The sequence below is a fragment of the Chryseobacterium ureilyticum genome (assembly GCF_900156735.1).
GTDB classification, from domain to species: domain Bacteria; phylum Bacteroidota; class Bacteroidia; order Flavobacteriales; family Weeksellaceae; genus Chryseobacterium; species Chryseobacterium ureilyticum.
Window position 1 is genome coordinate 1,038,088 of sequence record NZ_FTOL01000001.1, and the last position, 115,343, is coordinate 1,153,430.

Genomic DNA, 115,343 nt, shown 5'->3' on the forward strand with positions numbered 1-115,343 from the left:
AAGGGTGGAGCAACGTATATGGCAACTCAGTCTTTGGGAATTAATTTAGGTATTTCTTATGATCAATTTTCACATAAAGACACTTTTATGGATCAAGATGTTAAGGCAACTTTTAAGACTTTCGGTGTGAATGTTGGTTTCTCTTATTTCATTACAGGAAAAGGGCAGAAATCTGATAAATAATCAAGTTATTTAAGGATAAAAAAACAAAAAATCCGACTCAATTTGAGTCGGATTTTATATTTTAAAGAATGTTTCTGAATTATTTCCCAAACATTCCACCCATTCCAGGCATATTTGGCATCTTGCTCATCATCTGCATCATTTGCTTTCCTTGAGGTCCCTGCATCATCTTCATCATTTTACCCATTTGATCGAATTGTTTCATCAATTGGTTTACATCTTCAATCTTTCTTCCTGCTCCTCTTGCAATTCTATTCTTTCTCTGAGTATTGATAATAGAAGGTTTTCTTCTTTCTTCAGGTGTCATAGAGTAGATGATAGCTTCAATATGTTTAAATGCATCGTCGCTGATCTCTACATCCTTGATGGCTTTCCCAACCCCAGGAATCATCCCCATCAAATCTTTCATATTACCCATCTTCTTGATCTGGTTGATCTGCTTTAAGAAATCGTCAAAACCAAACTCGTTTTTAGCGATTTTCTTGTGAAGTTTTTTAGCTTCTTCTTCATCAAACTGTTCCTGAGCTCTTTCTACTAAGGAAACAACGTCTCCCATTCCTAAGATTCTGTCTGCCATCCTTTCCGGGTAGAAAAGGTCTAAAGCTTCCATTTTCTCTCCTGTAGAGATAAATTTGATTGGCTTTTCAACAACAGAACGGATCGTTAATGCAGCACCCCCTCTTGTATCACCATCTAATTTGGTAAGAACAACCCCGTCAAAATTTAATGCATCGTTGAACGCTTTAGCAGTATTCACAGCATCCTGACCTGTCATAGAGTCTACCACGAAAAGAGTTTCCTGTGGCTTGATGAAGTAATGTACAGATTTAATCTCGTTCATCATCTGCTCATCAATCGCTAAACGACCTGCTGTATCCACGATTACTACATCGTGATTATTAGCCTTTGCAAAGTTGATTGCATTTTCAGCAATGGTAGAAGGGTTTGTAGATCCTTCCTCAGTATACACAGGAACATTAATCTGTCCTCCTAATACTTTCAACTGGTCAATTGCTGCCGGACGATAAACGTCACATGCTACCAATAAAGGCTTTTTATTTCTTTTTGTTTGTAAATAATTAGCAAGTTTTCCGGAGAAAGTAGTCTTACCAGAACCCTGAAGACCCGCAATAAGGATTACAGACGGTTTTCCTGAAAGATTAATTCCTTCCTGAGAACCTCCCATCAAATCCACAAGCTCGTCATGAACGATTTTCGTCATCAGCTGTCCCGGAGTAAGGGAAGTAAGAACGTTTTCGCCTAATGCTTTATCCTGAACTCTTTTAGTAAGATCTTTTGCAACTTTATAGTTAACGTCGGCATCTACCAACGCTCTACGGATTTCCTTTACGGTTTCCGCTACATTGATTTCGGTAATTTTTCCACGTCCGGAAATATTATGTAATGCCTTATCTAATTTATCCTGTAAACTATTAAACATATTTATTGTAAATTATAGGTTTGCAAAAATAAGGAATTTTTAAGAAACCTGAGTATGATATACTTAATATTATAAGGATTTGATTGAAGTAGGAAGCTGGAAGCGGGGAGAAGAGTATTTTTTGAGGTCGATAAAGGTAAATATGATTCTTGATAAGATGTTTTGTTAGGAAAATTAAGTATGATAGATTTAATATTATAAGGCTTTGATTGAAGATGGAAGCGGGAAGAGGGGAGTTTTTGAGACCGATTAAAGTAAAATAAGATTCTTTAATAATATATTAAAAAAAAGGAAGAGTTTTGGATTGTTTCTGATAAAACGGGTTGAATTGTTGCTTTATAGAATCATAACTTCCATCATCCCGCTTCCATCTTCCATCCTTATAATATAGAAGAATTCACAATTCTTTTGATTCAAAAATTATAATCCTATTTTTGCAGCATGAATTTTCTTGATAGTTTTATTATTGTATTATTAATAGCATTGCTTAATATAATAGTATATATAGTATTTAAAAAGTATTTGTACGGTAAACAGGATGCAGGAATGAAGTTTCTGGTCATTAATCTCTCTAAGGACCTGGTCTGGCTTATTGTTTCTTTAATAATAATAGAAAAGACACAGGCTAATTTTCTCTTTATAGTGATCTGTTTTCTTGTCGCATCATTCCTTATTTATTTACCTATAATAAAACTCATTAATAAGTCTTGATTTTTTTGATGATAAAAATCAATTTTTAGTATTGGTAAAGTTTAATAAAATCGATATATTTGCACACGATTAAAAAAGAGATATGAACAGAAAAATTTCTTCATTATTTTTCGCATTTTTATTTGTGTTTATAAGCAGTTTAGCTTCTGCTCAACATGAATCTGAAGGAGAGAAATCAGCGGAAAAAGTAGAGAACAAAGAAGCGAAAGACGGCTTCAATGCGACCACGATGATCATGGAGCACATTGGTGATTCTAATGAATGGCATTTATGGACTACAAAAGATGACAGTGGTGAAGAACATCACGTTTCTATCCCTTTGCCTGTTATCATCAAAGATAATGAAGGCTGGCATACTTTTCTTTCTAGTAGTATTGCTCACGGACACGAACATGATGGGTATACTTTAGAACACGGGCAGGTAGTTTCTACTAAAGGTGTTGAAAAAGCTACATTATTTTCAATCATCAGTGGAAAGCAAAAATCAAACGAAGTGTTTTTTGATCTTTCAGTAACAAAAAACGCAGCTTCAATGTTCTTGTCAGTACTTTTTATGGCGGTAGTGTTCATAGGAATGGCAAGAAACTATAAAAAATCACAACTTCCAAAAGGTATTGGGAGGTTTATGGAGCCAGTGATTGTGTTTATCAGAGATGAAGTGGCTATTCCAAACATCGGGTCTGTTAAATACAAAAGATATATGCCTTATTTACTAACTGCATTTTTCTTTATCTGGATTAACAACCTTTTTGGATTGATTCCTTTCTTCCCTTTTGGAGCTAACCTTACAGGTAACATTGCGATCACAGCAGTATTAGCAATTATTACATTATTAATTACATTATTCAGTGCGAATAAAGATTACTGGAAACACATCTTTATGCCGCCGGTTCCTATCTTATTGTACCCAATTATGGTTCCAATCGAGATTATCGGAATCTTCACAAAGCCTTTTGCTTTAATGATGCGACTTTTCGCTAACGTTACAGCAGGACACATTATGATCTTGGCGATCGTTTCATTGATCTTCATTTTCAAAACTCCATTATTAGGATTTGCATCTGTACCTTTAGCATTATTCGTTTCAGTATTGGAATTATTGGTAGCAGCATTGCAGGCATATATCTTCACTGTATTATCCGCACTATTTATCGGAATCGCAGTTGCAGAGCACGAACATGAGCACGGTCACGAAGAGCACGCTCACTAATTAAAAGAAAGAATTTAAAAATAATTTTTTAACTAATATAATTTATTTATTATGGATTTATCAACAGGAGCAGGATTAATTTACGTAGGTATCGGTTTAGCAGTACTAGGTGTAGGTCTAGGTATCGGTAAAATCGGTGGTCACGCAATGGACGCTATCGCTAGACAACCAGAACAAGCTGGTAAGATTCAAGGAGCAATGCTTATTGCTGCTGGTCTTATTGAAGGTGCTGGTCTTATCGCGATCATCTTTGGTGCTTTCATCAAGTAATCTATCCTCAAAAAACATTCTTAGCAGTAAAGCGGTTGGCTGCTGCTAAGAATTTTTAAAAAACAATCCATAAAATAACATTTAAAAAAAAAGAATTTACAGATATGGGAATTATTGAACCTGGAATTGGACTTTTGTTTTGGATGACCCTTACTTTTGTTATCCTATTATTTCTTCTAGCTAAATTCGCTTGGAAACCAATTGTAAATGCTGTTAATGAAAGAGAAACTTCTATCGTTGATGCATTAAACCAAGCTAAATTGGCTAAAAAAGAGATGGAAGATCTTAAAGCTGACAACGAAAGAATCATTCGTGAAGCTAAAATCGAAAGAGACGCTATCCTTAAAGAAGCTAGAGAAATTAAAGACAGAATCGTAGGTGAAGCTAAAGATGTTGCTAAAGCGGAAGGAGACAAACTTATCGAAGCTGCTAAGCAAACAATCAACGCTGAGAAAAATGCTGCAATGGCAGACATCAAAACTCAGATCGGTGCTTTATCTGTAAACATTGCAGAATCTATCTTGAAACAAAAGTTAGATAACACGGAAGCTCAAAACGAATTAGTTCAAAATTATATCAACAAATCTAACCTTAACTAAGAATGCTTACATCTAAAGTAGCGAAAAGATACGCACAGGGTTTACTTGATTTCACTAATGAATCAGGTCAGACAGCTGCCGTGTTTTCTGAAATGAAAGATGTAGTGAAGATCATGATTGAATCTCAGGATTTGAACAAATTCTTCCTTACACCTTACATTGATGCAAAAAAGAAAATAGAGGTAGCAAACGAAATTTTCAAAGGTTTATCAGCATCTTCCCAGAATTTGATCAAATTGGTTATTAAACACGGACGTGAGAACCAGTTAAAAAATATCGCTCAGGAATTCATCAACAAAGTTGAAGATATCAACGGAGTACAAAGAGTAACACTTACTACTGCTACTCAGCTTTCTAAAGAGAATATTGATCAAATCCTAAGATCTACCAACTTGGTAAATGCAAACTCAAACTTCGATTTGAAATTGATCATCAATCAAGATATTTTAGGTGGATACATCCTAAGAGTAGGAGACCAGCAGGTAGACGCGTCTGTGAAGACAAAATTGAACCAAGTTAAAAAAGATTTCCAATTAAATTAAGAAAAACAACCATACAATGGCAGAAATAAATCCGGCAGAAGTATCTGCGATCTTAAAACAGCAATTGGCCAACTTCGATACTCAATCAAACGTTGAGGAAGTAGGTACAGTTTTAACCATCGGTGATGGTATTGCTCGTGTATACGGGTTAGAAAACGTACAATACGGAGAGTTGGTGAAATTTTCTAGTGATGTAGAAGGTATTGTACTTAACCTTGAAGAAGACAACGTAGGTGTTGCTCTACTTGGTGAAAGTAAATTAGTAAAAGAAGGGGATACAGTAAGAAGAACAAACAGAATCTCTTCTATCAAAGTAGGAGAAGGTATGTTAGGAAGAGTAGTAGATACTCTTGGTAACCCTATCGATGGTAAAGGTCCTATCACAGGAGATTTATACGAAATGCCATTAGAAAGAAAAGCTCCTGGAGTTATCTTCAGACAACCGGTAACTGAGCCTTTACAGTCTGGTATCGTTGCAATTGATGCGATGATTCCTGTAGGAAGAGGTCAGAGAGAGCTTATCATTGGTGACAGACAAACAGGTAAAACTACTGTTGCGATCGATACGATCATCAACCAAAAAGAATTCTTTGATGCTGGTAAACCAGTATATTGTATATATGTTGCTATCGGTCAGAAAGCTTCTACTGTAGCACAAATCGTTAAAACACTTTCTGATAAAGGAGCTTTAGCTTATACGGTAATCGTTGCAGCTAACGCATCAGATCCAGTTCCAATGCAGGTATATTCTGCAATGGCAGGAGCTTCTATCGGTGAGTTCTTCAGAGACACTGGTAGACCAGCGCTTATCGTTTATGATGATTTATCTAAACAAGCTGTTGCTTACCGTGAGCTTTCTCTACTATTGAGAAGACCACCGGGTCGTGAAGCTTACCCTGGAGACGTTTTCTATCTTCACTCAAGACTATTGGAAAGAGCTGCAAAAGTAATTGCTGATGATAACATCGCTAAGCAAATGAACGATTTACCAGAATCTCTTAGACCAATCGTGAAAGGTGGTGGTTCATTAACTGCTCTTCCAATCATCGAAACTCAGGCTGGTGACGTTTCTGCATATATCCCTACAAACGTAATCTCTATTACAGACGGACAAATCTTCTTGGAGTCTGATCTATTCAACTCAGGGGTTCGTCCTGCGATCAACGTAGGTATCTCTGTATCGAGAGTAGGAGGTAACGCTCAGATCAAATCAATGAAAAAAGTTTCTGGTACTCTTAAATTAGACCAGGCTCAATATAAAGAACTTGAAGCGTTTGCTAAATTCGGTTCTGACCTTGATGCTTCTACTTTAGCAGTAATCTCTAAAGGAGAAAGAAACGTAGAGATCCTTAAGCAGCCGGTAAATGCACCACTTCCTGTAGACAGTCAGGTAGCGATCGTATATGCTGGAACAGAAAACTTAATGAGAAACGTTCCATTGAACAAGATTAAAGAATTCCAACACGAATATATCGAGTTCCTAAGATCTAAGCACCCTGATACAATGGCTGCTATTAAGTCTGGAAAAATCGATAACGATATTACAAGCGTTCTTAAGCAGGCAGCTAACGATTTAGCTTCTAAATACAACTAAAAAAGTCAATGTTTAAGGTTTAAAATTGAATGTTTTAAGCCTTAAACTTTAGACCTTAAACTTTGAACCCAAATTAATGGCAAACTTAAAAGAAATACGAGGCAGAATTACGTCAATTTCATCTACGATGCAGATTACACGTGCTATGAAGATGGTTTCCGCAGCGAAACTTAAAAAAGCACAGGACGCAATCGTAATGTTAAGACCTTATTCTGAAAAATTACAGGAGCTTATCCAGAATGTAAATTCTAGCTCTGATCCTGACCAGGTTTCTGTATATGCTCAGAAAAGAGAGGTTAAAAGAATACTTTTCATCGCTGTTACTTCAAACAGAGGTCTTGCGGGAGCTTTTAACTCTTCAATCGTAAAAGAGCTTAACCTTCAGTTCCAGAACAACTCTCAGTATGAGATTGAAGTTCTTCCTGTAGGTAAAAAAGTATATGATGCTGTAAGAAGAAATCGTTCAGTATATGCTAATGGAAGTTCTGTTTATGATAATCTGAACTTTGATGCAGTTGCTCATATCACTGAAGGAGTAATGACAAGCTTCAAAGAAGGAAAATTTGACGAAGTTTATGTTATCTATAACAAATTCGTTAATGCAGCTACTCAAGAGGTAACTACAGAACAACTTCTTCCAATCTCAATGCCTGAAACTACAGAACCACAGGTTGAAACAGATTATATCTTTGAACCAAACAGAGCTGAGATCTTGGATAACTTAATTCCAAAGTCTATCAAAACTCAGGTTTTCAAAGCAATCTTAGATTCAGTAGCATCTGAGCACGGAGCTAGAATGACTGCAATGCATAAAGCTACAGACAACGCAGAAGCTTTGAGAAATGATCTTAAGATTTTCTACAACAAAGCAAGACAGGCTGCAATTACCAACGAAATCTTGGAAATTGTTTCCGGAGCAGAAGCTTTAAAAAATTCGTAAAGAATTATTTTAACATACAATCAAAAGCATCGATATTATCGGTGCTTTTTTTGTTATTAAAGGGTTAAAATTGCAATTAAGCAGTCAAAAAGGCATCTTTTAAGGAAGAAATGAAAAGGATGTTCAATTATTTTTTTTATTAAAAAATAGATAGGTTTAAATCGGTCAAATTTCTCCTCAAAAATTCCTCTATTGAAATAATCTATCCGGGATTCAGGTTATTTATATTTTGCATATCTTTGTAGCTAATAAAATTTATACAACTTCTAAATGGACTCGGACATAGTCAGGCTTTTGCTGGCCTTATTTCTTGTTTTACTAAATGGCTTCTTCGTAGCCGCAGAATTTTCAATTGTTAAAGTTCGTTACTCTCAAATTCAATTAAAAGCCGCAGAAGGGGATTCTATGGCAAAGCAGGCAGAGCATATCATCAAACATTTGGATGAATATCTTTCTGCTACACAATTAGGAATTACATTGGCATCCCTTGCCCTTGGTTGGGTAGGAGAGAGCGCCCTGCATCATATTGTTGAAAACATATTTCACTCTTTAAATGTAGAATTAACCCAAACAACAATTACTACCATTTCAGTGGTGACTAGTTTTGTGTTGATTACCATTATGCATATTGTATTTGGTGAACTTATTCCAAAATCAATAGCCATCAGAAAATCTGAAGCAACAACAATGGCAACAGCAGTTCCATTGAGGGTTTTTTATACGATTTTTAAACCGTTTATCTGGTTGATGAACTCAATGTCTAACGGATTTTTAAGACTTGTAAAAATTCACCCGGCATCTGAACAGGAAATTCACTCTACAGAAGAACTTCAGCTTTTGGTAAAGCAAAGTGCAGATAGTGGTGAAATTGAAGAAGAGAACTATGAGATTATCAAAAATGCGTTTGATTTTACAGATCACTCTGCAAAACAGATCATGGTTCCAAGACAGAACATAACATCTATCGACTTTGAAGAAGATGTGAATGATATTATCAACAAGATCATGGATAGCGGATATTCCCGTATTCCTGTTTATCTTGATTCTATTGACAATGTAATAGGTATTTTCTATACAAAGGAAATTATCAGAGAATATGTGAAAAGAAAAGGAGCTTTAGATCATGAAGATCTTAAAGACCTTATGCGTGATGCCTTTTTCGTAGTAGAAAGCAAAAAAGTTTCAGACTTATTAAAGATTTTCCAACAGAAAAAACAACACCTTGCCATCGTTATTGATGAATTTGGTGGAACTGAAGGTATTATTACACTTGAAGATATTCTGGAAGAACTTGTAGGGGAAATTCAGGATGAAGAAGATGAAGAAGAAAAGATCGTTGATAAAATTGCTGACAACACCTATTGGGTACAGGCTACACAACCTTTGGATGAAATTAATGAATTTTTACCTAAAAAACTACCACTTTCTGAGGAAAGCGAGTACAATTCATTAGCAGGATTTATTCTTTATGAATTGGAAGATATTCCTGAAGAAAACCAGGAGTTTGATCTTGATCATTATCATTTCAAAATTCTGAAGATGAACAATAAAAGCGTTGAGCTTGTAGAATTGATTTATCAGGAACCTAATGCTATCGATAATCTAGCAGATAAAATTGGAGAAGTTTAAAAACAGCTAAGAATGAATTTTTATAATACTATAAAAGACTACGAAAATCCAAAACGTCAGTATGAAGAAGAAGTTCTTGTTTTGGACGATACGGATGATATCTATAAACTTGTGTTACATAATGATGATATTCATACATTCGATTATGTAATAGACAGTCTGATCGAAATTTGTAAGCATACATTAGAGCAGGCAGAACAATGTACAATTCTTGTCCATTATAAGGGCAAATGTACCGTAAAAACAGGCTCATTGGATACTTTGAAACCTATGCACGAAAAATTAATTTCACGAGAATTAACAAGTGAAATCTTATAAAATAAAAACCGACAATTTAATTTTAATTGTCGGTTTTTTTATTGAATATAGAGATGAAAATCTAGTAATAACAATACATCACAAAGAATGACTGCATTCCGGGAAGTTTTTTAATCTTTAAATGCTTTAATCTTTAAATTTCTCAATATTCTTGCATTGCCACATTTTATCTAAAATAGTATATTTGTACCAACTATAAAGAAACAAAAAAACAATGCTTGTAATAGGAATTGCTGGTGGGACAGGATCCGGCAAAACTACAGTTGTTGATAAGATACTTCAGCAGCTTGATATCGAAGGAATGAACATCCTTTCTCAGGATAATTATTATCACGACAACCAAGGTCTTACACTGACAGAAAGAGAGGCTTTAAATTATGACCATCCGAAGTCAATAGATTTTGAATTATTGATAAAACATGTGAAAGCTTTAAAAAATAATGAGCCTATTGAACAGCCTATTTATAGCTTTGTAACACATTCCAGAACGGGAGATCACGTTACTGTAGAGCCTAAAAATGTATTGGTAGTAGAAGGAATTTTGGTTCTTACTAATAAAGAATTATTAAAAGAATTTGATCTGAAAGTATTCGTTCATGCAGATTCTGATGAAAGATTAATCAGGAGGATCAGAAGAGATACCCAAGAAAGAGGAAGAGATCTGAGCGAGGTATTACATCGTTATCAGACTACTTTAAAGCCAATGCACCAGGAATTCATCGAACCATCTAAAAATGATGCCGATCTTATTATTCCAAATATGAAACAGAATTCCGTAGCCATTGATTTTTTAACTACTGTTATTAAAAACTCGTTGAAAAAACATTAAAAAAATGGAAGAAAATAACCTTATCAAAGACATTCAGCCGAAATCTGAAACATTCAAACTTATCCAAAAATATGTGTTGAATAAGTATACCATTACGATCTGTCTGTTTTTGGTATGGATGATTTTCTTCGACAAAACTTCATTTCTTGTAATTAACGAACTGAATGGTGAGATTCATAAATATGAAGATCAATTGGAGTATTATAAAAAAGAATACGAAAAGAACGATGCCTTCTATAAAAAATTGATGAACAACAAATCAGAAAAGGAAAAATACGCAAGAGAAAATTATTTTATGAAGAAACCTAATGAAGAAATCTTCATTCTGGTAGTAGACAGTACAAAAGTCGCTAAGAAATAAAAGAGTGGTAAAAAGCGTCAATAATGAATGGTAAATGAGGTATTTGATGGAAACTATTCACTTGCGAAGCAAATTCACCATTGACAATTCACAATTTAAACAAAACTAATGTCAAATACAGCTATACTTCCAAACTGGGAAAATTTAGTAAAAAAACAGCTTAAAACAGAAGATATTTATCCTATTCTGGAAAAGGAAAACCTTGAAAGAATAGAGGTGAAGCCTTTTTATACAGATGTTAAAAAACCTTTGGTAAATCTACCGAAAGTTGAAGAAAGTACCCATTTGGTCGCAACATACCACGAAAGTCTGGAAGAAGAAGTATTTGCATTTTTACTTGATCAGAATGTAGAAAATCTGGATGAGAAAACCATTTTCGTTAACAATAAAGATCTTGCAGGACATATCAGCCCACAGGAAGATGACCAGTATTTTTCTTTAATTGATGTATTTAATGAAAAAGAGGCAACGATTGATGATCAATTGGCAAAAGAATTATTGGCAAAAGAATTCAAAAGAAGCATTTGTGTTGATATTTCATTACATCAGAATGCCGGAGCAGCTATTTATCAACAACTTGGTATTGCCTTAGCAAAAACAAAGGAACTCGTAGAAGTATACGGACCGGAAATTCTTAATAAACTGATCTTTAAAATAGCTGTTGGCGGAAATTATTTCTTTGAAATGGCAAAATTAAGAGCTTTTAAAATAGTTTTTAACCAACTTTCCAAAGAATACGGATTGGATGAAGTTCCTTACATATTTGCAGAAACCTCTCTTAGAAATAAAGCTGTTTCTGATAATGAGAACAATTTGATTCGTTCTACACTGGAGCTGGCTTCAGCAATGATTGGAGGAGCAGATGCCGTTTTTACAAACAATTATCTTGTAAACAGAAGTACAGATAACTCTGAAGAAATTTCTTTCAAGCAACAGATCGTTCTGGCTTACGAAAGTATCATCAATGTATTTGAAGATGCAGCTAACGGAAGCTATTATGTAGAAGATGTCACTCAGCAGATTGCAGAAAAATCTTGGGCTTTATTTGTTGAAATAGAAGAAGAAGGAGGATATTTGGAGCTTTTAAAACAAGGAATCATTCAGAAAAAGATCTATGAGCAGGCTGTTGCTGAGCAACAATGGATTGAAGAAGGAAAAATAAAGCTGATTGGAGTTAATTTATACCCCAAATTAGAAGTTAAAAAGTCAATCGAAGAACTGTATAACGAAAACGAAATAAAAGCCGTTCGTTGGGCAGAAATGTTTGAATAGATCATCTTAAAATAAACTAAGATACTTCGACTCCGTTCAAGATAACAACCGTTAAAATTTAATACCTTAATTTTTTAAAACAGCAAATTAAGCAATTAATATTAGCGTTGTCATGCTGAACGGAGTCGAAGCATTTTAACCTAATGAATGTAAAATTTGTGAAATCTGTGGTTAAACTATTAAATAAAGAAGTTCAAGACTATATCAATGCAAATCTAAAGGCAGATCTGCACTCATTACTATTAAAAAAATCTCCGTTTCCTGAAGTTTCTATGCAGGAAATTGTACAACAAATCAAAGGAAAACAGGTCGCTGAAAAAAAGTTTCCCTTTTTATTAAAACATGGAATAATCTTTCCACCACAGCTCAATATGGAGCAATCATCATCCGAAAAGACTGCTCTTTATAAATCTCAAATTTTAAAAGGTAAAAAGTTTATTGATCTTACAAGTGGCTTCGGAATCGATGCTTATTACTTATCACAAAACTTTGAGGAAGTTACCTTAATAGAGCAAAACACAGAACTTTTAGAGATTGTAGAACATAATTGGACTGTTTTAGGAAGGAAAGCAAGGTTTATCAATCGTAAATTGGAAGATTTCTTGAATGAAAACCAAGAACATTTCGATACTGTTTACTTAGATCCAGCCCGAAGAGATCAGAATAAAAATAAAGTCTTTCTTTTAGAAGACCTTTCTCCGAATATTCTTGAAATTCATGATAATTTATTATCAATCTCAGATCAGGTGATCATTAAGTTATCTCCTTTGATTGATTTAAAATATCTTGTTTCCGTACTTCCGAATATTTTCAGAATTGATATTATTGCCCTTAAAAACGATGTGAAGGAAGTTGTAGTCTTTTTGTCCAAAGAAAATAAAAATGGGATTATTTGCAATTGTGTGAATCTTGAGAGCGAAGAATCTACCTTTAGCTTCACATTTGGAGAAGAAGAAAATGCCCAATCTGAGTATTCCGAACCTGAAAAATTCATATATATTCCTAATAATTCTATTTTAAAGGCAGGAATCTTTAATTTAATTTCAGAAAAATTTCAATTAAAAAAATTACATTCCAATACCCATCTTTATACATCCTCAGAAAAAGATGAAGACTTTCCTGGAAGAGTTTTTGAAATGGAAGTTATTGATTCTAAAAAGATTAAAAAGAAATACCAATTCAATATTATTTCAAAAAACTACCCTTTAAAACCCGAGGAAATCAAAAAGAAATATGGATTGAAAGATGGGGGAAATAACTACCTTATTTTTACACAGTCCAAAAAAGGGAAAATTATTTTAAAATCAGTATAAAAATGTTGCCAAAAGAAACAGGATTTCTTAATTTTGGGCAATCAAAAATTTGAGCATGAAATCGCTCGCTGTTTAGAGATCAGAATAGATTAGAATAGTGCGGTTCTATATGACATTTAAAAAATAAATTTTACATATGAAAAAATTAGTTATATGTTTAGCGATTGCAACGGTAGCTGTAAGCTGTAAAAAAGTACCGCAGGGAGGAAACAAAGGTACTTTGAAACTTGAAGAAGGAGCAGAAAGATATTCTGACGATGCTCAGGGTGGAGAAGCTCATGCTACACATGAAGCTACTGCTGAACACAAGGAAGATGCAGCAAAACCAGAAGCTGTAACTCCTAAAACAGATAGTACTGCTGCTGCAAAGCCTGCTGAAACAAAAGAAGAGGCTCCAAAAGCTGGACACTAATTAGTAGTATACAATATACAATTGCCCTGTACAAACAGGGCATTTTTTATTTAAAAAAATGACGGATTGATTAATTCAGGTGAAATAATATTATTCTTTAGAAAATCACTGTGTTTTTGCTTGGTCCAGCGGTGCATTTTTTTTAATTTTAACAAAATAAATTTTTACAATGCAAGAGACATTAAATTACATTAACGAAAACAAACAGCGTTTCGTGGATGAATTATTTGAGTTATTGAGAATTCCTTCTATTTCTGCAGATCCGGCATATAAAGATGACGTATTGAAATGTGCAGATGTAGTGGCAGCACACCTTAAAAATGCAGGAGCTGATAATGTTGAAGTTTGCCAGACAAAAGGGTATCCAATTGTTTTCGGAGAGAAAATTTTAGATAAAAGCTTACCTACGGTATTGGTGTATGGGCATTATGATGTTCAGCCAGCTGATCCATTAGAATTATGGACAAAACCCCCTTTCGAGCCATATATCGAAAAAACTGAACTTCACCCGGACGGAGCAATCTTTGCAAGAGGAGCGGCTGATGACAAAGGACAATTCTTTATGCATTTGAAAGCTTTCGAAGCGATGATGAAAACCAATGCTCTTCCTTGCAATGTTAAATTTATCCTAGAAGGTGAAGAAGAAGTAGGATCTGTAAGCTTAGGAGACTGGGTAAATGAAAATAAAGAGAAATTAGCGTGCGACTGTATTTTAATTTCAGATACTCATATTTATAGCAACGAGCAACCGACTGTTACAACAGGGTTAAGAGGATTAAGTTATGTAGAAGTAGAAGTGGAAGGTCCAAACAGAGACTTACACTCAGGTCTTTATGGTGGAGCTGTTCCAAACCCTATCCACGTTCTTTCAAGAATGATCGCTAATCTGATTGATGAAAACGGTCATATTACCATTGATGGGTTCTATGATAACGTAGAAACTGTTTCTGATGCTGAGAGAGCTGAAATGAACAAGTTAAAAGACAATCCTGAAGAATTCAAAAAATCAATTGGATTAAGCAATATTGAAGGGGAAAAAGGTTATACAACATTAGAGAGAACATCTATTCGTCCTACTTTAGACTGCAACGGAATTTGGGGTGGCTATACAGGTGAAGGTGCTAAAACTGTAATTCCTTCAAAGGCTTTTGCTAAAATTTCAATGCGTTTAGTTCCTTACCAGACTCCTCAGGAGATCACGGAAAAATTCACGAAATATTTTGAAAAGATTGCTCCAGATACAGTAAAAATAAAAGTAACACCTCACCACGGAGGTATGCCTTATGTTTTACCAACAGATACCAAAGAATTTGCTGCTGCTAAACAAGCAATGGAAACAGCTTTCGGGAAAGAAGTTCTTCCGTACAGAGGAGGAGGAAGTATTCCAATTACAGCTATGTTTGAACAGATTTTAGGAGCTAAATCTGTATTAATGGGCTTCGGATTAGATTCAGATGCAATTCATTCTCCAAATGAGCACTACGGATTATTTAATTTCTATAAGGGAATTGAAAGTATTCCAATGTTTTTTGAAAACTATTCAAAATAATAGTTAAATATTTATAAGATATTTTTACAAAACGAGGCGTTTCTTTATGAAATGCCTCGTTTTTTTTATAATAGATTGGGATTGATTAAAAATAACAATGTGAAAATTGATTTTTATTTGTTTTTGAGGTTAATTTAATTTTTTTAATCTTAAAAGTTTGTTTTTAATAAAGCAAAAAATAAATTTGGTAAAATTCAGTAATTCAAATCTTTAAGAATGATTTGCTGTGTGAATTTATTAATAACCTTTATTAAATATTTATGAAAAAACTATTATTCTCTATTGTAGTTGTATCGTCTTGTACAGCTTTATTTGTTAATGCACAAACTGTGATTTATGAAGAAACATTTGATTCAGTCATTCCACCTAGTTTGCCTGTAGGTGTAGAATTAGATGACATGGATAGTGATGGTGATAATTGGACGACAGATGATAGTGCTTCTTTGAGTGGAATGGGTGGAGTGTATAATTTTACAGGAAAATTAGCTGTCTCTGCTTCTTATTATGGCTTGGATCCTAATAATTTCCTGATAACCCCGGGGATTAGTGTGCCAGCAGGAGAGACTGTTACATTGAGTTTTTTAATAGCGGGATTGAAGTTTCCTGAGATTCCAGGTTTCCCAGTACAAAATAATGAGGAACACTATGCAGTGTATGTTATTTCTGCTAATGGTGTTTATGAAGGGATAGAAACTCCAATTCATGAAGAAACTATATCTCCAGGTATTACATTTGAAAGAAACTTGGATTTATCAGCTTTCGCTGGACAGACTGTTAAAATTTATTTTAGACATTTTAACAGTGCTAATCAAGCAGCTTTGATGTTGGATGATATAAAAGTTGTACAAGGAGGAAGTTTGGGAACTTCTGAAAATAATCTTATTTCTGAATTAAAAGTATTTCCCAATCCTTCTTCTGATTATGTTTATTTAAGCTCTAAATCAAAGATAAATCAAGTGCAAGTTTTCGATTCAACAGGAAGAAAAGTAGAAGTGAAATTAATTGATAATAAAGTAGATGTGAGGAATCTTCCAGTCGGAAATTATTGGTTTTCTATAACAACTGGAGGTAAAACCATTTCAAAAAAAATAATTAAAAAGTAAAGTCTAATTTATAAAATTATTTTATTTATTTTATATTGAATAAGATGATTGTTTATTAAATGTTTTGTTTTTGTTTGATTAATTAAAAATAATAACATGAAAACTGCTTTTTGTTTGTTTATTATGAATATTTTGATTTTTCGTCTCTGAAAGTTTGTTTTTAATAGAGCAAAAGATAAATTTGATAAAATTCAGTAATCCAAATATTTAAAAATATTTTATTGAGTCTAAATTTATTAATAACCTTTATTAAACATTTATGAAAAAATTATTATTCTCGATTGCAGCTGTATTATCCTGCTCAATTTTACATGTTAACGCACAAAATGTGATTTATGAAGAAACATTTGATTCGGTTAATCCGCCCGATTTACCTACAACTATTACCTTAAATGATATTGATCTAGATGGCTATAATTGGCTGACGGTGGATACTTCTTCATTGAATTCGTTTGATGGAACTTATAATTTTACTGGGAATGTAGCGGTTTCTCTTTCTTATGATTTATTTAATAATATGGATCCTGATAATTTACTGATAACACCCGAGATTGTTTTGCCGGTAGGAGAGGCTGCTGTATTAAGCTTTTTAACAGCAGGATTGAAGTTACCTTCTGATGTACCACGAAATAGTGATGAGCATTATGGGGTATATGTTATCCCGGTTGGTAATGGTTATCAAGGGGGAGAAATACCTGTTCATGAAGAAACACTTCCTCAGCCGGGAGCTACTTTTGAAAGAAGTATTGATTTATCTGCTTTTGCAGGGCAGACTGTCAAAATTTATTTTAGGCATTTTAATAGTGCTAATCAGCATGCTTTAATTTTGGATGATGTAAAAGTTATACAAGGAAATCTGGGAACTTCTGAAAATAATATCATTTCTGAACAAGTGAAAATATATCCAAATCCATCGTTTGACTACGTTTATTTAAACTCTAGATCTAAAATAAATCAAGTACAGGTTTTCGATTCAACAGGAAGAAAAGTAAATGTGAAATTAATTGATAATAAAGTAGATGTAAGAGGTCTCCCGACCGGAAATTATTGGTTTTCTATAACAACCGGAGGTAAAACCATTTCAAAAACAATAATTAAAAAGTAAAGTCCGATTTACAGACTGTTTTTTTTCTCTTTTTTATACCACGAGTATATGAGTTCTTGCTTTATATATTCGTGGTTAAAATGTAGATATGAGAGTGGCAATAATTAATATCTGATATTATAGCTTGGTTCAAGAGCTGAACATGGTTTAAAAATGACTCTTTTAAAATAAATTCATTAAGAATAAAGACTTTATTTTTTTATTTATGATAAATTATTTCACCATTTGTAGAAAGTTTATATTTTTAATACAAACTTAAAATTACCATGAAAAAATTCTACACAATCGCTTTTTCTGTGTTGGCAACATTGTTTTTTGCTCAACAAACCGCATCCTTTGAAGATAATGAAGGATTTATAGAGGGAAATATCCATGGACAAGGAGACTGGATTAGTACCCCTACCGGGGGAATTCCTGAAAATATAACCAATCAGATTATATGTGTTGATCATGCTTCGGATGGAGAACGTTCTCTGAAAATTGTAAAAGAGCCAGTTTTCGGTACACAAACTGAACCTATCATTGGGGCTTTTTATCTTCCTCCAACGCCCATTGCTTATAATAACTTTTCAGTTTCATTTGATATTAATATGTCACAACTTAATGGATCGGTCTTTGGTTTTCAAGGGGTAGATAGTATTGCTGAACAGTTTATTGTAAGGTTAGATTTTGATAAAACAGGAGCGATAAAGATATTGCGCTCTGTTTCCGGAGTGCCGCAACTTGTTTCTACAGGAGGAATATGGTTACCAAATACCTGGTATAAAGTAAAGTTGATAGGAACAGCAACAGAAATTAAATATTACCTGAATGATAATTTGATTTACACGAGTTCAGTAGTTAATTTATTAAATATGGATCAACTGCGTTTTGTACACGATAATACCTTAGGGGTGGCTTATATTGATAATGTTAAGATTAATAATGAAATAGTATTATCCGTTAAAGATTCAACGGTAAAAGATGATAAAATTACGTTGTATCCGAATCCTGTGGAGGATTATCTCTATATAAAGTCGGAATCCAGAGTTAATAATGTTGAAATTTTCAACCTTGATGGACAGAAAATCGATGTGATTTGTACAGATAATAAGGTAAATGTAAAAAAACTTCAACCAAATACATATTTTATGAAAGCTATAATTGATGGTAGAATTAATTATCAAAAATTTATTAAAAAATAATTATTATGTTATAATAGATAAAAAGAGGTGTTTTCAAGGAAAATGCCTCTGTTATTGTTGTTGATGATGTTTTTATTTATGATTATTGTGATATCTCTTTATTAATTATTTGTTTTTTATCTTTTATTGTTATTTTATTTCAAATGTTAATATTGTTTATTTTTTAATGATTAATATTAATTATGGTTAATTTTTTTAATCAAATTACTTTTTTATTTGTATTTAAATTGCTAGTTTTACATGAACTAAAAAAAATATCATGAAGAAAACTTTACTATTGGGTGCGTTTTTAGGATTATGCTCTTTAAATGCACAAACAACAATTTTTAATCAAACAGTTACAAGTGATAATGGAATCGTTGCCGATGCCTTAGCAAATGGAAACTTTGTTGCATCCGCAGATGATTTTAGATTTACAAATCAGAACAGAGTTACAAAAGTAAAAGTATTAGGTTTTCAAAATGCGGGAAACTTAGAGACTACTATTGCTACAGGAGCAATGCTTTATATTTATGCAGATGCTGCTGGATCCCCGGCGGGAATTCCTAATGGTGCAGGAACTCCAATTGCAGCAATAAATGTCGCTAAAGGAGCTCCTGGGTATTCTTTAGTGAAAACACTGACGGGATATACTTTTGAAATTGATGTAACAGCAGCGCTAAGCACCCCTGTTGTTTTATCCGCTAATACAAATTATTGGTTAGTGTTCGCAGCAAAAACAAATCAGACTAATTATGGAGCAAATAACGGTGATAATGGATTTAATTGGTTTTCAGGTACAATTAATGGCGCTCCTGCTAAACTTGTAGATCCTATGGATGCTTTTGGCGCTGGGGCTACAAATTGGAGTAAAATATCAGATCTTACAGCAGAACCAGCTTTTAATGGTCTTGCGTTTAGTATTGAAGGGCAAGATGCTACATTAGGAACTCATGAAATATTCAGTAATGTGAAACAAATGACAATATCTCCTAACCCAACTACTGATTATTTAAATATTAATTCTGCTGAAAAAATTAATTCTGTTGAAATTTTCGACATGAGTGGAAGAAAAGTAAGTACTAGCCTAGATGGAAACAAAATTAACGTGAGAAATCTGAATCCAGGAAGTTATATTATCAATATTGAAACTAAAGCAGGTAAAACAACTGAGAAGTTCATAAAAAAATAATAACTGATAAATCTTAGCATCAGTAAAGCGCTCCAATTGGAGCGTTTTTGTTATTTTAGAGAAATAAATTTTGAAGATTATGGTAAATAATAAAACAGCATATATAACAGGGGGAACGAAAGGAATAGGCTTTGGGATTGCTAAGATTTTGCTAGAAAACGGTATTTCAGTAGCATTTTCAGGGAGAAAAAGAGAAGATGTTATGAAGGCGGAGGAAGATCTTAAACAATATTCAGGAAATGTCCTAGGAATTGTATCAGATGTAAGAAGTTTGGAAAGTGAGCAGGAAGCTATAAAGTATGCAGTAGAAAAATTCGGAAGACTTGATTATGTAATTGCTAATGCCGGATTGGGAATATTTAAGCCTGTAGATGAACTTACGGCGGAAGAATGGAATGATATGATAGAAACTAACCTTACCGGCGCTTTTTACACATTAAAAGCTTCAGTAGAAGAATTAAAGAAAACGGAAGGCTATTATATTACCATTTCAAGTCTTGCAGGAGCGAACTTCTTTGAAAACGGAACAGGCTACAATGCATCAAAGTTCGGAGTGGTAGGTTTTACACAAGCTGCTATGATCGATTTAAGAAAATATAATATCAAATCTACAGTGATTATGCCGGGATCAGTTGCCACACATTTTAACGGAAATATTCCATCAGAAAAAGACAATTGGAAGATTCAGCCGGAAGATATGGGAAATCTGATATTGGATATTTTGAAGATGAATTCAAGGGTTCTGCCTAGTAAAATTGAGTTTAGAGCAACAAAACCAGCAAAGTAAATACTTCTAATGTATTGAATAATAATTTAGTAAGTATTATGCATGCATAATATATTTTTTATTTATATTAGCAAAAATTAATTCAAACAAAATCTCTGCATAAACTGTCATGATTTTATGCGTAAAAGAGAAAAAATAAAATAGTACACATGAAAATATTAGTTTGTATTAGTAGTGTTCCGGATACTACTTCCAAAATTAACTTTACAGCAGACAAATCTGCTTTCGACAAAAATGGAATTCAGTGGGTAATCAATCCTCTTGACGAATTTGCGTTAACAAAAGCGGTTAAACTTCAGGAATCTCAGGGAGCAACTGTAACAGTAATCAACGTAGGAGATGCTGCTACAGAACCTGTAATCAGAAAAGCTTTAGCGATCGGTGCTAACGATGCAGTAAGAGTAAACCTTGATCCAAAAGACAGTTATTCTACAGCAAAAGAAATTGCTGCAGTAGCTCAAAACGGAGGATATGATCTTATCCTTTGTGGAAAAGAATCAATCGATTATAACGGTGGTTCTGTACCAGGAATGGTAGCTCAGTTATTAAATCAACCTTTCGTAAACGCATCTGTAGGATTAGATGTAAACGGTAGCGAAGCAACTGCAGTAAGAGAAATCGAAGGAGGAAAAGAAACTATTTCTGTTAAATTACCTGCAATTATCGCAGGACAGAAAGGATTAGTAGATGAAAAAGACCTTATCATTCCAAACATGAGAGGAATTATGTCTGCAAGAACAAAACCTTTACAAGTAGTAGAGCCTACTTCTTCTGAAGTAAAAGTTCAGGGAGTATCTTATGACAGTGTTCCGCCAAGAGCAGCAGTGAAAATGGTTTCTCCGGATAATTTAGATGAATTGGTAAGATTACTTCACGAAGAAGCTAAAGTAATCTAATCTTTAAATTTTCAATCTTTTAATTTTTAAATTTAAAACAATGGCAGTATTCGTATACGCAGAAAATATAAACGGAGTTTACAAAAAAGCAGCTTTCGAAGCCGTTTCTTACGCAAAAGCTATTGCTGATAAAGCTGGAGAAACAGTTACAGCAATCTCTGTAAACCCTACTGATTCTTCAGATTTATTATACAAATATGGAGCATCAAACGTTATCAATATCAAGGACGAAGGTCTTAAAAACTTCTCAGCTAAAGCTTTTGCTCAGGCTGTAAATGAAGTGGTGGATGGAAATATCATCGTTTTCCCTCATACAACAGACGCTTCATCTATCGCTCCAATGCTTGCAGTAATGAAGAACTATTCTTTAATTACTAACGCTTTAGAGGCTCCAGAAAGTCTTTCTCCTTTCCAGGTAAAGAGAAGAGCATTCTCTGGAAAAGGATTCATGCACGCAAAAGCTGAAGGAAACGGAGTAATTGTTACTGTTTCTCAAAATGCTTTCGGTGTTAAAGAAAATACAGTATCAGGTTCAGAAGAAGTGAAAAACTTATCCGTAGCTAATGAAGATACTAAAGTGATTTCTCACGAACAAAGTTCAGGTAAATTAGACCTTAAAGAAGCGGAAGTTGTAGTTTCTGCAGGTAGAGGTATGAAAGGTCCTGAAAACTGGGGAATGATTGAAGAGCTTGCAAATGTTTTAGGAGCTGCTACAGCTTGTTCTAAGCCGGTTTCTGATATCGGATGGAGACCTCACACTGAGCACGTAGGACAAACAGGTAAGGCTATTGCACCAAATCTTTACATTGCTGTAGGGATCTCAGGAGCTATTCAGCACTTAGCTGGGGTAAACTCTTCAAAAACTATCGTAGTAATCAACAATGACGCTGAAGCACCATTCTTCAAGTCTGCAGATTACGGAGTAGTAGGAGATGCTTTCCAGATTATTCCTGCATTAACAGAGAAAATTAAAGCAATTAAAGGATAAAATTCAATGGAGTATAGTTAACTTTCTTTGCCTGTTGATTTTAATTATTCACTTGCAAAGTAAAATTAATGATTGGCCCATTGATAATCATAATAATACAATAAAAGCTCGGCTTTCCGGGCTTTTATTTTTGTGTAAAAAAGTGAAAACACAACAAAAAATTAATCTATATTTGTAGCTATGGATTATAAACAGCTAATTATTCGCGGAATATCGTACAGCCAGACTCAATCTGGGGCTTACGCATTGTTACTGGAGCATGAAGAAACACATATAAAATTACCTGTTGTTATAGGAAATTTCGAAGCTCAGTCGATCTCTCTTGGACTAGAAAAAGATATCCATCCACCGCGTCCTCTTACTCATGACCTCTTCACAAAATTTATAGTTTCTGCCAATTATGAACTGGTTTCTGTAATCATTTATCAGATTGTAGATGGCGTTTTCTTTTCAAATATCAACTTTAAAAATAAAGTTACCGAAGAAGAAATGATTCTTGATGCAAGAACTTCCGATGCCGTAGCTATGGCTGTGAGATTCGATGCACCTATTTTTACCACACAGCAGGTTCTGAATGAAGCTGGAATCTTATTAGAATTAGAAGATGTTTCGAAAGAAGAACAAACATTTTCAGAAACAGTACAAACAGAAGATAGCTTGAAATCTCTGTCTATGGATGAACTTCAGAAGCTATTGGATGATGCCGTTAAAGAAGAAGATTATGATACTGCCCTTGAGATTCAGGAAGAAATCAAGAGGAGGAAGAAGAAAATTGACTAAAGAGATACTTTTTATATAAACTATGAATTTAAAATTACGACTGACCATCCTCAGTTTTCTCCAATTTTTTGTTTGGGGAGCATGGCTGATTACGATGGCGAACTTTTGGTTTGGCACAAAACATTGGGACGGAACTCAGTTTGGAGCTGTTTTCGGAACAATGGGAATCGCTTCCATTTTCATGCCTACCATTACAGGGATTATTGCTGACCGTTGGATAAATGCTGAACGAATTTTCTCAGTATTACACATCCTGTATGGGGCTATGCTTTTCGTATTGCCGCATTCTGCAGATCCTAACTCATTTTTCACGGTAATGCTTGTCGCAATGTGTTTTTATATGCCGACTATTGCCCTTACCAATTCAATTTCCTATACCATTCTAAAAAATAACGGACTGGATGTAGTAAAAGACTTTCCACCAATCCGTGTATGGGGTACTATTGGGTTTATTGTGGCAATGTGGATCACAAACCTTAGTGGGAATAAAGCTACGGAAGGACAGTTTTACATTGGGGGAGCAGTAGCTATCTTTTTAGGAATTTACGCCCTTACATTACCGAAATGTCCACCACAAAAATTAATTGATAAAGACGCTCCTTTATCTGAACAGTTGGGATTAAATGCCTTTAAGCTTTTTGGAAACTATAAAATGGCGTTGTTTTTCCTTTTCTCAATGCTTTTAGGAGCAGCATTACAGTTGACAAACGCATATGGAGACGTATTTTTAAGTGAATTTGCTCACTTTCCAAAATATGCAGACTCATTTGTAGTACAGAGATCTACGATTATTATGTCAATATCTCAGGTATCAGAAACATTATTTATCTTGGCAATTCCTTTCTTCCTTAAGAAATTCGGGATTAAAAAAGTAATGTTGATGTCTATGTTGGCATGGGTGCTTAGATTTGGGTTCTTTGCTTATGGAGTTCCGGATGGATTTGGATTATCTCTCATCATTCTTTCATGTGTGGTGTATGGAATGGCTTTCGACTTCTTTAATATTTCAGGATCTCTTTTCGTAGAGACCACAACAGATAAAAAGATTCGCTCATCTGCGCAAGGTTTATTTATGATGATGACCAATGGTTTTGGAGCTGTTTTTGGTAGTTATATTGCAGGATGGGCTATTGATAAATTCTTTACACATAAATTTAATACAGTAACGGAATTATCAACCTATCTGGAAACAACACCAGAGAATCCTACTTTCTTAGAAATTTTAAAAAACAGTTTTAATGCAGTTATAAACTCAGACGGAACACTTTCTTCCGTTGTAATGGTTAAAGACTGGCACCAGATTTGGCTGTCATTTGCTATCTACTCGCTAGTTTTAGCAATATTCTTTGCCGTTTTGTTTAAGCACAAGCATAAACCTGAAGATGTTTCATCTGTGAAACATTAATTCAGTAAAATAAATAATATACAATTGCACTTTCGATAAGAAGGTGCAATTTTTTTGTTTTATACCAGTTCATAATTGAACATTAGCTGTTAATAAGCATAAAAAATGTTTTTAAATTATCTTAATGATTATTTTTAGAATTTAAAACTTGTTAATATATTATTAATATTATTGTTAAATATTTAATGCTTGTTGTGTTTTAATGTGGCTAATGATTGTTAGGGAAGTGAATTACATGTTTGAAAACAGATGATTTGAAAATGTGTTTTTTTTTGTATTTTGGCACTTTAGTAAATATGAAAAATATTCAGTTATTAGGATTGTTATTAGTGGTTGTAGGGAGCTTTCTGCCTTTGGTACATGTTCCTATTATTGGCAACTGGAATTATTGGAAGCTAGACCACTATTTGGCTATAGCATGCTGGATTCTTGCAGCGTGTGCAGTCTTTGGAATTGTAAATAACAGCACGAAAATTGTGAGATTTTTTGGAATTCTGCTTATTCTTCTATTCGCATTCACGCTGATTGCCGTTAAAATGCAGTCTTTAGAATACTTCAGCTTTCTACCTTTCAAATCCTGGAGAGAAACTTTTGCAGGAGTAGTTAAATTAAAATGGGGCTGGATTGTCGAGTTTTTAGGTGCTTTTATGATGGTTTTAACAAGGAATAATAAAAAAGTAAATCAACGTACACAAATTTAGATATGAAGCTTTTTAAAGTACTTTCAACAGGAATTTTACTATTGGCAGTTTCTCAGATTAAAGCTCAGGAATCTGCTCAGAAAAAACCAGATAACCCCGTTAAATGCTCAAATATAAAAGAAGGTAAATTTCTAAGAGCAAACTACCCGGAATCTATATGGTATATGACCATTAAAGATAATGTTCAGACAGAGTATCTCAATAATGGAAAAGATTATATAAAATCTACTTTGGTTTTTGTAGATGAATGCAGTTACAAATCAATCGTTATGGAAAAAACAGATAAAAATGAGCCTGCTCAGATTGGAGATGTTTTCAATAATAAAATCATAGCAACTCAGGATAATCTTTTGAAAATTAATATGAAAATTGATGATTCTCAGTTTGATGTGGTCTATATAAAAGTAAAATAAATTTAATTATAAAAATGAAGCTAAGGTTTCATTTAACAAAAAAATAAAAATTATATACATGAAAGAAGTATTCATTGTTTCCGCAGTAAGAACACCTATTGGGAGTTTTATGGGAAGTTTATCAACAGTTCCGGCTACTAAATTAGGAGCTACTGCTGTAAAAGGAGCATTAGATAAAATTGGCTTAGATCCTGCAAACGTTCAGGAAATTTATATGGGGAATGTGCTACAGGCAGGAGAAGGACAGGCGCCGGCTCGTCAGGTAGCTTTAGGTGCAGGTCTTTCTATCAACACCCCTTCAACTACAGTAAATAAAGTTTGTGCTTCAGGAATGAAGGCTGTTTCAATGGCTGCTCAGGCAATTAAAGCTGGTGATGCGGAAGTTATCGTTGCAGGAGGTATGGAGAATATGTCTTTAGTTCCTCATTATTACAATGCAAGAGTTGCAACAAAACTTGGTGACATCAAAATGCAGGATGGAATGTTGCTTGACGGACTTACTGACGTTTACAACAAAGTACACATGGGAGTATGTGCAGAAAAATGTGCAACTGATTATAATATTACAAGAGAAGATCAGGATAACTTTGCTATACAATCTTATGAAAGATCAGCAAAAGCTTGGAGCGAAGGAAAATTCAATGAAGAGATCGTTCCGGTTTCTATTCCTCAAAGAAAAGGTGACCCTGTTGTCTTTGCTGAAGATGAAGAGTACAAAGCGGTAAACTTTGACAGAATTAGAACACTTCCTACTGTTTTCAAAAAAGAAGAAGGAACAGTAACAGCTGCCAATGCATCTACACTGAATGATGGTGCATCTGCATTAATTCTTGTTTCCAAAGAGAAGATGGAAGAATTAGGATTAAAGCCATTAGCAAAAATAGTTTCTTACGCTGATGCAGCGCACGAACCTGAAAACTTTACAACAGCTCCGTCGAAAGCATTACCTATCGCACTTAAAAAAGCAGGGTTAGAAATTTCAGATATCGATTTCTTCGAATTTAATGAAGCTTTCTCAGTTGTAGGATTAGCTAACAATAAAATCTTAGGATTGGATGCTTCTAAAGTAAACGTAAACGGAGGAGCTGTAGCACTAGGACATCCACTGGGAAGTTCCGGTTCAAGAATCATCGTTACTTTGATCAACGTATTGAAGCAAAATAATGCAAAATACGGTGCCGCAGCTATCTGCAACGGTGGTGGTGGAGCTTCTGCAATCGTGATTGAAAATATCTAATATTCTGTTTCAGAATATATTACCATTAAGAAATGGATAATTTTTTTAAAAACTTATCCATTTCTTAATGGTTTTTCTATTTTTGTGCTACTAATATTTATTTGAAATGTCTGAAACTGAGAATCGACAACCCAACAACATAAAGAATAATCCAAAGATTATGAAAGCTTGGGCTGTATATGACTGGGCGAATTCCGTTTATTCCCTGGTTATTACTTCTACCATTTTCCCCATTTATTACTCTATCCTTACCACAGCGTATGAGAAAAAAGAATATGTGACGGAAACAAAAAAATGGATTGATGTCCCGGTAAGGCATGCGATCAAAATTTTCGGAAACGAATACCAACCGGATGCAGTATATGGATATTCATTAACCATATCATTCTTTATCGTAGTATTACTCTCACCATTTTTATCCTCTTTGGCGGATACAATCGGGAATAAAAAATCCTTTTTACAGTTTTTCTGTTATCTGGGAGCTACATCTTGTATGGGATTAGCAATGTTTACGGGAATGCATAATGTATTTCTCGGGCTTTTATTCAGTATTACGGCAAGTGTCGGATTCTGGGGAAGTTTAGTATTCTACAATTCGTTTCTGCCGGATATTGCAACACCGGATAGACAGGATGCCCTTTCTGCAAGAGGATATGTTTATGGATATCTGGGATCAGTAGTATTGGTCGTTATTTGTCTGATCCTTATCCAGGTTTTTGCAAAAGGAGCAGCGCAACAATTATTATTTACAAGAATCAGCTTCCTCTTAACAGGAGCATGGTGGTTCGGTTTTTCACAATATACTTTCAAACACCTTCCTCAGTTTGGAGATGTTAAAGATAAACTTCCTAAAGATCTGGTATTATTAAATTACAAGAACATCTTTAAAAAGCATGAAGAGCAGGGAGGTTTCTTTGAAGTGTTAAAAGACAATATGAGCTTTTACAAAGACATTGCTAAAGAAAGTTTTCATGAGCTTTTCAAAGTAGGAGGAGAGCTATTCAAAGATAGGAATCTGAAATTCTTCCTGTCGAGTTTCTTCTTTTACAGTGTGGGAATGCAGACGATCTTCCTTATGGCGACTTTATTTGGAAAAAGTGAGATTAATTTAGCTCAGGATAAACTGATCGGAACTCTTTTGGTAATCCAGATTGAAGCAATCATCGGAGCAGTAATCTTCTCGAGATTGTCAAAAAGAATCGGAAACAGAAATGTTATTTCAATAGCTATTTTCTTATGGATTGTGGCATGTATCTGGGCTTACTTCTTAAACAAAGAAAACCCTACAGTAGAATATCAGTTCTATGGAGTTGCGGCAGTGGTAGGATTGGTAATGGGAGGTCTTCAGGCAATGTCGAGATCTACTTACTCAAAATTACTTCCGGAAAACTCAATGGAAAACACCACTTATTTCAGCTTCTACGATGTATTAGAGAAAATTGCAATCATCATCGGTACATTTATCTTTGCAACATTGATTGAGCATTTTAATAATATGCGTATTGCGGCTTTGTCCATGACATTATTCTTTGGCGCAGGCTTGGTTTTAATCCGATTCCTGAATGTCAAAATGAGAAAAGACAGAGAAACATTATAAAGATTAAAAGACGTTATTTTTAACGTCTTTTTTTATTTTTTAACTTAATATTAATTTCTGCTCCAAAATAAAGCTAATGATAATTTAACATGGATTTTTTTTAATCCGGCATTTTTTTTTGTATTTTTATATAGTAATTGAGAGAAGTAAAACCAAAAAATTGATAATTCGGTCCAGGTTTTGCTTATATTGAACGGAATAATTTTTAACTTTGCAAAAAGATTTATTGTCAATATGACCAACCCTTTATTTTATGCAAAAATAATCCTGTTTGGAGAATATGGAATGATTGAAGATTCCCAGGGGCTTGTAGTACCTTACAGCTTCTATAAAGGAACTTTAAAGTTTTCAGATTTGAGTTCTGAATTTGAACTTAATTCCAACAGGCATCTGCAGAAATATTCAGACTTTCTTACAACGCTTGATCTTTCTGATGACTTTACATTAGATATTGAAAGCTTCAAGAATGATATTTCAAACGGACTTTTCTTCGATTCTAATATTCCTCAAGGATATGGAGTAGGAAGTTCAGGCGCTTTAGTAGCTGCTATTTTTGAAAAATATTCAATCAGTAAACTGAATCCTGAAAATATTTCCAAAGAAAATCTTAAAAAATTAAAGGCTGTTTTTGGTGAAATGGAAAGTTATTTCCATGGAAAAAGTTCCGGTATGGATCCATTGATCTGCTACATGAATCTTCCGATTCTTATCGAAAATAAAGAAAATCTTGACAGAGTTTCTATTCCTGACGGAGAAGAAGGAAAAGGAGCTATTTTCCTGATCGATTCCGGAATGACAGGCGAAACAGGTCCTATGATTCAGATCTTTTTTGAAAAAATGAAGACAGAAGGTTTCCGTAAAACTTTGAAAGAAGAATTTATTCGTTACAACAACGCATGTATAGAATCTTTCCTGAAAAAAGATATGAATCCTTTCTTCAGAAATCTTAAAAAACTTTCTCACTGGGCATACGAACATTTCCGTCCCATGATTCCTGAAAGTATTTTTAATATCTGGAAAAAAGGTTTGGATTCTAATGCATATTACCTGAAACTTTGCGGAAGCGGAGGCGGAGGTTATATTTTAGGCTTTACCCAAGACTACGAAAAAGCAGAAAAAATGCTTGATGGCTTCCAAAAAGAAGTGATTTACAGATTTTAAATAGATTGGAATGAATTCTGAAAAAGAAACTTTCCAATCTAAAAATTATATTTCAAAATCTTTACTTTACAGATTTTCTCAATTCGTGGGCTTTTTACTTGGAGCACGGTTTTTTGTTGCTGCTCTTTTAACATTTGCCCTTTACGTTTCTACTTTTTTTCTGTTTAATCAGGAAGAATCTTTTAGAAATTTCGTCTTTGATTTTAAAGTACACGGTATTATTTTCTGTACCGTTCTTACCATTTTAGCTGGTGGAATTATCAATCAGTTCTACGATCTCGAAAAAGATCATGTGGTAAAACCATTCAGAACCAGAATTCAAAGCTTCATTAAGCAGAAGTATTTTTTATATGCTTACCTTGGGCTGAGTGCTATTTCTTTGAGTGTCGCTTGGCTGATTTCTCACAATGTCTTTATTTTTTTTGTGGTATATCAGTTTTTTATGTGGTTGTACAGTCACAAATTAAGCAGGATATTAATATTGAATAATCTTACATTTGTAAGCCTTACCTTATATCCGTTTTTCGGGATGATGGTGTATTACGAAACCTTTTCCAAGAAGGTTTTTTTGATGGCTGTCTTTCTTTTTCTTATTCTTTTATGCATTGATATTGTAAAAGATATGCTTACAAGAAGTGTAGATAAAGCATTCGGCTATACTACCATTCCAAATTATTTTAAAAGTAGAAATACAAAAATCATTCTTATATCGTTGCTTTTGGTAACCATGGCAGTTTCTATGAAAATTATTACTAAAACAGGGGTTACAGGATTTATGGCTTATTATTTCGCGGGCGGTTTATTTATCATGATTCTTTGTATCTATCTTTTTTTAAATTCCAGCAGGCGAAGTAGCTTCCTCACATTGAACATATTACGTTTTTGGGTTTTCGTTGGAATAATAGCGATGCTTTTAAACGGAATTGAACATAAATTATAAAAAAAATCTTTAAATAAACTAAGGTTATTATTACCTTTGCGTAATTAAATTTAATAAATAGGAATGCCCATTTTTAATGATACTAAAGTTGCATTTGCAGATAAGTCTGATGCACAATTGAGAAAGGCTTACTGGATGTTTAAAATGATTGAACAACCTGCACTTACTAGCCTTGGAACATCCGTTCTTAATTTTACAGTACACAACAACTTTCCATTCGTAACCGGAATTGTAAAAAACACTTTGTTTGAACAGTTCTGCGGTGGTGAAACTCGTGAAGAAAGTATGAAGGTTGTAAAGCAGCTTTTCAAAAGAGGAGTTGGAAGTATTTTCGATTATTCTATTGAAGGAAAAGAAGACGAAGAAACTTTTGATGCAGTTTGTAAGGAAATTAAAGATATTGTAAGATTCTCAGTAGGAAATCCGGCAATTCCTTTTATTGTATTTAAGCCTACGGCATTCGGAAGAATTGATCTTTATGAAGCAGTTGGAAAAGGAGCAGAGCTTACTACAAGTCAGAAAGAAGAATGGGAGAGAGTGGTGAGAAGATTTGATGAGGTATGTGCTCTTTGTCATGAAAATGATAAAAAAGTGATGGTAGATGCTGAAGAGACTTGGATGCAGGATTCAGCAGATCAGCTTTGTGAAGAAATGATGGAAAAATATAACCAGGAAAAGCCGATTGTTTGGAATACAATCCAAATGTACAGAACCGGAAGGCTGGAATATATGGAAGCACATCTTCAAAGAGCAAGAGAGAAAAATTATTTTATCGGATATAAGATCGTACGTGGAGCTTATATGGAAAAAGAAAGAGCGAGAGCAGCAGAAAAAGGATATGCAGATCCGATTCAGCCAAATAAAGAAGCTTCAGATAAGAATTACAATGCAGGAATTGATTTTGTAATGAATCATCTGGATAAAGTATCAGCATTCTTTGGAACTCACAATGAAATCTCTTCCGAATTGATCATGGATAAAATGAAATCCAAATCATTGGAAAGCGGAAATCCTCACGTTTATTTTGGGCAGCTTTACGGGATGAGTGATAATATTACCTTCTATTTATCCAATAAAGGCTATAATGTGGCTAAATACCTTCCATATGGACCTGTTAAAGATGTTGTACCATATCTTACGAGAAGAGCCCAGGAAAATACCTCTGTAGCCGGACAGACGGGAAGAGAGCTAGGACTGATCAAAAAGGAACTTGAAAGAAGAAAAAGCAGCAGATAAGCTTTTAAACATATAAAAAAGACCCGCAAAATTTGCGGGTCTTTTTATTTAAGATAATTAAGTGATTTGGAGAATATTATTTTTTATTTAAATTCTTAATAATTAATGTATTTAACTTTAGTATTAATTATTTGTTAAAATAATTAAATATTTATTGTTGATTTTATTTAAATTTTTTATATTTGATATAACTATTAGAAATAACTACTGATCATATTTATATAAATTTTTCGGATACCATTATTAATGATCTTTAAGGAGGTTAAAATGTATCAACGAAATTCATATTTAAATTTAAAAAACAATAAAGCAAATAGCTTTAGTTTTCTTCTTCAAATATTTTTTAGCCTGACTATTTTCTTTAGTCAGGTTTTTTATGGCTCAAAACTTTCGAATTTTCCATTTTCATAGAACAATACAATACGTTTTATCTTATTAGTTTGATTTCCAATAGCTTGACTTATTATTTCTTCGGGAGAAATTTCTAATCGCTGAGAATCGGATATTTTTTCTGCAGCTTTATTGGAGGATGGTATAAAGGATTCTCCAGCACTTGTTTGGGGAAGCTCTATTTCCGTCTCAACAGCTCCAAATTCATCGTCATTGTTCATCATGGTGAAAAGATCGGGGAGAGGAGTTGTTCTTACCGTATCTCCTTCAGTTTGCTCTTCAGAAATTTCAGGAACAGGCAATTCAGATTTCAGCATTTCACCTTCTCCGGTAACCAACCAATCCCAAAGAAGATCCGGGAAACGTGATTTTATTTTTATGATAAATTCCAGAGATGGCTTATTTCTTCCGGACATAATATGTGAAATCGAAGAACGTTGTACATCGATCTCATCTGCAAACTCAGATGGAGTAAGATTGGAATACTCTATAACTTTTGAAATTCTTTCGTTTAAACTCATAAAAATAAGTCTTTAATTATGTTACAAATGTAAATGATATAATTTACAAAAGCAAATTACAGATGTAAATAAAATAAACTAATACAAATGTACAATTGTAAACTAATAATAATATACTATAATACAGTGGTTTATATAATATTTACATTTGTACTTTAATATTGTAATCTATAAATTTAAAAATAAAGCTCTGCCAAATTACTTTAATATTTGACCAATAAATGGAGTTTAATATCTAAATTTTGGATATATAATCACCGATTAAACATCATTCTTACCAGATAAACTCCTTTACAATATTAATCTAAAGATAACAGGAACCAAGAAGCCTAAAATTTATAAAAATTTTTGTTTATTTAAGGAAATCAATACTTTACATAGCAAAACAAATGTAAATTACTTATGTAAACAACCTGTTAAATCTCTTTTTTACAATTGTTCTAAGGTAAATTCATTTTTAATTAAATCTTTTTGTCTTCATAAATCCAAACTTGAAGTAAAAATAAACTTTGATATTAGTATTTTCAAGTATTTACATTTGTATAGTCACATTAATAAACTACTTTTACACATTTTATTTGTTTAAAATAATTATGCCTATTGGGCTTAAAACAGAGGATAATACACTTCAAGTATAGTTAGAAAAAGTATTTAGATGAATTTTATAACTAATTGAATTTGTGTTATTTAAATATTTGCAATTGAATTATTCGCAATCCACAATTTTATCAACAGACAAAGTGTCTGTATAGCTTGTTTAACAATGTTACATATGTTATAGTGTAATAGAATACTAAATCACCCGATAATAACTTTTGTAAATTACATTTATAAATCATCAAAAGCGCATAAAAATGAATTTTCACACTTGTTTACATATGTTAATTTAGTTTTTATGCCTTAAAATGGTTAATTTTGATTCTTGTAAACTATATTTCGAACAATGAACTTTGAACATATTTATTCTCCAAGCTCTGATTTCCCAAATCGCTATATTTCCCCTGAAAAATTATTTTCGTACCTACAGGCAAATCTCAGCGATTATATTCAGGTGATCGGAAAATCATTTTTAGATAAACCTATTTATCAGTTAAGCATCGGAACCGGAAATATTCAGGTACTGGCTTGGTCGCAAATGCATGGTAATGAATCCAACGCTACTCATGCTATGTTAGATCTTTTGACTAGTCTAGATAAAGCTCCTGAAATGAAAGAAGATTTATTCAGTAAGATCAGATTAGACTTTATCTTTATGCTAAATCCTGACGGTTCTGAAAGATGGACGAGACTGAATGCTGCAGATATTGATCTTAACCGTGATTTTCATAATGAGGCTAGTACAGAGATTAAATTTCTAAAAAAAGCAGCTGCTTCCAAGAAGTATGATTATGCATTAAACCTTCATGAGCAAAGAACTATTTTTACGACTGACGGTATTCACCCAGCAACTCTTTCTTTTCTGGCTCCTTCTGAAAATGTAGAACGTACAGTAACAGAGAACAGGAAAAAATGTATGGCAGTAATTGGTAGTGTTTATAGTCATTTAAAGGAAATGATTCCTAATCAGATTGGTAGATATTCTGATGAATTCTATCCAACTTCGACTGGAGATAACTTTATAAAAGCAGGAATGCCAACCATATTATTTGAAGGAGGTCATTTTGTAGATGACTATACAAGAAAAGGTACCCGAAAATATTATACTATTGCTTTATATTATGCATTAAAGGCAATCAGTGAACTTAATTCTGATACTACAGGTTGGGAAACTTATCTTGAAATTCCAGAAAATCTGGAAACACATTATGATATTATATATAGGAACGTGAGATTGAATACAGATCATGAGTGTATTTTAGACATTGCTGTTCAGTACAGAGAATTGAAAGAGGAAGGGCAGGATGATATTTCCTTTGTTCCTTTTGTAATGGAAGCCGGAGATGTGAAGAAGAGAAAAGGCTGGTTGGAAATAGATTGTACAGGAAAGAAATTTATTTCAACTAATAAATATCCAAAGCTGGATGCAGTAGTGGATTTTAAAATAGAAGATTAACAAGTTCGGCAATCCAAAGGATTGCCGAACTTGTTATTGGAATACATATATAATATGTAAAGAGACAATAGAAAATCTCACTATTCAGATTATTCAGAGTACATGTTTATTTTAAGATAAAGAATCTGCGTAATCTGTAAAATCCTCGACATTTACCTTTAATGAGAATAAGCTTTAGCTTGTTCGTTTCATTAAAATTTCATTCAATGACTTTAGCTAAAACCTATAAAAATAAACCTCTGGAAAAGCTCCGGAGGTTTTATGATAATAGTATGTTTAGATTCTTTCAGAATGACAAAATGTACATCTCTTTTTAGATAAAGAATCTACATAATTAGTAAAATCAACAAAAGATAAGTGTATGAAATTTTAGTTCACCACTTTAATTCCGCTTGCCAGGAATCTAATTTCTTCTTTAGGTTGTGTAATAGCATCAATTTCAGACTGAGGTTTCTTAGCATCTTCTGCATAATGTTTTTGCTCATCAACAGAAATTACTTTTCTTTCTGCATTTCCTTCCAGTACTACATTTTTACCTTTTAAAGCAGTTGGAACGAAGAAAGCATAATCCTTCATTTTTACGAAAAACTGCGAATTATCTTCAGTCTGGATGGTTAACCAGCAACCTTTTTTCTCACAAACATCAGTTACTTTCCCTTTGATTGCTACATTTTCCAGCTTTTTATTTTCTTTTTTAAGTTTTTTTCCTAATTTTTCTACAGAAATTGCTTTAGATTCAGTGTTGGAAGCAACTCCTGCTCCGTAAGCATCACCTACAAGAGCGCTTCCTGCTGGGGGACCAACTTTTTTTTGAGATGTTGCCTGTGCAAAAGCAAAAGTAGAAGCACTTACAGCCGCCGCAAATAATATCGCTTTGAATTTCATTGTTAATATTTTCCTCAAAAATACTAATTAAAATCGAATCATAAACTGATAAATATTGATAAAAAATAGGATGATCAGTAAAATTTTAATAAAATTCAAAATGAATGAGAGATTTGTTTATATTTGACGCCTATACTTGACTATGCAAAAAAAACTGAAACTATGGGATGCCATTATGCTTGTAATGGGGTCTATGATCGGAAGCGGAATCTTTATTGTAAGTGCCGACATGATGCGGAATATGGGCTCCGGATTCTGGATGATCGTTGTATGGATCATAACAGGTATAATGACGGTAGCTGCGGCAATAAGTTACGGTGAACTGTCTGCATTGTTTCCGAAAGCTGGTGGACAATATACTTATCTGAAAGAGATTTTTGGAAAAAGAATGGGATTTTTGTACGGTTGGGGCTTGTTTACAGTGATACAAACAGGAACAATTGCTGCTGTAGCAATGGCCTTTGGTAAATTTACGGCGTATCTTATTCCTTCTCTTAATGATGCTGCACCTATCTTTCAAAGCGGTGAGTTTAAAATTACATGGATACAAATTTTAGCAATTGCTGTAATACTTTTGCTTACCTATATCAATACACGAGGAGTACAAAGTGGTAAAATTCTTCAGAATATATTTACAGGATCAAAGATCATAGCATTAATAGGGCTTATTGCATTAGGTTTTATATTGGTTGATTTTTCTCATTTGGCTGAAAATTTCAGTTGGGGGACAGATGCTTTTAGCAATCTTAAAAAAGATATAAGTGGTAATTTCTTAAAAGAAGGTTGGGAGCCGATTGGTGGGATGACTTTATTGGGAGGTATTGCTGCTGCTATGGTTGGGTCTGTTTTCAGTTCTGTGGCATGGGAAAGTGTAACATTTGTATCGGGGGAAATAGAAAACCCTAAGAAAAATGTAGTAAAATCAATGATCTATGGTACTTCAGCTGTAATGATTCTTTATATCGCGGTAAATTTTGTCTACTTAAATGCATTGGACAGGGATTCGATTGCATTTGCAGCTAATGACAGAGTAGCAGTAGCAGCATCACAAAATATTTTTGGAAGTGCAGGAACTATTATTATTGCCTTGTTGGTTATGATTTCTACTTTTGGATGTGATAATGGATTGATCTTAGCCGGTGCCAGGGTTTTCCAGACTATGGCAAAAGATGGAATGTTCTTTCAGTCGGCGGTGAAGAATAACAAGAATGAAGTTCCAGAAAACGCATTATGGATGCAGGGTGTTTGGGCTTCTCTATTATGTTTGAGCGGGCAGTACGGAAACTTACTGGATATGATTTCCTTTGTGATCGTTCTGTTTTATATGATTACTGTTTTTGGGGTAATTTATTTGAGAATAAAGCAACCGGCATTGGAAAGACCTTATAAAACATGGTTATATCCGGTTACTCCAATCATTTATTTGGTGATAGGAACTTGTTTTTGTATTCTCCTTTTAATATATAAGCAACAATATACATGGCCAGGGTTTCTATTAGTTCTTCTTGGGCTTCCAGTGTATTATTTTATTAATAGGAAAAAGGCAAATAGCTAACTAAGTAAAAGAATGAATATAATATAGATAATAGATTAAGGGCTTTCAATTCAGTTTGAAGGTCCTTCTTTTTGAATAATATTTTAATTTATTATGGCAATTATTTAGTGAAAATGTGTATTTTGGTATTTCGTTTTTAAGGAAACGGAACCATGAAGTAAAAACAATAAGTTATGGATACACCAAATTACAGAATGCCCTTTGTACCGTCTACACTAATGACAGAAGGAGGCAGTATCGATACCTGCGATATGGGAGAAAGTATAGCCCATAATATTATGCTGCTGATCACCACCAAAAAAGGAGAAAACAGATACGATGAAAACTATGGAAATGATGTTTGGAACCTTGAATTTGATAATGGGGTGACAAGTGCCATTTGGGAAAGCGTTTTTATCAAAAGCCTTAGAAGGCAGATCCACGAGTATGAACCGAGGATTGTACAGCCGCAGATAGATGCCAATATACAATTTGTAGAACACAGCTACGATACTAAAGAACACACCGAAATCAAAAAGAAAGTAAGAATTGCCATCAATGCCAAGATGGATGAAACAGGAGAACGTTTCAGTTTTTCAACGGAACTGTTCCTAAGCCCGATGTCTATTGATTAATATTTCTAACAGCGAAAAAAAATTATGAATTTAGATCAGAATATTTATTCTAAAGAATCAGTAAAAGCAAGAATGCTTCAGAATGCAACTAAAGTTTGGGGACTGAAAAGCCCACAGTCTTTAGATCCGTTTGTAAAACTATTGATAGACGCATTCAGTACAGAAGTTTTCAAAGCAAATAACGAAATACAGACAGTCAACGCCCGAATTTTAGAAAAACTGGCAAAACTGTTAACCCCATCTATTTACACACATCCTATTCCGGCACACTCCGTTGCTTTTACACAACCTTATGAATCTTCTGAGGTCTTGTTGGAACATACAGAATTTTTCTTCCGTAAGCAGATGACTTCTACTATAAAATCGGAGTCTGATAAGCAATTGAATATCCCATTCACGCCTGTAGGAAATGTAAGAATCAATAAAGTACATACTTCTATTATGTTTGTAGGGAATACCTGTTACAGTATTGATGACCGTTTCAATAAAATTCCTATTGCAAGATTTCAGGGGAAACCCGAAGATTATAGAAAAATTACCGTAGGAGTTGATGTAAGCAAATATGTAAGCGAAAATTTCCCTAAATATTTAAGTATATTTTGCTCCAACCCAGCATTTGAGCATCTGGATTTTGTGTATAAGCTATTGCCTTATATTACAGTGTCAAGTAATGGGAATCCTTTATTTGTAAGAGAGGGATTAAGTTATCTTACAGAAAATCAAGTGGATGGATACGAACAAATGTTTAAAGAACAATCCATTCGAAATAAAGTAATTGAAGATATAAAGAGCATTTATCGTCATAAGTTCATTGAGATTACCGGAATTTCCAATAGCCTTTTCTCAGAGCCTGGACAGCTTCCGCAGAATCTTGAATTCCTTGCTTCAAAAGAAGAAGTAACAAAATATATTGATAATAAGCGTTATCTATGGCTTACTTTTGAATTCCCACCACAATTCTCTGCAGAAATTCTTGACAATTTCTCATTTGTATTGAATGCCTTCCCAATCTACAACAGAGGTTGGAAAAAAACAGAATACAGCCTTGATATAATGGGAAATAATATTCCTTTGGTAACAGATGAAGGAGAGCACTTCCTATATGTAGATGAGGTTCAGGATGGAGACGGAAGAAAATATACCGAGATCCCTTTTACTCCTGCTGATGATCTTAAAAAAGGATTATACACCGTAAGAAAAGGAGGAATGGAGCGCTTCACCAGCAGAAATGCCGTAGATATGATCGCAAACGTTCTCGAGCTTACCAGGGATGAAATTGCTGCATTTTCACTTCTGAACAGAGATAACGTGAAAGGCGTTCTGAGTGAAATGTCTGACAAGATGAAATCCATGGTGCAGAAAGTAAATAATGCCAAAAGAAATATCAGACAGGAACTGAACTATGTGATCATGGAACCTGTGGAAAAAACAGACCACACTTATGCTTCATTCTGGGTTACTCACTGTACTTTTGCCAACCATATGCGTCCGGGAACAGAGCTTTCCAATCAATTGAAATCTCAGACCGTAGTATTGCTTTCCGAAACATTGGGTGGTGCTGAAGAACAAAAAGGAACAGACAGCATTCAGGCTTATAAATATGCATTGACTACAAGAGATAAGATTATTTCCCTTGAAGACGTAAAAAACTATTGCCGAATGATTCTGAAAGATGAATTAAGGGAAGTAAGAGTAAGAAGAGGAACCATGATCAGCAACAAACCTAAAGAAGGTTTTGTAAGAACAGTTGAGGTAGAAATTGTTCCGCAGAATTATTCTTTCTATGGAAGAGCATATTGGGAAAATATGGCAAATATTCTTAGAAATCAGATTATTGCCAAAGCGATAGATGGAATAGAATACCTTGTGAAAGTAACTAACGAAGACGTTGAGTTTCAGGATATGTAAAAATTTAAATTATAATATTAAATGTCGTAGAAATACGACATTTTTTTTTCACAAATATCTTATGATTAATCTGTAAGTAATAATCATAATAAAATAATTCAACAGAAACGGTCTTCAGCCCGTTTTTTATAGGCACACATCCATAGGCTTTAGCCAAAACTTATTCCATCATTTCACAGTATAATCTTCTTAATCATCTTCCAAATCGAAAAGAAATATAAACGTATATAAAAGAATTTATAAACAAATTTATGCTCCAGATAATAAAAAAAATTCCATAAAATTCCGTAATTTTGCACGTTGTGATTTTCAGGCAAAGTCACTCCAAATTATGAGCAAATCAACAGAATATATAGAAGTTTACGGAGCACGTGAACACAACCTGAAGAATATTAATGTTAAAATTCCACGCAATGAGCTGGTAGTAATTACCGGGCTTTCAGGAAGCGGAAAATCGTCACTTGCCTTTGATACAATTTTTGCGGAAGGTCAGCGTCGTTATATAGAAACATTCTCTGCTTATGCACGTCAGTTTTTGGGCGGGCTGGAGCGTCCTGATGTAGATAAAATTGAAGGACTTTCACCAGTTATTGCCATTGAGCAGAAAACAACCAATAAAAACCCTCGTTCCACAGTAGGAACTGTTACAGAACTCTATGATTTTTTACGTCTTCTGTATGCAAGAGTTTCAGATGCTTACTCTTTGTCTACAGGGCAGAAGTTGGTAAGTTATACAGAAGATCAGATTCTGGATGCCATTAAAGAAAACTACAAAGGAGAGAAGATCATGTTATTGGCTCCTGTTGTACGTTCCAGAAAAGGACATTACCACGAGCTTTTCGTACAGATGGCGAAAAAAGGGTATGGACAGGCAAGAATTGATGGTGAATTGCAGGATATTGAATATGATTTAAAGCTTGACCGTTATAAAACCCATGATATTGACATCGTAATAGACCGTTGGATCATCGGAGAAAGCGCTTCAGAAGGCAGAATGGAAAAATCTCTACGTACAGCGATGGACATGGGAGAAGGGATTATCGGAATCCAGAAGCTGGGAAGTACAGATATTGAATATTTCTCCAAAAACCTAATGGATGCCGAAACAGGACATTCATTGGCATTACCGGAACCAAATACATTTTCATTCAACTCTCCAAAAGGAAGCTGTCCGGACTGTAAAGGTTTGGGAACGATTAAAAAGATCAATACAGATTATTTTGTAGATAACCCTAAGCTATCAATCAATCAGGGCGGATTGTTACCGCTGGAAGACATTAAGTCTAATAAATGGATTCTTGCACAGATCAAAAACATCCTTGAAATCTTCGGATTGGGAATGACAACTCCGTTACAGGATATTCCTGAAGAGGCTTTGGACTATATTTACAACGGATGTCATAAAGAGTTTAATAAAGATCTGAAATATGCAGGAATTACCAAGAAGATAAAGATCAGTTTCGATGGTTTAATTGCGTTCATGGAAGAAATGATTGATGAAAAAGAATCCTATGAAGCCGTTTTACTGGAAAGACACTTTACAACTGAAGAAACCTGTCCGGAATGTCATGGAACACGTCTTCAGCCCTCAAGCTTAAGCTTTAAAATTGATGGTAAAAATATTGCTGAGGTGAATGGTTTAAGTTTATCAGACTTAAAAGAATGGTTAGCTGACGTTAAAGATAAATTTTCTGAAAAAAATAAAATAATTGCTCACGAGATTTTAAAGGAAATCGAAACAAGACTTCAGTTCTTACTGGATGTAGGTTTAGATTATTTAAGCTTGAGCAGAAGTTCGAAAACCCTTTCAGGAGGAGAATCTCAAAGAATTCGTCTTGCCACACAGATCGGGTCTCAGCTTGTGAATGTATTGTACATCTTGGATGAGCCAAGTATCGGACTTCACCAAAGAGATAATGAAAGACTGATCCATTCTCTGAAAAACCTTAGAGATATTGGTAACTCTGTTTTGGTGGTAGAGCATGATAAAGATATGATTCTGGAAGCCGATGAGGTTCTGGATATTGGTCCAAGAGCAGGAAAATTCGGTGGAGAAATTCTTTGGCAGGGAAAACCAAAAGATCTTTTAAAAGCAGATACCATTACCGCACAATATATCAACGGGAAAAGAAAAATTGAAGTTCCGGCAGAAAGAAGAACAGGAAGCGGTAAAAATATTCTGTTAAAGGGAGCTACAGGAAATAACCTTAAAAACGTAACGCTTGATGTTCCATTAGGAAAACTGGTTGTGGTAACCGGAATTTCAGGAAGTGGAAAATCTTCACTGATTAACGGAACACTATATCCAATTCTTAATAAGCATTTTTACAGAGCGGTTCAGGAGCCTTTACCATATAAAAAGATTGAAGGACTTGATAATATTGATAAAATTGTAGACGTGGACCAGACGCCGATCGGAAGAACACCGCGTTCAAATCCTGCAACATATACCGGAATGTTTACAGATATCAGAAACCTTTTTGCCGAATTACCAGAAAGTAAAATCCGAGGTTACAAACCAGGAAGATTCTCTTTCAATGTAAAAGGCGGAAGATGTGAAACCTGTCAGGGTGGAGGATTGAAAGTTATTGAAATGAATTTCCTTCCAGATGTATACGTTCATTGCGAAACATGTAACGGAAAACGTTTCAACAGAGAAACACTCGAGGTTCGCTACAAAGGAAAATCTATCTCCGATGTATTGGATATGACCATTGATGAAGCAGTAGAGTTTTTCCAGCCGATTCCTAAGATTTTTGCAAAAGTAAAAACATTACAGGACGTAGGGTTGGGATATATTACACTGGGGCAACAGTCAACTACTCTTTCAGGAGGTGAAGCACAACGTATCAAACTGGCAACAGAACTGGCAAAAAGACAAACCGGGAATACCTTATATATTCTGGATGAGCCTACCACCGGATTACATTTTGAAGATGTTAAAATTCTGATGGATGCAATTAATAAATTAGTAGAGCTTGGAAATTCATTCATTATTATTGAACATAATATGGATGTAATTAAACTTGCAGACCACATCATAGACGTAGGACCGGAAGGAGGAAAACATGGTGGACAGATTGTAGCTCAGGGAACCCCCGAAGAAATTGTGAAATCTAAAAAGAGTTTGACAGGAAAATTCCTGAAGAGAGAATTAGAATAAAATAGATCAATCTAAATATACAAAAGAATTTGCGAAAGCAGATTCTTTTTTTATTTTTACCACTACCAAATCCAAATGTTAATCATGAGAAAATATACAATTCTGGCGTTGTTTCCGCTTCTTTTATCATGTAAAAAAGAAAAACCAGCATCTACAACATCTGTTGAAGCAAAAACTCAGAAAACAGATAGTATTAAAGTTAATGAAATAGAATATCAATTAGATAAAAATACAGTATTTGGAGTGTATCAATTGACGGATAAAGATATTGCTATCTGTATGCCGGTTCAGTTTGGATATGATGATCTGCCGTTATCCAAAAAATATGAAAACTTCCTTGCCAAAGACTCTCTTCCGTGGATATATGGTAAAGATATGAAGGATTATAAATACTATGATACTTTGTCTGTAGATCGATTAATTTATAATAAAAGGTTTGAGGATATCTTTAAAAAAGAAATGAAGGACAGCTATTTTGTTTATGGAACTCAATCCTTCCAAGAATGTAAAATCAAAAGAGTGGTGTTTCAATCTACAGAATGTGGAAACGATTATATAGCCTATATTCTCAATGTTGATAAAAGCCAAATCGGGCATCCGCTAATTGCTTCAGAAAAAGAAATTCCCTTGAAATATGAGAATGATTATAAAGAAATCAATAAAACTATAAAAAAATCTGCTGCTAAAGAAAGTACAGAAAACAATTATGGATTCGGAAACTACAATCCCTTGGTTTACGGAAACTATAAAAATCTTTACTTCACCTATTACGATGATTTTAAATGGTATAATAAAAAATCAGGATCCAATTGCCAATTTCCTGAAAGAGCAATCTTTGAATTAGATTCCAAAGGAAAAGCAAAGATGCTGTGGAGCTCTGAAATGGACCTTCTTGGGTTACCTTGTCTTTAATCTGTAAAACCTTTGATGATGAGGTTTTCGGACAAAATAATAATCAAGAAATGTTATGAATAACTTATCTTGCTTTAACTGTTTAAGTTATGTATTTTAAATGTGTTTTTATTTTGTATTATAAATTAAAATTCTATAAAAAATATAGGTAAAACTGTAATAATTTAATAAAATAATCATATTAGTTTTGTCAAACCATAAAATTAAAACTATATGAAAAATTTAAAGAAACTGACTAAAGTAGATTTGAAGTCAGTGTACGGAGGGCAGCCAAAACAGTATTGTACGTATTGCGAATGGGCGGATAAAGTATTTTGCAGCGAAATTCCAATCGTTCAATGTCCATAAAAAAATTAAGACCGCTTTTATAAGCGGTCTTTCTATTGATGGGTATTCTGTATAAAACCTTTCATTTCAGTTTTAAGATCTCTGGAACTTTTGATAGAATCAAAAACGATATTGTCAACTTTCCATTTTTTATCCATATTAATCAGTTCTATTTTATCCTTCCATATTATCTTTGGACTTGCCATATCATATTCAAATTGAACAAGAGCCTCTGCAGTCTTTCCTTTGACAGTAATAGCCTCGATTTTATAATCGGTATATCCTTCATATAAGCTTGAGAAAATAGCGCCTTCAAATATCAAAGGCTTTTCATCAGGATGATCACTATTCTTTACTTTTTCAATATCCGTTTTTGAGGCATTTATTGCATCTTCTAAAATACTTTTTAAGTCCTTAGAGAATAAATTATTAGAAATAGGCTCGTTATAGATGGCTTCATTAGACTTACCATACTTTTTATAAAGTTCATCTACCTGCATTCCGATGGCTGTATTATCGGAGGTAGCTGATGGGGTAGTATTTTTTTTGCATGAAATAAAAATGATTAGAATGCTTATGTATAGAAATAATTGCTTCTTCATGAAAAATATTTTAGGAAAATGTTCAAATCCTATACCAACAAAACATGAGGTTGTTGAAAATGGAGAATTTATTGAAGATTAAAAGATATAAGCTGAAGCAATCATAAAAATCAATACATTTGATTAGATAAAAAAATGATGGATCCTATACTTAACGTTGTTTTTCGTTCCCTTTGCGTTTATCTTTTTATGGTAATTGCGATTCGTTTGTTTGGTAAAAATCAACTTTCCCAACTGAATGCCGGAGACGTGGTTTTACTGTTATTAATTTCCAATGCAGTTCAGAATGCTATGGTAGGCTCCAATACTTCACTTGAAGGAGGTATTGTTGCGGCATTAGTTTTGTTTGTTGCTAATTTTATTCTTAAAAGATTCATGTTTTCCAGTCGTTCTTTTGAAACATTGATGGAAGATGACCCTGTAGTTCTGATCAAAGACGGTATTGCAGATCAGGCAGCACTTAATAGAGTGAAGATTACACAGGGCGAATTGGAAGAAGAGATAAGAGAGCATGGGATAGAGAATATTAAAAATGTTAAGCTATCTGTTCTGGAAGTTGATGGAAATATCAGCGTAGTTTCAGAAGATGAAAAAAGCAAGCAAACCCACTATTCAAGAATTAAAAGAAAGTATAAAAGAAAATATCACTAATCATAATGAATTACGAATTAAGAGAAATGCTTCCCAATGACGAAGCAAGAGTCTTGGAAATCTTTAAGCAGGGAGTAGATGGCGGAATCGCTACTTTAGAAACAGAAGTACCAACCGTTGAAGCCTGGAATATGCAGTATTTCAACGATTGTCGTTGGGTATTGGAAAACGAAAATAACGAAGTGGTGGGATGGTGTGCTTTAAAACCTGTAAGCAAAAGAGAATGCTTTAAGGGAGTTGCAGAAGTAAGCATTTATTTTGATAATGAATATCAAGGTAAGGGTTTGGGTTCTGTATTGCTTAAAAAGCTGATTTTGGATAGTGAAGATCACGGATTCTGGACATTACAGACCAATATCTTCTCCGAAAATGAAATGGCAATAAAATCTCATCAGAAAAACGGCTTTAGAGTGGTAGGTGTTCGTAAGAAAATAGGGAAACTCAACGGAGCATGGAAAGATCTGGTCATGATGGAAAAAAGAAGCGAAATAATCTAATAAGAAAAAATCATTGCAATAAATTATTAACTCTTAAGTTGATGGTTAAATCTTGAATTCTACCATTGGCACCAACCTTGTATATTCATGATTAACTTTGAAAAGTGAAATAATGAAAAATATGTTTAAAATTACAGGTGCTCTTATAGTAGGATTAATGCTAACATCCTGTGTTGTTCATGACAATGGCAATAGGGTGAAAAAAGTACCGCCGGGACAGGCTAAAAAAATATATGGCGGAAGCGCAAAAGATTATGCCCCGGGACAGGTGAAGAAAAGAAACGGGTATTAAAAAAATATAAAAAACAGAAATTCAATAGTTAATTTTTTCATTGAAGCTATTTTGGTATTAACCTTGATATATTTCGCTTCTAAGTTTGAAAAAGTGAAAATAATGAAAAGTATGTTTAAGATTATGGGAGCAGGTGCGGTAGTGTTCATGCTAGCATCATGTGTAGTACATGAGCCTCATGGAAGAAGAATGCCTCCCGGTCATGAGAAAAGAGTTTATGGTGGTAGTGCTAGATATTATGCGCCTGGTCATACCAAGACGGTTTATATTTACGAAGATCGTGGTCATCACCACAAAGGCAAAGGACGTGGTCATAGACACCACAGATAATAAAAAAAGCACTGAAGAAATTTCAGTGCTTTTCTTTTTGGTATTATAACCTTGATTTTTTCGGATTTAATAGGGTATCAAAGATTAATACCTCCTGTCCGAATTTATTTTCAATATGCTCAGCAATATTTTTCAGCTCACTTTCAAGGAAGTCATTTCTTAAATCATCATTATCAAAGATTAACAGAAGGTTGTAATTCTTTCCTTCATCAATATAATCACTGTGAACTTCCGAAAGAATATACTGATTCACATCCATCAGATTTTCGGTCATTAAAACCAATGTTTCGTCAATATAATTTTCCCATTCTTCCAGATTATTTTTTGTACAATGGAAAGTTATACTTAATACGCTCATATTTTAAGAATTTTTAAGATTTTGTGGATAAATTCTAGGGCAAAAATCGGCATTTTTTTCGTAAATTAGCCCGTTAATAAAAATTCAAAATAAATAATTTTCAGACTTCCAGCTAAGGGTCTGACTATCATTATAATAAAATTTGTTTATGCAAAAAGAAGGAGAAAGACTGATTCCTATCAACATTGTTGATGAAATGAAGTCGTCTTATATCGATTATTCGATGTCGGTTATCGTTTCAAGAGCGCTACCAGACGTAAGAGACGGCTTGAAACCCGTTCATAGAAGAGTACTTTACGGTATGTATGGACTAGGGGTTTTTTCGAATAGAAAATATTTAAAATCTGCGAGAATTGTTGGGGACGTTTTGGGTAAATATCACCCGCACGGAGACTCTTCTGTATACGATGCGATGGTGAGAATGGCTCAGGACTGGAGCTTACGTTACCCTCAGGTAGACGGACAGGGTAACTTCGGTTCTATGGATGGTGACCCGCCTGCAGCAATGCGTTATACTGAAGCAAGACTGAAAAAGATCTCTGATGAGGTTCTTTCTGACCTTGACAAAGAAACGGTTGACTTCCAGAATAACTTCGACGACAGTTTGCAGGAGCCAACAGTAATGCCTACGAAAATCCCTAACCTTTTGGTAAACGGTGCTTCAGGTATTGCGGTAGGTATGGCAACGAATATGGCGCCACATAACCTATCAGAATCAGTAGATGCAATTTGTGCTTATATTGATAATAAAGATGTTACCATCGACGAATTAATGCAGCATATCATTGCTCCGGATTTCCCTACAGGAGGTATTATCTACGGATATGACGGAGTGAGAGACGCTTTCCATACGGGAAGAGGAAGAGTTGTATTGAGAGCAAAAGTTAACTTCGAAGAAATCGGAAACAGAAATGCAATTATTGTAACAGAAGTTCCTTATCAGGTTAACAAAGCTGAAATGATTGCCAGAACAGCAGAACTTGTTAAAGACGAGAAAATTCCTGGTATCCACGAGATCAGAGATGAATCAGACAGAAAAGGACTTCGTGTTGTTTACGAATTGAAAAACGATGCTATTCCAAATGTTGTACTGAACCTTTTATATAAATATACCGCACTTCAGACTTCTTTCAGCGTTAATAATATTGCGTTGGTACACGGAAGACCTGAACAACTGAATTTAAAAGATATCATTCATCACTTTGTAGAGCACAGACATGAGGTAATCGTAAGAAGAACTCAGTTTGAGCTTAAAAAAGCAAAAGAAAGAGCGCACATCCTTGAAGGTTTCATGAAAGTAATCGGAAGCCAGGATTCATTAGATAAAGCTATTTCAATTATCCGTCACAGTGCGAATCCTCAGGCAGCGAAAGAAGGCTTGATCGAAGCATTCGAACTTTCTGAAATTCAGGCTCAGGCGATTCTAGATCTTAGATTAGCTCGTTTGACAGGAATGGAGCTTGATAAGATCCGTGATGAGTACGATACAATCATGAAAGAAATTGCTAATTTGGAAGATATTCTTGCGAACGAGCCAAGAAGATTCCAGATCATCAAAGACGAATTGATCGAAGTCAAAGAAAAATATGGTGACGAAAGAAGAACTGAAATTGATTACTCAGGAGGAGAAATGTCTATTGAAGATATTATTCCAAATGAATCTGTAGTTCTTACAATCTCTCACGCAGGATATGTTAAGAGAACTTCACTTTCAGAATACAAAATTCAAAGCAGAGGTGGTGTAGGTAATAAAGCTGCAACTACAAGAGATTCAGACTTCCTTGAATATATTGTATCAGCAACAAACCACCAATATATGTTGTTCTTTACAGAAAAAGGAAGATGTTACTGGCTAAGAGTATTTGAAATTCCTGAAGGTTCAAAAACTGCAAAAGGAAGAGCAGTACAAAACCTTATCAACATTGAACCGGACGATAAGATCAAAGCATATATCAGAACGAACAACCTTAAGGATTCTGAGTACGTAAACCAAATGAGCGTAGTGATGGTAACCAAAAACGGAACTATCAAGAAAACATCATTGGAAGCATATTCAAGACCAAGAGTAAATGGGGTAAATGCTATTGAGATTAGAGATAATGACCAGTTATTGGGTGCTTACCTTACTAATGGTACTTCTCAGATCATGATCGCTACTAAAAATGGTAAATGTATCCGTTTCCCTGAAGAAAAAGTAAGAGAAGTAGGTAGAGGCTCTATCGGAGTACGTGGTATTGCGATGGAAGACAATGATGAGGCTATTGGTATGATTGTTGTGAATGATGTAGAGAACGAAACAGTACTTGTAGTATCTGAAAAAGGATACGGTAAGAGAACTGCAGTAGAAGACTACAGAATTACGAACAGAGGAGGAAAAGGAGTTATCACCCTAAACATTACCGAAAAAACAGGAAATCTGATTGCCATTCAAAACGTAACAGACGAAGATGGATTGATGATTATCAATAAATCTGGTGTTGCCATCAGAATGGGAATGGATGAAATGAGAGTAATGGGAAGAAATACTCAAGGGGTGAAGCTTATCAATCTTAAGAAAAATGACGAAATTGCAGCCATTGCAAAAGTAGAAATGGATAAAGATGTGGAAGAAGATTCTGAAGAAATGGAGGGAGAAATTGAAGAAGGAACTCAGGAAGGAGTAGGATCACTGTTTGATAACCTTGAAGACGATAATACAGCATCACAGGCTGAAAATGAGAATTCTGATTCTGAAGAATAAATTGTACAATTAATATAAAATAGTTATTATGAAGAAACTAATTTTAGGTATAGCTATCGTAGCATCTGCTTTTGTTTTTGGACAGAAAGATGCAAATGCTTTGAATGCTCAACTTCAAGCTGCTAACAAAGCTGCTATGGATGCATATAATGCAAAAAATTATGCCGTTGCAGCTCCTAAGTTTGTAGAAGTTTATGACTTATTGAAAACTGCTGGACAGGACAATAAAATATACATGTATTATGCAGGATTGAGCCACGCGTTAGCTAATAACAGTGATGAATCTATTAAAATATATACAGACCTTGTTAATTCAGGATTCACAGGAGTAGAAACTACCTATACTGCAAAAGAGAAAAAAAGCGGACAGGTTGTGAATTTAGATAAAGCTACTTGGGAATTAATGAAGAAAAACCCTGATTATTCAGACTTCAAAACTGAGCAGACTAAAAGTGTAGAACCGGATTTATATGAAACATTAACATCATTACTTCTTAACGCGAAAAAAGGAAATGAAGCTCTTGTAATCATTGAAAAAGGATTAGCTAAATTCCCGAACAATGCTAAGCTTAAAGAAGCTCAGACAAATGCTTTCCTTCAATCAGGAAACACAGATAAATTTATTAATGGTTTAAAAGAGCAGTTAGCAAAAAATCCTAACGATGCTACAAACTGGTACAACCTTGGGGTAATGCAGTCTAAAACTCCTGCTACTGTTGCAGATGCTTTAGAATCGTTCAAGAAAGCAGTAGAACTTAAGCCTGATTTTGCAGATGCTTATCAGAACTTAGTGTATACAACTATCGGTGACGATGCTAAAATCGTATCAGAAATCAACGCTTTGAGAAAAGATAAGCCGGATGACGCTTCTAAACTAATTGATGCAAGAAGAGAAAGATTCAACAAAGCTTTACCATTTGCAGAAAGTTGGTATAAAGTGGCACCGAAGAATATCGATGCAGTTACTACATTAAAGGAAATTTATGTTGTAACTAAAAACATGGATAAAGTTAAAGAAATGAAAGCTAAAGAAGCTGAGTTAAGCGCAGCAGCACCAGCAAAATAATCATTTGATAACTCAATATAGAAGCCGGAACAGCAATGTTTCGGCTTTTGTGTTTTTAATAAAAAAATATTATTCTTCACAACATATTCTTAAAGATCTCCTTTCAAAACTCATCATGAAAAATATCTCTTATTTATAGAAATGATCCCTAAATTTCACCCTTAGAAATTCTCTGTAATTCCGTATCTTTGAGAAAAATTTTAACAAAATGATTGAGTGGAAAACCGCCAAGGAATACGAAGATATTACCTATAAAAAATGTAATGGTGTAGCAAGAATCGCTTTCAACAGACCGGAAGTACGTAATGCTTTCAGACCTAAAACAACTTCAGAATTATACGATGCTTTCTATGACGCTTCCGAAGACCCTTCAATAGGTGTTGTTTTACTTTCAGGAGAAGGGCCAAGTCCTAAAGATGGAGGTTGGGCTTTCTGTAGTGGAGGAGATCAAAAAGCAAGAGGTCACCAAGGGTATGTAGGAGAAGATGGAAGACACCGTTTAAACATTCTGGAAGTACAACGTTTAATTCGTTTTATGCCAAAAGTGGTAATCGCGGTAGTTCCTGGATGGGCTGTAGGAGGCGGACACTCTCTTCATGTAGTATGTGACCTTACTTTAGCAAGTGAAGAGCATGCAATTTTCAAGCAGACAGATGCTGATGTTACCAGCTTTGATGGTGGTTATGGATCTGCTTACCTGGCTAAAATGGTTGGGCAGAAAAAAGCACGTGAAATATTCTTTTTAGGAAGAAACTATTCCGCTCAAGAAGCTTTCGAAATGGGAATGGTAAATAAAGTAGTTCCTCATGCAGAATTAGAAGATACTGCGTATGAGTGGGCACAGGAAATCCTAGGAAAATCTCCAATGTCTATCAGAATGTTGAAATTTGCGATGAACCTTACAGACGATGGAATGGTTGGTCAGCAGGTATTTGCAGGAGAAGCAACGCGTCTTGCTTATATGACAGAAGAAGCTCAGGAAGGAAGAAATGCATTCCTGGAAAAGAGAAAACCAAACTTCGGAGACGATAAATGGATATCATAACATTTGCGATGAGTAATAAATAATGAGAAATCTTTTTCATTACTTATTACCCATTGCTCATTACTTATAAATTTATGACAGATTGGATAAAAGCCGCGAGGCTCAGAACTTTACCGCTTTCTTTAAGTGGGATTATTATGGGAGCTTTCATTGCAAAATGGAGACTTTACAGAGAAGGAGGAATCTGGGATTGGAAAATTTTTGCTCTTGCACTTTTGGTAACGCTTTTATATCAGATTTTATCAAATTATGCCAACGATTATGGAGATGGAGTAAAAGGAACTGATGCAAAGAGAATCAATGAAGCTGAAGCAAGAGCGGTAGCATCAGGTAAAATTACAGCAAAACAAATGAAAAATGCTGTGATCCTGTTTTCGGCATTATCTTTTATTGCTACCATTGCATTATTGTATGTGGCTTTCATTCCTGAATATATGAATGAGTTTTATATTTTCATTGGACTGGGATTAGCAAGTATTTTAGCAGCAATCGGATATACAGTAGGGAAGAAGCCTTACGGATATATGGGATTGGGAGATATTTTTGTCTTTATTTTCTTCGGACTGGTTTCTGTATGCGGAAGTTATTTCCTGTTTACAAAAACATTCAGCTGGGATATGCTGTTGCCAGGAACTGCAGTAGGGATGATGAGTATGGCAGTTTTGAACCTGAACAATATGAGAGATATTGAAAGTGATAAACTATCAGGAAAAAACAGTTTTGCATTGAGAATCGGATTCAAAAATGCAATGATTTATGAAATGATCCTGTTAAATCTTCCATTGATATTGATCTTGGCTTTCCTGGGGATTAATGGATTCTTTGAGCAACAAAACTATTATGCTTTTATTGTGATGATCTTAATGTTTCCTTTGACAAAACTGAGAAGAAGTATCATGTCGGTAAAAGAGCCGAAAGAATTAGATCAGTATCTAAAGCAGGTAGGAATTATGACATTTATAATGGCAATTCTTACAGCAGCTGGACTTAATTTATTTAACTAAATCTAAAATAGTATATCATGAGTTCCAATGTCTATGTTGAAGCGCAAATGCTTATCAGAAAACCGATTGAAGTTGTTTTTGAAGCATTCATCAATCCTGAAGTAACCACTAATTTCTGGTTTACAAAATCTACCGGAAAATTAGAAGAAGGGAAAACAGTAACCTGGGAATGGGAAATGTACGGCGTGAAAAACGTGGTAAATGTTCATCAGATTATTCCGAACCAGCTGATTAAAACAGTATGGGGAGAGCCTTCAGTAAACGTAGACTATGAGTTTAAAACCATGGAAAAAGGAACTCTCGTTGTCATTAAGAGTTATGGCTTCACTCAAACAGGTGAAGAGATGCTAAGACAGGTTAATGACAATACAGGTGGTTTTACGACAGTTTTAGACGGTTGTAAAGCTTATCTGGAACATGGGATCAATCTGAGACTCATTGAAGATAAATTCCCGTCGAAATAGTAAAGTAAATAAACAACGCTTTGCGTTTTAAAAAAACACAGATGGCACAAATAATTTCATGATATCACCTCATTGTGTTATTTGTGAAATTATTTGAGTCATTTGTGTTTAATAATAATTGAAATTAAATTTACAATGAAAATACAATTTTTAGGGCAAAATTGTTTTCTGTTCACGTACAAGGACAAAACAATTTTAAGTGACCCTTTCTACAACTACAAAAAAGCGGAATCAGGCTTTGATATTGCCGCTCAGAAAATCGATTACATCCTGTTGACTCACGCACACGGAGATCATATTGCTGATGTAGCGGAAGTATTACAACATTATCCGGAAGCTACAGTAATCGGAGTGCCTGAAGTGTGCGGGTACTTTAAGCAGGCAAAAAATACAGACGATGTGAACTTAGGAGGATCGGCAAAAATCGATGATCTTAAAATTTCCATGGTTCCGGCTCACCATACAAGTTCTTTCCCGGATGGAAGTTACGGAGGTGTTCCTGTAGGGTATATTTTCAGACTTCCTGAAGGTAAAAACGTGTATTTAGCTGGAGATACAGGAGTAATGGCGGATATGGAGCTATTCCCAAGGTTATATGGGAATATTGACCTTTCTATCCTTCCAATCGGAAGCCACTACACAATGTGCCCAAGAAAAGCATCTTTCGCAGCAGCAGAATTATTAAAAACACCAAAAGTAATCGGATGTCACTTTGATACTTTCCCTGCCATTGAAATCAATCATGAAAGTGCGTTAAAGCATTTCGCAGATAAAAATGTAGAACTTGTTTTACCAAAATTGGGAGAGACGTTCGAATTTTAATCAATAATAAGAAAGAGGGAAACTGAAAATTAGAAAAATGAAAATGATGCGTAAGGTATTAAAAACAAAAAAAGATAATTATCAAATTACCTCTCTTCTCACTTTAAACCAAAAAAAAATGGCAAGCTACCTAAATCACACCGCTACGACCAATTACCTTTGCTGCGTTCCCACCCTGGAGGATTCTCAGGAGCTGGTTGTTTAGGACTTGCCGTTGCAAAGGTAGGAAATATTTGTAAACTTCAAAACTTTATTAAAGAAAATTTGTCGAAAAAATGCAGTCGTAGAGCTAAACAGCTGACATTTAGGGGAATAATTTTTCAACTTTTTTCTAAAAAATTTAACATGACGAAAAGTCCATCAACACTAGGAATTATACTTTTTATCGCTACAATGATCGTTTTCTTTGTAGTGTACACTTTTTTTTCAGGAATCAATTATTTTGATATATCACTGAAAGCCAATGCTTTTGTGCTTCCGATTTTATATGCGGGTGCCGCGTTTTGGTCTGTAAAAACTTATTGGAACAACCATAGAGTGGTAACTTTTAAAGAAGCATTCAAAAGAGCATTCGTTCCGATGTTCATCGGAGGAATTCTTTCGATCTTCAGTATTTATGCATTTTTAAACTTTGTAGATACAGATGCCAAAAAGCTTTTGAACTATCAATATGTTCAGAGACAGAAGTCGGAATTGGATACAGAATATACTTCGGCAAGAAAAATTTTAAAGCATCAAAAAGATATTGATGAGCTTGATCAGAAGTATAATGAAAGGGTACAAAGCTTTAGCCCAGAGGCTGTAAAAGGAAAAGATATGCTTACCGCAAGTTATTTTTCAGGATATTTTGCAGCAATTCTTATATTTTACGTAGTTTTGTCGGTGTTTTTCGGAGCGTTCTTCAGAACAAGAAGTATCTATCAGCCCGAAGAAACAAACGAAGCCTAATTTTTATTAAAATTAAATGAATTTATCTATAGTTATTCCGTTACTGAATGAAGAAGACTCTCTGGAAGAGCTTTTTTCAAGAATTGATAAAGTCTGTAAAACCAGTAATTTATCTTATGAAATCTGGTTTGTAGATGATGGAAGTACGGATTTGTCGTGGAGTATTATTGAGAACTTAAAAGTACAGTATCCTCAGATCCACGCTATTAAATTTTCCCGAAATTATGGGAAATCTCAGGCACTTCACGCTGCTTTTGCAAGAACAAACGGAGATGTTGTTATCACCATGGATGCCGACTTGCAGGATTTTCCGGAAGAAATTCCAGAACTGTACAATATGGTAATTCATGACAATTATGATATCGTTTCCGGATGGAAAAAGAAGCGTTTTGATAATGTAATGACGAAAAATATTCCGTCAAAACTATTCAATGCAGCAGCAAGAAAAGTTTCAGGGGTTTATCTTCACGATTTCAATTGTGGTCTCAAAGCATACAAAAAGCAGGTAGTAAAATCTGTAGATGTATATGGAGACATGCACAGATATATTCCGGTATTGGCTGCCAATGCAGGGTTCAGAAGAATTACCGAGAAAGAAGTACAGCATCAGGCAAGACCTTACGGTACGTCAAAATTCGGAACAGAAAGATTTGTAAGAGGATTTCTGGATTTGGTAACACTTTGGTTTGTAAGTCGTTTTGGAGGAAGACCTATGCATTTCTTCGGAGCGGTAGGGACATTAATGTTTATCTTCGGTTTCCTTTCAGCGCTTTGGCTGGGAATATCAAAACTGATTGATGTAGCTAGAGGAATCTATGGTCATCTGATCACTAATAATCCTTGGTTTTATATTGCTTTAACGATGATGATCATGGGAACATTATTATTTGTAGCAGGATTCCTGGGAGAAATGATTATCAGAACAAACCGTGAGCATAAGAATTATAATATTGATGAAGTGATATAAATAGAAAAGTATATTTTATCAGTTTAAAATCAAAAATAGAATCCCTTGGAAAGTAACGGCTTTTCGAGGGATTTTTTTGTTGATAAAATTTGGTAAAAAAAGATAAAAATGAAAAACAAGGTATTATCCACCAAGCAAAAAATTGAAAATTATCAGGTATTTTATTGCCAAAAGACAAAGATTTTTAGAAATTTTAATCCTATTTTTGTTAAAAGATATTATTGAAAGCCCTGAAAACTTTCAGTAGTAAGGATCATAATGATCGTCAATAGAATATTTGAAATTAAATATGAAAAAAGTACTATACACATTAATGTTGGTTGCAGTAGTTTCCTGTGGAAAAGTTTCTCCAAAAGGAAATATTGAAAAGAAAGATGTGGATGTTTCAGAATTTGTAAATCTGGATCTGAACGGTAAATTCCGTGTATTTTATGCCAGAGGACCAAAGAATTTTGTGGAAATAGAAACATACCCAAACGTAGCCAATAACCTTGATGTAGATGTAAAAGATAAAACACTTTCCATCAAAGAGAAAAGAGGTACAAAAGGGGTAGACTTCTATAATGTAACGATTTATTCAAAATATAATCTGGAAAAAGTGGTGGTTTCAGATTCCGTGGAAGTCAATATTTCAAGTGAAATCAAAACTGATAACTTCAGATTGAGTATGAAAAATAATGCAAGTTTCATGGGATCTGTCAATACAAGAAGGGCAGAAGTGGAAATGCATAACAGAAGCCGTGCTAACTTTTTAGGATTAACGAAAGATGCAGTGATCAAAATTTCAGATACAGCAAGTTTAATTGCTCCATACTGGAAAATTACCAATCTGAATATAGATTCCAAAAACGGAAATTATGCAGAAGTAAATGTGAAAGACTCTTTAAAAGGAAATATTCAGAACACTGCAAAATTCATCTATTATAATGATCCAATCAGAGCCTTTAAAGTAGAGAAGACTACGAAGGTGGAAAACAAAAAACTGGATTAGAAACAGTATCATTTAGAACTAGGAACTTTACAAACTATAAAAAAGAACAACATACAAATATGAATACATTAGAAAAAGCGAAACTTTGGTTAAGTGATACATTCGATGCAGAAACGAGAAATGCTGTACAGGCGTTAATCGACAGTAATTCTCCTGATTTAGAGGATTCTTTCTACAGAGAACTGGAATTCGGAACAGGAGGAATGCGTGGGATTATGGGAGTAGGAACGAACCGCTTAAATAAATATACTTTAGGACAGGCGACTCAGGGATTGGCTAATTATATGCTGGAGCAGTTCAAAGGAGAGGAGATCAAAGTAGCAATTGCTTATGATGTTCGTCACAACTCTAAAGAATTTGGAAAACTCGTAGCAGATGTTTTAACAGCAAACGGAATCAAAGTATTGCTTTTCAAAGATCACAGACCAACACCTGAACTTTCTTTCACAGTTCGTGATAAAAAATGTAACGGAGGAATCGTATTAACAGCTTCTCACAACCCACCGGAATACAATGGTTACAAAGTGTATTGGAATGACGGAGCACAAATTGTACCTCCAAATGATGAAGCAATCATCAAAGAAGTATATTCTGTAAAATTTGACGAAATTAAATTCAACGGAAATGATGATCTGATTGAATGGATCGGAGAAGAGCAAGATGATGTGTATATCGATGCTTGTATTGAAAACTCTACGTATCAGAACGTTGGAAAGGAAAACTTAAATATTGTTTTCACATCTATTCACGGAACTACATATACTACTATTCCAAAAGCTTTAGCAAAAGCAGGATTTAAAAAAGTAGACCTTGTAAAAGAACAAATGATCCCTAGCGGAAACTTCCCTACAGTAGAATCTCCAAATCCGGAAGAGCCTGCTGCACTGGAAATGGCAATGGATCTTGCGAAAATTACCAATGCAGACATCGTTATCGGGACAGACCCGGATGGTGACAGATTAGGAATTGCCGTAAGAAATCTTGAAGGTGAAATTCAATTATTAAACGGAAACCAAACCAATACAATCCTTACTTATTACATTCTGAATGAGTGGAGAAAACAAGGAAGAATTACAGGAAAAGAATTCATTGGTTCTACGATTGTTACTTCTGATATTTTCTATGACATTGCACAGAAATTCGGTGTAGAATGCAAAGTAGGTCTTACAGGATTCAAATGGATCGGAAAAATGATCCGTGAAGCTGAAGGAACTCAAAAATTTGTGTGTGGTGGTGAAGAAAGTTTCGGTTTCATGACCGGAGACTTCGTTCGTGATAAAGATTCTTGTGGAAGTATCCTTGTTGCTTGTGAAATCGCTGCATGGTGTAAAGCAAATGGGAAAACAATGTATCAGTACATGATCGAGATCTATAAGGATCTTGGAATGTACTATGAAGGATTGGTAAACGTAGTAAGAAAAGGAAAAGAAGGAGCAGAAGAAATTCAGAATATGATGAAAAACTTCCGTGAGAATCCTCCAAAAGAATTGGCAGGTTCATTAGTGGAAGAAGTAAAAGACTTTAAAGAACAGACAAGCCTTACAGTTTCTACAGGTGAGAAAAAAGTAATGAACGATATTCCTAAGTCCAACGTATTGATTTATTATACGCAGGACGGAACAAAAGTTTGTGTAAGACCTTCAGGAACAGAACCAAAAATTAAATTCTATGTTTCAGTAAAAGAAGTTATCAATTCTGAAGCAGATTTTAAAGATAAATTAAAATCATTGGAAGCTAAAATCGGAGCAGTTAAAACAGATTTAAAGTTGGATTAATCTTTTGATAAAGCATATAAATGATTAAAAAAATTGTAGCAGTTTGCCTACTGTCTGTAGCTGTAGTTTCCTGTAAAAAGGAAACTGCTGTTTCAGGTACAAAACCGGCAAGTGATTCAATTGCTAAAAACGAAACCCAGGAAAGTCAGTACAAACCTATTGATACAGCATGTACCCAAGAGCATCAGCCTGCGGATTATATTGCTGCTCTTCAATGGTATCGTACTAAAATTTACAAAGAGATTACAGAAAACAGCCCGGAGCAGAACAATAAAGTGTATGAAGATTATGTGAAAATCAGAGAAAAATACACCGATTGTTTTAATGTTTCACAAAGTGAGATCTTAGACCAATATGTAGAGTATCATACAGGAGAACCTGATACTTATAATTTGCCGGATAATGTAAAGAAAATGGCAGCCGAATTGAGCAAAGTAGGACTAGAATTCCGTGTGATGGGAGAAGGTCTTACTGAAATTCATTCGTTACCCGGATATTATGAGTCAGTTTTTAAAAATAAAGTAACTCCAGATTATGATGCTTTTATCTCACAGATGGCAAAAGATAATAAGGAAAATTATGCCGTAAATGGCGGGCTTTTGATAACCTGGGAAGAACTGGGAGACCGATTGATTGAATGGGAGAATTTTATGAATAAATATCCTAAAAGTCCATTGATCAAAACAGCAAAAGAAAATTATCACAATTATCTGCTGGATTACCTCCTGGGAATGGATAGTAGCCGGATTTATGACAGTGAAGAAGGAAAAATATATGATGATATAAAGGAAGAATACAACCGAATCATCAAAAAGTATCCGAATTCTCAAACCGCAAAAAAAACTAAAGAACTAATAGCCGCTTATGATTCCCATGTACCTGTGGACCAAATAGGTGAGAAAATCAATTTAAGAAGATAATATATTAGTAAATTTTAAATAAGAATAAAGTGAAAGTTTCAAAATTAGCAGCGAACCTGATCGGTTCTGAAATTGTAAAAATTGGTAACGAAGTAAATGATCTAAAAGCAAAAGGAGCAGAAATTGCCAATCTTACTATTGGTGACCTGAATTCTAATATCTATCCTATACCAGCATTGCTGAAGGAAGAAATTCAGAAAGCCTATCAGAATAATCTGACAAACTATCCACCTGCCAACGGACTTTTATCTTTAAGAAAAGAAGTTTCCAAAGATTTAAAAACAAGATGGAACCTTGATTATTCACCAAACGATATCCTGATTACTGCAGGTTCAAGACCTTTGATCTATGCAGTATACAAAACCATCGTGGATGAAGGTGATAAAATCGTGTATCCTACACCATCTTGGAATAACAACCACTATGCTTATCTTACTTCAGCAAATGCAGTAGAAGTAAAAACTAAGCCTGAAACAAACTTCCTTCCAACAGCAGACGATTTAAGACCTCATTTGGATGGAGCCGTTTTACTGGCACTTTGTTCACCATTGAACCCAACAGGAACAATGTTTACAAGAGAGCAACTTTCAGAAATCTGTGAATTGGTAATCGCTGAAAACAAGAAAAGAGGATCAGACGAAAAACCATTATACTTAATGTATGACCAAATCTATTCTAACCTTACTTTTGGTGCAGAACACGTAGATCCGGTTTCTCTTTTCCCTGAAATGAAAGAATACACCGTGTATATCGATGGTATTTCAAAATGCCTTGCTGCTACAGGAGTACGTGTAGGATGGGGATTCGGTCCTGCTCACATCATTGATAAAATGAAAGCTCTTCTTACACACGTAGGAGCTTGGGCACCAAAACCAGAGCAGGAAGCAACTGCAAAATTCTATGAAAACCCTGAAAATGTAAACGTATTCGTAGAAGACTTCAAAGGAAAGCTTGAAGAAAGCTTAAAAGTACTTCACGGTGGAGTTCAGGATTTAAAAGCAAAAGGTCTTTCTGTAGACAGTATTGAGCCGATGGGAGCACTTTATCTTACCATCAAACTTGATTATATCGGGAAAACAAAGCCAGATGGAGCTGTAATTGAAAACTCTTCAGATTTAGTATTCTACTTAATCAATGAAGCGGGTGTGGCTTTAGTACCATTCTCAGCATTTGGAGAGGACAAATCTGAACCTTGGTTCCGTGCTTCAGTAGGAGGATTAGCTGTTGATGAGATCAAAGTAATGCTTCCGAAGCTGGAAAATGCTTTGAACAATCTGAAGTAATCAACTTCATTAATTTATAAATGTACCAGTGTACCAATTCTCCAATGTTTTAAGTTGGTTAATATTGTTACACTGGTATATTGTTTTTTATTGTAATTATTTTGATTAATTATATAAGTTAAATTCAGTTTGATATTAAAAAAATTAAATAAATATTAAAATCAAATAAACACTTTGTAGAAAAGTCAGCTAGAGATTATCTTTGAGCCCTTATAAATTAAGAATAAACAGGGCTGAAAATATAATAATGAGAAAACTGAGATTTCTGTTGCTGCCAATATCTGTATTGGTATATTCACAAGAAGCTGATACATTGAAGGTAGAAAAAATGCCAAAAGAATCAGAATCTCCCAAAACACAAACTTACACCTTAAAAGACGGATCTGTAAGAACTTATCCTAAGCCCAAACTTCTAGACTTTGTTACGAAACTACCACGAAACTTTATCGATACCAACAAAGATTTTGTGGCTAAAGATCATGCTTATTATTTAGGAGGAGCTGTTGCTTCCACACTCATTCTTCTGCCTTTTGACCAGAAGTTAATAGATAACTCAAGAGAACTTGGTGAAAGATGGGGAATGGACAAAGATAATAACTATACCAAAGTAGGAGGTGTATTTAAAATTCCAAAAGATATCGGATCTACCTTATATCTGATCGGAAACGGGTCCACTTTAGTATTACTTGGAATTGGTTTCGGAACTTATGGTTTAATTAAAAATGATTACAGAGCACAGGCTACTGCAAGCGGATTGATGGAAAGTTTAATTCTTTCCGGAGTTTTTACTCAAACCATCAAGAGAATTACAGGAAGAGAAAGCCCTTTTATAGCAGAAGAATACGGACATAAAGGAGGAGCATGGAATCCTTTTCCAAGTTTTTCAGCATTTGGCAAGAATACATCCAATTACGATGCAATGCCGTCTGGGCATTTAACAACCTTCATGGCTGGGATTACGGTTATTGCAGACAATTATCCCGATGCAGTTTGGATAAAACCAGTGGGGTATACCTTAGCAGGAGCTTTATGTTTTCAAATGATGCAAAGTAAAGTCCATTGGGCTTCAGACTATCCTTTAGCTTTATTAATGGGATATTTCATTGGAAAAACAATCTCCAAAAGCAGATATACTTCCTCCGAAGGCATTATCGGAAAGACAAAATATAAATTTGATCTTATGGCATCCCGCCAATGGGAATACAATATGATAGGAGTAAAACTATCTTTTTAAATCGACTCATTTATTTTAAAAATCTATACCCAATTCTCACTTTTTCATTGAAAATGTGGGAATTTTTCTTTTTGGAAGATTAAAAATTATAGCATTTGCCACATGTGTTGAAAATAATACCACAATTTATGGAACAAACTAAAATAGTTTTCACTACTTTTGATTTTAATATAGACTGTTATTTCCTTATTTTACGATAAAAGGATAGCAGACTTTGAATTAAAAAGACTTAATTAATATTTTTATTAAATGAAAATAATCGCTGTCATCCCTGCGCGCTATCAGGCAAGCCGTTTTCCAGGGAAACTTATGCAGATTTTAGGAGACAAAACAGTTATTACCACAACTTATCATAATGTATTGGAAACCAATTTGTTTGATGAGATTTTTGTGGCTACAGATTCTGAAATTATCTTTGATGAAATTGTAAACAATGGTGGTAAAGCCGTTATGACAGGACAGCACGAAACAGGAAGTGACCGTATTGCAGAAGCCGTACAGAATATCGATTGTGATATCGTGATCAATGTTCAAGGTGATGAACCTTTCCTTAAACTTGAACCTTTACAGCAATTAATTGAAGTCTTTAAGAATGATGATCAACAGGAGATTTCATTAGCTTCTTTAAAAATAAAACTATCTGAAAAAGAAGAAATAGAAAACCCGAATAATGTAAAAGTAATCACGGATAATAACGGTTTTGCATTATATTTCAGCCGTTCTGCAATTCCTTTTCACAGAGAGATTTCTTACCATGTAGATTACTTTAAACATATCGGTGTATATGCATTTAGAAAAGAAGCATTATTACAATTCTCAAAGCTGGAAATGAAACCCCTTGAAATCTCTGAAAAAATAGAATGTATCCGTTATCTGGAGTACGGAATGAAGATCAAAATGATAGAAACCAATTTCGTGGGAGTAGGAATTGATACCCCGGCAGATCTAGAAAAAGCAAGAACATTGATTTAATTGAGATCGTGCGAATTTGCAATTTTAACCTTTTGCCTTCGGTTCGCTTCCTCTGCCTTTTTGCATTTTATCCCAAATCCCCTTATATTTGAATTTATAAATAAAATTAATGAAGAAGTTACTGTTAGTATTTGGACTGGTATTTTCACACTTAACATTTGCCCAGACCGCAAAGGAAATCATAGACAAAAACATTGAATTATCCGGAGGGTTAACGAACTGGAAGCTTTTAAACTCAGTGTTGTTACAGGGAAAAGTAGTGTTGGGAATCAAAGATGAATATCCTATAAAAATTTATCAGCAGCGTCCAAACCTTACCAAAACAATCATTACAACCGGAGGAAAAGAAACAGCCATTGAAGGCTTTGACGGAAACAAAGGGTACGCAATGAACTATGCAGCCAATAAACTTCAGGAATACCCTGAATATGTGCCGGAAAGTTTTGATAATGACTTCATTGATTGGGAAAATAAAGGTTTTGATGCCAAATACCTTGGAAAAGAAAAAGTAGGAGAGATCTACTGTCATAAAGTAGAACTTACCAAAAACGTAAATAAGAATATGTACTATTTTGATACAAAATCTTATATGCTTTTAAAAGAAGTGAAAAAAGATGAAACAGTAATATATTCTGATTATAAGAAAGTGGGAAATCTTATTATGCCGTTCAGAATAGAATCTTCAAGCTCTAAGAAAGATGGAGATTATGTAATGCTGTTCAATAAAATTGATGTTAATAAAGTTTTCCCTTCCAATATTTTTAAGTTTTAAATCAACAGCAGTCTGACTGCATAAATTTATAAGAAATGAAAAATATTTTTTTAATGCTGTTTGCATTTGTTGCTATTTTGCAAAGTTGCACCAATCAAAAAAGTGAAATTTCTAAAGCTAAAACCACAGAACTTATGGGAAAAACAATATATGACTTCAAAGTAGAAAGCCTTGATGGTAAAGAGATCAACTTTGCAGATTTCAAAGGAAAGAAAATCCTTATCGTAAATACAGCATCAGAGTGCGGATTTACTCCTCAGTATGCAGATCTTGAAAAATTATATGAAGAATATAAAGATAAATTGGTAATCGTAGGTTTCCCTGCAAATAATTTCGGAGGACAGGAACCGGGAACCAATGCTGAAATCGGAACATTCTGCCAGAAAAATTATGGAGTAACATTCCCGATGGCTGCCAAAGTTTCTGTAAAAGGAGATGATACAGCACCGATCTTTAAGTATTTAACAGAAAAAGACCTGAATGGTATAAAAAATTCAACCATACTGTGGAATTTCACCAAATTCCTGATCGATGAAAATGGAAAACTTATTGATTCATATGTAAGCACTACAAAACCAACAAGTGAGTCGATTACGAAGCATTTAAAGTAAATAACAAAAAATTCTATAGAAGCGGATGATAGTTCATCCGCTTTTTTTATGATCTTAAATTAAAAAATACTGAATCGATCCCAAAAACTGGGGGATAATATTATTTGTATTTATGGAATCTGATTTGATATTCTATGTTAGCTTTCAAATACATAGGTTAAAAAAATTAAGCATCTATTACCTTCTCAGCAAAACAGAAAATATTTCCAAGCTTAATACTCGAATAGCCATTGCTTTTAATTTTAGAAGAATTGATCATTGCTTTTGCTAAAACATCGGTAGGCAAAGGCTTTTGACTTTCCAATAATCCAAGTTTATTAGCGAACTTTATAATTCTGCTGCCCAAAACTTCACCTGTTCTCTCAGAGTCTTTCCGTTCAAGCATTCCGGGTTTGAAAATGGTGATTTTATTGAAATGTAGCTGTTTTACAGCTTCTTCCAATTCACCTTTCATTTTAGAATAGAAAATCTTGGAGGTAGGATTTGCTCCGTAGGCAGAAACCAAAACATAATCTTCCACATCATTTTCCCTTGCGGCTTTGGCAAAATCATACTGATAATCAAAATCTACCTTTTTTTGAGCTTCCTTACTTCCTGCATCCTTTAAAGTAGTTCCCAGACATGAAAATGCAACGTCTCCTTTCACCATTTGCTTCCATTCTTCTGGTTTTTCAAAATTGACGATATGAACCTTAAGTTTTTCGTTATGAATGTCCACAGGTTTTCTTACAAAAATATTTACTTCCTCAAAATCCTTATCGTTGAGCAATTGATTAACTAAATCTTTCCCTGTAGCGCCTGTAGCACCGATTACTAAAGCTTTCATAACAATGTAGTTTGATGTGATGATATTTCTTTCTTAAATTTACTAAATTTGAATAAAAGATAAAAGATAAAAGATAAAAGATAAAAGATCTTATCATTAAAGACCTCTTATACCAACTATTACAAATTACGAATTATTTATTACTCATAACAAACCATGGATGCCAACGAAATATTAGAATATTGTCTTGCTAAAAAAGCAGTTACAGAAAGCTTTCCTTTTGATAACGAAACACTTGTATTAAAATTAGATACTAAAATGTTTCTGCTAATGGGGCTTGAAAGACAACCTTTGTCCATCAATGTAAAAACAGATCCGGAATGGAGTGCTGAGCTTCGGGAACAATATCCACAGATCATAGGAGCTTATCACATGAATAAAACCCATTGGAATTCCGTATCTGTAGATGGTTTGAAAAGAGAACTTATCTTTAAATTGATTGATCATTCTTATGATTTGGTATTTAAATCTTTAACCAAAAAAGTTCAGAATACAATCAATAATTCTTAAGGTATTGGTTTTATGTGCTGAATGTAATTAATTTAAGGTACGAATTTTGTTATCAAATATCTGTGAAATATTAAATTGATATTAATTAAAATAAGAACAAATGAGAAATCACCTGTTATTATTCATGGCAGCTGGAGCGTTGACGTTATCAAGCTGTAATAAACAGGAAAAAAAAGATCAGCCAACCACACCTGAAACTACTGAAAATGTAAAATCTGAAAACATCAAAATAGAATTTACAGGAACAGAGACTTTTACAATTAAAAATCCAAAGCTTAAAGTAAGTTTATATGGAGTGAGCGAAGGTTTACAGGATGCACCTGCAACATTAATTACAGAAAAAGAAGTTGAAGGAAAAGCAATTCCTTTTACGATTGAACTTCCGGTACCTGCTGATGCAGAAAGCAAAATTACTCCTAAACCTACAAATGGCGTTAAGTATTATATCGCTACAGAATGGGATTCTGATGGAAACGGAAAAGCCAATGAAAAAGGAGATATCTTTATTGATCACGATAAGGAATTCCCTAATGTGAAAATAAATAGTGAAACACCACAGAAAATTTATGTGAAAACATTGAAATAAATAAAAAAATAAACGGCTATTCAATATTGAATAGCCGTTTCTATCTTAAAAAATAAATTCTTCTGTTAGTCGTTTATCTTCATCAAGTCTCTCGATAAGCTTTTCCAGCCCTTCAAACTTGATTTCATCATGAAGGAAATCTCTGAACTTTACGGTTATTCTTTGATCGTAAATATCATCATTAAAATTGAGAATATATACTTCAACCGTCAATTTTTCTCCGTTTACCGTAGGATTGGTTCCAATGCTCAGCATTCCCTTATATTGCTGTCCTTTTACTTCAACTTCTACAATATAAGCTCCTTTTTTAGGTAAAAGCTTAATAGATTCCGTATCAATATTAGCCGTTGGGTAACCAATTGTTCTACCGATCTTCTTGCCATGAACTACCGTCCCGGAAACAGGGTAGAAGTATCCCAGCATCTCATTGGCTTCTTTAATATTCCCTGTTAAAAGTGCATTACGAACCTTTGTAGAACTGATATTGTTTTCATGAATATTTATGGCTTCCATTTGTTCTACCTCAAAATCAAGCTCTTTGGATAGTTTTTGGAGAAGTTCAAAATTTCCACTTTTATTTTTTCCGAAAGAATGATCATATCCTATAATAAGATACTTCACATTAAGTTTGTCAATTAAAATCTGACGTACAAATTCTTCTCCGGTTAAATTCCTGAATTCTTCATCAAATTCTTTTAGGAATAAATTATCAATACCATATTTATCAAGCAATTGCTGCTTTTCTTCTATGGTATTCAGAAGCTTTAAATCCTCATTAGGATTGAAAACAAACCTTGGATGTGGCCAAAAAGTAAGCATAGCAGTTTCCAGATTGTTAGCTGCTCCTACATTAATAAGTTCATCAATAATACTTTTATGACCCAGATGTACTCCGTCAAACATACCTAAAGACAAGGCTAGAGGCTTTTGAGAGGAATAATCTTTAAAATTTTTAAAAACTTTCAAAACGGAAAAATTTTGACTGCAAATATAGATATAATGTAACAATCTATCAATATAACAATGGATCAATATTTTTTACTGTTAAATAAGGTTGTCAGATTGGTAAATGACAGCTTTTGTAAATTTGTAAAAAGTATGATAAAAATCTTTTTTTTACCAATTGCGGGTTTATGAAGAATCACTATATTTGCACCAAGAAAAAATTTAGCAATGGCAAACCAAATTAAAGGTAAAATTTCTCAAATTATTGGTCCGGTAATCGACGTTGTCTTCACAGATGTAGAAGCAATTCCTGCAATCTATGACGCGTTAGAAATTACAAAAGAAAACGGTGAAAAAGTAGTTTTAGAGGTAGAACAACATATTGGCGAGGATACAGTAAGATGTATTGCAATGGACGCTACTGATGGTCTTAAGAGAGGTCAAGATGTAATTGGATACGGAAATCCTATTACAATGCCAATCGGAGAGGCTGTAAACGGAAGACTATTCAACGTAGTTGGTGATGCTATCGACGGACTTCAAGATATTTCTAAGGAAGGTGGTCTTCCAATTCACAGACCAGCTCCAAAATTTGATCAATTATCAACTTCAGCAGAAGTTTTATTTACAGGTATTAAAGTAATCGACTTAGTTGAGCCTTACGCAAAAGGAGGTAAAATTGGATTGTTCGGTGGTGCTGGTGTAGGTAAAACAGTATTGATCCAGGAGTTGATTAACAATATTGCAAAAGGACACGGAGGTCTTTCTGTATTCGCCGGAGTAGGTGAAAGAACGAGAGAAGGAAATGACCTTTTGAGAGAGATGCTTGAATCAGGAATTATCAAGTATGGTGATGATTTCATGCACTCTATGGAAAACGGAGGTTGGGATCTTTCTAAAGTAGACCTAGAGGCTATGAAAGATTCTAAAGCAGCATTCGTATTCGGACAGATGAACGAGCCGCCAGGTGCAAGAGCAAGAGTAGCACTTTCTGGTCTTACTTTAGCTGAGTACTATAGAGATGGTGGAGAAAGCGGACAAGGTAGAGACGTACTTTTCTTCGTAGATAACATCTTCCGTTTTACACAGGCTGGTTCTGAGGTGTCTGCACTTCTTGGTCGTATGCCATCAGCGGTAGGTTACCAACCAACGCTAGCTTCTGAAATGGGTGCGATGCAGGAAAGAATTACTTCAACTAAAAATGGTTCAATTACTTCAGTACAAGCGGTATACGTACCTGCGGATGACTTAACTGACCCGGCTCCTGCAACTACATTTGCTCACTTGGATGCAACTACGGTACTTGACAGAAAGATTGCTTCATTAGGTATTTACCCAGCGGTAGATCCATTGGCTTCTACTTCAAGAATCCTTTCTCCAGAAGTTATCGGTCACGATCACTATAACTGTGCTCAAAGAGTAAAAGAAATTCTTCAAAGATATAAATCACTTCAGGATATCATCGCGATTCTTGGTATGGAAGAACTTTCTGAAGAAGATAAATCAGTTGTTTACCGTGCAAGAAAAGTTCAGAGATTCTTATCTCAGCCTTTCCACGTAGCTGAACAGTTTACAGGTATTCCAGGATCATTAGTAGATATCAAAGATACTATCAAAGGATTCAACATGATTATGGATGGTGAATTAGATCACTTACCAGAAGCTGCTTTCAACTTGAAAGGAACAATCGAGGAAGCTATCGAAGCAGGACAAAAAATGTTAGCTGAAAACGCTTAATAAATTAGACATAAGATTCTTAGACGTGAGATGAGAGACAATAATGTTTGTCAAAATCTTTTAATCTTTCAATCTTTTAATCTTTTAATCTAAATTAAAATGAATATAAAAATTTTAACACCAGAATACGTAGTTTTTGAAGGAGAGGTTAGCTCTGTATTATTGCCTGGAAAGAATGGTGAATTTCACATCATGAAAAACCACGCAGGAATCGTATCTTCATTAATCGGTGGTAAGGTAAAATTATTTACTAATTCAGTAGATGAAGCTTATGCTAAAAACCTTACTAAAGAAAATGATAAAGACTCTGTTTTTTCTTATTCTATCAAAAGCGGTGTTGTAGAATTTAATCATAACAAAGGAATCATCCTTTGCGAATAATTAAATGAAAAGCTAAATATATTTTCAAAAAAGTGTAACTTTGGTTACACTTTTTTTATTTCATTTTGTGTAAAAATCTGATTCTATGAAGAAAAGTATAATCATATTCTTTACAATACTGGGAATTGTACTCTCCAATGCCCAGAATTTTAAGACCAAAAGGGGGATTATTAATTTAGACGGAATTCCGGTTGCCAAAATTTCAAATAAGTCCAATGAATATACTTTTATGGACTTAAAAGAAACACCTCTCTATACGATTAAATTCATTGATAAAAGTATAGTAGATTCCGTTAGAGACAGCTATATTCAGATCAATAGAGTTTACAACAGGGATAAAACCATTGAAGTAGATTACATTTCACCCTCTGCTTTTTCCGGCGAAGAAAAGTCAGCAGTTTATACATCCATAAAAGGATTTAAAATCATTGATAATATGGGAATCAATGTAAAAAATCTTGATGAACTGTTTTCAAATGTGCCGAAAAGGAAACTTGATAATAAAACGAAAGATGCTTATACTGTCAGAAAAAAGATAGATAAGTTAAATCTTGAGGTGAATAAAGTTGGCGAAATCCTTAGTAACGGGGTTCCAGTAGGATATTTTACCAATTTGCCTGTAAGCTTTGGTTCTGATGATAAGATCATGGAAAAAAGCTTTATAGATATTGAGATCTATGATGCTAAAAGTAAATATATTGGAAAATATATTACTACCACAAAACAACTGAAAACAGCTGGGGGAAAATCATTTACGCTTTATAAGGAGATGTCAGGAAGGGCATCTATTCTAAAATATCCGACCTATAAGGCAATTGCAGAAAGAATAGCAATTATGGATCCGAATTTCATTAAAATACAGGAGAAAGTATCTGTGGGACCTGTTTCACAAGATAAACCCAATTGAATCTGCTAAAAATATATTAAATAAAACCTCGAAATTACTTTTCGAGGTTTTTATTTTTATCCACTTAATTTTTTATAATCAAACCTTATTTTATTCGTGCATTCGTAGCTGATAGTTTTTGCCACGAATGCACGAATTTTTCTTTGTTTGCGATATTAAAATATTATATAATTATTTATGAAATTTTAATTTAGATTCCATTGGAGTTATTTTATCTTAAAATTCCATCAATTTGAAAATCGCTGAGAAAAATCACAACAATTTTATAAACTCAAAATCACACCGTTTTCCTTCAATTGCTGCATAGGTTTTGAGAACCAAAACAATTCAAAATCTTCAAAATTTTCTTCAAATTGATTCTTAAGTTGTTGAGCTGTAGGTTTTTTTTGATTTTCTATAGAGTTTTCTTTCAAAATATTCATCAACCATTCTGCCTTATCCTCTTCCATTTCAACCTTTACAATATTGGTTTTTAAATGGAATGTAAGAAGCGTGTATGTACCAGAATATTTCTTTTTATTTTTTATTCGATTCTCAGCGATTACGTTTTTCGTTAAAAAGACAATTTTTGAATTTCCTTTAAACTTAAAATCTTCATCTTCCAATAAGCTGTCGTGAATATAATCAGGATGGATAGTTGTTCTTGGAATTTTAAAATCAAACCACTCTTGAAGAGGAAGTTCAAAATTAATTCCATGCATATAATTGAATAAAGATTTTTTTAAACCTGAACTAAATTTATCATGATTGATTCCAGTTTTGTCTGTAAAGTCAATATCGTTATTAGCAAATAGAATTTCCTGCTTGATTGGAGTAACTCCAAATTCTTCCGGATTCAATCCAACAGGTGAGTGGGCAGTCATAGCAAACTGGTGCCAAAAGCCACTTTGTAAAATTCCCATCTCAAATAACTGACGAATCATTTCCATAGAATCAATCGTTTCCTGAATGGTTTGTGTTGGGTAGCCATACATCAGATAAGCATGGATCATAATTCCGGCTTCTGTAAAATTTCTCGTTACTTTTGCAACTTGTTCCACAGAAATTCCTTTATCAATTAATTTTAATAAACGATCACTTGCCACTTCCAATCCACCGGAAACCGCTACGCAACCTGAAAGTTTTAATAAATAACATAAATCACGGGTGAAGCTTTTTTCAAAACGAATATTTGTCCACCAGGTAACGACAAGTTTTCTTCTGAGAATTTCAATGGCAACTTCTCTCATTAAGGCTGGCGGCGCGGCTTCATCTACAAAATGAAAACCGGTTTCTCCTGTTGTTTTGATAAGTTCTTCCATTCTGTCTACCAGAATTTTGGCAGAGATAGGTTCGTAGATTTTAATGTAATCCAGAGAAATATCACAGAACGTACATTTTCCCCAATAGCATCCATGAGCCATCGTTAGTTTATTCCATCTTCCGTCACTCCATAAGCTATGCATAGGATTGGCAATTTCAATTACTGAAATATATTGATCCAATTTTAAATCTGTATAATCCGGAGTTCCTATATCTGCTTGCTTAAAATCGTGTCTTTTTGAATTGTTCTTATAAACAACTTCTTGATTTTCAAGTAAAAAAGTTCTTTTGTACTGAGGTTTTTCATTAGGCTCAGGATGAAGAATATTTTCACACAGAAGTTCGAGAGGAAGTTCACCATCATCTAACGTTATAAAATCAAAAAATTCAAACACTCTTTGATCCTTGATTTCTCTTAACTCAGTATTGGGAAAACCTCCACCCATTGCAATTTTAATGTGTGGAAAATTTTTCTTTATAAACTGTGCAGATCTGAAAGCAGAGTATAAATTTCCAGGAAAAGGAATAGAAAAACAAACCAATTTAGGCTGTATAAATTCTATTTTTTCACGAAGAATAGTTAAGGTAAAACCATCGATAAATGTTTGTTGATCAGATAATTTTAAATATAACTCATCAAAAGAATTAGCACTTTTTCCTAAACGTTCTGCATATCTGCTGAAACCAAAATCAGTATCAATATTTTCAACAATATAATCTGAAATATCCTCCAAATATAAAGTTGCCAAATGTTTTGCTTTATCCTGCAAGCCCATATTTCCGAAAGCGAATTCCATATCATCCAGTTGGTTGAAACGTGAAGCTTCGGGAAGAAAGTTCATACTGCAGATCTGTCTTGCCAGCGTTGGATTTTTTCCTTGCAAAAAGGGAATTACCTGATCTATGGTTTTTAAATACTCCTCTCTTAATGCATAGATTCTTTGTATATTTTCAGAAGCATTCTGAAGATCAATTTCTTTACTGAAAACCTTTTGTAATCCACCTTTTGAAAATAATTCCAAAATAACATCTATTCCCAAATCCATCTGATAACTGGAAATATTTTTAGTATTTAAAAATCCTTTAATATAAGCGGTTGCCGGATAAGGAGTGTTAAGTTGGGTAAAAGGCGGGGTAATAAGAAGCAGGTCTTTCAACAGAAATTTTTTGCAAAGTTATTCTAAAGTTTTTTTAGAAAGAAATTTTTTACTCTGATTATAGACAGGTCTGAATGTTGCTAACCGCAAATACTTTTTTTCTTGTATAATTTTTCCCGCAGATCTCACAGATTTCGCAGATAAAATGCAGTTGATCTATCGTGAAAGATTGAGAATGATAGGAGAGATTTTTTTGACGCAAAGTTTTTAATAAGAGATAGCCATATTTTTAAGGAGACAAAGAGGGAATCAATTTCATTGATTCTTTTTAAGCGAATGTATTATGTATATAGCTTCTTCAGCGATAAAGTCGTTCTTCTTTGCTTCCTAAATAAAGCATTATAATTATTACTTTGTGTTCAAAATTATTTAAATACCAGATCAATAGGGTTATTATTGATGAAATTAAGAAAAGACTCTTCCTTAAAATAGCCATTCTCATCTAGAATTTCAGGGTTTAAAACTTCGGCTTCATTGGCTCCATCCAAAGTTATATTTTTAATCACTCTTCCTGTTTTTCCTTCTATTATGTTATGAAGGCTTATTAAGTATTTTGAATGAATACTGTTCTCAGCAACAGTATAATGTCCATTCTCAGCAATAAGTGATGTAGTAATATTTCCATTAATATAAGTCTCATGATCATTCCCTGATGCACCAAACAGAACTTCACAAGTCAGATTTCCAGAACAGTATAACGAACCATTAACAATGATATTTTTTGCTTCAATATTTCCGGTAACAATAAGAACAACATAGTCTTCAATAAAGAGGTTTCCAGAAAGAATGATGTCTTGATTTAACAGAATAATTTTATATCCTTCACTATCTTCAGTTACTAAATCAAGAGAGGTTGAGCCTTTATTTTCTGCAAGAATAATGGCAGGAACTTGATCTTCATCTGGTTGTAAAGAAGCTGCTTTTATTTTTGCTGCAGTTTCCTGATCTAGTATTTCGAGAAACTCTGAAAGATCTTCTTCATCTAAAGATTGATCTGCAAAGAAAGCTCCTTCCAATGTCTCATAAACAGTAGAGTAAAAATTTTCTGATTGATTTATAAGGTGTTGGTATAATTGCTCTTTAGTGATTATTTGTTGTGTTTCTTTCATAAAGATTAGTAAGGCACTTATGCGTGTGTTATATTTTTTCTGTCTGAAATTACATTAAGAATTACACCGATTAAAATAAGAGTAATTCCGATTAATAAGTTGGTTGTGAATTGTTCATGAAACATTAATACACTTACCATCACAGCAACTACAGGTTCCAAGGCTCCTAAAATGGCAACGGGAGTAGAGCCGATATACTTAATGGCATATACAAGACACAAACTGGAAATTACCGTAGTAAGAAATGCAAAAATAAGGAAGTTAACAAAGATGGTTGTTGAAGGAATAGCAAATGATTGATGTCCTATGACAGATTTAGTCATAAAAAATAAGGAAGTAAAAAGCATAGAGTAGAAGGTAAGCTTAAATCCTGAAACTTTTAGATTCGATTTATTGACGATCACCATATACAGCGCATAAAACAGTGAGCTGAGCATTACAATTCCCAATCCTGCAAAATTAATTTCGAACCCACTTCCTTTAAGGCATAAAACGATTACCCCTGCAAAGGCAAGAAGAAGTGAAACAATAGATAATTTTGTAAGCTTCTCTTTATAAAAGAAAAACATAATCAAAGCTACAATTACCGGATAGATAAACAAAACTGTAGAAGCAATTCCCGGGGTAAGAAAATCATAACCTATAAACAAAAACTCCGAGGAAAGGGCATAGCACACTCCAAGAATAGCAAGAATTAAAGCTTCTTTTTTATTAATTCTGAATTTTTGTTTGGAATAGATAAGATAGGCACCCACCATTAAAGCAGAAAAGAAAAATCTGTAAAAAAGTGTAATGTCCATTGAAAAATGTGCCTGCTTGATTGGCAGGATAAAAATAGGAATCAATCCGTATGAAACCGCCGACAAAACGCCCAATAAATAACCCTTAAGTTTCATTTGCTCTTTATAGTTTATAGTTTTTAAAATAAAAAACCACTGAATCAATCAGTGGTTTTTTTATGTTGTTTAAAGATTAGATCGGTTTAAAACTTAATCCCTGTTCCTGCAGTAATATTTGTTCCTGCTCTTTATAGTAACCACTTACTAATTTATCGTGAATCGCTTCAAATGCGGCAAGAGTTTCATTGATCTCTGCATCTGTATGAGAAGCGGTTGGAATTAATCTTAAAAGAATCATTCCCTTCGGAATTACCGGATATACCACAACTGAAGTAAAGATTCCATAATTTTCTCTAAGATCTTTTACCAAAAGGGTAGCTTCTACAGGAGTTCCCTGCATCATTACAGGAGTTACGCAAGTGTTGGTATCCCCAATGTTGAATCCTCTTTCTTTTAATCCGTTCTGTAGTTTACCTACATTTTCCCAAAGTTTAGCTTTGATCTCAGGTCTTGATCTCAATAGCTCTAATCTTTTTAAACCTCCGATTACCATTGGCATTGTAAGAGATTTTGCGAAGATTTGTGATCTTAAGTTGAATTTCAGGTATCTGATAATTTCTTTGTCACCTGCAAGGAATGCTCCGAAACCAGCCATTGACTTAGCAAAAGTAGAGAAGTATACATCAATCTGATCATTACAATCCTGCTCTTCACCAACTCCCGCACCAGTTTTACCTAGTGTTCCGAAACCGTGAGCATCATCTACTAAAAGTCTGAATTGATATTTTGATTTAAGTTCACAAATCTCCTTGATCTTACCTTGTTGTCCTCTCATTCCGAAAACTCCTTCAGTAATTACAAGAATACCACCTCCTGTTTCTTCAGCTACTTTCGTTGCTCTCTGAAGGTTTTTTTCAAGACTTGCCATATCGTTGTGCTTGTAGGTAAATCTTTTACCTGAATGAAGTCTTACTCCATCCACGATGCAGGCATGAGAATCCATATCATAAACAATTACATCATTTCTGCTTACCAAAGCATCAATGGTAGAAACCATCCCCTGGTAACCGAAGTTCAATAAATATGCTGATTCTTTTTGTACGAAGTCTGCCAATTCTTTTTCCAACTGAAGGTGCTGATCTGTTTCTCCAGACATTGCTCTTGCTCCCATTGGATAGAACATTCCATATTCTGCAGCCGCCTTTGCATCTGCTTCTATTACTTCAGGATGATTACACAACCCTAAATAATCATTGGCACTCCAGAAAATTACTTCTCTACCCTGAAATTGCATCCTCGGACCAATAGGTCCTTCTAGTCTTGGGAAAATAAAATAACCTTCTCCATAATCTGCAAATTGTCCAAGAGGTCCTGGATTTTCTTTTATTCTTTCAAAAATATCCAACATTGTATCGTAATTTTTAAGTAATAAAGCCTTTTTTGTAGAACACGCAAAAGGCTTTATTTATATCGTGATTTTATTTATTCTTATTTAATAAACTCTGTTTTGAAAACTTCGTCATAGTTGTGAACACAGTTGTTAACAAAACCTTGTTCAGCCATCCACTTGTCACTGTACACTTTGGTGATGTACCTTGAACCGTGATCCGGGTATATTAAAACAACCACATCATTTTCTGTTAATTCATGAGATTGTGCGTATTGCATTAATCCCTGAGTTACAGCTCCTGTTGTATAACCTCCCATAATAGCTTCTTTTAAAGCGATCTCGCGGGTTCTGTAGGCTGCCATTTCATCATTTACCCTTACAAATTCATCCACCTTATCGAAAAGCAGGGCGGAAGGAATTAAATTTTTTCCCATTCCCTCAATCTGATAAGGATGTACATCTTCCTTGTGAATCTCACCTGTCTCGTGATAGCTTTTTAATATAGATCCGTCTGCATCCACCCCGATAATCTTAATATCTGGGTTTTTCTCCTTCAAAAACTTTGCTGAACCAGACAATGTTCCTCCTGTTCCGGTGCAGGCAAAAAGGTGAGTGATCTTACCTTCTGTCTGTTCCCAGATTTCAGGACCTGTAGTCTGATAGTGGGCATCAATATTCAGTTCATTAAAGTACTGATTGATGTAAATAGAATTGGGAGTTTCCAAAGCAATTCTTTTCGCCACTTCATAATAAGATCTTGGATCATCCGCCGGTACATTGGCAGGACATATATAAACAGTAGCTCCTAATGCTTTAAGATAAGCAATTTTCTCAGGTTTTGTCTTGTCGCTTACTGCGAGAATACATTTATATCCCTTAATGATACATACCATTGCAATAGAAAACCCAGTGTTTCCGGAAGTTGTTTCTACAACCACGGAATCTTCTTTCAATAAGCCTTTTTTCTCTGCGTTCTCTATAATATGAAGTGCGATTCGGTCTTTGGTGGAATGTCCAGGATTATATGATTCTAACTTGGCATAAACGGTTGCTGGAATATCTTTTGTAACAGTATTTAGCTTCACCATAGGAGTGTGTCCTATTAGGCCAAGAATATTATCGTAAACATTACTCATTATTTGTTATTTTCAATAAAAATCTGACTGCAAAAATACAAAAAAATAAATAATTACTAAACTTTTGTTTGATTTCTAGGAGATAGTTCTGCAAAAAAATATTTTCTTGTTTACAGTTTTAGCAGGAGTGTAATCGCAAATTCCAAGCCAAATTTTTAAATTTTGTTAAAAACAATATAAAATAATATAAAAGCCTTATTTTCGCATAATTGATTTAATACTATGAAAAATTGGACTTTTAGGCAATGGAACACCGTTTTAGGATGGGTGATTTTCGTCATTGCGTTTTTCACGTACTTGTCCACAATAGAACCCAATTTCAGTTTTTGGGATTGTGGTGAGTACATTTCTTCTGCAGTAAAACTTGAAGTAACGCACGCTCCCGGAGCTGCATTATTCCAGATCGTGGGTGCCGTGGCAGCCATTTTTGCATTAGGGAAAGGCGAGAATTATTCCATCGTAATCAACGCGATGTCTGCATTGTTCAGTGCGCTGACTATTTTATTCTTGTTTTGGACGATCACTCATTTCGTGAGAAGGTTGCTCAACAAAGATTTTGATGAAATTACGAAACATCAGGAAATTTCTATTTTATTTGCCGGAGCGGTAGGAGCACTTTGCTTTACTTTCTCAGATACATTCTGGTTCTCGGCTGTAGAAGGAGAGGTTTACTCTATGGCTTCTATGTTTATCGCGCTTTTGGTCTGGTTGATCACAAAGTGGGAAAATGAGTATAAAGCGGCAGACAACGAAAGATGGATTATCCTTATTTTCTTCATTTTAGGGCTTTCTGTTGGGGTACACATGATGTGTATGCTGGCGATTCCTGCAGTGTGTCTGGTATACTATGCCAGAAATTATAAGTTTACATGGAAGAACTTTATCTGGGCAAACCTTATTACTCTTGGGATTTTGATTATTGTTTTCAAAATTATTTTCCCTCTTATTATGACAATGTTCGGAAGATTGGAAATTTTCTTCGTGAACGGTCTTGGTCTTCCATTCCATTCAGGAACAATTGCAGCATTTATTTTAATGGTTGCAATCTGTTATTTCCTACTTAAATATGCGAGAAAAGCAAAAAGAAACATTTATCAGACGGTTGCTTTATCGGTAGTTTTCATGATGATCGGATTCTCTTGCTGGATGGTTATTCCAATCAGAGCAAATGCTAATCCACCGATGAACCTTAATGATCCGGATACTGCAATCGGGATGTTGGATTATTATAACAGAGAACAATATGGTGACTGGCCAACAATGTATGGACAGAACTATACAGCTTTCCTTGATGCAAATGGGATTGAAAAAAATGAAGACGGAAGTTTTAAAACAAAGAAGACTGGTGAAATCTATGAAAAAGATGAAAAAACCGGAACTTACAGAAAAACCGGAGACCGTTTCAATTATATATTCAATAAGTCTCAGATAAGCCTTATGCCTAGAATGTTTAATGAGGATAAAGATGTAATGGCAAATTATATTTCCATGTACGGAGCTCCTGATTTTACATTCAACTATGCGAATGAAGATGTGGCAGATAATCCTCAGGCTAAGCAGATTTTCGATGAATTAAGAACAAAATATGAAGATAAATCGATTACTGCAGCAGATTATTTAAAGGTAAAACCTTATAACCTTATCAATGTTCAGAAGCCTTCATTACTTCAGAATATGGATTATTTTATTTCCTTTCAGAATGGTTATTACTTTGTAAGATACCTGATGTGGAACTTCGTAGGAAGACAGAATGACCTTGAAGGAAATATGGAGATTACTAAAGGAAACTGGATTTCAGGAATTCCTTTTATTGATAGCGTAAACGTTGGAAATCAGGATAAAATGCCTGCGAAATTTAAAAATGAAAGTACAGTTGCATTCTTCTTCTTACCTTTAATCTTAGGTTTGATCGGATTCTTCTTTCAATTAAACAGAGACTTCGGAAGATTCTATGCACTATTATCATTATTCATTTTAACAAGTGTCGGGATTATTTTCTATACAGGGGTAAAACCTTTTGAACCAAGAGAAAGAGATTATGCAATGGTAGGTTCATTCTACGCTTTTGCAATCTGGATCGGATTGGGAGCCGGAGCTATTTTATGGTTCTTCCAATCTAAAATCAAATCTAACGGTGCTAATATTGCATTGGGAGTAGTTTTATTAGGTGTTCCATTTATGATGGGCTTCCAGAACTACAATGTTCATGACAGAAGTGATAGATATACTGCATACGATTATGCATATTCTGTGTTAAAGTCATTACCGAAAAACGATATCTTGTTCGTGTATGGGGATAATGATACTTATCCGGTTTGGGCTATCCAAGAAACGGAAAGGTTCAGAGATGATGTGAAAGTAGTCAACTTTACTCTTGCTTCAACACCTTGGAACCTTGATCAGATCAAAAGAAAAACATATAATGCAGCAGGAATCCCAAGTCAGTTGACTCATGAAGATTATAGAGATGGTGTAAATGATCAGATCTACATGATGAAGAAAGAAGATTGGGAAGGAGTTTTCTCTATGTTGAAAGAACAAGGGGTTCCGGATACAGAATTCCAGGCATTCAGAAAGTATCTTACACAGGATTCTTTAACATTGAAACAGGCAATTGAATTTATTAAATTCAAATCTCCTGAAAAAGATCAATTATTGAAAATGTACTTCGGAGAAGAGAAATACGAAAAGTACAACATCCTTCCGGTAAACAAATTCATTCTTCCAGTAAACAAAGAAAATGCATTAAAAGCAGGAATCATTAATCAGGCAGATCTTCCAAACGTAGTGAATCAGATCATGATTACTTACAAAGGAAATACACTTTATAAAAACAACCTGATCTTGATGGATCTATTGGCAAACTTCGATTGGAGGCGCCCGATCAACTTCTCATCAGGAGGAATTTATGACAGTGAAAACATTTTCTTCCTTAATGATTATCTTCAGTTTGACGGATTCAGTTATAGATTAATCCCAATCCAGACGCCACCTTCTGAAGACGGAGATATGGGTAGAGTAGATCCAAATGCACTTTACAACGTAGTGAAAAACTTCAGATGGGGGAACTTCAAGAATCTGAACACTCATTTTGATGAAACAGCTACTTCCAACATCATTAGCTATAGAATGTCAGCGAGCAGAGCAGCATCAGCACTAGCATTAAGCGGACAGAAAGCGAAAGCATTAGAAATTCTGGACCTTGCTGCAAAAGAAATTCCAGCTGAGAAATATAACGATCCACGTTCATTAAGCTCAATTGTAACAGGATATATTATAGCAGGACAGGAGCAAAAAGGATTAAAATTGGCAGAAGTACTTAAGAAAGGAATCTTTGACGAATATGATTATTATATGAGTCTTTCAAAATCTGATCAAAGCTATCTGAGAAGACAAATGAGAACAAAACCAATGGAATATTCTTTAGTTGTAGCAGCTGTTACCGATGCCTACAATAAGATTGGTCAAAAAGAAAAAGGATACGCTTATCTTGTAAAATCTATTGAGCCGATTGATAAGAAGTTCAATGCTTTTATAAAAGACCTTCAGTTGATGGGTAGAGATAAAGCAATGAAAGAATCTGATGATGTACAAAAGATTACTCCATTCTATCAATATTTATTTGACGTAATGGAACCTTATGATTCTACTTATTCGAAAGAAAAAGAAAATCAGATCACTTCAGCGATGATGAAGGCAACACAATAAAATACTTTTAAAAACGGAACTTCGGTTCCGTTTTTTTGTTATTGGGAATCCTGAATTTTAAGATTATATTTGTGAAACTAAAAATGCATAATGGCTGAAACACAAAATAGCAGGCTCCCAATTTATGCCGTAATTGTTACGGTTGTTTTTAAACTTCTTTTTTTATTGACGCATTATATTCAGGAAGATGCTTTCATCACCTGGAGAGTTGCTCAGAATGTCCTTGATTATGGGGTAATCGGTTTTAATGGAGGCACTAAAATTTCAGCATCTACTACCCATTTATACGTTTTTGTATCTTATATTTTCAATTTGATTTTCGGAAAGGAATACTTTATTGAACCTCTTTTGATCTTTAATTCTATCCTTTTTACAATAGGAACTTTATTTTTATCTCATTTACTTCTTAAAAACCCTTGGCATAAAGCCATTTTTATATTCTTAATCGGTATTGTACCGCCGGCAATTAAGATTTCAATTCTTGGAATGGAATACGGAATCCTGTTTTTTCTGGAAATGTCTCTATTATATTATGGATTCAATAAAGGGAAAAAATGGCTATTGACGCTTCTTCCAATCCTGATTATGTTCACAAGAATTGACACCGTTATATTCCTCGGAATTGTATTTCTTGTGGATGTATTTTGGAATAAAAAAATCAGATGGAATTATGTTTTTGGTGGAATTTTAGGAGTATTATTTACTGTTGGCTTTAACTGGTTTTACTTTGGTGAAGTTGTTAATAATACCATTACTGCAAAAAAACTTCTTTATGAACAGCAGTTTACTTTTGCTCAAAACGTAGATTATTTCCTTGTAAGTTTTGGTAACTTCTGGGGAATGCTGAAAGTTCCCGGAAACTTTAATCCGATTACAATTATTGTCCTTATTTTTGAACTGTTATGTTTTATTTATCTGATCAGACAACGAGAAAAAAGAAACTATTTCCTTTGGATGATTTTCATTTTCGGATGGACAAAACAGATTATTTTTCTTTCCCAAAAAAGCTTATTTGATTGGTATTATTGGGTTCCCCAGCTTTTACTTTTCGTTCCCATTCTTATTTTTGTATTGGAGCAAAAAGAAAAAAGAAATCTTTGGCTTTCATTACTTGTCATATTCTATATTGTTCCGATGCTGGCTTTCCAGACCATTCATGCCATTGCTACAGGAAATGGTGAGTGGAACTATAGAAGAACCATCGGAGTATTCCTTAATAAGTATGAAAAAGATAAAAAGCAATGGATTTTACTGGAACCTGCGGGATATATTCCTTATTTTTCAAGATTAAAAACCATTGATGAAGTTGGATTAGTTGACAAGCAGATTCAGGAGGAAATTAAAAAGGATAAACCCAATTACTGGATCAATACTGTAAAAAACAGGAAACCGAAATATCTGCTTTCTTATCAGAATTTATACGAAGGAAAGAATGCAGAATATTATAAGACTCATTATAAATTATTGAAGGAATTCAGAGTAAAAGATCACTTAAAAAGCGATAATAAATTACTTGAAAAAATCTACAATCTTAAGCCTTCCGGAACAGATTATAATTTATATATCAGAGTTGATTAAAAACTAATATCTAAAAAATGAAATATTGTGCTTTTCTCCGCGGTGTCAATGTAAAAGGAACGAATATGAAAATGGCAGATGTCTGTCAGGTTTTCAGGGATGCGGGTATGAAAGATATTGCGTCTATATTGGCTTCCGGAAATATTGTATTTTCCTCAGATAAAAGTGCCGCAGATTTAAAAATAATTCTAGAAAAAGCCATGTCTGAATACTTTTCGTATGAAGCTTTTCTGTTTGTCAAATCTCAGGAAGAAACAGAAGCCTTTTGGAATAATCTGCCTTTTGAAAAAAATGAAAATCTACATGCATATGCTTTTGTAGGAATACCAGGAGTAGAAAATGTTTTAATGGAAGAATTTCGGAAAGCAGCCCAAACTGAAAATGAAAAAGCAGAAATCGTTAATGATATATTTTATTGGCAGGTTCCAAAAGGAAATACTTTGGAGTCTACATTTGGAAAGGTTTTAGGAAAGAAAAGCCTTAAAGATCAGATGACCAGCAGGAATATTAATACGTTCGAGAAGATTTTAAAGAAAATGGGGTAAATCTTATCATATTAACATGATAAAGAATTTGAAAATAAATAATAATAATAATAGAAAACACAAACACTATATTTTCAGAGTGTATAATTCAATAGGAGCGAGCTTTAGCCCGTTCTTTTTTATTAAAAATCCATTGGCTTTAGCCAAAATTTTGAACAATAGTTATCTTAGTAGAGGAAATAAAATGAACTACTCTCATGTCTAATAAAATCTTGCTTTGTTGATAGCAAAGATTTTCAGGCAAGTATTATGCTGAGATTTTTAAGCCACTAATGCACGAATAAATGATTCGTGAATTAGTGGCTAATCCAAAAACAGTTTTCAATTTTATCATAGATAAAGTCCTTGCTTCTTAAAGCTGCTAATCTTTAATATCAATTGCGTCTTTGCAATATCCAATAAACACAGAAAAAATCAGCAAGGTTGAAAATTTAATTAAATCTTCATCAAAAATAATAGTTAAATCAAAATGGCATCATTATGTTCCTTAAACCCTAAACTAGAAACCAAATAATTTCCATTTCTAAAACTTTCTCAGTATTTTTACTGAACTTTTTAATTACAACAAAATGATTCAGTATTTAGATAATATTCAGCACAAAGATTCAAAGAACTTTTTCCTTATCGCAGGACCTTGTATTATTGAAGGAGAAGATATGGCACTGAGAATTGCTGAAAAAGTGATTAACATTACAGATAAATATAATATTCCTTATATTTTCAAAGGAAGTTTCAAAAAGGCAAACAGAAGCCGTGTAGATTCTTTTACAAGCATTGGGGAAGAAAAATCTCTTGAGATCCTTAAAAAAGTAGGAGAGACTTTCAACATTCCTACCACTACGGATATTCATGAGAATGAGCACGCTGCATTAGCTGCACAATACGTAGATGTTCTTCAGATTCCTGCATTTCTTGTACGTCAGACAGACTTATTGGTGGCTGCTGCAAAAACAGGAAAATGTGTGACTTTGAAAAAAGGGCAATTCCTTTCCCCGGAATCGATGAAATTTGCTGTTCAGAAAGTTACGGATTCTGACAATCAGAAAGTGGCAATCATTGAAAGAGGAAATTCTTTCGGATATACAGATTTGATCGTAGATTACAGAGGAATTCCTACCATGAGAGAATATGCGCCGGTAATTTTAGATGTTACCCATTCTTTACAACAACCTAACCAAAGCTCAGGAGTGACAGGTGGAAGACCAGACCTTATTGAAACTGTGGCAAAAGCAGGTATCGCTGTAGGAGCAGACGGAATTTTTATTGAAACACATCCAACACCGGAAACAGCACTATCTGATGGAGCCAATATGTTAAGGCTGGATTTATTAGAAGATTTATTACAAAAATTAACAAGAATTAGAGAATCGATTTTGTAATTGTTAAAAAAACATTAATTTTAGAAATTCTAAAATATTTCTTTTGAAAAAACTAGTTTTACCGCTAAGCCTTATGGTCCCAATGCTTATTTTCTCCCAACAAAGAAAAAAAGATACGGCGACCACTAGAGTCAACGATATAGAGGAAATTGTATTCCAGAAAAAAACAACAGGAAGAACCAATGACCTTACCAATATAAAAATTTCTGCAAAAGAGGCTAAAGCTGTAGCCTCAATCAGTGGAGGAATTGAAGGATTGCTTAAAACATTACCTTCCGTAAACTCCAATACTGAGCTTTCTTCCCAATATATGGTGCGTGGTGGAAACTATGACGAAAACCTTATCTACATCAATGATATAGAAATTTACAGACCTTTCCTGATCAGAAATTCTCAGCAGGAAGGAATGAGTATCATTAACCCGGATATGGTTTCAACAGTGAATTTCTCAGCAGGAGGATTTGAAGCTAAATACGGCGATAAAATGTCTTCTGCTTTAAATATTTACTATAGAGAACCTGAAAAATTTGAAGTTTCAGGAGAAGCAAGTTTGATTGGTGGTAGACTGACAACCGGATTAGCATCAAAAAATAAAAAATTCACTGCTTTATTTTCAGGAAGATACAGAAATACCAATTTGGTTCTTAATACGTTAAAGGAAGATACCAATTTTAATCCTAGCTATTGGGATTTTCAGTCTTACCTGAACTATCATGTGAATGATAAGCTTTCCATGTCGTTTATTGGATATTATTCCAAGAATGACTACGAAATGATTCCTAAACAAAAAAAGGTTGAGTTCGGAAGCCAATTACAACCCATGTCTGTTGATATAAACTATTGGGGAAAGGAAAACGACCAGTATAAAAATATGATGGGAACTTTCTCTTTGAACTATAAGCCTTCAGACCAATGGAAGTTTACAATGGATGCTTTTGCCTATCAGAATAGAGAGAGAGAATACTATACGATTCAATCTGCCTATCAATTACAGGTAATCGATCCTATTACAAAAGAGCCGGTTTCATCCTACGATGGCGGTAGCCAGATAGATCATGCTAGAAATGATTTATTTGTAAGGACTTACGGAACACAGTTCAGGGCGAAATTTTCACCTAGTGTAAACAGTGATATTGAAGTTGGATTTAAATACGAAAAAGAAAATCTAAAGGATCTTACCAATGAATGGAGAGTGGTAGACTCTGCAGGATACAGCCTTCCAAGACCTGAAGTTATTGATCCCAGAACAAATCCTACATCAGGAAACCTTCGTTTATTCTATTATATTGCAGGAAAAAACAATATTGAGCCAACAAGATTATCAGCTTATGCACAATATTCTCATAAGTTCTATTGGGGAGCAAGCAAAATGTTTGTTAATGCAGGGGTAAGAGTTTCAAACTGGAGTTTCAATAAAGAAACAATTTTTTCACCAAGATTCCAGGTAGCACTAAAACCGGATTGGGATTCCGATATGTTGTTCAAGCTTTCCGGAGGAATTTACTATCAGGCACCTTTCTATAAAGAAATTAAGGATCTGAATGGTGACTTTAACTCTAATATAAAATCACAGCGTTCAATGCAGTTAATTCTTGCTAACGACTATGAATTTTATATGTATGAAAGACCATTCAAGCTTACAACAGAGCTTTATTACAAAAAAATGGATAATCTGATCCCATACTATATGGATAATGTAAGGGTTCGTTACTCAGGACAAAACAATGCTAAAGGATATGCTTACGGGATTGACACAAGATTATTTGGAGAATTTGTTCCGGGAGTAGATTCTTGGTTGTCTGCGAGTTATGCGAGAGTGTATGAAAATATTGATGGAAAAGGAAACATTCCAAGATCTACGGATCAAAGATTAAGAGTTGCTATGTTCTATCAGGATTATATGCCGCAATTTCCTTCTATGAGGGTAAACCTTACGCTAACTTATGCTATGGGATTACCAACAGGATCACCTGTTTTATTCAATGACAATGGACAGCCTGACTTTAATGCAGCATACAATTATCAAAAAACACTTACCTCTTACAAAAGGGTAGATATAGGATTATCAAAAGTATTTATAGATCCAAAGGATAAAAATAAGAGATCCGGTTTCTGGGGGAATTTCCAGGAACTTACATTAGGTGTTCAGGTTTTCAATGCATTTAATATTAATAATGCTGTAGCAAACCAATGGATTACAGATTATAATTCAAACAATATTTATCCTGTTCCGGTATACCTTACAGGGCGTTTCTTTAATGTTAAGCTAGAATTTAAACTGTAGAAACAGAAATTGTAAGTTGAATTTTTCTGACAATATTTTTTAGATAGAAACCTATTGAATCAGTAAAATCAACGAAAGAATAAGAATTAAAAGCTTTTGGAGTTTTCCGGAAGCTTTTTTTATTTTCCTGAATTTTATAACAACATTACAGAATTTTATAACACCGATGTCAAGGATATTTTTAACTTTGTCCTATCAATGAAAAAGATTCTTGCCATATTATTCTCTATTTTCTACTTCGGATTCTCTTCTGGAGCAGCATTTAGCGTTCATTATTGTATGCAGGAATTTGTTTCTGTAAGTCAGAAAGTTGATGATATTTGTGGTAAATGTGGCGTTAAAGATAAAAAAGGATGCTGCAAAACAGAGATTAAACTTGTAAAAGTAGATGATTCCCAAAAGTCTGATCTGCTTAAAATTGATTTTTTAAGTCAGATTTTAGAAATTCCAGTGAAACATCAGTTTGTTTTTACAGATAAATCTTTCTCTGCAACAAAATTTACTCAGATTCAGATCAACGGACCACCGGAGTACAAACCGGTACCTATTTATATCAATCATTGTAATTTTAGAATTTAGAATCCGTCAGTCGTTTCCGATGTTAAACAACATTGTGAAAGATGACACGCCTTGGCGCATTATCTGTGCGTTACATTATTCTTTATTAAAAAATTAATTCTAAAATTTAAAACAATGAAAAAGTATATCATTACAGCAGCACTATCTTTATTTTCAATCATCTCACTTTCAGCACAATCTAAAAAAGATGCTCAGGTTTCAAAGCTATATCAAAACTATATTGCAATCAAATCAGCTTTAGCTTCAGATGATGCAGACAAAACTTCAAAAGCTGCTACAGAATTCATTAAAACAGCTTCTACCATTGATTATAAACTAGTTTCAGAAGGAAATCTTAATATTCTTAGAAAAGATGCTTCCGTTATTTCTGAAGCAAGAACTGTTGCTACTCAAAGAGAGACATTCCTCAATCTTTCAGACAATATGATTGCTCTTACAAAAGAGTTCAAACTTTCTGAAAAACCGGTATATGTACAATATTGCCCGATGGCGGACGGTAGTTGGTTAAGTGATGAAAAACAAATCATGAATCCTTACTACGGAAAATCTATGCTTTCATGCGGAAGCGTAAAGTCAGAAATTAAGTAATATATTGTATTGATCATTAAAAACAATAAGTTGCGCGATTTACTTTATATTTGAATTTAAGTCGCGTAGCTTTTTAAAAGTTCGAAATATTATGAAAAAACTAATAATGTTTCTGGTGCTTTTATTCTCTGTTTTTACTTTCGCACAAACTACAAAATCCTATTATACATGTCCTATGCACCCTGAGGTCGTATCTTCAAAACCTGGAGACTGCCCGAAATGCAAGATGACATTGGTAAAGAAAACTGTTGTAGTACAACCCAAAGTTGTTGCAAAGCCGGCTATAAAGCCTGTATCTAAAATAGAGCCCAAAGCAAAACCGGTAGAAACTAAAGTCAATAAAGCTAAAGTTGACGTTAAAAAAATAAAGAAAGTTGAAGAAGCAAGGAAAGCCGCTCAGGTCAAAAGAACCGAAAAAAATCAGAGCGATAAACCAGCTTTAAAATCTGAAAATAAATCTCAACCCACCTCTCCAAGTAAGGTCTCTTATACTTGCCCTATGCATCCTGAAGTCATTTCAAATAAGCCGGGAAAATGCCCAAAGTGTGGAATGGAGCTGGTTGAAAAAGAAGATCATAAACATACAATTGTTGAAAGTCCCAAAGAAGAAAAATCTGTGTTAAAAAGAAACTCAGAAAATGGTAAGGTTACTTTTGGAGGGAAAACTGTCCGCTATGATCTATATGTAAAAGATACGATTGTCAATTTTACAGGAAAAAATAGGAGAGCACTTGCCATTAATGGTAAACTTCAGGCTCCAACCTTATATTTTACAGAAGGAGATACGGCAGAAATCTATCTGCACAATATGTTAAAGGAAAACACAGGACTTCACTGGCATGGAGTAATTTTACCTAATGAACATGACGGAGTTCCATATCTTACAACAAAACCTGTAAAACCTGGAGAAACACATTTATACAAATTTAAAATATCTCAAAACGGAACGTATTGGTACCATTCCCATGAAGCGTTGCAGGAACAGATAGGAATGAATGGAATTCTGGTATTTAAAAAGAGAGAAGGAGAACCCAAAACCGAATATAGTGCAGAAATTCCTGTATTATTAGGAGATTGGAGTGATGATGATCCAATGCAGATTGCACGTAGGCTTCATATGGCAAATACAGATTGGTATGCTGTGAAGAAAAATGCAGTTCAGAGTTATTGGGAGGCAATTAAATCCGGAAATTTCGGAACAAAGGCTTTGAATGAATGGAAAAGGATGGAAGCCATGGATGTAAGTGATGTATATTATGATAAATTCTTAATCAACGGAGTTCCAAGTTCTGACTATTCCAATTTGAAAGCTGGTGATAAAGTAAGATTAAGAGTTGCCAATGGCGGGTCATCCACTTATTTCTGGCTGAATTATGGTGGCGGGAAAATAAAGGTTGTGGGAAATGACGGAAATGATGTCGTTCCTGTAGAAGTAGACCGCCTGATTGTAGGAGTTTCGGAAACCTATGATATTGAAGTAACCATTCCTGAGAATAAAAGTTTTGAATTCCGTGCCACGTCGGAAGACAGGATAGGACACGCTTCACTTTGGCTGGGTTCCGGTGAGAAAATAGAAGCTCCCAATTTACCAAGATTAATGCTTTTTGAAGGAATGAAAATGATGAACGGAATGATGGAGATGAGCGGAAATATGAAGCCAATGACCATGACGATGGGAAATCAGATGATGGATATGAATGAAGTAATGTATCCGGAAATTCCAGAAAGTCAAAGAAAAACGACTGCGAAGCATATCAACGAGATGATGGGTGTGAAAACTAAAGAAGAGAAAGAAGATCATTCTCAACATACAGGAATGGATATGAAGGAAGAAAAAACAATTAAAAGATTGTCTTACAATATTTTAAAATCTCCCGAAAAAACAATCCTTCCAACAGATAGCGTTCGAAATATGAAATTTACACTGGAAGGAAATATGAATCATTATCTGTGGACACTGGATAATAAAACGGTTACAGAAACAGATAAGATTTTGATTAAAAAAGGGGAAATTTTAAGAATCAAATTGTATAATAACTCTATGATGCGTCACCCGATGCACCTTCATGGACATGATTTCAGATTGATTAATTCAAAAGGAGAGTATTCACCACTGAAAAATGTAGTAGATATTATGCCGATGGAAACTGTTACGATTGAATTTGCTGCGAATCAGGATGGAGATTGGTTTTTCCACTGTCATATTCTATATCACATGATGGCAGGAATGGGTAGAATCTTCAGTTATGAAAATTCAAAACCAAATCCACAGCTTCCTAACAGAAAGTTAGCTTGGAAAAACTTTTTGAAAGACAATAAGATGGTTAGTTCAATGGCAATGCTGGATGTTGCAAGCAATAAAATCCATGCGGAAACAATGACGATGTTCGGACCAAGATGGGCAAATTTAAATGAATTTCATACCAATTGGAACTTTGACCATTTTGAGGGAAGTGTAAAAGCAGGACGATTTTTAGGTAAATTCCAATGGGCACTTCCATACGCAGGATTCAGATTCCAGAAAAATCATGAGATCATGGAAAGACAAATGGCAGAAGATATCGGAATGGATTTTCATGGTAAGAAAACCTGGTTTGGACAGCAGAAAGCTTCTAAAAGTAAATATTCATTCATTGTGGGTATGCAATATGTATTACCAATGCTGATTACAGCAGATGCCAGTGTAGACCATAATGGAAAAGTATTGCTTGAGCTGAGCAGAGAAGATATCCCGATTTCCAGAAGATGGCGAGGAAACTTCAGTGTCAATTCGGATGGTGAATTTTCTACAGGCTTGAGATATATCGTTCAGAAATGGTTATCTCTATCCGGAAACTATGATAATGAAATGGGCTGGGGAGCCGGTGTTACCTTAACCTATTAAACATAAAAACGTCTCACTTGTGAGGCGTTTCTTATTATATATTGAATGATTCAGGTTTAATCAGTTTTTATTTAAAAATTAATGTGTCATTCCGAGAGAATATAAAAATCATTAGGTTGGATTCCTACTTTTAAAGATGAGTTTGTATAATATTTATCATAGTAAGGTTTCAATAGTTTAATTCAATATGAAGATTCAATTGGCTTTAGCCAAAACATATTTTACATTTCCAATTCAATAATTTTTTGCGCCATTTTCTGATTGATACTTTCAGGAATTAAACTCATCACGAAATTGCGTAAATTATTCCCATGTTCCCATTGTGAAATCTTTCCAATAGTACGGCTTGTATTAACAATATAATCTACCTTTTTTCTCCTGATTTTCTGAAATTCTGCAAATACGGAATTAAAATCATTGTTTTTCTCCAACAACCTACCAATGATATAAGCATCTTCAATAGCCTGGCATGCACCTTGTCCCATATTGGGTGTTGTTGCATGAGCTGCATCACCAATCAGACAAAGATTTTCAGAATACCATTGAGGAATAGGAGCAAGGTCAGAAATATCATTACAGATAATATTTTCTTTTTCGGTTGCTTCTATAAGATTTAAAACTAAAGAATCAAAACCTTTAAAAATTTCAGTAATCTCCGAATACCTGCTGAAACTTTTCTCATTAATGCAGGCATACCAATATACTTTTTTATCAGAAATCTTTACAAATCCAAAGCGCTTTCCTTTTCCCCAAAGCTCAAAAGCCTCATGATGATACTTTTCTTGTAGTTCAAAATCTACAAGACCACGCCAACATTTTTGCCCGGAATTTCTTATAGTTCCTGTTTTTAAAATCTGATTTCGCACTTGAGATTTAATGCCATCAGCTCCAAAGACCATTTTACTTTCCAGCTGAGTTCCATTTTTAAAATCGAGAATATAGTTTTCCTTTTTTTCTATTTTCGTTAAAGAATGATTGAGTTCAATGGATTTTGAATTCAGATTTTCAGCAAGAATTCGTTGCAATTCTGCTCTGTGAATAGCGACATTACAGGATTTATATTTGTTTTCCAACTCAAGGATTTCCGTTTTTGAAAATGGTTTTAAAGATTCATTAGATAAAGTGATTCTGTGGATTTTATTTCCCGCGTTTTCAATTTTTTCTTTTAAGCCCAGTTGATCAAAAACCTGCATCGCATTCACCGCCATCATAATTCCGGCTCCTACAGGTTTTATCTCAGGTGCAGATTCATAGATGGTAAAATCATATCCATTTTGTTGAAGGACATTTCCAAGGGTGAGTCCGCCAATTCCGGCTCCGATGATTGATATTGATTTCATTGTTTAGTTTATAAAGTGATTTTCAGGGAAAGAACACATTTATTTTTTGCCACGAATTCACGAATAAAATTTCTACACGTTTTACGTCACTTTATAATTTAATTTATTTTCGTAGAAATTTCTGTGTTCCTATGTGGTGAAATTATTTTTGACCACATAAGAACATAGAATGTATGGTTAAATAAAAATTATTCGTGAATTAGTGGCAATTTATACATCCGGATTCTTTGCGCCTTTGTGATTTTTCAACCATAAGATTATAAAGTCAAAATATAACTTTCCGACACTTTTTTGAAGCCATATCTATTAAAAAACTGATGTGCGCCATGATTATTCACTCCGCTTTCCAACAGAATAAAGCTTATATTCCAATTTTTAGATTCCTCAATCGCTTTCTCCAAAAGTTTACTTCCCAGAGATTGTCCTCTCACAGATTGATCTAAGAGCATGTCTTCCAAAATTGCATATTTCTTAAAAGGACTGTTAATCACATTAAAAACCATCATACCGACAATTTCACTGTTTTCATTTTCAGCAATTAGGATATTAAGTTTAGAACTTCCGTCAGAATTGAAATCTGTTAGTAATTGCTCTGTTAAGATAACATTCAGGTCAGGATTCCAATGGTGTGTATCCAGCGCTCTGCCAGACATCATTTCGCCATGGGAAATATAAGAATCTGTTTTATGGGTAATAAAAAAATCTACGAGCTCTTTAACTCGGGCTTTATCTGTAAGCCACTTTGTAGTATATTTCATGATGGTTTTGGGTTTATTTTAATTTCTTTAATTCTTCCAGTAATTGATTTTGTTTGTTGATAAACTGATCTAAACTATCTGTTTTTAAAGGATGTGCCTTTTGATATTTTTCAATTTCAGGAAGTGTTTTTCTGATTTTAAAAGCAGTATATAAACTATTCATATCAGCATTGTTTTGATTTATCCGAGTAATAAGCATATTTATACCCGAAATCTTTAAACTGTATTGGTCTTTACTGGATTGAATATCCTTTTCAATTTGATTTTTAGTCAGAGAATCTGTGATGGATTTTGCCGCATTTTCTGCTTCCCGGTAAAAAGATTCAGACTTACTGATTATTTCTTCGTACGCATTTATAACTTTTCTTGATTCTTGCTGAGAATTGAAAATTTTTTCATCAAGTGCTTTCAGTTTTTTATCATTCTTAATCAGTTCAGAATAGGTTTTATCAATAAGGTTATCACCGCGATAGCTTTCAAATGAGCCTGAAACTGAAGATTCAGCATTATCAATAGCATTTTCTACTATGGGTTTATTTTGTTGTCTTGTATCTCCACAGGAAAATATTGATAAAATAAACACAGATGCGAAAAATATTTTTTTCATGGTAATTGTTGTTTTAATTGATTACAAATTTCGATCAACGGAAAGCAAAGCAAAATCCTTATTTTCAAAATTTAAAGTAAAGGTAATGTTGAAAGTATTTCTGGTTGCTTTTATTTCTAGTATATTTTGTTGAATAGAAAAATACGATAATTTATATTTATCCTGAGCACCGGGAACAATTTCAGAACTTTGACTTATGTGCATGATAGGCTTGTTATGGGGCAGAAGGAAAATTTCCTTATTTAAAAATATAATATCAGCTGTAGAGAAGGCATAGCCGCTGGTGTTACGTCTTGGGATATCTTTGAATCTGATGGATATATTTTTTACCAACTGATAATTTCTCTTCTTTATATATTTGAAAAAAGATGTACGCATATGATTGACATAGGTGATACATCCAATATAAATCAGAATAGTTAATATAAAAGCTCCGACAAAAAGAGAAGACAAGTCATCCATAGATACAAAAATAAAAAAACGGAGCCTGAAAACAGACTCCGCCTATAAAATTGTTTGTGCTAAAATTATTTACCTAAATAAGACTTAAGGATCTTACTTCTGGTATTGTGTTTTAGTCTCTTAATTGCTTTTTCTTTGATCTGACGAACTCTCTCTCTTGTAAGATCGAAAGTTTCACCGATTTCTTCTAAAGTCATTGGGTGTTTTCCGTTCAATCCGAAGTATAATCTTACCAAATCAGCCTCTCTCGGAGTTAAAGTATTTAATGCTCTTTCGATTTCAATTTGAAGAGATTCAAGCATTAAGTCTTTATCAGGACTTGGAGATTCTCCTGAACGTAATACATCATAAAGATTAGAATCTTCACCTTCTACTAAAGGCGCATCCATAGACAGGTGTCTTCCGGAGTTTTTCATTGATTCTTTAATATCTTCCTCACTCATGTCAAGAACTTCAGCCAATTCTTCCGGAGAAGGTGGTCTTTCGTTTTCCTGCTCAAGGTGAGCATATGCTTTATTAATTTTATTGATGGAACCAATTTTGTTCAACGGAAGTCTTACAATTCTTGATTGCTCAGCTAACGCCTGTAAAATTGATTGACGGATCCACCATACTGCATAAGAGATAAATTTGAAACCTCTAGTTTCATCGTACCTTTTTGCCGCCTTCATTAATCCTAAGTTACCTTCATTGATCAAATCGGGTAAGGAAAGACCTTGGTTTTGGTATTGCTTAGATACAGAAACTACGAAACGAAGGTTGGCTTTGATTAATTTCTCAAGTGCAGCTCTGTCGCCAGCACGTATTCTTTGTGCCAATTCTACTTCTTCGTCCGCAGTGATCAGTTCCACTTTACCAATTTCCTGCAAATACTTGTCTAATGAAGCAGTTTCCCTGTTGGTAACCTGCTTAGTGATTTTTAATTGTCTCATTTATTTTATCCTCAAAAAAGAGTTACTATATATTATACGTACGGGAACATAAAAAGGTTACACAAGTTTTACTTTTTTATTAAATATTTGATTCAAAGGTTTAGTAATGAACCGGAAATGAGGATCAATAAAAAGAAAACCAGGGCAGGAAATAAGGCAGATGAAGAAACCAGAAGTGATTTTCACATAATTCTTCATAAGTTTTATTCTTTATCAATTCATGAACTTCCAATCTTAAAATAAAAAAACGGAACCAAAGTCCCGTTTTTATCTATATCTGTAAGAATTTTATTTTCAATTAGAATAGCTCGTTCAATAGCTTAGCCAATCTCAATCCTCCGTACAGTAACTGTCTTTCAAGAGTGTCATTGAACTTATATTGATAATCGTAAGATAATTTTGAATCGTTTGGAGTCTGAGCATAGATTTTATTTGCGATCTTGTGAGAATCATACAACCAGTCTTCTAAAGTCCCGGATTGAATCTGTGCTACTTCTTCTTTAGATTTAATATCCAAAAGTTTAGAATATTCTGTATAGCTGTATTTTTGAGAATCAACTAATTTCCCATCCCAAACAGAGTGTAAATTCGTTTTATCACCAAAATAAGTAACATTAATTTTATTTCCACCTAAATCTTCAGCTCTTCCTACGTGCAATGGCTGTGCAAGATCTCCCATAATATGGATTAAGAATATCAAAGCAATTTTTCTGTCTTTTTCAGAAGTATTCTTATCCTTGATCTGGCTGGATAATGTGTTTACCTGAGTATAAAGACTTGGTCCTGCCTGCAATTTTAAATTTTGTTCAAAATTTTTAAAATCTGTCTGGGGATCAATGTTTACATAGTGCCATGATGACGCCTGCTTCCATACTCCTGTTGTATCAGATTTGATAAAATCTGGCCAGTTTGCCCAATAAGCAAGACGTTCTTTGCCCATTATTTTTTTGATTTCCCTTTTTGCTTTTCTGGAAAGATGATTTTCCGCGATGTCTGCAATTACTCTGTGCCCCGTTAATCCCCACGCATAAGAATAAAGTGAAGAGGAAATGAATGCTAAAATCAGAATTTTAGAATAAATACTTTTCATTTTAAATAACAATTTTCAGTCAGCAAAGATACGTTCACTTTCTGAATGAACATGAAATATATTGAATTTATTCCGTTGAATGTGTTAATAAAATTTAATCTAAATAAAATAGATAAATATATTATTTTGTGAAATGAGATATCAAGCTTAATGAATGAAGTCGAGAAGTTGTAGAGCAGGGTGTAGATTATTCATTGTTGTTTAAGCAAAACTTTAAGTTATTGTCATGAACTTTCAAATCAAATTAATAAAAATATATAAATCATTGATTTTTAATATAAAAAATTAAATTTAAAACCTTGGTATATGATCGTCTTTACCGTATTTTTACGGAATTTACTTGATACTATTCCTTTTAATGTCAATTAATTAGTATTTTAGGAGAAAATTATAGGTAAATTATTTTTTCAAACTTGCGAGATATATTATCTTTACCAGTCATAATCACAGGAAACACTATGTATGAGAATAATATTGTAGACATGCATTACAATAAGCTGCAGACAGATTTTAAAGCTGAAGCTGTGGCTGTTAATCTTTTAAAATATCATCGGGCTGTAAGCAATATTTTTATTGAGAGAGTCGGGGTAAATGATCGTGCTTATTTAAAGGATATAAAAAGCATTTCGAGTAGCTATTTAGGCTTTGACGAAGAAGTATTCACTATAGAAAGTTATAGAGAGGGTATTTATGATTACCTTCCTGAAGGACTATTCCATCCACCATCACTTGGGGCTTCCAGGAAAAATGTAGACACTGTTGTCAGAGAAATCCGAAAACAAAAAAGGGTAGAGGATGATGCAAGAACGTTTTTCCGTCCTTTTGAATTGGAAGTTTTCTTTACAGAAATCAGTGCATTACTTAAGGAATGCGAATTTGATATTACAAGCAATACGGATGTATTGCTGGAAACTGTAAGTGAGCTCTGGCCACTCATCAACATGCTCGACAGACAGAATGCGTATATATTTATGCATATTTTGCCTTTCTTTCATCAGATCAGAGGAGACAAGAAATGGTTTGAAAGATGTATGACCGCATTTTTACAAGTACCTGTAAAGGTAACTTTTTCTCCCAATGTCATTGATGAAATTGAGAAGAATGATGATTCAATGTTATTAGGGAATTCAAGGTTAGGAGTTACATATATTCCGAGTGGAAGACATATGGATGGGCAAAGGAACTGGGTTGTCAATATTGGTCCTATTCCTTATCATGATATGAAAAAGTACATTCCTGGAAACCCTTTCAGAGAGGTTCTTCAGACGTTGTATGATTATTTTCTTCCGGTAACAGTAGAGGTTGAGGAGAATTTTGTGACAGAAAAAGTAGAATACTCGTTCAGCCTTGAGGATGATGAAAGAAATGCCAGCCGCCTTGGATACTCTACCTTCCTCTAAATTATTTTATTATATTTACAACTACCAACAAAGTATAAATTCGAAAAGAAACAAATGGAAATTTCTTCAGTAAAAGGTATTTTTTTAAGGTATATCTTAATGCCTTTAATCGCCATTATTATGATGTTTATCCTGGGAATTATCAGGAGAAATAAACCTGCGATAAAAATTAAAGTAATTATTGTATACGTACTTCTGTGCAGCTTATGTCTGGCTCTTCCTGGTTTTTTTGGATTTGCCGGAAATCTTTTTAATCCTTACTGGTATCTGATTGCGCAGATTGTTTACCTTATTTTCGGGATTATTCATGTTAACTTATTACACAAGTATTTCAGAAAGCATATTGAATCTGTGGGAATGAGTATTTTATTTGAATCTATACTTTCTTTGACATGTATAGCTTTGGGTGGATTCCTTTTTACATTATTGTTTAAGTGGATGAGTAACGGAACAGGATATGCTGCAATGGCTGCTACAAGTATGCTGATCTTTGTAGTTCCAATGGTATTTTACTATTGCTATATTCAATTTATCAGTATTCCTTTTGATATTTACAAAACATGGAGATACTCTCCTGAACAGAAGCTTCCTGATTTCGAAGGAGCAGATTTTGATAGATTAATGGTTCTAAACGTTGAATTGAGTAAGAATCTTGAGGATTCAAACCGTTTCAGAATCAAAGCAAAAACTCTTCCTACAGGAGTAACTTTCGGAGATTGGTTTTATAGAGTAGTGGACGATTATAACCATAAAAACCCTGGATCTATTATTCATCTTTCAGATGCAGAAAAAGAACCTTACTATTGGATTTTCTACACTAAAAAATCGTTTTTCAGCTTTAGAAAATATATAGATTTCGACCACGACATTATTACAAATAGCATTTCTGAGAATGAAGTGGTTGTCTGTAAAAGAGTCATTCAACATGAAGAGGAGGGAGTCGCAAGAAATTCATAAACAAACACAAAAAATTAAAAAGTATTAAACATGATACAACCTATTAAACATTTTGCAATCAACTGGGTGGATGGGATGAAGGTTTCCCAAAGACACCTAAATGATCAGGATAATTTCTTAATTGATACAATCAGAGATTCCAACTCACTTGGGATTACTACATATAACTACGGGCTTTTGCCTATTTCTACTGAATTTACAGACCGTACTATTTTTGACGTTCATAATACTGCAACCAATGATGTACAGTTGGTAATCAAAAGATGCAGCGCTGTTACTATGGCTGGTTACCGTATTGAATTGGTTGACAGAAGAATCAGTGTGAAGTCTTTGGCAAAATCAATGAATGAGGAGCAGGCAGATGGAGAATATTATATTTTAATCTCTGTAAATCCTTTTGATAAAGTTCCTTTTGGAGATATTGATCCGGAAGAAATCCCTCCACGTCACCCGAATGCACAGCCAAACCATCATATTGAATTACTTCCTGTAACTTCTTTGAACAGCAGCTATTCAGGAGGAAATTATTTAATTATCGGGAAAGTAGATTTAAAGGCTAATATAGCACAGGTAGATTCTAATTTTATTCCACCTTGTACTTCTGTTCAGAGCCATCCTGCTTTGGTAGATTATTACAGCAGCTATGCAAAATCTATAGGAAACTTGCAGCAATATGCTTTTAAGATCATTCAAAAAGCATCTCATAAAAACCAAAATACAGCTTTAGCACAGAACGTTAAATTTTTGTGTAGTACAATGGTGAATACTTTTGGAGATATGTATTTTCAATTTAGAAACATTACACCTTATCAACCACCTGTATTTTTAATTGAGTCTTTCGCAAGATTGGCGCTTCATTTATACAATTCGACGCAACTTCTTGTTCCTGCAGAATTAGAGGAAATGTTGAACTATAGCTTGGAATGGAGTGAAATTGCACCGCATACTTTACTAAACCAACTTTCAATTGTTGCTGAAACGAACTATGATCACCACAATTGCGGAGAACCATTACTATATATCCAGCAAATGCTTAGAAGTTTGGAAACGATCTTCTCTAAACTAAGCGAACTGGATTACATTGGTCAGAGAAAAGAAAATATCATTGTTAACGAACAGGAAGTTTCTACCAATACAAATCCTAAGAGAGGCTGGAGTGTACTAGACTAACTGGACCTTTATTAAAATATAAATCCCGAATTTTCATTCGGGATTTTTTTATTGAAATTGTTATATAAAATTATTTTTTATTCAAAAGCTCTAAGGTATGTTCTACGTGTCCGCCACCTTTCCATTCGTCATGTCCTGGAATGATTAAGGTTGCCTGAGAGTATTTGGATTTTAGAGCATTCATGGTTTGTGGCCATTGTTCAACGTTTGCTTCCTTGATATATCCTAGATCTGTTGCAGAAGTACTTTTTACAAGACAGCCACCATCAAGTACTTTATATTTTGGAAACCATACCACTACATTATCTACTGTATGTCCTTCGCCTAAAAAATCAACCACAAATTCTTCACCACCTATACGATAAGTCTTTCCTGTCTTTATAATATTGTTGGATACGGCTTTACCGTCTTTTTTCAACAACTCATTGGTTTTTGCTGTTGCATAGGTTTTAATTCCTTTTTTGTTGAAGAAGCTTAAATCTCCGGCTCTGTCATCATGAGAATGGGTAGCGAATACTGCAATAACAGGTAAGTTATGACGTTTTTGTATCGTGTCCATAAGACTTTGATATTGAACTTTTTCCCAAGGAACATCAAACAGAACTACTCCTTTTTTTGTGACAAGATAAACAGAGTTGGCAGAATATTCTTTTCCTCCAAATACTCCAAAAGTTTTATAAATATGTAAGTTCTTGCTGATGGGAGGTTCTATTACAAAATCCTTTACCTGGGCATTGGCAAACGGGCTTAATAACATGGAAACAATAAAAAACTGTATGCTTTTTTTCATAATTTTTAGGGTAATAATTTAAAGTTTTAGTATGAGGCAGAAAGATTGAATCTATCCGGAAAGTTTTGCAAACCTAGTAAATTTATAATCCAAAGTTTTTTATGAAAGAAAATTTAACCGTTTTTTAACAGTTTAGGGTATGATATTAAATAATATTATATAAATGCCACGAATGTACAAACAGAAAAGATGTGTGCATTCGTGGCAAATAAAAGTAACTTCAAAAGGGAAGTTATTTTAATATAAATTATTTTTTTACTAGTATTTTTTCAGTGGCTTTTTTACTTAGAATTTCTTTTTCTCCACCAATCTCTATAGTCATTGATTTATCAAAACTTTCAATTTTAGTAATCTTTACTTTGGTATTAAGAAGAAGTTTTCTTTCATTCAAATAACTTAAAAAAGCATCGTCAGAAAGAGTAACAGAGGCAAAAATAACAGTTTCTCCTACTTCACAACTGCTTAATTTCTGTAAATCCTGAGCAATGATATTTCCGTCTTTATCCGGAATGGGTTCTCCATGAGGATCAAATTTAGGATAATCAAGAATTTCATCCATTTTATCAAAGAAAATCTGTGAATGAACGTGCTCAAGCTGTTCCGCAATTTCATGAACATTTTCCCAGCCGAAATTCATTTTTTTAACCAAAAACATTTCGGTAAGTCTGTGTTTTCGAACGACTAATGCAGCTTCACGTCTTCCGTTTTCTGTGACAATCAGCGGCTTATAAGTCTCATAGATGACCCATTTTTTTTCCGCGAATTTTTTCATCATATTATTAACGCTCGGCATTTTTACATTTAAAAATTTGCTGAGTTCGTTAATCGTAACCTTTCCTTCATTGTCAACTAAGTGAAACAAAGCTTTCAGGTAATTTTCTTCTGTTAGGGTTGTTTTCAAAATGTTAGATGATTTTCTATACAAATCTAACAAAATATTATGGAAAGATTACTCTTGTTATTTTAACTTTTTTTAATTTTACTCTATGAAATTTTCATTCAAAAACGACTATTCTGAGGGTTGTCACCCGAATATCTTACAAGCACTTTTACAATATAATCTTGATCAGCAGGCTGGTTATGGAGATGATGAGTATTCTTTAAAAGCTAAAGAGCTAATAAAGGCAAGAATCAATAAGAAAGATTCTGATGTTTATTTTGTTTCCGGAGGTACACAGGCAAACTTAATTGTGATTTCTTCTATTTTAAAACCTTATCAATGTGCTATTTCAGCGTCTACAGGACATATTCTGAACAATGAAACAGGAGCCATTGAAGCAACCGGACATAAGATTTTAAGCATTGAAACTGAAGATGGGAAATTGCGACCATCAGACATCATTCCCGTATTGGAAAACCACAAAAATGTGCCACATCAGGTAATGCCGAAGTTGGTTTATATTTCTAATTCTACAGAATTGGGAACAATTTATAAAGCAAAAGAGCTGGAAGAACTTTCAGAATTCTGTAAACAAAACCGTCTGTATCTGTTTATGGATGGGGCTAGGCTAGGACATGGACTTACTTCTGAAATCAGTGATCTTACATTGGAAAGGGTAGCAGAGCTTACGGATGTATTTTATCTTGGAGGGACAAAAAACGGAGCTTTGATAGGAGAAGCAATTGTTATTAATAATCCTGATCTTCAGGAAGATTTTGGATTCAATATCAAGCAGAAAGGAGCTTTATTAGCAAAAGGAAGATTGTTGGGAATTCAGTTTCTAGAGTTGATGAAGAATGATCTTTATTTTGATTTGGCAAAACACGCGAATCAGCAGGCGATGAAAATTAAAAATGCTTTACAGAATAAAGGAGTAAATTTTCTTGCCGATACTTATACCAATCAGATTTTTCCCATTGTAACTAATAAACTTATTGAAGTGTTATCCGAAAGTTTTGAATTTTATGTTTGGAAAAAAATAGATGAAGAATTTTCTGCCATTCGTCTGATTACTTCGTGGAATACGAGTGATGACGCTGTAAACCGTTTTATTGAAATTATCAGAAAAGAATTATAAATAATAACATGAAATTTACTTTTCCTGCAATCTATTCCACGCTTTGTCCGATTGCGTTATCTGCACATATTGCTGAAAAATACGGACTAAAAAATGTTCAATGTAAGCTTTTGGTAAGAGGAGTGGGAGACACTTATAGAGTAGAGTCGGAAGAGGAAAATTTTATACTTCGTATTTACCGCTCTTCTCATCGAAGTTTAGACCATATTAAGGAGGAAGTAAGATTATTACTGGCATTAAAAGATGCTCATGTCTCTGTATCTTATCCAATTACAGATCTTTCCGGAGAAATTATTTTAAAGTTTGAAGCTATTGAAGGAGAAAGGCATGGTGTCTTATTTTCCTTTGCTAAAGGTCGCGTGGTTGCTTTAATGAATCACAGCCAGCTTCGTGTCTTGGGAAATGAAATGGCTCGCTTTCATAATATTTCTTCCCATTTTAAAGTAGAATATGAACGATGGAATTTTGATCTTCAAACTACTGTTTTTAAACCTTTGGAGAGATTAAGGTCTGTCTTTACAAAAAATCCTGAAGATTACGAATGGTTGCAAAATATTGCCGTTGAGATAGAGCAGAAGCTTGCCAAATTTGAAACTTCAGCATTTTCAAAAGGGTATTGTCATTTTGATTTCCTACCTAAGAATTTTCATTTTGACAATGATATGGTTACTTTTTTCGATTTTGATTTTATGGGATATGGCTGGCTGGTGAATGATATCATGACTTTTTGGATTCATTTAACATTGGATGTGTATGCAGGAAGGATGACTTATGAAGAATTTCAGAAAGCTTATCAAGTTTTTCTGGATGGATATCGTGAATACCGTTCCGTGAGTTCGCAGGAACTTGCTTCTATACCTTATCTTTCGATTGGGTTTTGGCTGTTTTATATGAACTTTCATACTACCCATGATCAGTTTCAGGTTTTTACCCAACTTCCACATGTGAAATCATATGTTGGTATTATGAGAAATATTGTAGAAAGATATTGGGAGAAAGAAATGGTGTAATTGAGGTTGGAACTTTATATTTTTATCTGATGAAATAAATTTCTTGCAGATTAAACAGATTTTGCGAATGTTTAAACTTTTAACTCTGAAACTTTATAAAAACAAAATGCTGTTCCCGGATGTTGAGAACAGCATTTTTATTTAAATAATATATTGATTTATTTTACAGCTTTTGCTACCACTTTACAGTCGGCAGTACTTAATTTTGCCCCATCTTTATAGCTGATTTTCTTTTCATCCGCATATTTTGATTGTCCGTCTTCTTCTTTATGATCTCCAATTCCTTCCGTTAAAGCATTTTCTTTCTGTAGGAAATAAATATCTCTTTTGCTTTTCTTGCCTTCAGAAGTGAATTCGTAAGTCAGTTTTAAGGTGTCTCCGGATTTGAAGCCTGTAACATCACCTTTCGAGCTGTCTTTTTCATTGTTTTTATAAGTTAATTTTCCCGTAATCGTTCCAAGATTATCATCAATAGAAGCAAAAACACTGTCTTTTCCTGTAGCGCCTATATAACAGTACGATTTTGGACCTAATGTATCTATCACAGGTTCTTCTACTGCAATGGTATCAGCTTTAACTTTAGGAGCAGGAGTTTCAGTCTTTTTATTACAATTGATCAAAAAAGCTGAAACAGCACCTAATAAGATTAATTTTTTCATATCCTTAATTGTTATAATCAAATTTTAAACTGCTAAATTAATAATAGTATTTGTATATTAAAGTCTTGAACTCTCAGAAAAATGTAAAAACGGATAAAATTCCTCATGAATAAATGGTTTTAGAGGAATGATAAAATTGAAATGACGCACCGAAAAGCTACTTAAAGAAGCTTAAACTGAAAAAGCAGGTTATCAAATCACTAACCATCAGCCGAAAAATTGCTTTGTGATAATCCTTTTGTTGAGTACTGTAAAGAATAGCCTCCTCTTTTTGATACTAAGCTTATCGATTTTAATTGAAATAAACATATCTTAAATCTATTATTTTGAGAGGGTGTAAGTTTGTGTTAATAAGATTACAAATGTATATTTGCAAAAAATTAAGAAAACACATTTCTATGTCCCAGCCATAATACTGTAATTCCTGATTATAACTGGTATATTTTTATTACAATAAAGAAAGTTCCTGCAATAAATCTCAAAATACTCTGAAAGTTTATACTTTAAAACAAATATGAATCCATAATGTATTAGAATACAAATATATCCGGAAAAATTTAATTATTAGTTTTTTTCAATTGGTCAAATGACATTTTTTTGTTTTATCATTATTAAGATAGTTATTTATGAACTTTTACTTCAATAGAATATATTTTTTTTTGTTTTTCATATTTTTTTCATACTCATTTGCACAAGTAGGGAATAAAATTAATTTTATTGACAGTATGCAGTTAAAAGAATATGCAAGATTGCAGGATGTCGGGGACTATAAAAGTATTATTTTAAATGAACAAAAGCTTATTAAAGAATCTGAAGAACTGGATTATACTAAAGGAATAATTACAGGCTACTTAAATATAGTAAATTCATTATTTGTCCTCAACAACAATAAGGAAAGTTTGCATTTTCTTGATATTGCAAAGGAAAAATTAGCAAAGGAAAAAGATCCGGTATTGAATGCAAGATTATATTTTTTTTATGCTAGAAATTATTCAGTATTAGGTTTATATGATCAATCAAATAAAAATCTCAATAAAGCACTGCACTTTTCTGGTGATATGTCTAATATAGAGGAAAGAAAAAAACGGGAGTATCTTATTTATATCTGGAAAAGAAAGAATTTTATGCAATTGCAATTAATAGATTCTGTTTTTAAGATGGAACGTAAAAGTCTTGAATTAGGGGCTGAAATTGAACTTTATGTAGAAATTGCAGAGAGAAATTTAGAAAGTAAAAAAATAGATTCAACAGAATATTACCTTAATAAAGCATTACAATTATATCAAAGAAGTACTGCAAGACAGCAGGCCGTTGTTTTAAGATCTTTTGGGAAAATGTATGTAAAAAAAAAGGATAATAAAAAGGCATTGGATTATTTTTTTCGATCATTAAAGCTTTCTCAGAAATTAGGTTTAAAAAAAGTATCATTAGAAACCTATAAAGAAATATATGAGACTTATAAGTCTATGGACGAAGTAGATCATGAAAAGGAGTTTCTTGAAAAATATACGGTTTTAAATGATAGTCTAAATAAAACCGAAAAAAGTATTTTAAATAGTACGATAGAAAAATGTCTAAAAGAGAAGGAGAAAGATGAAAAGAAGAAATTTCATTATACAACGATCGCTATTATTTTAATTGTAATTGCAATATGTGTCATATTAATAAGCATTTATAAAAAAAATAACAGATACAAAGACATTTTAATTGACAAAAAAAATAAAGATATAGATATTCTTGAAAAAAAATTAGATACGAGTTACGAAGAAGTTATACAGCTTGCAATAAATGGAGATAATCTATTCATGGTAAGATTTAAAGAAATTTATCCCGATTTTTATAATAACCTAATTAAATGTTATCCAGATCTTAATGTTGGTGATTTAAAGTTCTGTGCTTTAGTGAGACTGAATTTTTCTAATAAAGAGATCGCCCAATATGGTAATATGTCTGTGCGCACCGTTGAATCAAAGAAATATAGACTACGAAAAAAAATAGGTCTTCCTGCAAACACTGACTTCAATAAATGGATAAGTGATCAATAGTTTTAAATATCCTTTTTGAATAATTTAGTGAAAAATGACTTATACTATGAAGTATATCAGTTAGAATAATAGAGGTCTGGGTTTATAATCCGGACCTTTATTCATAAATAATAACAGAATAACAAAAAACAAATTTTAGCTTTATTACTCACATTTTTATTTGTAGTAGCTTGGTGATTTTGGAAACAGTGTACAATCAAATATTGCTGTAGTTTGTCTTTGTACCCAGTTTGTATAAAATAAAAAGCTTTTTTTATCCAACATCTATTGTGGTGATCTCTATAACAGATTTCTGATCTCTTTGATTTTTCAAATTAAACACTGATCAATATTAGAAATATTTCCTATAGCTATGCTAAGTAATTCTTTCGAAAATAAGGAAAGGTTATATTACTTTAAGAATTTTAAAAGTCATGGTATAATCATCTTTTTTGTTCATCATAAATAGGTGAAAATCAAAATGAGTTTTTACATTATACAGTTAATAAACGAATAACTGTAATATTTTTATGGCACTGCATTTATACTTTAAATAATTTGTATGTTTTTGATTTTTAGATGTTTTTGATTTTGCAGTGCAAGTGCAGTGGGTACATTTTTAGATGAAGGTATTACCTTTGCGCCAAGATTTAAAATGTTCATTTTCTTTAAATTTTAAAAAGAATTTTGACAATGCAAAGCTTATTTAAAATTCACTAAAATGGAAAAAAAACTCTTTTTAAAAGAGCTTCACAGGGAGCTCTTCAAGTATGCCACTGCTTACTTTACCGATTTTATAAAGATTAGAATATTAGTTCCAGCGTCTTTACGATAAGTTAATATCTGACTTAGTTCCTACCTTAAATTATTCCATAGTTTATTATCTTATTTAAAATGGTTGTTAGATATATTCTTGCACATTTCAAATAAAAATACCAGAACCCATCCGACAGAAAGCGAGTTTTTTCTTCTCGACTTTTTAAAAACAATGAAGACCTTAAGTAGAGCGTTTCTGGTACGAAAAAAACTTACTGTAATTCTAAACACTGTTTTACGAAGATTCTAATTACACAAATGATTCAAGATGAATTGCAGTATACACACTATATGCAGCGTACAATACCCATACATTAATAATAAATATACTCACTAATGAAGAAAAGTTTAATTACGACAATTACACTATTTACAGCAGTAGCTGTAAAGTCACAGGTAGCAATTGGGAAACAGACTGTTTCTAACACCTCAGTATCAATAGAGTTTGCCAACGATGAGAACAGAGGATTGATCTTACCCTATGTAGAAAATAAAAGTAGTATCCTTCAAGAAGGTACCATTATTTACGACACAACAGATTATAAAGTAAAATATCTGAAAGATAACGGACAATGGGTGAATCTTAGTGAAGATGACGGAACAATGGCTACCATTGGTACTGTAAACTTATCTGTTCAAGGGACTGATAAAACAGAAAATACTAACGCTAAAACTACCATTGGAAAACCTGGCGCTACTAATGGGATTTTTGTATTGGAAGCTTTAGATAAAGCTATGATACTTCCAAAAGTCACAAGCCCACATCTTAATATTATAGATCCGGCTCCCGGGATGATGGTATATGATACTGTAAAAAAACAGCTTGCCGTTTATAACGGAAAAATGTGGTCTTTCTGGAAACCATAAATATTGAATAATCTCAAAATTTTATAATAAAAACGATGAAAAATAAGAACTTATTTGTTTTTATATTACTCACCTGGGGTAATATAATGATTTTTGCCCAAGACTGTAGTATCAATGCCGGCGGAAATGCAACAATTTGCGGTACCTCATATACTTTACAGGGCAGTGTTGCAGGAAGCGGAAATAGTACACCCGTCTGGACGGTGGTATCAAAGCCAGCAGGAGCACCAAATCCTATAATCAATGGAGCAAATACCTATACACCCAATGTAACTGGGATGACTTCGCCGGGAAACTATGTTTTTGAAATTTCTCAATCTTGTACAACAGGAACAGTAAAATCACAAGTAACTATAACCGCTCCGGGAGAGGTATCTACTTTTACGGCAGGACCAGATATCACAAATGTATCGGCTTTAACGGGTACAGCTACTTTAGCAGGAGTTATCCCATCCGGCTACACGGCATCATGGACCTATTATAGTATTATTAATTATGAAAATTATGGTATTATTAGTACGCAGAATGCTATAATGTCAAATAATACAACAGCAAATCCTTCCCTTATTTTAACAAAGAAGGCAAATCATGATACTGATCCTGCTTATCGTGCCGTATTAAGGATTACTTCTATTAATAATCCAAACTGTTGGTACGAAGATGATGCTATTGTCAGATTCATTCCCAATCCACAAATAAGTATTCCAGCGATAAATGACTTTTGCTATCAGTCAGCAAGCAATGATCGTTACATATATTTAGATGGTACCTCGCCCGTATTTTCAACTACATCACCAGGTTCTTCAGGTAATCCTGCATTTGGAACTACTGTAAGTTTGAATGTAATAAGTCAACCTGCGGGAGGTAATATTTCTTTCTTGTCATTACTTGAAGGGGCAATATATTTCAATGGGGTAAATGCGATAGGAACTTATACATTTACAGTAACAGTCACAAATGCGAATGGAACTTATACAACCCCTCAGGTTTCTTATACATATAATGGTATATCGCCTAAAAATGTGGACTTCCTTGATTCTTCGTACCCCGAACAGATGGCGGTATACAGTTCAGGGGGGAGTGCCGGAGCTGTATACTGTAATTATGTTGGAAAAACAACGCCTATCAACGTTTATTTTAAGATTGATCCTGCAGATCCTGCATCTGTTATAACAAATATTAGTAATATAAGGATTACACCACTGGGAGGAGCTCCTATTTTAACTTTAAATGGAGCGGGGACAATGAATAGGAATATAGTAGCAACTCCACCTGCTGGAGGATGGCAGGTAGGCACTTATGCAATTAGTATAAATACCCAAAACGGGACTTGTAATACAACACAAGCTTATTATATTCATATTTCTGACGGTAATCGCTCAAATGTATCAGTACCCAATACGACAACGTGTTATCCTGGGTCGGGCGTAGTAACCGCAACAATTCCTCTGCCTGAGGTATATAAAGGAATCGTTAACAGTAGTTATTTCCAAGATTTTAATGGTCGATACGATTTCACTCTTGTTTCTAAGCCTGCCGGAGCAGCAGTGCCTACGTACGAAGCTAGCAATTTTAGAACACTTACCAGTACTTCAACTGTAATAAGTAATCTGGATAAACAGGGGGAGTATGTATTTAAAATAAAAGCTGTACCAGGTCCAGGAACAGATCCTCGTTTCTTAGAAAAAGAATATGAATGCTCAGGAGCATCTCTTGAAAGTACATTTTCCATATTCGTATCAAAGCAGATTAATTCTAATGCCGGAAGTGACAAAGCGGTTTCTTGTAACACCACAATGTCATTGGCTGGTAATGATCCGGGAGTAACAAGCACCGGACAGTGGGAACTTACATCAAAACCAGCTGGAGCCACAGATCCAATTATCGTAAATCCATTATTGTATAATACTGCTGTAACGGGCTTGTCTGTATTTGGAGTTTATAAATTTTCTTGGAAAGTTACTACCGGAACATGTACAAGCATGGATGAAGTAGTTATTACTTTTAACCAGTGTACAGCCTGTTATAAACCAAGTGTGATGGCTACAACGGGAAATCCTGCTCTAAACACTAATTTTGGTATTACATCATTAGGAAGAGCGGGTGCTGGACATCCTGATAATTGGCCAATGATTAGAAAAGGAGGATGGATAGCTCTTGAATCCAAGACCAAAGGATTTGTTCCTAACAGGGTCGATTTTAATATTTCTGGAAATCCTGTAGGAATACCTGTTGCTAATTTTATTGAGGGAATGCTGGTATATGATATGACCAATAAATGCATGAAGATGTACACGCTTAAGGAAGGAGATACCTCTATGGCTTGGCACTGTATTTCTACACAAGCTTGCCCAGACTAAGAAATATATTAATCCAACGCAATTAGTAATAGGCTTTCAGTATGAAACTTATATTTACTGTCTTCTCATTACTGACTTCTTTATAGATAATATAAAATGGAAAATTTAAAAGAGATCCATATTGGAGATTTGTTATATAAGAGAGTACAGGAAGAAGACATAGATATAAACCGGATATGTAAATTTCTTAAGGTAACAGAAAAAGAGGTTCTGGAAATGTACACAGCGAAAACATTAGATACAGATACCCTCTTAAGATGGTCTAAATTGCTTGAATATGATTTTTTTAGACTTTATTCCAATCATTTGATTTTATATGCTCCGGTGGCGAGGGTAAATAATAAAAATGATAAAAAAGAGATGCCTCAGTTTAGGAAAAGCTTATATACAAAGGAAATTATTAATTATATATTAGAACTCATAGACACTGAAAAGAAAACCACTTTAGAAATAATTAATGAATACAGAATTCCTAAAACTACTTTAAGCAAATGGATAAGAAAATACAAAAAGTAGTCTGCCAACCTGACTATAAAAGAATTTACAGTGATTTTATAGCAGTAAAATGCCCGGAGAAGAAGGAATTTGTAAAATGTTTTTTATCTAAAGATACACTTTCGTTATCTGATATTCTAAAAATTAACAATTTGTTATTTGATAAGAATTCTGCTGAAAATCAAAAGCATAAGTCCTATGATGAAAAGACAATTTTGGAGATGCTGGAATATCAAAAAAAACACAAATTAAATAATACCCAATTAGCAAATCATTTTAAATTGAGCAGAAATTCCGTAGCAAAATGGAAGCGTATGTTTTTAGTATAAAATAATTTGCGTTTTACAGTAAAAAGTAGTTCTGTTATTACTTTTTTTCTAAGTTTTTAGAGAGTATATTCAAATTTTGAATATACTCTTTTTGGTTCAATAACTTGATGAAGTAATCTTTTTTTAATACTCTCAAACCCTCAAACTTCCACGAAATCCTCTCGCTGCATAATAAGAATCTGCACCGTTATGATAAAAAAAGACGGTATTGTAACGTCTGTCGCAGAAAACAGCCCCACCAAGTTCTCGTATGGAAGCCGGTGTTTGTACCCAACTAGATGTTTTTTGGTCAAACTTTCCGAGTTGTTGTAGATAGCGATATTGTTCTTCAGTTAAAAGTTCAATGCCCATTTCATTGGCTTTATCAACGGCATTACTTTCCGGTTTGTTGGCTTTTCGGGATTCCCATGCAGGGTAATCATAGCATAAGCTGCGGCGTTTTGGGCTTTCAGGGGAACAGTCGAAGAAGAAATATTCATCTGTTTTTTTATCATAATCTACTACGTCGGGTTCGCCTTCTGTTTCTTCCATTTCATTTAATGACCATAGCTTTTTGGGGGTTGCTTCCAGTTTAGCCTGTATGTTTTCCCATTTCAGGTCTTTATGACGATTCATGTTTTTTTCGAAACGGGTTTTAAGAACTTCTAAAAGACTCTTGCTTTGCTCAGGTGTTAATTGCTTATTTTTCATATCAAATTTTTAAGTGATTGATTTTAGGATAAAGTTACTAAGGTTGAATGGAAATTTTTCTGTTGGCAGGTCTGAAATACCAGGAAATCAGAACAAGAACAAACAATAATACTGCAGGGAGAGTTCTTCCGACAGCATCACCCACAATTAGATGTGAAATAACGGCTCCGGACATCACGAAGAAGAATCCTGCATACGCCCATTCTTTCAATAATAGATGTTTTGGGATCAGTATAGCAATTACGCCCAGAATTTTCCAGATACCAATGATGTACATAAGATATGCCGGATATCCAAGGTTGGTAAAGTTGGTAAGTTCATCTTTATTTTTCATTAGTTGAACGATGGCTGTAGAAACCATGCCTAATGACATCCAAAGTGTAAAGATCCAATAAATGATTCTTTTTCTTTTTTCAGATTGATTTGAAGTTTCCATATTGATTAAGTTTTGTGATTAGTCATTAAGTCCTTTTCCATCAAGAATTTGAGGAATGCATTTTTCAATTCTTGATTCTCTTGTTTTGGATTGTTTTGCGGAAGAAAAATAGAGTAGGTAAGCGCGTTGTCTCCCTTGGGTTAAGCTTTCAAATGCTTTTTTCAGTTCAAAATTTTCGTTTAATTTTTGTTGAAATTCTTCAGATATTTCGAAGTCTTTGGTTTTCTTCATTTCAACTTTTACACCTGATTCTTCAATTTCTACAGCTTCAAACATATAAGCTTTAAGCTCTTTTTCTAAGTCAATAATCTGTTGTACATCCGTAAAGCGAACCTGCCTTGCCGCCTGCACATTTTTACTTTGCTGGATTAAAATATGGTCAGGATCTTTCATCAATGCTCCTTTAAAAAATAAAAGCGCACAATATTCTTTAAATCCGTGAATTAAGAAAATATTTTTCCCTTCAAAGGTATAACAGGGACAGCCCCATTTTACATCTTCTACCAGTTCGGTACTTAGAGCAATTGTTCTTAATTTTTCAAATTCTTCTTTCCATTGTGTGGAATTCTCGAAGAAAAAATTAACTTTTGGATTCATGTGATTAGGTTTAAGGTTTTTAGAGTGAGAGTGCCATAGAAGTTTAAAGTGATTATCCTTTCACTTGTAAAGCAAAATTCACTATTGACATTCTCCACTTAAATTGTAACATCCGTGTCTCTCATCTCTTCGTCTATTATCTTTTCGTCTCTTTAAACATTTCCTGCAAACGATTATGCGCTATATTAATTCCCTGAGCAAATGGCATTTTCAGGTGCTGATCTCTGAAATCTACAGACTTATAGATCGTTTGAATGGTGATTTTACTGGTGGTATCCGTTAGTTTTTCAAATTCTAAAAACTCGATCTGAGGCGGAAAAGGGGTGTTTTCCATCTGGAAAGTTCTTATAATTTTCTCATTCTGAACAATGTCGTGAATAGTTCCATTGGCACTGAACATGATTTCTCCCTGAGGATTTAAAGTTTCGAAACGGTAACTTCCGTGTTGCTTATTTTCAAACTTGGTGACTTTGGTGCCCATCCATTGTTCGAAAAGTTCAGCTTCTGTATAGGCTTTGAAAAGCAGTTCTACAGGAAGATCAAATTCTCTGATGATGAAGATTTCCTGTTTTCCGTCTTCTGCGTGGATTTTTGTTTTAAGTTCCATATTTTGAGTTTGAGGGTTTTGGTGTTTGGGAGTATTAGAGTGGGTGGCAATCGCTATTATTTAAAGTCTATTATCTATCCATCTCTCATCTTTTATCTCTTATTACTCTTTTTTCAAGTTCTGGTATGCTTTCATCACATCTTCAAGCTTATTGAATTTCTCATCCCACATTTTGCGGAATGGCTCTATAAAATCGGCTATTTCTTTCATTTTATTGGGATTAAGGTGGTAAGTAATTTCACGACCATTCTGTTCCGATCTCAGCAGTTCGCATTCTGTAAGGATTTGAAGATGTTTTGAAACGGTAGGTCTTGCGGTATCGAAATTGGAAGCAATGGCTCCTGCAGTCATAGATTGTGCAGCCACCAGAATCAATATAGATCTTCTGGTAGGGTCTGCGATTGCCTGAAATACATCTCTTCTTAAATTCATTGTGTAGTTATTTGACTACAAATATATGTGTAGTTATTTAGCTACGCAAGTTTTTGCTTCTTAATTTAAAAAAATAAAAAAAATTAAAGTTGTTCAGGAATAATTAATTGTAAAACCTTAGTTATAGGCTTTTCTAAGTTTTTAGCAAAAACTTTAATATGAAACTTTATTGAAGTTTTTTGTTTAGAAAATGCTGCGATTCGCAGAGGTACTGATAAAACTTCAGTTGGAAGATGATGTTTAACATGATCTAATTCACTATATATGATATACTCATCATCTTTAAGTTCTACAGATGGATATTTTAATTCTTCCCAGGTTGCTGCTCTTGGCTCACTCTTTACTAAAGGGGTACTTTTTTTTGGTTTGACATATATATGTTCCCTTATTATAAACTGTTCTGTCTTTTGTGCTGTTATTTTAATTGATACATTGTCTAAGAATTCTGTACTTCCATTGTGTATATAAAAATTTATTTTGTAGGCATTTTCCTCATAAAAATAATATTTGTCATTATTCGAATAATCCTGGCTTACAGTATTGAGATTTAATCTTAATTCTTCCAGACTTCTATTCTCATAAGGTATAAAACTGAATGGATTAATAGGATGTATCGTAAAATCATTTAAAGGAGAGTTTAGACTTTCTTTCTTTAATATGATTGATTCTATTTTTTTCTTTATCAGAGTAGACGGAAATTCGAATTCTTTTCTTTTAACTTGCAAATCAGTAATAAAGTCTTTCTCACTAAATGAAATACTTATATCATTTGAAATATCAACTTTTCTTTGAATAGTATATATATCAATATCTTTTCTTGTGAGTCTATTTTGAGAAGAGCCTTTTCGAACAAATGATTCTCCGAGTTTTAATTTTCCATTGTTTTTTTTCATCATATAAGGAGGGTTTGAACATTCCGTTATATGAAAAATTCCAAAAAGTTTTTCTTTATGTTTAAAAGGAAAATATTTAAATCCTATGCTAGGTTCAATATTACTTTCTACTAATTGCTGATAAGTTGCATCATCGATGAAATCATCATTAATACCAAGAAGTTCTCTTTCTCCATTTGCGGAATGTTTTACTCCAATAATTATGAATCTATTATTTTTAGTTAAAGAATTAGCTAAAGAGATAATATCTTTTAGGAAAGCTTCGTTTAAATCTTTCTTATATTGTATAGCTTTAAAATCTAAAGATGAATTTTCATTTTCAAATTCAATAAGTTCTATTAACTCTGAATAATCAGTCATATTTTGATTATTTTATTTTTCAATCAATCTCTCCAATTTCTCAATCATTTCCTTTTGCTGCTCCAGCATACGCTCATAAAGCTCTACCATTTTATCAAGAGGATTGAAAGTACAGTGGAAGTTTGCTTGTCCTCCATCAGTAAACGTATTTGCAACAGCACTATCGTGGAAAGTATTTGCTATAATATTAATTGCTGATTCCTCATCAAAGTTCTCAATCGCTTCTGCTGGTACTTTCAAAATCTTTGCTACCTGCGCCAGAATATCAGATTCTACGGTTTCTTTCTGTTCTAAAAGAGAAACTTTCTTCTGGTTCCAGTCATCA

The 115,343-nt window shown here is 33.9% G+C and carries 109 protein-coding genes and 1 other RNA gene (2 of these 110 only partly in view); 81 read left to right on the forward strand and 29 right to left on the reverse strand.

Features of this window, described 5'->3' with window-relative positions; translation table 11 throughout:
• Positions 1 to 183 carry the 3' portion of an outer membrane beta-barrel protein gene (locus tag BW983_RS04435; RefSeq protein ID WP_076550210.1) on the forward strand. The gene continues 471 nt to the left of window position 1, outside the view, so 183 of the gene's 654 nt are visible here — the last part of the coding sequence; its start codon lies off the left edge, out of view; its stop codon occupies positions 181 to 183.
• 79 nt (positions 184 to 262) lie between these two features.
• Here the strand turns inward: BW983_RS04435 and ffh are convergent, their stop codons facing one another.
• Positions 263 to 1,624: a signal recognition particle protein gene (gene ffh, locus BW983_RS04440; RefSeq protein ID WP_076550211.1), complete on the reverse strand. Its 1,362-nt coding sequence runs from the start codon at positions 1,622 to 1,624 to the stop codon at positions 263 to 265.
• Between the two features lie 793 nt (positions 1,625 to 2,417).
• Between ffh and atpB the strand changes: the two genes are divergently transcribed.
• The 30 genes from atpB (at position 2,418) to BW983_RS04600 (ending at position 31,877) form a co-directional block, all read left to right on the forward strand.
• Positions 2,418 to 3,545, forward strand: a complete 1,128-nt coding sequence (gene atpB, locus BW983_RS04450; RefSeq protein WP_076550214.1) for a F0F1 ATP synthase subunit A — start codon at positions 2,418 to 2,420, stop codon at positions 3,543 to 3,545.
• 51 nt (positions 3,546 to 3,596) lie between these two features.
• A complete protein-coding gene (locus tag BW983_RS04455) occupies positions 3,597 to 3,815 on the forward strand; it encodes an ATP synthase F0 subunit C (RefSeq protein ID WP_007844726.1) in 219 nt (72 codons plus the stop codon).
• 104 nt (positions 3,816 to 3,919) lie between these two features.
• Complete coding sequence (locus tag BW983_RS04460; RefSeq protein WP_045497327.1) at positions 3,920 to 4,414, forward strand: F0F1 ATP synthase subunit B; 495 nt, start codon at positions 3,920 to 3,922, stop codon at positions 4,412 to 4,414.
• Between the two features lie 2 nt (positions 4,415 to 4,416).
• Entirely contained in the window at positions 4,417 to 4,956 is a 540-nt protein-coding gene (gene atpH, locus BW983_RS04465) for an ATP synthase F1 subunit delta (RefSeq protein WP_076550216.1), read from the forward strand.
• 16 nt (positions 4,957 to 4,972) lie between these two features.
• On the forward strand, positions 4,973 to 6,550 hold the full coding sequence (gene atpA / locus BW983_RS04470; protein WP_076550217.1) for a F0F1 ATP synthase subunit alpha: 1,578 nt from the start codon (positions 4,973 to 4,975) through the stop codon (positions 6,548 to 6,550).
• A gap of 76 nt (positions 6,551 to 6,626) precedes the next feature.
• The gene (atpG, locus tag BW983_RS04475) at positions 6,627 to 7,490 is read left to right on the forward strand and encodes an ATP synthase F1 subunit gamma (protein WP_068943512.1); all 864 of its coding nucleotides are present in this window, start codon (positions 6,627 to 6,629) and stop codon (positions 7,488 to 7,490) included.
• Positions 7,491 to 7,760: 270 nt separating this feature from the next.
• Positions 7,761 to 9,119, forward strand: coding sequence for a hemolysin family protein (locus tag BW983_RS04480; RefSeq protein ID WP_076550219.1), 1,359 nt, complete (start codon positions 7,761 to 7,763; stop codon positions 9,117 to 9,119).
• A 12-nt stretch (positions 9,120 to 9,131) separates the two neighbouring features.
• The gene (locus tag BW983_RS04485) at positions 9,132 to 9,437 is read left to right on the forward strand and encodes an ATP-dependent Clp protease adaptor ClpS (protein ID WP_076550220.1); all 306 of its coding nucleotides are present in this window, start codon (positions 9,132 to 9,134) and stop codon (positions 9,435 to 9,437) included.
• A gap of 214 nt (positions 9,438 to 9,651) precedes the next feature.
• The gene (gene udk, locus BW983_RS04490) at positions 9,652 to 10,266 is read left to right on the forward strand and encodes a uridine kinase (RefSeq protein WP_045497309.1); all 615 of its coding nucleotides are present in this window, start codon (positions 9,652 to 9,654) and stop codon (positions 10,264 to 10,266) included.
• Positions 10,267 to 10,270: 4 nt separating this feature from the next.
• Entirely contained in the window at positions 10,271 to 10,627 is a 357-nt protein-coding gene (locus BW983_RS04495) for an FtsB family cell division protein (RefSeq protein ID WP_068943509.1), read from the forward strand.
• 108 nt (positions 10,628 to 10,735) lie between these two features.
• The gene (locus BW983_RS04500; RefSeq protein ID WP_076550222.1) at positions 10,736 to 11,899 is read left to right on the forward strand and encodes a methylmalonyl-CoA mutase family protein; all 1,164 of its coding nucleotides are present in this window, start codon (positions 10,736 to 10,738) and stop codon (positions 11,897 to 11,899) included.
• A gap of 143 nt (positions 11,900 to 12,042) precedes the next feature.
• On the forward strand, positions 12,043 to 13,212 hold the full coding sequence (locus BW983_RS04505) for a class I SAM-dependent methyltransferase (RefSeq protein WP_076550223.1): 1,170 nt from the start codon (positions 12,043 to 12,045) through the stop codon (positions 13,210 to 13,212).
• 136 nt (positions 13,213 to 13,348) lie between these two features.
• The gene (locus BW983_RS04510) at positions 13,349 to 13,624 is read left to right on the forward strand and encodes a hypothetical protein (RefSeq protein ID WP_076550225.1); all 276 of its coding nucleotides are present in this window, start codon (positions 13,349 to 13,351) and stop codon (positions 13,622 to 13,624) included.
• A 169-nt stretch (positions 13,625 to 13,793) separates the two neighbouring features.
• Positions 13,794 to 15,173, forward strand: coding sequence for a dipeptidase (locus tag BW983_RS04515; RefSeq protein ID WP_076550227.1), 1,380 nt, complete (start codon positions 13,794 to 13,796; stop codon positions 15,171 to 15,173).
• A gap of 260 nt (positions 15,174 to 15,433) precedes the next feature.
• Positions 15,434 to 16,276: a T9SS-dependent choice-of-anchor J family protein gene (locus tag BW983_RS04520; RefSeq protein ID WP_076550228.1), complete on the forward strand. Its 843-nt coding sequence runs from the start codon at positions 15,434 to 15,436 to the stop codon at positions 16,274 to 16,276.
• Positions 16,277 to 16,535: 259 nt separating this feature from the next.
• Positions 16,536 to 17,381, forward strand: coding sequence for a T9SS-dependent choice-of-anchor J family protein (locus BW983_RS04525; protein WP_076550230.1), 846 nt, complete (start codon positions 16,536 to 16,538; stop codon positions 17,379 to 17,381).
• A gap of 266 nt (positions 17,382 to 17,647) precedes the next feature.
• Positions 17,648 to 18,565, forward strand: a complete 918-nt coding sequence (locus BW983_RS04530) for a T9SS type A sorting domain-containing protein (RefSeq protein WP_076550232.1) — start codon at positions 17,648 to 17,650, stop codon at positions 18,563 to 18,565.
• A 259-nt stretch (positions 18,566 to 18,824) separates the two neighbouring features.
• A complete protein-coding gene (locus BW983_RS04535; RefSeq protein WP_076550233.1) occupies positions 18,825 to 19,736 on the forward strand; it encodes a T9SS type A sorting domain-containing protein in 912 nt (303 codons plus the stop codon).
• A 79-nt stretch (positions 19,737 to 19,815) separates the two neighbouring features.
• A complete protein-coding gene (locus BW983_RS04540) occupies positions 19,816 to 20,523 on the forward strand; it encodes an SDR family oxidoreductase (RefSeq protein ID WP_084184303.1) in 708 nt (235 codons plus the stop codon).
• A 149-nt stretch (positions 20,524 to 20,672) separates the two neighbouring features.
• The gene (locus BW983_RS04545; RefSeq protein ID WP_065398045.1) at positions 20,673 to 21,419 is read left to right on the forward strand and encodes an electron transfer flavoprotein subunit beta/FixA family protein; all 747 of its coding nucleotides are present in this window, start codon (positions 20,673 to 20,675) and stop codon (positions 21,417 to 21,419) included.
• 40 nt (positions 21,420 to 21,459) lie between these two features.
• On the forward strand, positions 21,460 to 22,407 hold the full coding sequence (locus BW983_RS04550; protein WP_076550237.1) for an electron transfer flavoprotein subunit alpha/FixB family protein: 948 nt from the start codon (positions 21,460 to 21,462) through the stop codon (positions 22,405 to 22,407).
• Positions 22,408 to 22,587: 180 nt separating this feature from the next.
• Positions 22,588 to 23,187: a bifunctional nuclease family protein gene (locus BW983_RS04555; protein ID WP_076550238.1), complete on the forward strand. Its 600-nt coding sequence runs from the start codon at positions 22,588 to 22,590 to the stop codon at positions 23,185 to 23,187.
• A gap of 22 nt (positions 23,188 to 23,209) precedes the next feature.
• Positions 23,210 to 24,592 carry a nucleoside permease gene (locus BW983_RS04560; protein ID WP_076550240.1) on the forward strand — a complete coding sequence of 461 codons (1,383 nt, stop codon included), beginning with the start codon at positions 23,210 to 23,212 and terminating at the stop codon, positions 24,590 to 24,592.
• 296 nt (positions 24,593 to 24,888) lie between these two features.
• Positions 24,889 to 25,293: a hypothetical protein gene (locus BW983_RS04565; protein WP_076550241.1), complete on the forward strand. Its 405-nt coding sequence runs from the start codon at positions 24,889 to 24,891 to the stop codon at positions 25,291 to 25,293.
• Between the two features lie 2 nt (positions 25,294 to 25,295).
• On the forward strand, positions 25,296 to 25,706 hold the full coding sequence (locus tag BW983_RS04570; protein WP_076550243.1) for a lipocalin/fatty acid-binding family protein: 411 nt from the start codon (positions 25,296 to 25,298) through the stop codon (positions 25,704 to 25,706).
• A gap of 58 nt (positions 25,707 to 25,764) precedes the next feature.
• On the forward strand, positions 25,765 to 26,943 hold the full coding sequence (locus BW983_RS04575) for an acetyl-CoA C-acyltransferase (RefSeq protein ID WP_076550245.1): 1,179 nt from the start codon (positions 25,765 to 25,767) through the stop codon (positions 26,941 to 26,943).
• A gap of 106 nt (positions 26,944 to 27,049) precedes the next feature.
• Positions 27,050 to 28,540, forward strand: coding sequence for an MFS transporter (locus BW983_RS04580; RefSeq protein ID WP_076550246.1), 1,491 nt, complete (start codon positions 27,050 to 27,052; stop codon positions 28,538 to 28,540).
• A gap of 234 nt (positions 28,541 to 28,774) precedes the next feature.
• A complete protein-coding gene (locus tag BW983_RS04590; RefSeq protein ID WP_076550249.1) occupies positions 28,775 to 29,701 on the forward strand; it encodes a mevalonate kinase family protein in 927 nt (308 codons plus the stop codon).
• Between the two features lie 10 nt (positions 29,702 to 29,711).
• The gene (locus BW983_RS04595; RefSeq protein WP_076550251.1) at positions 29,712 to 30,641 is read left to right on the forward strand and encodes a UbiA family prenyltransferase; all 930 of its coding nucleotides are present in this window, start codon (positions 29,712 to 29,714) and stop codon (positions 30,639 to 30,641) included.
• Between the two features lie 63 nt (positions 30,642 to 30,704).
• Entirely contained in the window at positions 30,705 to 31,877 is a 1,173-nt protein-coding gene (locus tag BW983_RS04600; protein ID WP_076550253.1) for a proline dehydrogenase family protein, read from the forward strand.
• 374 nt (positions 31,878 to 32,251) lie between these two features.
• Here the strand turns inward: BW983_RS04600 and BW983_RS04605 are convergent, their stop codons facing one another.
• Positions 32,252 to 32,788, reverse strand: coding sequence for a helix-turn-helix domain-containing protein (locus BW983_RS04605; protein WP_076550254.1), 537 nt, complete (start codon positions 32,786 to 32,788; stop codon positions 32,252 to 32,254).
• A 943-nt stretch (positions 32,789 to 33,731) separates the two neighbouring features.
• Here BW983_RS04605 and BW983_RS04610 point away from each other — a divergent pair.
• Positions 33,732 to 34,841: a M14 family zinc carboxypeptidase gene (locus BW983_RS04610; protein WP_076550256.1), complete on the forward strand. Its 1,110-nt coding sequence runs from the start codon at positions 33,732 to 33,734 to the stop codon at positions 34,839 to 34,841.
• Between the two features lie 369 nt (positions 34,842 to 35,210).
• On the opposite strand, the gene BW983_RS04615 is transcribed toward BW983_RS04610, so the two are convergent.
• On the reverse strand, positions 35,211 to 35,726 hold the full coding sequence (locus BW983_RS04615; protein WP_076550258.1) for a DUF4920 domain-containing protein: 516 nt from the start codon (positions 35,724 to 35,726) through the stop codon (positions 35,211 to 35,213).
• A 142-nt stretch (positions 35,727 to 35,868) separates the two neighbouring features.
• Here BW983_RS04615 and BW983_RS04620 point away from each other — a divergent pair, with 142 nt between their 5' ends.
• The 6 genes from BW983_RS04620 to BW983_RS24595 all read left to right on the forward strand — a co-directional run bounded on the left by BW983_RS04620 (position 35,869) and on the right by BW983_RS24595 (position 44,226).
• The gene (locus BW983_RS04620; RefSeq protein ID WP_076550259.1) at positions 35,869 to 37,281 is read left to right on the forward strand and encodes an APC family permease; all 1,413 of its coding nucleotides are present in this window, start codon (positions 35,869 to 35,871) and stop codon (positions 37,279 to 37,281) included.
• A 173-nt stretch (positions 37,282 to 37,454) separates the two neighbouring features.
• Positions 37,455 to 37,895, forward strand: coding sequence for a GPW/gp25 family protein (locus BW983_RS04625; protein ID WP_076550261.1), 441 nt, complete (start codon positions 37,455 to 37,457; stop codon positions 37,893 to 37,895).
• A gap of 24 nt (positions 37,896 to 37,919) precedes the next feature.
• Complete coding sequence (locus BW983_RS04630; RefSeq protein WP_076550263.1) at positions 37,920 to 39,803, forward strand: type VI secretion system baseplate subunit TssF; 1,884 nt, start codon at positions 37,920 to 37,922, stop codon at positions 39,801 to 39,803.
• A gap of 331 nt (positions 39,804 to 40,134) precedes the next feature.
• Positions 40,135 to 42,966 (forward strand): excinuclease ABC subunit UvrA, encoded by a 2,832-nt coding sequence (gene uvrA / locus BW983_RS04635; RefSeq protein ID WP_076550264.1) that lies wholly within the window; start codon positions 40,135 to 40,137, stop codon positions 42,964 to 42,966.
• Positions 42,967 to 43,050: 84 nt separating this feature from the next.
• Entirely contained in the window at positions 43,051 to 43,878 is an 828-nt protein-coding gene (locus tag BW983_RS04640) for a hypothetical protein (RefSeq protein WP_076550266.1), read from the forward strand.
• 213 nt (positions 43,879 to 44,091) lie between these two features.
• Positions 44,092 to 44,226 (forward strand): bacteriocin-like protein, encoded by a 135-nt coding sequence (locus tag BW983_RS24595; protein ID WP_076550267.1) that lies wholly within the window; start codon positions 44,092 to 44,094, stop codon positions 44,224 to 44,226.
• 32 nt (positions 44,227 to 44,258) lie between these two features.
• Here the strand turns inward: BW983_RS24595 and BW983_RS04650 are convergent, their stop codons facing one another.
• The gene (locus BW983_RS04650) at positions 44,259 to 44,807 is read right to left on the reverse strand and encodes a hypothetical protein (protein WP_076550269.1); all 549 of its coding nucleotides are present in this window, start codon (positions 44,805 to 44,807) and stop codon (positions 44,259 to 44,261) included.
• Between the two features lie 138 nt (positions 44,808 to 44,945).
• On the opposite strand from BW983_RS04650, the gene BW983_RS04655 reads away from it, so the two are divergent.
• The 4 genes from BW983_RS04655 to BW983_RS04670 all read left to right on the forward strand — a co-directional run bounded on the left by BW983_RS04655 (position 44,946) and on the right by BW983_RS04670 (position 46,577).
• Entirely contained in the window at positions 44,946 to 45,458 is a 513-nt protein-coding gene (locus tag BW983_RS04655; RefSeq protein WP_076550848.1) for a DUF421 domain-containing protein, read from the forward strand.
• 5 nt (positions 45,459 to 45,463) lie between these two features.
• Positions 45,464 to 45,955, forward strand: a complete 492-nt coding sequence (locus BW983_RS04660) for a GNAT family N-acetyltransferase (RefSeq protein WP_076550271.1) — start codon at positions 45,464 to 45,466, stop codon at positions 45,953 to 45,955.
• A 112-nt stretch (positions 45,956 to 46,067) separates the two neighbouring features.
• Positions 46,068 to 46,247 (forward strand): quinol oxidase subunit 4, encoded by a 180-nt coding sequence (locus tag BW983_RS04665; RefSeq protein ID WP_076550273.1) that lies wholly within the window; start codon positions 46,068 to 46,070, stop codon positions 46,245 to 46,247.
• Positions 46,248 to 46,394: 147 nt separating this feature from the next.
• The gene (locus BW983_RS04670) at positions 46,395 to 46,577 is read left to right on the forward strand and encodes a hypothetical protein (protein WP_228408953.1); all 183 of its coding nucleotides are present in this window, start codon (positions 46,395 to 46,397) and stop codon (positions 46,575 to 46,577) included.
• Between the two features lie 43 nt (positions 46,578 to 46,620).
• On the opposite strand, the gene BW983_RS04675 is transcribed toward BW983_RS04670, so the two are convergent.
• The gene (locus tag BW983_RS04675; protein ID WP_065394274.1) at positions 46,621 to 46,935 is read right to left on the reverse strand and encodes a DUF4286 family protein; all 315 of its coding nucleotides are present in this window, start codon (positions 46,933 to 46,935) and stop codon (positions 46,621 to 46,623) included.
• A 148-nt stretch (positions 46,936 to 47,083) separates the two neighbouring features.
• Between BW983_RS04675 and gyrA the strand changes: the two genes are divergently transcribed.
• The 6 genes from gyrA to BW983_RS04705 all read left to right on the forward strand — a co-directional run bounded on the left by gyrA (position 47,084) and on the right by BW983_RS04705 (position 54,076).
• On the forward strand, positions 47,084 to 49,675 hold the full coding sequence (gyrA, locus tag BW983_RS04680; protein ID WP_076550275.1) for a DNA gyrase subunit A: 2,592 nt from the start codon (positions 47,084 to 47,086) through the stop codon (positions 49,673 to 49,675).
• Positions 49,676 to 49,703: 28 nt separating this feature from the next.
• Positions 49,704 to 50,741, forward strand: a complete 1,038-nt coding sequence (locus BW983_RS04685; protein ID WP_076550277.1) for a tetratricopeptide repeat protein — start codon at positions 49,704 to 49,706, stop codon at positions 50,739 to 50,741.
• A gap of 208 nt (positions 50,742 to 50,949) precedes the next feature.
• Complete coding sequence (locus tag BW983_RS04690; protein WP_045497172.1) at positions 50,950 to 51,786, forward strand: 1,4-dihydroxy-2-naphthoyl-CoA synthase; 837 nt, start codon at positions 50,950 to 50,952, stop codon at positions 51,784 to 51,786.
• Between the two features lie 74 nt (positions 51,787 to 51,860).
• The gene (gene menA / locus BW983_RS04695; protein WP_076550278.1) at positions 51,861 to 52,790 is read left to right on the forward strand and encodes a 1,4-dihydroxy-2-naphthoate octaprenyltransferase; all 930 of its coding nucleotides are present in this window, start codon (positions 51,861 to 51,863) and stop codon (positions 52,788 to 52,790) included.
• 17 nt (positions 52,791 to 52,807) lie between these two features.
• Positions 52,808 to 53,254 carry an SRPBCC family protein gene (locus tag BW983_RS04700; RefSeq protein WP_076550280.1) on the forward strand — a complete coding sequence of 149 codons (447 nt, stop codon included), beginning with the start codon at positions 52,808 to 52,810 and terminating at the stop codon, positions 53,252 to 53,254.
• A gap of 135 nt (positions 53,255 to 53,389) precedes the next feature.
• Positions 53,390 to 54,076 carry a metal-dependent hydrolase gene (locus BW983_RS04705; protein WP_076550282.1) on the forward strand — a complete coding sequence of 229 codons (687 nt, stop codon included), beginning with the start codon at positions 53,390 to 53,392 and terminating at the stop codon, positions 54,074 to 54,076.
• 116 nt (positions 54,077 to 54,192) lie between these two features.
• Here BW983_RS04705 and ffs read toward each other — a convergent pair.
• Positions 54,193 to 54,290: signal recognition particle sRNA small type (gene ffs / locus BW983_RS04710), an RNA gene on the reverse strand.
• Between the two features lie 131 nt (positions 54,291 to 54,421).
• Between ffs and BW983_RS04715 the strand changes: the two genes are divergently transcribed.
• From BW983_RS04715 to BW983_RS04760, 10 genes are all read left to right on the forward strand, one after another.
• Entirely contained in the window at positions 54,422 to 55,024 is a 603-nt protein-coding gene (locus BW983_RS04715; RefSeq protein WP_076550851.1) for a DUF4199 domain-containing protein, read from the forward strand.
• 16 nt (positions 55,025 to 55,040) lie between these two features.
• The gene (locus tag BW983_RS04720) at positions 55,041 to 55,991 is read left to right on the forward strand and encodes a glycosyltransferase family 2 protein (RefSeq protein WP_076550284.1); all 951 of its coding nucleotides are present in this window, start codon (positions 55,041 to 55,043) and stop codon (positions 55,989 to 55,991) included.
• A 289-nt stretch (positions 55,992 to 56,280) separates the two neighbouring features.
• Positions 56,281 to 56,982, forward strand: a complete 702-nt coding sequence (locus BW983_RS04725) for a GIN domain-containing protein (protein WP_076550286.1) — start codon at positions 56,281 to 56,283, stop codon at positions 56,980 to 56,982.
• A 59-nt stretch (positions 56,983 to 57,041) separates the two neighbouring features.
• Positions 57,042 to 58,757, forward strand: coding sequence for a phospho-sugar mutase (locus BW983_RS04730; RefSeq protein WP_065394283.1), 1,716 nt, complete (start codon positions 57,042 to 57,044; stop codon positions 58,755 to 58,757).
• Between the two features lie 20 nt (positions 58,758 to 58,777).
• The gene (locus tag BW983_RS04735; protein ID WP_076550288.1) at positions 58,778 to 59,677 is read left to right on the forward strand and encodes a hypothetical protein; all 900 of its coding nucleotides are present in this window, start codon (positions 58,778 to 58,780) and stop codon (positions 59,675 to 59,677) included.
• Positions 59,678 to 59,706: 29 nt separating this feature from the next.
• Positions 59,707 to 60,960, forward strand: coding sequence for a pyridoxal phosphate-dependent aminotransferase (locus BW983_RS04740; RefSeq protein ID WP_076550290.1), 1,254 nt, complete (start codon positions 59,707 to 59,709; stop codon positions 60,958 to 60,960).
• A gap of 247 nt (positions 60,961 to 61,207) precedes the next feature.
• Positions 61,208 to 62,194, forward strand: coding sequence for a phosphatase PAP2 family protein (locus BW983_RS04745; protein WP_076550853.1), 987 nt, complete (start codon positions 61,208 to 61,210; stop codon positions 62,192 to 62,194).
• A gap of 249 nt (positions 62,195 to 62,443) precedes the next feature.
• The gene (gene kdsB, locus BW983_RS04750) at positions 62,444 to 63,166 is read left to right on the forward strand and encodes a 3-deoxy-manno-octulosonate cytidylyltransferase (protein WP_076550291.1); all 723 of its coding nucleotides are present in this window, start codon (positions 62,444 to 62,446) and stop codon (positions 63,164 to 63,166) included.
• 109 nt (positions 63,167 to 63,275) lie between these two features.
• Positions 63,276 to 63,938: a histidine kinase gene (locus BW983_RS04755; protein WP_076550293.1), complete on the forward strand. Its 663-nt coding sequence runs from the start codon at positions 63,276 to 63,278 to the stop codon at positions 63,936 to 63,938.
• A 35-nt stretch (positions 63,939 to 63,973) separates the two neighbouring features.
• The gene (locus tag BW983_RS04760; RefSeq protein ID WP_076550294.1) at positions 63,974 to 64,549 is read left to right on the forward strand and encodes a glutathione peroxidase; all 576 of its coding nucleotides are present in this window, start codon (positions 63,974 to 63,976) and stop codon (positions 64,547 to 64,549) included.
• Between the two features lie 166 nt (positions 64,550 to 64,715).
• On the opposite strand, the gene BW983_RS04765 is transcribed toward BW983_RS04760, so the two are convergent.
• Positions 64,716 to 65,375: an NAD(P)H-binding protein gene (locus BW983_RS04765; RefSeq protein ID WP_076550296.1), complete on the reverse strand. Its 660-nt coding sequence runs from the start codon at positions 65,373 to 65,375 to the stop codon at positions 64,716 to 64,718.
• A gap of 156 nt (positions 65,376 to 65,531) precedes the next feature.
• Here BW983_RS04765 and BW983_RS04770 point away from each other — a divergent pair, with 156 nt between their 5' ends.
• Together BW983_RS04770 and BW983_RS04775 are read left to right on the forward strand one after the other, a co-directional pair.
• Entirely contained in the window at positions 65,532 to 65,885 is a 354-nt protein-coding gene (locus BW983_RS04770) for an MmcQ/YjbR family DNA-binding protein (protein ID WP_076550298.1), read from the forward strand.
• Positions 65,886 to 65,985: 100 nt separating this feature from the next.
• Positions 65,986 to 66,471 carry a hypothetical protein gene (locus tag BW983_RS04775; RefSeq protein ID WP_185116855.1) on the forward strand — a complete coding sequence of 162 codons (486 nt, stop codon included), beginning with the start codon at positions 65,986 to 65,988 and terminating at the stop codon, positions 66,469 to 66,471.
• Positions 66,472 to 66,516: 45 nt separating this feature from the next.
• On the opposite strand, the gene BW983_RS04780 is transcribed toward BW983_RS04775, so the two are convergent.
• A complete protein-coding gene (locus BW983_RS04780; protein WP_076550300.1) occupies positions 66,517 to 67,437 on the reverse strand; it encodes a bifunctional riboflavin kinase/FAD synthetase in 921 nt (306 codons plus the stop codon).
• Between the two features lie 207 nt (positions 67,438 to 67,644).
• Here BW983_RS04780 and atpD point away from each other — a divergent pair, with 207 nt between their 5' ends.
• From atpD to BW983_RS04795, 3 genes are all read left to right on the forward strand, one after another.
• Positions 67,645 to 69,153, forward strand: coding sequence for a F0F1 ATP synthase subunit beta (atpD, locus tag BW983_RS04785; RefSeq protein WP_076550302.1), 1,509 nt, complete (start codon positions 67,645 to 67,647; stop codon positions 69,151 to 69,153).
• Positions 69,154 to 69,252: 99 nt separating this feature from the next.
• The gene (locus BW983_RS04790) at positions 69,253 to 69,534 is read left to right on the forward strand and encodes a FoF1 ATP synthase subunit delta/epsilon (protein WP_076550304.1); all 282 of its coding nucleotides are present in this window, start codon (positions 69,253 to 69,255) and stop codon (positions 69,532 to 69,534) included.
• An 85-nt stretch (positions 69,535 to 69,619) separates the two neighbouring features.
• Positions 69,620 to 70,441: a hypothetical protein gene (locus tag BW983_RS04795; RefSeq protein ID WP_076550306.1), complete on the forward strand. Its 822-nt coding sequence runs from the start codon at positions 69,620 to 69,622 to the stop codon at positions 70,439 to 70,441.
• A 263-nt stretch (positions 70,442 to 70,704) separates the two neighbouring features.
• Here the strand turns inward: BW983_RS04795 and BW983_RS04800 are convergent, their stop codons facing one another.
• From BW983_RS04800 to BW983_RS04820, 5 genes are all read right to left on the reverse strand, one after another.
• Positions 70,705 to 72,900, reverse strand: a complete 2,196-nt coding sequence (locus tag BW983_RS04800; protein WP_076550308.1) for a B12-binding domain-containing radical SAM protein — start codon at positions 72,898 to 72,900, stop codon at positions 70,705 to 70,707.
• 365 nt (positions 72,901 to 73,265) lie between these two features.
• Positions 73,266 to 74,009 (reverse strand): bactofilin family protein, encoded by a 744-nt coding sequence (locus BW983_RS04805; RefSeq protein ID WP_076550310.1) that lies wholly within the window; start codon positions 74,007 to 74,009, stop codon positions 73,266 to 73,268.
• 17 nt (positions 74,010 to 74,026) lie between these two features.
• Entirely contained in the window at positions 74,027 to 74,905 is an 879-nt protein-coding gene (locus BW983_RS04810; protein ID WP_076550312.1) for a DMT family transporter, read from the reverse strand.
• Between the two features lie 76 nt (positions 74,906 to 74,981).
• Positions 74,982 to 76,253: an aminotransferase class I/II-fold pyridoxal phosphate-dependent enzyme gene (locus tag BW983_RS04815; protein ID WP_185116859.1), complete on the reverse strand. Its 1,272-nt coding sequence runs from the start codon at positions 76,251 to 76,253 to the stop codon at positions 74,982 to 74,984.
• Between the two features lie 83 nt (positions 76,254 to 76,336).
• Positions 76,337 to 77,374, reverse strand: coding sequence for a PLP-dependent cysteine synthase family protein (locus tag BW983_RS04820; protein ID WP_076550315.1), 1,038 nt, complete (start codon positions 77,372 to 77,374; stop codon positions 76,337 to 76,339).
• Positions 77,375 to 77,596: 222 nt separating this feature from the next.
• On the opposite strand from BW983_RS04820, the gene BW983_RS04825 reads away from it, so the two are divergent.
• The 8 genes from BW983_RS04825 to BW983_RS04860 all read left to right on the forward strand — a co-directional run bounded on the left by BW983_RS04825 (position 77,597) and on the right by BW983_RS04860 (position 90,919).
• Entirely contained in the window at positions 77,597 to 81,082 is a 3,486-nt protein-coding gene (locus BW983_RS04825; RefSeq protein WP_076550317.1) for a glycosyltransferase family 117 protein, read from the forward strand.
• A 90-nt stretch (positions 81,083 to 81,172) separates the two neighbouring features.
• Positions 81,173 to 82,660 (forward strand): hypothetical protein, encoded by a 1,488-nt coding sequence (locus BW983_RS04830; RefSeq protein WP_076550318.1) that lies wholly within the window; start codon positions 81,173 to 81,175, stop codon positions 82,658 to 82,660.
• Between the two features lie 17 nt (positions 82,661 to 82,677).
• Positions 82,678 to 83,205, forward strand: coding sequence for a DUF1697 domain-containing protein (locus BW983_RS04835; protein ID WP_076550320.1), 528 nt, complete (start codon positions 82,678 to 82,680; stop codon positions 83,203 to 83,205).
• Between the two features lie 569 nt (positions 83,206 to 83,774).
• Positions 83,775 to 84,584 (forward strand): 3-deoxy-8-phosphooctulonate synthase, encoded by an 810-nt coding sequence (gene kdsA, locus BW983_RS04840; protein WP_076351837.1) that lies wholly within the window; start codon positions 83,775 to 83,777, stop codon positions 84,582 to 84,584.
• A gap of 43 nt (positions 84,585 to 84,627) precedes the next feature.
• The gene (locus tag BW983_RS04845; RefSeq protein WP_076550321.1) at positions 84,628 to 86,868 is read left to right on the forward strand and encodes a TonB-dependent receptor plug domain-containing protein; all 2,241 of its coding nucleotides are present in this window, start codon (positions 84,628 to 84,630) and stop codon (positions 86,866 to 86,868) included.
• Between the two features lie 198 nt (positions 86,869 to 87,066).
• Positions 87,067 to 87,447, forward strand: a complete 381-nt coding sequence (locus tag BW983_RS04850) for an HYC_CC_PP family protein (RefSeq protein WP_076550323.1) — start codon at positions 87,067 to 87,069, stop codon at positions 87,445 to 87,447.
• Between the two features lie 114 nt (positions 87,448 to 87,561).
• The gene (locus BW983_RS04855; RefSeq protein WP_076550324.1) at positions 87,562 to 88,035 is read left to right on the forward strand and encodes a DUF3347 domain-containing protein; all 474 of its coding nucleotides are present in this window, start codon (positions 87,562 to 87,564) and stop codon (positions 88,033 to 88,035) included.
• Positions 88,036 to 88,141: 106 nt separating this feature from the next.
• Positions 88,142 to 90,919, forward strand: a complete 2,778-nt coding sequence (locus BW983_RS04860) for a multicopper oxidase domain-containing protein (RefSeq protein ID WP_084184307.1) — start codon at positions 88,142 to 88,144, stop codon at positions 90,917 to 90,919.
• 221 nt (positions 90,920 to 91,140) lie between these two features.
• Here the strand turns inward: BW983_RS04860 and BW983_RS04865 are convergent, their stop codons facing one another.
• From BW983_RS04865 to BW983_RS04890, 6 genes are all read right to left on the reverse strand, one after another.
• Complete coding sequence (locus BW983_RS04865; protein WP_076550326.1) at positions 91,141 to 92,259, reverse strand: FAD-dependent monooxygenase; 1,119 nt, start codon at positions 92,257 to 92,259, stop codon at positions 91,141 to 91,143.
• Positions 92,260 to 92,516: 257 nt separating this feature from the next.
• Positions 92,517 to 93,017 carry a GNAT family N-acetyltransferase gene (locus tag BW983_RS04870; protein ID WP_065394312.1) on the reverse strand — a complete coding sequence of 167 codons (501 nt, stop codon included), beginning with the start codon at positions 93,015 to 93,017 and terminating at the stop codon, positions 92,517 to 92,519.
• A 13-nt stretch (positions 93,018 to 93,030) separates the two neighbouring features.
• A complete protein-coding gene (locus tag BW983_RS04875; RefSeq protein ID WP_076550327.1) occupies positions 93,031 to 93,624 on the reverse strand; it encodes a hypothetical protein in 594 nt (197 codons plus the stop codon).
• 21 nt (positions 93,625 to 93,645) lie between these two features.
• Positions 93,646 to 94,002 carry a hypothetical protein gene (locus tag BW983_RS04880; RefSeq protein WP_139329221.1) on the reverse strand — a complete coding sequence of 119 codons (357 nt, stop codon included), beginning with the start codon at positions 94,000 to 94,002 and terminating at the stop codon, positions 93,646 to 93,648.
• Between the two features lie 149 nt (positions 94,003 to 94,151).
• Entirely contained in the window at positions 94,152 to 95,018 is an 867-nt protein-coding gene (locus BW983_RS04885) for a sigma-70 family RNA polymerase sigma factor (RefSeq protein ID WP_002979276.1), read from the reverse strand.
• Positions 95,019 to 95,316: 298 nt separating this feature from the next.
• Positions 95,317 to 96,108: a S1/P1 nuclease gene (locus tag BW983_RS04890; protein WP_065394315.1), complete on the reverse strand. Its 792-nt coding sequence runs from the start codon at positions 96,106 to 96,108 to the stop codon at positions 95,317 to 95,319.
• Positions 96,109 to 96,566: 458 nt separating this feature from the next.
• Here BW983_RS04890 and BW983_RS04895 point away from each other — a divergent pair, with 458 nt between their 5' ends.
• The 3 genes from BW983_RS04895 to BW983_RS04905 are packed head-to-tail and all read left to right on the forward strand — an operon-like array spanning position 96,567 to position 99,635.
• Positions 96,567 to 97,508 (forward strand): type VI secretion system baseplate subunit TssG, encoded by a 942-nt coding sequence (locus BW983_RS04895; protein ID WP_076550330.1) that lies wholly within the window; start codon positions 96,567 to 96,569, stop codon positions 97,506 to 97,508.
• A 54-nt stretch (positions 97,509 to 97,562) separates the two neighbouring features.
• Positions 97,563 to 98,465 (forward strand): TssN family type VI secretion system protein, encoded by a 903-nt coding sequence (locus BW983_RS04900; RefSeq protein ID WP_076550332.1) that lies wholly within the window; start codon positions 97,563 to 97,565, stop codon positions 98,463 to 98,465.
• A 30-nt stretch (positions 98,466 to 98,495) separates the two neighbouring features.
• A complete protein-coding gene (locus tag BW983_RS04905) occupies positions 98,496 to 99,635 on the forward strand; it encodes a hypothetical protein (RefSeq protein ID WP_076550333.1) in 1,140 nt (379 codons plus the stop codon).
• A 70-nt stretch (positions 99,636 to 99,705) separates the two neighbouring features.
• On the opposite strand, the gene blaIND is transcribed toward BW983_RS04905, so the two are convergent.
• Complete coding sequence (gene blaIND / locus BW983_RS04910) at positions 99,706 to 100,425, reverse strand: IND family subclass B1 metallo-beta-lactamase (RefSeq protein ID WP_076550335.1); 720 nt, start codon at positions 100,423 to 100,425, stop codon at positions 99,706 to 99,708.
• Between the two features lie 247 nt (positions 100,426 to 100,672).
• The gene (locus BW983_RS04915; RefSeq protein ID WP_076550336.1) at positions 100,673 to 101,326 is read right to left on the reverse strand and encodes a metal-dependent transcriptional regulator; all 654 of its coding nucleotides are present in this window, start codon (positions 101,324 to 101,326) and stop codon (positions 100,673 to 100,675) included.
• A gap of 85 nt (positions 101,327 to 101,411) precedes the next feature.
• On the opposite strand from BW983_RS04915, the gene BW983_RS04920 reads away from it, so the two are divergent.
• Entirely contained in the window at positions 101,412 to 102,443 is a 1,032-nt protein-coding gene (locus BW983_RS04920) for a threonine aldolase family protein (RefSeq protein WP_076550338.1), read from the forward strand.
• A gap of 8 nt (positions 102,444 to 102,451) precedes the next feature.
• Positions 102,452 to 103,453 carry a phosphotransferase enzyme family protein gene (locus BW983_RS04925; protein WP_076550339.1) on the forward strand — a complete coding sequence of 334 codons (1,002 nt, stop codon included), beginning with the start codon at positions 102,452 to 102,454 and terminating at the stop codon, positions 103,451 to 103,453.
• Positions 103,454 to 103,611: 158 nt separating this feature from the next.
• Here BW983_RS04925 and BW983_RS04930 read toward each other — a convergent pair whose 3' ends face one another.
• Complete coding sequence (locus BW983_RS04930) at positions 103,612 to 104,112, reverse strand: hypothetical protein (protein ID WP_076550341.1); 501 nt, start codon at positions 104,110 to 104,112, stop codon at positions 103,612 to 103,614.
• Between the two features lie 725 nt (positions 104,113 to 104,837).
• Between BW983_RS04930 and BW983_RS04935 the strand changes: the two genes are divergently transcribed.
• The 5 genes from BW983_RS04935 (at position 104,838) to BW983_RS04955 (ending at position 111,003) form a co-directional block, all read left to right on the forward strand.
• On the forward strand, positions 104,838 to 106,157 hold the full coding sequence (locus BW983_RS04935) for a tetratricopeptide repeat protein (RefSeq protein ID WP_076550342.1): 1,320 nt from the start codon (positions 104,838 to 104,840) through the stop codon (positions 106,155 to 106,157).
• A gap of 1,131 nt (positions 106,158 to 107,288) precedes the next feature.
• Positions 107,289 to 107,819, forward strand: coding sequence for a hypothetical protein (locus BW983_RS04940; RefSeq protein WP_076550344.1), 531 nt, complete (start codon positions 107,289 to 107,291; stop codon positions 107,817 to 107,819).
• 35 nt (positions 107,820 to 107,854) lie between these two features.
• Positions 107,855 to 110,179: a hypothetical protein gene (locus tag BW983_RS04945; protein WP_139329222.1), complete on the forward strand. Its 2,325-nt coding sequence runs from the start codon at positions 107,855 to 107,857 to the stop codon at positions 110,177 to 110,179.
• A gap of 96 nt (positions 110,180 to 110,275) precedes the next feature.
• On the forward strand, positions 110,276 to 110,695 hold the full coding sequence (locus tag BW983_RS04950) for a transposase (protein ID WP_076550348.1): 420 nt from the start codon (positions 110,276 to 110,278) through the stop codon (positions 110,693 to 110,695).
• A complete protein-coding gene (locus BW983_RS04955) occupies positions 110,671 to 111,003 on the forward strand; it encodes a transposase (protein ID WP_076550350.1) in 333 nt (110 codons plus the stop codon). Before BW983_RS04950 ends, BW983_RS04955 begins: the two co-directional genes overlap by 25 nt.
• 132 nt (positions 111,004 to 111,135) lie before the next feature.
• Here the strand turns inward: BW983_RS04955 and BW983_RS04960 are convergent, their stop codons facing one another.
• From BW983_RS04960 to BW983_RS04990, 7 genes are all read right to left on the reverse strand, one after another.
• Entirely contained in the window at positions 111,136 to 111,693 is a 558-nt protein-coding gene (locus tag BW983_RS04960; protein WP_076550351.1) for a DUF4256 domain-containing protein, read from the reverse strand.
• Positions 111,694 to 111,730: 37 nt separating this feature from the next.
• Positions 111,731 to 112,129, reverse strand: coding sequence for a DoxX family protein (locus BW983_RS04965; RefSeq protein ID WP_076550353.1), 399 nt, complete (start codon positions 112,127 to 112,129; stop codon positions 111,731 to 111,733).
• An 18-nt stretch (positions 112,130 to 112,147) separates the two neighbouring features.
• Complete coding sequence (locus BW983_RS04970; RefSeq protein ID WP_076550354.1) at positions 112,148 to 112,726, reverse strand: YdeI/OmpD-associated family protein; 579 nt, start codon at positions 112,724 to 112,726, stop codon at positions 112,148 to 112,150.
• A 136-nt stretch (positions 112,727 to 112,862) separates the two neighbouring features.
• Positions 112,863 to 113,333, reverse strand: a complete 471-nt coding sequence (locus BW983_RS04975) for an SRPBCC family protein (protein WP_076550356.1) — start codon at positions 113,331 to 113,333, stop codon at positions 112,863 to 112,865.
• Positions 113,334 to 113,435: 102 nt separating this feature from the next.
• A complete protein-coding gene (locus BW983_RS04980) occupies positions 113,436 to 113,765 on the reverse strand; it encodes an ArsR/SmtB family transcription factor (protein ID WP_076550358.1) in 330 nt (109 codons plus the stop codon).
• A gap of 83 nt (positions 113,766 to 113,848) precedes the next feature.
• The gene (locus BW983_RS04985; protein ID WP_076550360.1) at positions 113,849 to 115,018 is read right to left on the reverse strand and encodes an AlbA family DNA-binding domain-containing protein; all 1,170 of its coding nucleotides are present in this window, start codon (positions 115,016 to 115,018) and stop codon (positions 113,849 to 113,851) included.
• Positions 115,019 to 115,030: 12 nt separating this feature from the next.
• A protein-coding gene (locus BW983_RS04990) for a helix-turn-helix transcriptional regulator (protein ID WP_076550362.1) crosses the window boundary here: on the reverse strand, positions 115,031 to 115,343 show its 3' portion. It continues 107 nt past the right edge of the window; 313 of the gene's 420 nt are visible here — the last part of the coding sequence; its start codon lies off the right edge, out of view; it ends in the stop codon at positions 115,031 to 115,033.

What these genes read in the sequence shown, in the direction of transcription:
- BW983_RS04460 (WP_045497327.1), top strand. Translation starts at nt 3,920, where the DNA reads ATGGGAATTATTGAACCTGGAATTGGACTTTTGTTTTGGATGACCCTT.
- BW983_RS04875 (WP_076550327.1), bottom strand. Translation starts at nt 93,624, where the DNA reads ATGAAAAAAATATTTTTCGCATCTGTGTTTATTTTATCAATATTTTCC.
- BW983_RS04480 (WP_076550219.1), top strand. Translation starts at nt 7,761, where the DNA reads ATGGACTCGGACATAGTCAGGCTTTTGCTGGCCTTATTTCTTGTTTTA.
- BW983_RS04620 (WP_076550259.1), top strand. Translation starts at nt 35,869, where the DNA reads ATGCAAAAAAAACTGAAACTATGGGATGCCATTATGCTTGTAATGGGG.
- BW983_RS04625 (WP_076550261.1), top strand. Translation starts at nt 37,455, where the DNA reads ATGGATACACCAAATTACAGAATGCCCTTTGTACCGTCTACACTAATG.
- atpB (WP_076550214.1), top strand. Translation starts at nt 2,418, where the DNA reads ATGAACAGAAAAATTTCTTCATTATTTTTCGCATTTTTATTTGTGTTT.
- BW983_RS04755 (WP_076550293.1), top strand. Translation starts at nt 63,276, where the DNA reads ATGAAGAAGTTACTGTTAGTATTTGGACTGGTATTTTCACACTTAACA.
- BW983_RS24595 (WP_076550267.1), top strand. Translation starts at nt 44,092, where the DNA reads ATGAAAAATTTAAAGAAACTGACTAAAGTAGATTTGAAGTCAGTGTAC.
- BW983_RS04720 (WP_076550284.1), top strand. Translation starts at nt 55,041, where the DNA reads ATGAATTTATCTATAGTTATTCCGTTACTGAATGAAGAAGACTCTCTG.
- BW983_RS04970 (WP_076550354.1), bottom strand. Translation starts at nt 112,726, where the DNA reads ATGAATCCAAAAGTTAATTTTTTCTTCGAGAATTCCACACAATGGAAA.
- atpG (WP_068943512.1), top strand. Translation starts at nt 6,627, where the DNA reads ATGGCAAACTTAAAAGAAATACGAGGCAGAATTACGTCAATTTCATCT.
- BW983_RS04700 (WP_076550280.1), top strand. Translation starts at nt 52,808, where the DNA reads ATGAGTTCCAATGTCTATGTTGAAGCGCAAATGCTTATCAGAAAACCG.
- BW983_RS04515 (WP_076550227.1), top strand. Translation starts at nt 13,794, where the DNA reads ATGCAAGAGACATTAAATTACATTAACGAAAACAAACAGCGTTTCGTG.
- BW983_RS04510 (WP_076550225.1), top strand. Translation starts at nt 13,349, where the DNA reads ATGAAAAAATTAGTTATATGTTTAGCGATTGCAACGGTAGCTGTAAGC.
- BW983_RS04905 (WP_076550333.1), top strand. Translation starts at nt 98,496, where the DNA reads ATGATACAACCTATTAAACATTTTGCAATCAACTGGGTGGATGGGATG.
- BW983_RS04835 (WP_076550320.1), top strand. Translation starts at nt 82,678, where the DNA reads ATGAAATATTGTGCTTTTCTCCGCGGTGTCAATGTAAAAGGAACGAAT.
- BW983_RS04615 (WP_076550258.1), bottom strand. Translation starts at nt 35,726, where the DNA reads ATGAAATTCAAAGCGATATTATTTGCGGCGGCTGTAAGTGCTTCTACT.
- BW983_RS04805 (WP_076550310.1), bottom strand. Translation starts at nt 74,009, where the DNA reads ATGAAAGAAACACAACAAATAATCACTAAAGAGCAATTATACCAACAC.
- BW983_RS04770 (WP_076550298.1), top strand. Translation starts at nt 65,532, where the DNA reads ATGGATGCCAACGAAATATTAGAATATTGTCTTGCTAAAAAAGCAGTT.
- BW983_RS04590 (WP_076550249.1), top strand. Translation starts at nt 28,775, where the DNA reads ATGACCAACCCTTTATTTTATGCAAAAATAATCCTGTTTGGAGAATAT.
- BW983_RS04605 (WP_076550254.1), bottom strand. Translation starts at nt 32,788, where the DNA reads ATGAGTTTAAACGAAAGAATTTCAAAAGTTATAGAGTATTCCAATCTT.
- BW983_RS04965 (WP_076550353.1), bottom strand. Translation starts at nt 112,129, where the DNA reads ATGGAAACTTCAAATCAATCTGAAAAAAGAAAAAGAATCATTTATTGG.
- BW983_RS04765 (WP_076550296.1), bottom strand. Translation starts at nt 65,375, where the DNA reads ATGAAAGCTTTAGTAATCGGTGCTACAGGCGCTACAGGGAAAGATTTA.
- BW983_RS04870 (WP_065394312.1), bottom strand. Translation starts at nt 93,017, where the DNA reads ATGAAATATACTACAAAGTGGCTTACAGATAAAGCCCGAGTTAAAGAG.
- kdsA (WP_076351837.1), top strand. Translation starts at nt 83,775, where the DNA reads ATGATTCAGTATTTAGATAATATTCAGCACAAAGATTCAAAGAACTTT.
- BW983_RS04550 (WP_076550237.1), top strand. Translation starts at nt 21,460, where the DNA reads ATGGCAGTATTCGTATACGCAGAAAATATAAACGGAGTTTACAAAAAA.
- atpD (WP_076550302.1), top strand. Translation starts at nt 67,645, where the DNA reads ATGGCAAACCAAATTAAAGGTAAAATTTCTCAAATTATTGGTCCGGTA.
- BW983_RS04900 (WP_076550332.1), top strand. Translation starts at nt 97,563, where the DNA reads ATGGAAATTTCTTCAGTAAAAGGTATTTTTTTAAGGTATATCTTAATG.
- BW983_RS04535 (WP_076550233.1), top strand. Translation starts at nt 18,825, where the DNA reads ATGAAGAAAACTTTACTATTGGGTGCGTTTTTAGGATTATGCTCTTTA.
- uvrA (WP_076550264.1), top strand. Translation starts at nt 40,135, where the DNA reads ATGAGCAAATCAACAGAATATATAGAAGTTTACGGAGCACGTGAACAC.
- BW983_RS04610 (WP_076550256.1), top strand. Translation starts at nt 33,732, where the DNA reads ATGAACTTTGAACATATTTATTCTCCAAGCTCTGATTTCCCAAATCGC.
- BW983_RS04600 (WP_076550253.1), top strand. Translation starts at nt 30,705, where the DNA reads ATGCCCATTTTTAATGATACTAAAGTTGCATTTGCAGATAAGTCTGAT.
- gyrA (WP_076550275.1), top strand. Translation starts at nt 47,084, where the DNA reads ATGCAAAAAGAAGGAGAAAGACTGATTCCTATCAACATTGTTGATGAA.
- BW983_RS04485 (WP_076550220.1), top strand. Translation starts at nt 9,132, where the DNA reads ATGAATTTTTATAATACTATAAAAGACTACGAAAATCCAAAACGTCAG.
- BW983_RS04530 (WP_076550232.1), top strand. Translation starts at nt 17,648, where the DNA reads ATGAAAAAATTCTACACAATCGCTTTTTCTGTGTTGGCAACATTGTTT.
- BW983_RS04575 (WP_076550245.1), top strand. Translation starts at nt 25,765, where the DNA reads ATGAAAGAAGTATTCATTGTTTCCGCAGTAAGAACACCTATTGGGAGT.
- BW983_RS04895 (WP_076550330.1), top strand. Translation starts at nt 96,567, where the DNA reads ATGTATGAGAATAATATTGTAGACATGCATTACAATAAGCTGCAGACA.
- BW983_RS04650 (WP_076550269.1), bottom strand. Translation starts at nt 44,807, where the DNA reads ATGAAGAAGCAATTATTTCTATACATAAGCATTCTAATCATTTTTATT.
- BW983_RS04525 (WP_076550230.1), top strand. Translation starts at nt 16,536, where the DNA reads ATGAAAAAATTATTATTCTCGATTGCAGCTGTATTATCCTGCTCAATT.
- BW983_RS04555 (WP_076550238.1), top strand. Translation starts at nt 22,588, where the DNA reads ATGGATTATAAACAGCTAATTATTCGCGGAATATCGTACAGCCAGACT.
- kdsB (WP_076550291.1), top strand. Translation starts at nt 62,444, where the DNA reads ATGAAAATAATCGCTGTCATCCCTGCGCGCTATCAGGCAAGCCGTTTT.
- BW983_RS04745 (WP_076550853.1), top strand. Translation starts at nt 61,208, where the DNA reads ATGAGAAAACTGAGATTTCTGTTGCTGCCAATATCTGTATTGGTATAT.
- BW983_RS04505 (WP_076550223.1), top strand. Translation starts at nt 12,043, where the DNA reads ATGAATGTAAAATTTGTGAAATCTGTGGTTAAACTATTAAATAAAGAA.
- blaIND (WP_076550335.1), bottom strand. Translation starts at nt 100,425, where the DNA reads ATGAAAAAAAGCATACAGTTTTTTATTGTTTCCATGTTATTAAGCCCG.
- BW983_RS04735 (WP_076550288.1), top strand. Translation starts at nt 58,778, where the DNA reads ATGATTAAAAAAATTGTAGCAGTTTGCCTACTGTCTGTAGCTGTAGTT.
- BW983_RS04570 (WP_076550243.1), top strand. Translation starts at nt 25,296, where the DNA reads ATGAAGCTTTTTAAAGTACTTTCAACAGGAATTTTACTATTGGCAGTT.
- BW983_RS04880 (WP_139329221.1), bottom strand. Translation starts at nt 94,002, where the DNA reads ATGCGTACATCTTTTTTCAAATATATAAAGAAGAGAAATTATCAGTTG.
- BW983_RS04595 (WP_076550251.1), top strand. Translation starts at nt 29,712, where the DNA reads ATGAATTCTGAAAAAGAAACTTTCCAATCTAAAAATTATATTTCAAAA.
- BW983_RS04630 (WP_076550263.1), top strand. Translation starts at nt 37,920, where the DNA reads ATGAATTTAGATCAGAATATTTATTCTAAAGAATCAGTAAAAGCAAGA.
- BW983_RS04520 (WP_076550228.1), top strand. Translation starts at nt 15,434, where the DNA reads ATGAAAAAACTATTATTCTCTATTGTAGTTGTATCGTCTTGTACAGCT.
- BW983_RS04580 (WP_076550246.1), top strand. Translation starts at nt 27,050, where the DNA reads ATGTCTGAAACTGAGAATCGACAACCCAACAACATAAAGAATAATCCA.
- BW983_RS04665 (WP_076550273.1), top strand. Translation starts at nt 46,068, where the DNA reads ATGAAAAATATGTTTAAAATTACAGGTGCTCTTATAGTAGGATTAATG.
- BW983_RS04795 (WP_076550306.1), top strand. Translation starts at nt 69,620, where the DNA reads ATGAAGAAAAGTATAATCATATTCTTTACAATACTGGGAATTGTACTC.
- BW983_RS04775 (WP_185116855.1), top strand. Translation starts at nt 65,986, where the DNA reads ATGAGAAATCACCTGTTATTATTCATGGCAGCTGGAGCGTTGACGTTA.
- BW983_RS04705 (WP_076550282.1), top strand. Translation starts at nt 53,390, where the DNA reads ATGAAAATACAATTTTTAGGGCAAAATTGTTTTCTGTTCACGTACAAG.
- BW983_RS04960 (WP_076550351.1), bottom strand. Translation starts at nt 111,693, where the DNA reads ATGAAAAATAAGCAATTAACACCTGAGCAAAGCAAGAGTCTTTTAGAA.
- BW983_RS04950 (WP_076550348.1), top strand. Translation starts at nt 110,276, where the DNA reads ATGGAAAATTTAAAAGAGATCCATATTGGAGATTTGTTATATAAGAGA.
- BW983_RS04820 (WP_076550315.1), bottom strand. Translation starts at nt 77,374, where the DNA reads ATGAGTAATGTTTACGATAATATTCTTGGCCTAATAGGACACACTCCT.
- BW983_RS04865 (WP_076550326.1), bottom strand. Translation starts at nt 92,259, where the DNA reads ATGAAATCAATATCAATCATCGGAGCCGGAATTGGCGGACTCACCCTT.
- BW983_RS04670 (WP_228408953.1), top strand. Translation starts at nt 46,395, where the DNA reads ATGCTAGCATCATGTGTAGTACATGAGCCTCATGGAAGAAGAATGCCT.
- udk (WP_045497309.1), top strand. Translation starts at nt 9,652, where the DNA reads ATGCTTGTAATAGGAATTGCTGGTGGGACAGGATCCGGCAAAACTACA.
- BW983_RS04640 (WP_076550266.1), top strand. Translation starts at nt 43,051, where the DNA reads ATGAGAAAATATACAATTCTGGCGTTGTTTCCGCTTCTTTTATCATGT.
- BW983_RS04925 (WP_076550339.1), top strand. Translation starts at nt 102,452, where the DNA reads ATGAAATTTACTTTTCCTGCAATCTATTCCACGCTTTGTCCGATTGCG.
- BW983_RS04675 (WP_065394274.1), bottom strand. Translation starts at nt 46,935, where the DNA reads ATGAGCGTATTAAGTATAACTTTCCATTGTACAAAAAATAATCTGGAA.
- BW983_RS04690 (WP_045497172.1), top strand. Translation starts at nt 50,950, where the DNA reads ATGATTGAGTGGAAAACCGCCAAGGAATACGAAGATATTACCTATAAA.
- BW983_RS04940 (WP_076550344.1), top strand. Translation starts at nt 107,289, where the DNA reads ATGAAGAAAAGTTTAATTACGACAATTACACTATTTACAGCAGTAGCT.
- menA (WP_076550278.1), top strand. Translation starts at nt 51,861, where the DNA reads ATGACAGATTGGATAAAAGCCGCGAGGCTCAGAACTTTACCGCTTTCT.
- BW983_RS04830 (WP_076550318.1), top strand. Translation starts at nt 81,173, where the DNA reads ATGGCTGAAACACAAAATAGCAGGCTCCCAATTTATGCCGTAATTGTT.
- BW983_RS04920 (WP_076550338.1), top strand. Translation starts at nt 101,412, where the DNA reads ATGAAATTTTCATTCAAAAACGACTATTCTGAGGGTTGTCACCCGAAT.
- BW983_RS04955 (WP_076550350.1), top strand. Translation starts at nt 110,671, where the DNA reads ATGGATAAGAAAATACAAAAAGTAGTCTGCCAACCTGACTATAAAAGA.
- BW983_RS04545 (WP_065398045.1), top strand. Translation starts at nt 20,673, where the DNA reads ATGAAAATATTAGTTTGTATTAGTAGTGTTCCGGATACTACTTCCAAA.
- BW983_RS04660 (WP_076550271.1), top strand. Translation starts at nt 45,464, where the DNA reads ATGAATTACGAATTAAGAGAAATGCTTCCCAATGACGAAGCAAGAGTC.
- BW983_RS04790 (WP_076550304.1), top strand. Translation starts at nt 69,253, where the DNA reads ATGAATATAAAAATTTTAACACCAGAATACGTAGTTTTTGAAGGAGAG.
- BW983_RS04945 (WP_139329222.1), top strand. Translation starts at nt 107,855, where the DNA reads ATGAAAAATAAGAACTTATTTGTTTTTATATTACTCACCTGGGGTAAT.
- BW983_RS04495 (WP_068943509.1), top strand. Translation starts at nt 10,271, where the DNA reads ATGGAAGAAAATAACCTTATCAAAGACATTCAGCCGAAATCTGAAACA.
- BW983_RS04930 (WP_076550341.1), bottom strand. Translation starts at nt 104,112, where the DNA reads ATGAAAAAATTAATCTTATTAGGTGCTGTTTCAGCTTTTTTGATCAAT.
- BW983_RS04885 (WP_002979276.1), bottom strand. Translation starts at nt 95,018, where the DNA reads ATGAGACAATTAAAAATCACTAAGCAGGTTACCAACAGGGAAACTGCT.
- BW983_RS04725 (WP_076550286.1), top strand. Translation starts at nt 56,281, where the DNA reads ATGAAAAAAGTACTATACACATTAATGTTGGTTGCAGTAGTTTCCTGT.
- BW983_RS04500 (WP_076550222.1), top strand. Translation starts at nt 10,736, where the DNA reads ATGTCAAATACAGCTATACTTCCAAACTGGGAAAATTTAGTAAAAAAA.
- BW983_RS04975 (WP_076550356.1), bottom strand. Translation starts at nt 113,333, where the DNA reads ATGGAACTTAAAACAAAAATCCACGCAGAAGACGGAAAACAGGAAATC.
- BW983_RS04540 (WP_084184303.1), top strand. Translation starts at nt 19,816, where the DNA reads ATGGTAAATAATAAAACAGCATATATAACAGGGGGAACGAAAGGAATA.
- atpH (WP_076550216.1), top strand. Translation starts at nt 4,417, where the DNA reads ATGCTTACATCTAAAGTAGCGAAAAGATACGCACAGGGTTTACTTGAT.
- BW983_RS04560 (WP_076550240.1), top strand. Translation starts at nt 23,210, where the DNA reads ATGAATTTAAAATTACGACTGACCATCCTCAGTTTTCTCCAATTTTTT.
- BW983_RS04980 (WP_076550358.1), bottom strand. Translation starts at nt 113,765, where the DNA reads ATGAATTTAAGAAGAGATGTATTTCAGGCAATCGCAGACCCTACCAGA.
- BW983_RS04455 (WP_007844726.1), top strand. Translation starts at nt 3,597, where the DNA reads ATGGATTTATCAACAGGAGCAGGATTAATTTACGTAGGTATCGGTTTA.
- ffh (WP_076550211.1), bottom strand. Translation starts at nt 1,624, where the DNA reads ATGTTTAATAGTTTACAGGATAAATTAGATAAGGCATTACATAATATT.
- BW983_RS04985 (WP_076550360.1), bottom strand. Translation starts at nt 115,018, where the DNA reads ATGACTGATTATTCAGAGTTAATAGAACTTATTGAATTTGAAAATGAA.
- BW983_RS04855 (WP_076550324.1), top strand. Translation starts at nt 87,562, where the DNA reads ATGAAAAAGTATATCATTACAGCAGCACTATCTTTATTTTCAATCATC.
- BW983_RS04565 (WP_076550241.1), top strand. Translation starts at nt 24,889, where the DNA reads ATGAAAAATATTCAGTTATTAGGATTGTTATTAGTGGTTGTAGGGAGC.
- BW983_RS04850 (WP_076550323.1), top strand. Translation starts at nt 87,067, where the DNA reads ATGAAAAAGATTCTTGCCATATTATTCTCTATTTTCTACTTCGGATTC.
- BW983_RS04715 (WP_076550851.1), top strand. Translation starts at nt 54,422, where the DNA reads ATGACGAAAAGTCCATCAACACTAGGAATTATACTTTTTATCGCTACA.
- atpA (WP_076550217.1), top strand. Translation starts at nt 4,973, where the DNA reads ATGGCAGAAATAAATCCGGCAGAAGTATCTGCGATCTTAAAACAGCAA.
- BW983_RS04685 (WP_076550277.1), top strand. Translation starts at nt 49,704, where the DNA reads ATGAAGAAACTAATTTTAGGTATAGCTATCGTAGCATCTGCTTTTGTT.
- BW983_RS04935 (WP_076550342.1), top strand. Translation starts at nt 104,838, where the DNA reads ATGCAGTTAAAAGAATATGCAAGATTGCAGGATGTCGGGGACTATAAA.
- BW983_RS04890 (WP_065394315.1), bottom strand. Translation starts at nt 96,108, where the DNA reads ATGAAAAGTATTTATTCTAAAATTCTGATTTTAGCATTCATTTCCTCT.
- BW983_RS04655 (WP_076550848.1), top strand. Translation starts at nt 44,946, where the DNA reads ATGGATCCTATACTTAACGTTGTTTTTCGTTCCCTTTGCGTTTATCTT.
- BW983_RS04860 (WP_084184307.1), top strand. Translation starts at nt 88,142, where the DNA reads ATGTTTCTGGTGCTTTTATTCTCTGTTTTTACTTTCGCACAAACTACA.
- BW983_RS04760 (WP_076550294.1), top strand. Translation starts at nt 63,974, where the DNA reads ATGAAAAATATTTTTTTAATGCTGTTTGCATTTGTTGCTATTTTGCAA.
- BW983_RS04810 (WP_076550312.1), bottom strand. Translation starts at nt 74,905, where the DNA reads ATGAAACTTAAGGGTTATTTATTGGGCGTTTTGTCGGCGGTTTCATAC.
- BW983_RS04825 (WP_076550317.1), top strand. Translation starts at nt 77,597, where the DNA reads ATGAAAAATTGGACTTTTAGGCAATGGAACACCGTTTTAGGATGGGTG.
- BW983_RS04730 (WP_065394283.1), top strand. Translation starts at nt 57,042, where the DNA reads ATGAATACATTAGAAAAAGCGAAACTTTGGTTAAGTGATACATTCGAT.